This window comes from [Clostridium] ammoniilyticum (genome assembly GCF_025566905.1).
In the GTDB taxonomy this organism is placed as follows: domain Bacteria; phylum Bacillota_I; class Bacilli_A; order Erysipelotrichales; family Coprobacillaceae; genus Faecalibacillus; species Faecalibacillus intestinalis.
In genome coordinates, this window is the sequence record NZ_JAOQJR010000001.1 from 214836 (window position 1) to 330178 (window position 115343).

Sequence of the window (115343 nt, forward strand, 5' to 3'; positions counted from 1 at the left end):
AGATTTCATTATCAGGTAATTTTTTTGCTTCATTATTACTGATAAAGAAAGAATCAGGTGCTTTAATATAACCCATTTGTCTTGATACTTGGATGTTATTTTCCATTGAACGACCAAAAACAAGAATTTTACGATTAAATTTAACTGCTGCTTCTACGATTTGTTGGACACGGTGAACATTGGAAGCAAAAGTTGCTACAATTAAACGTCCTTCAGTTTTTCTAAATTCTTCTTGAACAGCATATGCTACTTGCTTTTCACTTTTAGAAAAAGTAGGAACTTCAGCATTGGTAGAATCGCTTAATAATAAAGTAACACCAGTTTCACCTAAAAACGACATTTTTTGGAAATCAGCAGGATCTCCTACAGGTGTTAAATCAAACTTAAAGTCACCTGTTGAAACAATTCGTCCGTTAGGAGAATTAATAATAATTCCTAAACTTTCAGGAATAGAATGATTGGTTTTAAAGAAACCAATATTAAAATATTTAGTTTTTATTTGATATTCATCATCGATACGAATCAAGTGCGTTGCATTTGTTAAACGCTTTTCCTCTAACTTTCTTGTAATCATCGCACAAGCAAGGGGAGAAGCATAAATGAATGGTATTTTTACAACTTGTAGTAAAAAAGGAATTCCTCCAATATGATCTTCGTGACCATGAGTAATCAATAATCCTCTAATTTTGTTTTCATTACGTTTTAAATAACTATAATCTGGAATGACATAATCAATACCAGGTAAACCTTCTTCAGCAAATTTTACCCCAGCATCAATAATGATAATTTCATTATCGTGTTCAACACAATACATATTTTTTCCAATTTCATTTAAACCACCTAAAGCATAAACTTTAGTATCGATTGTTTTATTATGTTTTGTATTTTTATAGTTTTTATGTGTTGATCTATGACGATTAAAATTTTTATTTTTTGTATTTTTATTGCCATTATATTTATTATGGATTGGCTTTTCTTGCATAAATGACCTCCTTATATTTTTTTGTTTTATTATAGCATAAACTTAAAATGTATTATAGACTATCAAAATGAAAAAAGTCAAATTATTATACCCAAAAATAAAAAAGATTCTCAAACGAGAATCTTAAATTTTTTTACATATAGCAATTGCTAGAGAATGAGGTCCAATATGACAAGAAACACTTAATGATAAAGGATCACAAATAATATTTTCACCTGGATAAAGTTCTTCAAGTTCTTTTTTTAATTCTAAAGCGGGTGCTTCATCATAAGTGTAAGCGACACAAATATGCACGTTATGATAGTCATCATCAAAGCGTTCTTTAATATCTTTAGCGATTGCTTCTTTCATGATTTTAGTTCCTCTAGCCATTGTTCTAGTTTTAGCGAAAGAATCTAATTTTTCACCTTGTATTTGTAAAATAGGTTTAATTTTTAACATCCCACCCAATAAAGCAGCAGCAGGGGTAATACGACCACCTTTTTTTAAATAATCAAGTGTATTAACAGTAATATAAATAGAAGCATTTAATTTATTTTCAGTTAAAATATCACAAATTTCTTGTCCTGATTTTCCTTGATCAGCTAATCTTTTAGCATCAATGACATCGTATTTTTGAGTAACAGAGATACGTTGACTGTCTACGACAAAAACACGATTATCGTATTCTTGTGCTAGCATCATAGCTGTTTGGCACGAACCACTTAATCCACTAGACATTGGAATATGAACGATTTCATCATAATCTTTTAAAATTTGATCCCATAATTCTTTAACGTTTCCTACAACAGGTTGAGAAGTAAAGATTTCTGCACCATTTAATTGTTTTTCAAAGAATTCTTCATGAGTTAAATTTATATCTTCATAGTATGTTTGATCATCAATAGTAAAAGGCATTGGCAAAACAAAAATACCAAGTTCTTTTGCTTCTTTTTGACGAATACCTGCATTACTATCAGTCACAACTGCGATTTTTTTCATAATACCACTCCATTTTTAGTATAATCACAAGCACATAATAACAGTTATAGCGATAAAATTCAAATAATATAAGCATATCACTTGTAAAAAAAAAGAGTTTTGGCATAATATAATGGAGGTGAAATTATGGAAGTTATTACAAATGTACAATTTGATGAAGTTATTTCTAAAGGTGTTGTTGTGATTGATTTCTTTGCTAATTGGTGTGGACCATGCAAAATGTTAGCTCCTGTTTTAGAAGAAGTTGCTCAAGAGTTACCAAAAGTTACATTTGCAAAAGTAGATGTTGATCAAGATCCTTCATTAGCAGGAAGATATGGAATTCAATCTATTCCACATTTAATTCTTTTTAAAGATGGTCAAGCCGTTGATCAAATTAGTGGTTTTGTTGGAAAAGATGTTATCTTAGAAAAACTTAATCCTTTATTATAATAGGCAGTTTGCCTATTTTTTACATATGATAAAAAATATTGTTTTAGATATGGGGAATGTCTGTTGTAAATGGGATGTTTCCTATATTGCAAGTCAGCTTGCATCTTCTTTAGAAGAAAAAGATTATATTATTAAACATTTATTCCAAACAAAACAATGGGCACAACTTGATCAAGGGGTTCTTTCTTTACAAGATGCCAAAAAACAATTAATTGAACAAATTCCTGATGAAAAAAGGGATTTAATAGTGTATGCTTTTGAACATTGGTTTGATTATTTTGATCAGTTTGATGAAATGGAAGAATTTATTAAAAGATATAAGGGTAAAGGATATCAATTTTATTTGTTGTCTAATTGTTCAATGCAATTTTATCAATATTATCAATCAAAATCTATTTTTCAACATTTTAAAGAGCTTTATACATCTGCAAAATATCAAAAAATAAAACCAAATTTAGATATTTATCAAGATTTTTTAAGTCGTTATCATCTAAAAGCTAATGAATGCCTTTTTGTTGATGATTTAAAAGAAAATATAGATGCAGCTATAAAAGTTGGTATGAAAGGCTTTGTTTATCATCAAAATATACAAGTATTAGAAAAATATATAGAAAATATCTTATAAAAGTATGGATTATCATTTTTTATGATAAATACCATACTTTTTCTTTACCTATAAATATTTTGTGATAAAATAGGTGCGGAAATGTAAGAGAGGGAGAATATTTATGACAAAAAAGAAGAATAATTGGTATTCAAATCATAAAAAGCCTGTTTTAATTTGCGGAATCGTTGTTTTGGTTCTTCTTATTGTTTATTTAGCAGGAATGCTATATTACAATGATAAGTTTTTAAATGGAACAATGGTCAATGGGAGTGATGTTGGAGGAATGACATTACAAAAAGCAAATGATCAATTATCTAAGAAAGTAAATGGACAATCATTAAAATTGATTTTTAATGATGGACAAAGTGAAGTATTACAATCAGCTCAATTAGGTGTATCTTATAATAAAGATAATTCATTGAATCAATTAATGAAAAATCAAAATAAATGGGCTTGGTTTATAGGATTCTTTAAAAATGAAAAAAATACTTTAACTGATTTAATACAAATCAGTGATGAAAACTTAACAAATGGTATAGCATCAATGGAACATGCTAAAGAAGAAAATCAAATTGCACCAACAGATGCCTATATTCAATATAAAGATGGAAGTTTTTCAATTATTGAAGAAACGTTAGGATCAAAATTTAATATTGAAGAATTAGTTAAAAATATCAAGGTAGCTTTAAGTGAAGGAAAACAACAATTAGATGTTACAAAAGCAAATGGTTATGTTAAACCTCATGTTTACAAAGATGATCAAGATTTGAATAATCAATTAAAGGCAGCAAATGAATATTGTTTATCAGCAATTACATATACAACACCTAAAGGAAAAGAAATTGCTTTAGATGGAAGTACACTTATTACTTGGTTAAGTAAACAAGATGATGGAAATTATACAAAAGATGAAAGTGTTTTTAAAGAAAAATTAACTGCCTTTGTTAAAGAACTTGCAAGTCAATATAATTCCATTGGTGCAACAAGAACGTTTACTGGAAAAGATGGACAAAGTCATACAGTCAGTGGAGGAACTTATGGATTTAGAGTTTCTACTGATAGTGAAGTAAGTGCATTATTAAAAATGATCAATGAAAATAAAAGTGAAAATAATAGAATACCTGAACATACAGGACAACTTCCATCAGGAGAAAATGGTGGACTAGGAACGACTTATTTAGAAATCAATATTACAAAACAACATTTATGGTTTGTTAAAGATGGAAGTGTTGTTTTAGAAAGTGATTTTGTAAGTGGTAAAGAAAGTGATCCTACAAGACTTACACCAAGTGGTACATATTATATTTATAATAAGGAAAGAAATAGAGTTTTAAGAGGAACAAAACAACCAAATGGGAAATATGAATACGAATCACCTGTTTCTTATTGGATGCCATTTAATAAAGGTATAGGGCTACATGATGCTTCATGGAGAAGTACGTTTGGTAGAGATATTTATATTAATAGCGGTTCACATGGATGTATTAACTTACCAACAGGATTTGCTGGAAGCTTATATTCACAAATTTATGTTAATTTACCAGTCGTTGTTTATAGATAAAAAAAGAGATTGCATCAGCAATCTCTTTTCTATACATTATTTTACAACAACGTTTTGTGCTTGTGGACCACGATCAGTTTCTACTACATCATAGTCAACAGTTTGACCTTCTTCTAATGTTTTGTATCCATCAGCTTGAATTGCAGAGAAGTGAACGAAAATATCTTTTCCTTCTTCACTAGTGATGAATCCGAATCCTTTTTCGGCATTAAACCATTTTACTTTTCCGACAGCCATGTCTGGTACCTCCTATAAAAATTACAAATGGAAATACTCTATGTATAAAATCGCAAATATGAGATTGTGTACATAAAGTGAAATACAACTTCCTCATATTTGAGATATTTTGGAAAATCATATAAAACCTTTGCATATCTATTATATCATTACAAAAAATATTTTGTAAACAGTTTCAATTTATTTTTTTAATGATAAAATAGAAAGAAGAGGAGGAATTATTACGCCATATATATCATTTAAAACAAATCATAAATTAACCTTAAGACAAGAAAATACAATTAAATCAAAATCGGGGGAACTCATTTCACTTATTCCTGGTAAAACAGAAAAAGCTTTGATGATTCATATGGAAGATGATCAAATTATGTATTTTAAAGGAGAAGAAACTCCTTGTATGATGATTGAAATCAATCTTTATAAAAGTGCAGAATTTGATGATAAGAAAAAATTAACAGAAGCGATGATTCAAATGATTCATGAAACAACGAAAATCGAAGCTGATAATATTTATGTTATTTTCCATGAATTTGATCATTGGGGACTTAATCAAACGTTGATTTAAAATAAGAGCAGGTTATCCTGCTCTTATTTGCTTACGTGGCCACTATTTAAACCTTCATCTTTTTTATTTAAAGGAAGCCAGTCTAAAATTTTTAAAATATAACGATCCCAGAAATCCCATTCATGATTTCCAGGTCCTTCTTCATAAGTTAAATCTACTTTTTCTTCAAGTAAAAAGTCACGATATTTACGATTTGTGGCAAGTAATAAATCATCCGTTCCAATACACATATACATTTTAGGAAGTTGATCATGAGGGATTTTCTTTACTAAAGCATAGTAATCTTTATCACTCTCTTTTAATTTTGTTATACCGCCAAATAAACTTTCATAATATTTTTTAGCGTCAACCCCTTGAATGATAGGAGGTTTACAATCTACCCAATCATCTAACATCAAAGCACTTGAAAGACCGGCAATAAAACCAAAAGTATTGTAATACTTTAAACCATTGACAATAGCACCATAGCCTCCCATTGAAAGACCAGCAATAAAAGTATCTTCTTTTCTATGAGAAAGAGGGAACATTGCACGTGTCATTTCTACAAGTTCTTCCCCAATAAATTGACTATATAAATTATGCGTATTTTCTTGATCAACGTAGAACATATTTTCTCCACTTGGCATCACGACACATAATCCTCTTTCACTCGCAAATCTTTGAATACGGGTACCATAAAGCCAATCATTTTGATCACCAAAGATACCATGTAATAAATAAAGTGTTTTATATTCCTTCTTTTGATTATATGTCATTGTATCCATATCTAATGTATCTGTTGGTAAAACAACAGTAACATCAACAGTTCTAAGTAATGCTTTTGATAAATAATTTAATTTAATGATTGCCATAACTACACCTTCCTTAATATATCTAAAGTATGAGAACTTACGCCAATCATATCTAATCTTTCACAAGTAGATAAATGATATTGCATAAAAAGTTCAAATGTTTCGTCATCCATTTTATTTAAAATAGGACGCATATAATCTGCTGGTCCATCAGCAGCAATAATCTTAATTCTTTTTAAATTCAAATCTTGATTTAATTGATTGATCAGTTCGATTCTGACATAACTATAAAGATCATCGATATTGGTTTGTGTTTGAAAATGTTCATCAATTTTCCCACTTTTTAAAGCTTCCTTAATATGACCATCCCTAAAGCCATGAACAAGTACACTATAATCATTCATGACATAAGCAACTAAAATAACTCCTCCTGTTTTAGTTACACGTTTAGCTTCAGACAATGCTTTCAGTTTATCTTCGTAACTAAAAAGGTGATACATTGGTCCAAATAAAAGTGTTAAATCAAAAGTTTCATCTTGATAGCGTGATAAATCTAAAGCAGTTCCTTGATAGGCTTTCACATTACTTTTCTTTGCTTTTAACATTCCAAGATTATATTTAACAAGTTCAATAGCGTCTACTTCATAACCTTCTTGACTTAAAGCGACAGAATATCTTCCTGTACCAGCACCGATATCTAAAATGCGATCACCAGCTTTTAAATAATCATGAATATATTTCATAGAAGTACGATATTCTACTTGTCCATGTTTTCTTAAAAGACGTTTGTCTTCACAAAATTTTCCATAATAATTTTCTAATTCATTCATACACTTATCCTTTTCATTATTATATTCTTTTTTATTGTATAATAAATCTTAAAAAGAATGTAGATATTTTTGTAAAAAATACTTTACAAAATTCATGAAATAGTGTAAATTAATACATGCAGTTGATACGGCGGACGTGGCGAAGTGGTTAACGCACCGGATTGTGGCTCCGGCACTCGTGAGTTCGATTCTCATCGTCCGCCCCATTTTTTAACTGTATAATAATAGTCCATGGCGGACGTGGCGAAGTGGTTAACGCACCGGATTGTGGCTCCGGCATTCGTGAGTTCGATTCTCATCGTCCGCCCCATTAGTGAAGATAAAGTCCTTAATAAAGGATTTTTTTGTTTATGGAGAAGAATATGATTAAATTAGTACAACCACAAATAACAGATTTAAAATATAGAAAAAAATTATTAAAAGATAAAAAGACAATGGCTTTTAATAAAATCAATGGGGGAACTGTTGATTTTAATGAAAAAATATGGAAGTCTTGGTATCAGTTATGGATGAATGATACTAAACATTATTATGCTTATGTTTATGATGATGAAATAAAAAAATATATTGGTGAAGTATCTTATTATTTTGAAGAAGAATATCGAGAATATGTTTTAAATATTATCATTGAATATCCTTATAGACATTTAGGAAAAGGAAAAGTTGCTTTAGAACTTTTATGTAAACAAGCTAAAGAAAGTGGTCTACGCTTTTTATGTGATGATATTGAAACAAATAATCCTGCCAAAAAACTTTTTCTTGATTTAGGTTTTAAAGAAGTTTGGGCAAGAGAAAATATTACTATGTTGAAAAAACGCCTTTAGAACCAGGTTTGTTTTTTTTCACAAGATTTACACATCCTTTTTGTATACTTAAAACTATAGAAAGGATGAAGTCTTATGGAAAAGAAGTTAGATACGTATCTCATTTGTTTAATTTATATTTTTGAATTTATTTATACAATAAGTTCACTCTATTTGAATGGTCATGCCATCTCTATAAGTGAAATGATAAAGAAAATGCCTATCTTTGATAATGTTTTTCAAATAGCTTATTGTATGATTTTTATAGTAGGTATTCTTTATGTTTTGTTTCTTCTTTATAAAATAGGACAACATAAAATCATTGATTTAAAGAAAAATACAGGTTTATTGTTTGGAATTATTTTTATGGATTTGGCATTATATAGATGTTTTATTATTCCAATGTTGATCATTTCACCAGCAATGAAGGTTGTTTGTATATGTTTTTTAGTTCATTTACTTATTTATATTAAAAATCGAAAAATTTATATTTTAGGAAGATGAAAGTTTGTGCTTTCATTTTTTTTTCATTTAATCATGATATGATAAAAGCGGTGATAGTTATGAAAAAAATATTAATTGTAGAAGATGATCAAAGTATTGCATCTTCTTTAAAAGAAATGTTAGAGAAGAAAGGATATTTTATAGAGATTGCTGAATCTAAAAAGGAAACTTTAAAAAAAGTCAATGAATATGTTGATTTAATTCTTTTAGATATCCAACTTCCTGATGGTAATGGAATTGATTTATGTAAAGAGATTAAAGAAAAATATGAGATGCCTATTATTTTTTTAAGCTGTTTAAATGATGAAGAAACAATTGTAAAAGGATTAAATGAAGGTGGCGATGATTATGTTTGTAAGCCTTTTGGAATTAAAGAACTCTGTGCCAGAATTGAATGTGCTCTTAGAAAGGTAATAAAACAACAAGGAATCTATTATATAGATGACTTAATTATTGATACTTTAAAACATAAAGTATTTAAAGAAAATCAAGAATTAGAATTGAGTGCTATTACTTTTACTTTATTAGTAGCACTTGTCGAAGGACATGGAAGAGTACTTACAAGGGATTACTTATTGATGATGATTGAAGAGATAACAGGACATGTAGTAGAAGATAATACGTTAACTGTTCATTTAAAAAGACTCAGAAAGACTTTAGGGGAATATCAAAACCAAAAATATATTGAAACATTAAGGGGTGTAGGGTATCGATGGAAGATATAAAAAAAGAAAAGAATATTCATATGTATTTTATGGTTTCAATTGTATTAGCTATGTTTATGGAAATATATGCTTTTTTAATGAGATTAAATTTATTGAATATTTTTATTTTTATAAGCTTTATTTTTTATTTGTGGAATCAAAATCATAAAAAGAAACAAGTGAATTATTTAATACAATGTTGTGATGCTATTATTGAACAAAAAGATTTTTCGATTATTGATGGTGAATCTAAAGAAAGTCTATTATCTAATAAATTATATGTGCTTAATAAAAGATATCATCAATCATTAAAAGCTGTTAAAAAAGAACAACTCAAATTAAAAGACTATATTGAAGATATCTCTCATCAACTAAAAACACCGATTACCTCTATTCGCATACAAACAGAATTATTACTTGAAGAAAACCAAAATAAAAAGTTGTATTCTATAGAACATCAAATACAACGAATACAACTTTTAGTCAATGACTTACAAACCATCGCCTTATTAGATTCTCATAATATCCAATATTGTTTTAAAGAATATGATTTACAAACGCTTATTGATGAAATAGAAGAAGATCTAGATTACCTAAATCCGCAAATTCATTTAAATAAAAATATAAAAGTATTATGTGATGAAAAATGGTTTATAGAAGCATTAGAAAATATTATTAAGAATTGTTTAGAAAAAAATTCTACACCTCTTTCTATTTTTGCTTATGAAAATGAAACAACTTTAAAAATGATGATTCAAGATCAAGGAAATGGTTTTAAGAAAAAAGATCTTCCTTTTTTATTTCAAAGATTTTATCGTGGGGAAAATTCAAAAGGGACAGGATTAGGACTTTATATAGCTAAAGAAATAATAGAGGCTCATCACGGTTTTATGAAAGCTTATAATCAACAAGGTGCTTGCTTTGAAATTGTACTTCCTCAAATGAAAATGAAGAAAAAAATCTAATTTCACTTAGTTTTCATGATTGAATCGTAAGATAAAGTTAGAGGAGGAAAGAATATGTCACATACGATCAATATGCTCGCAAAAAGAAATATTCAAAAGTATAAAAAGCATTATCTTATTGTTTTAATCGTTCTTTTAATTGTTTCTACTTTTATTTTTTCAAGTTTTTTTATTGTTGATAATCTGTATCAAATGAAAAAGAACTATCATATTTCTACCTATGGTTCTTGGTATACACGAATAGAAAATATTGATGAACAAACTCAAAAAGGAATTGAAATCTACAGCAAAGACTATTTTAAAGATATTATTAAATATGGTTATGTAGATTTTCAAGGAAAATATGATAATTACCAAGTAGGTCATATTGAAAAGAATATTTATTCATTGTGTCGAGTAAAAATTATTAAAGGAAGAAAAATACAAAATGATCAAGAAATTTTAATCAATCAAAAAGTTTCTAAAAAGTATAAACTTTATGATCAAATAGAAATAGAAGGAAAAAATTATACGATTGTTGGTATTATACAAACCGCCAATAAAAACTTACCTGATATTTATACAAACTTAGAGACGTATCAAACAAAAGATTATTATTCGAATATGTCTATTTTATCAGATAATCATTATATTCAATTTAATGATGGAAATAACTATCAAGAAATAGAAATTCATTATGATTATAATCCTTATGGTTATGATCATAATGAAATTCATAATCAAGTAGAAAAAGCAACCAATCAGCTCCAACAAACGTTTGAATTTATTATAATTACACTTTTTGTTTTATTCGCTTTAACTTCTACTTCCCTAAAGAAGAGAATGAAAGAAATGGCTCTTTATCGAGGAATAGGAATGACAACGAATCAATTAATGATGATGGTCATGCAAGAAAACATGCTGATTTCTTTTTTTTCTATTTTAATAGGATTGTTAATAGGTGTATGTGTATCTTTAGGTTATCTCTATCTTCAAAGTAAAACCTATCATACATTTATTTATCAAATTTCATTTAAAGAAATATTATTTTTAGTATTGGTATTGATGAGTTGTACTTTTATAACGATTCTCATTCCCATTTATTCAAGCTCTAAGAATGCTTTGATAGGTATTTTTGATAGCAAAAAGTTTAATTATATTCAAGTAAGATATAAAAAATTAAAAAAACAAACACTTGCTTCCTTAGCTACGAGAGAGTTATGGGTAAATAAAAGAATGAATATCTGTTTTTATGTATTTGTTTTAATACTTTCTTTATATGGGCTTGTTTATTTCTATCAAGGACATCCCATTCAAACAAAAGATCAAAATGAACAAAGTCAAGTAGAACTTATTAAGGCGACTCAAAAAGAAGCAAATTTATTTTTAAAAGAATTTTCTCAAAATGACATTATTATTAATCATCATTATATTGATGAAGGAATAACTATGACCTATCGAGAAATTCCTCAATCTGTTTATGAACTTTGCCAACTTTATTATTATCAAAGTAATAAAGATGATTTAAAAGGAAGATTTCCTCAAAAAAGTCATGAAATTGTCGTGGGCAATCATTTTAATCATGTTATTCTTTCAAAAGAATGGTATCCAAATCTTAAAGTTGAAGCGAATCAAGTAACTTTTAAAGGAAAGAAATATCGAGTAGAAAGTTCAACATCTTCTCATAATGATCAAGGAAATTATTTAGGAGATGACAATTATGAGATTGCTCTTGATGAAGTAAAACTCAATGAAAAAGTGATAATTGCAGGTGAAGAATATACCATTGTTGGAATCAATGAAAATGAATATTATAATGATTCAATGATTTATATGTTTGAAGATGATTTAAAACGATTCAATACAAGTGATGAATATTATTCAGGATATCATTGGTATCCAATAAAAGATGTTATAAAAATAGAAAAGTTCATGAAAAAACATTATGAAGCAAGAGTTTATGAAATGGTAACAAGTGATGAACTTTCAGTAAGTTTGTTTTCTACATTAAATATTCCTAAACATCTTTTAATACTTGCATTAGCTGTAGGTTTTATTTTAATGATGTTTTTAAATTACAATCATATTGAAAATAATTATCAAGATTATCTTATGTATCATATTATAGGTTTAAGTTATCGAGAAATTAAAATAAAACAAGTATGGAAATCAATAAAAATGTTTTTATATACACTTATTCCTTGTGGTTTTTATGAGTTGATTTTATTAAGAGGAAGTATCGATCGTTATTTTCCGATAGCGCAATTAATACTTTTAGTAGGGATTATTTTTCTAGTTTATTTATGTGTTTATAATATTCCTTTATTAATTGTTTTAAAAGCACATCAAAATGAAGAAATAAGAAAGGAAGATGACTAATATGAATGTTATTTTAGAAGCGAAAGATATTGTTAAAACATATGGCTATGAAGATAATAAAGTCTATGCAACAAATCATATTGATTTACAAATAGAAGAAGGCTCTTTTGTAGCTATTGTTGGAAGAAGTGGAAGTGGAAAAAGTACACTTCTTCATATCTTGGCAGGTTTAGTAAAACCAACAAAAGGAGAAGTTTATTTAGAAGGAAAGTCTCTTTATGAAATGAATGATCATACTTTAACGCGTTTTAGACGAAGAAGAATGGGTTTTGTCTTTCAATTCTTCAATCTTATTTCCACACAAAATGTTTTAGAGAATATAGTTTTACCAATTCATTTAGATGATGGCGAGATTGATGATGATTATTTAAATGAAATTATTAATCTATTAGGTCTAGAAGAAAAGAAGAATTCTTTTATTTATGAACTTTCAGGAGGACAACAACAAAGAGTTGCCCTTGCAAGAGCCCTTGCAAGTAAACCAGCGATTATTTTCGCGGATGAACCTACGGGGAACCTCGATGCTAAAAGTTCTAAAGAAGTTGTTGATTTATTAAAAATCGCCCAAAGAAAATATCATGAAACGGTTATTTTAGTAACTCATGATCAAGAAATTGCCTCTATTGCTGATCGTGTTATTACGATTGAAGATGGAAAAATTATTCAAGATACAAATCATATTTAAATACGTTTATTTGTGGTTTAACTAAAGATAAAAACATCTTTAATATTTTCTTTTTGTTAGAGTAGAGCTATGGAGGAAAATTATGGATGATTTAACGATTTATGAAACAGAAATAATTGTCGTAAAAATGGACGAAGAGTCCATTTTTTTGATAGAATAGAGAAAAGGAGAGAATAATTATGGAAGTAACAATTAATGGTGTAAAAAAAGAAGTCAGTAAAGAAGAGATGAAAGATCGTGTGATAGGTTATTATGATGCAGTAGGGATCAAACATTTTTATTTAGAAGTTGATGAAATGGATGATGAAGAATTAAAGGCTTTATATGTAAATTCATTTGCGAGAGAATAATTGTATGAAATTAATTAGGAAAGATCAGGCGATTCATGTAGATAAAACAAATGGCACAAAGGTAGACTATTATTTATTAAATGATGCTGAAATTCATTATAATAAAATTAATCCTCGTACATTGCAAGAATGGCATAGACATCATCGTATTTCAGAAAATATTTTTATTTTAAAAGGGAAGCTTGTTTATCGTTATTTAGATGAAGCAAATAAGGAACAATCATTAAAATTAAAACAGGGGGATTTGCTTTCTGTTGATAAAGATATTCATACTTTTGAAAATCAAACAGATGAGGTTGTAGAATTTATAGTGTTTCGGTATCTTCCTTCTTATAAAAATCAAAGTGAAATGATTAAAAATGATAAAGAAATAATTGAAAGGTAATACGGAAGTATTATCTTTTTTTACTAAAAACACATTTTATTAACTGATATTTAGTAAAATATATTGATAAAGTTTACTAAAGTGATAAAATGAGATTGAGAAAGAATGGGGGATAGAAAATGAATCATCAAATTAACCGACTTATTTATTTTGGTTTACAACATCATTTAATTAGCGAAGATGATGAAATTTATGCAGTGAACTTATTATTAGATTTATTTCATTTAGATCATTTTACTAAAGAAGAAATGAGTGAAGAATTAGAAGTGGCGACAGATATTTTAGAAGAAATGTTAGATTATGCTTGTCAAGAAGGCCTCATTGAAAATAATATTACAGAACGAGATCTTTTTGATACGCGCATTATGAATTGTTTAATGCCTCGTCCAAGTGAAGTGATTCAAACATTTAAAGAGTATTATAAAGAAGATTCTAAAAAAGCAACAAAGTATTTCTATGATTTATCTATTGCATCGAATTATATTCGAAAAACAAGAACAGATAAAAATATTCGTTTCAAACAATTTTATAAATATGGTGATATTGAAATTACCATTAATTTATCTAAACCAGAAAAAGATCCAAAAGAAATCATGAAGGCAAAAACAATCAAAGCCAGTGGTTATCCCAAATGCCTTTTATGTAAAGAAAATGTGGGTTTTGCAGGAAACTTTAATCATCCCGCAAGGCAAAATCATCGTATTATCCCATTAATGTTAAATGGATATCGTTATTACATGCAATATTCACCTTATGTTTATTATAACGAACATTGCATTATTTTTAATGAAAATCATCAACCAATGGTCATTAATGAAAATACGTTTAGATCATTATTTTCATTTGTTAAACAATTTCCACATTATATGCTAGGTTCAAATGCGGATTTACCAATTGTAGGAGGATCTATTTTAACACACGATCACTTCCAAGGAGGACATTATATCTTTCCAATAGAAGGAGCGACAGTTGTTAAAGATATATCTTTAGACAAATATCCTGATTTACAAATCAGTGTTTTAAATTGGCCTTTATCAACCATTCGTGTACGTTCAACAAATGATGAACAAATGATTCGATTTGCCTTAGATACTTTAAATAAATGGATCAATTATTCTAATGAAAAATTGGATATTATCGCTTATAGTGAAAAAACAAGACATAATACGATTACTCCAATTGTAAGAAAGAAAAATGGCATGTATGAAATGGATCTTGTTTTAAGAAATAATCGAACAAGTGAAAAATATCCTGATGGTATTTTCCATCCTCATCAAAACTTACATCATATTAAAAAAGAAAATATTGGTTTAATTGAAGTGATGGGACTGGCGGTTTTACCAGCAAGATTAAAAGATGAATTAGAAGTTTTAAAAGAATGTTTATTAGGAAAAAAGAATATTTTAGAAATTTCAAATATGAAAAAGCATGAGGCATGGTATAATGAATTAAAGAGCCATGATTTTAATGAAGATACAGTGGATCAATTACTAAAAGAAGAATTAACACATAAATTCGTTAATGTATTAGAAGATGCGGGTGTCTTTAAAATGAATGAAGAAGGGAAAGAAGCTTTTATTAAATTTGTAGAAATGGTAGGAGAAAAAGAATGAAAAAAGCAAGTTTAGTGATTAAAGAAATTCAAGAGGGAACTTATAATGATGTTTTAAAAGAAGTCTATATTGATGAAAGTCGTATTGAAAAACAACCTCAAAGATATGTATCAGCAATTGAAAAATTTATTTCACTTTATGGAGATCAAGAAATTGAAATCTATAGTACACCAGGAAGAAGTGAAGTCAGTGGGAATCATACGGATCATCAAAATGGTGAAGTTTTAGCGGCAGCCATCAACTTAGATATTATTGCGGTTGTTTCTAAAAATGATGTCGTTAAAGTTTTATCGGATGATTATGATTTAAAACCTATTTCTTTAGATGATTTATCAAAAAAAGAAGACGAAGTGGGCACATCTGAAGGACTAATGAGAGGAGTTCTTGCCCGTTTTAAAGAATTAGGTTATGCCATTGGTGGATTTAACGGCTATATGACAAGTGATGTTTTACAAGGCTCAGGGTTATCTTCATCAGCAGCCTTTGAAGTCATGATTGGAACCATTCTTTCAGGTCTTTATAATGAAATGAAAGTCGATCCTGTCGTGATTGGACAAGTGGGACAATATAGTGAAAATGTCTATTTTGGAAAACCATGTGGTTTAATGGATCAAAGTGCTTGTTCAGTAGGAAGTTTGATTCATATTGATTTTAAGGATAATAGTAAACCTGTTGTCGAAAAAGTAGATGTTGAATTTTCTTCATTTAAACATAGTTTATGTATCGTAGATGTCCATGCGTCTCATGCAGATTTAACAGATGATTATGCAGCTGTTCCTTATGAAATGAAAAAAGTAGCTCAATTCTTTGGCAAAGAATTTTTAAGAGAAGTGGATGAAAAAGATTTTTATAACCAATTAGTCGCAGTAAGAAAAGAAGTAGGAGATCGTGCGATTTTAAGAGCAATTCATTTATTTAATGAAAATAAACGTGTGGAAAAAGCAGTATCTTCTTTAAAAAATAATGATTTTGATACGTTTAAACAAGTTATTAAAGATTCAGGAGATTCTTCATATAAATACTTACAAAACGTTTATTCAAATAAATATCCAGATAATCAAGCTGTTTCTTTGGCCCTTGCTTTATCAGAAGGTATTTTAGAAAACCATGGTGTATGTCGTGTTCATGGAGGTGGATTTGCGGGAACGATCCAAGCCTTTGTGGAAGATGAATACGTTGATCATTATAAAGAAGAAATTGAAAAGTATTTTGGTGAAGGTTCTTGTCATGTCTTAAAAGTAAGAAAATTTGGTGGAATGAAGGTACTTTAAGATGATTAAAATAGAGAAAGTAGAAAATAATATTGATTTAATTACACTTAAAAATGATGAATTAGAAGTTGTTGTTTCTAATTATGGATGTACACTTGTTAAAGTGTTGATGAAAGATCAAGTAGGAAATGTTGATGATGTGGTTTTAGGATATGATGATTTTAAATCTTATCAAACATTAGATGCCTATATTGGGGCGCTTGTTGGAAGAGTTGCTAATCGTATTAAAAAAGGAACTTTTGAATTAAACGGTCAAATTTATCATTTACCAATTAATAATGGACCTAACTCCTTACATGGAGGAATCAAAGGCTTTTCTTATCAAGTATTTGATTATCAAGTGCTTGATGAAACAAGTGTTGAATTCCATTATGTTTCTAAAGATGGGGAAGAAGGATATCCTGGTGAGTTAGATTTTAAAGCAATCTACTCACTTGAAGGCGATACACTTACCATGCATTATCATGCAACTACTTCGAAAGATACGCTTATTAATATTACGAATCATTCGTATTTTAACTTATCTGGCAAAAAAGAAAATGTATATCAACATTTATTAAAAGTTCATGCTGATCGTTTTGCTTGCATTGATCCTGATGGACTTCCTACAGGTGAAATAAAAGATGTCAAAGGAACATCTTTTGATTTCAATGAATTTGCCTATATTGGAGATCGTGTCGATAATGATGATGAACAATTACAACTTGGTAAAGGATTTGATCATCCAATGATCTTTAATACAAAAGAAAACCAAGTTGAATTGGTTCATGAAAAAACAGGAAGAAAATTAACCGTTTCAACGACTTTACCACAAGCACAAATCTATACAGCAAATTATTTAGATGGTCGTCTTGGTAAATATGGACAACATTACAATGCCCGTGATGCCATTTGTATTGAAACACAAAATATGCCGGATGCGATTCATCTAGAAGAAAACCCAAGTACGATTTTAAAAGCAGGCGACACTTATGATGAAAAAACATCTTATAAATTTGAAGTTATAAAAAATCTCTAGAGAAAAAATCTAGAGATTTTTAAATACATGAATTTCTTTCGATTAAAAAACAAGGTAAAAGAATTTTAATCGGTGAAATATTTTCATTATGTTTAAAAGCATCAAAAAGTTGTCTAGCAGCCATAAAGCCCATATCAAACGTTGGCGCAAATACTGTTGTAAGCGGTGGATCGGTATAATTGGTTGTTTCAATATTATCAAAACCAATGATTGATATATCTTCAGGTATTTTGATGTCATATTGTTTTAAAGCACGCATGGCACCAATAGCGATAGGATCGCTTGCTGCAAAAATGGCGGAAGGAAGTTTCTTGTTTTTAATAAGTTCATAAGTCATATTAAAACCAGATTCAATTGAAAACGTTTCTTCGCTTATAGAATAATCAATGTTGTATTCTTTACAATAGTATTCAAAATATTCTTTTCTTTGATCATGATAGAGCTTATCATGAATTATTTCTTTACCACCTAAATAGGCAATTGAAGTATGTTTTTGACTTAAATAAGAAACCGCATCTTTAACTGCATTTTTAAAATCAAGTAAAATACAACATTCATGAATAGGATCAATATTCATATCTAAAAAAATAACATTTGAACATATCTTTTTATATGTTTCAATATCTTCTTGACTGTATTTCCCAATACAAACTAAACCTTGAATATCTTCTAATTGATTTAAATAATCAACATCTGTTTTAAAAACACGTTTGATAGCAATCTTGTTTTTAAAACAATATTCTTCTACTCCTTGACGAATACTTAAATAATAAGGGTCATTGGATTCTTCAATAGGAGATATCCATTGAATGATTCCTAATGTCATCACTGTATCATAGATTTTTTTATTTTTCTTTTTATAACCAAGCTGATTAGCTGCATCAAGAACACGTTGTCTTGTTTCTTTAGGAACAGACAACGTAGGATCATTATTTAAAATACGTGAAACACTGGCGCTTGATACTTTCGCTAATTCAGCAATATCTTTTATTGTTGCCATAAGAACCTCCAATCTATGGTTATTTTATCATTTAGTAAACTTGAAATCAATATTTACTAAAATATCATCTTCGTTTACAAAACGTTTATTCAAAGGTAAAATAAGGTGTAAAGAAATGAGGTAGTACAATGAAAATAAATGAATCAAAACATGGCTTTGTCGTTAAAAAAAGGACAGAAGTCAGTGAACTTAATGCAACAATGTATGAAATGGAACATATAAAAACCCATTTAAAACTTGCTTGGTTAAAACGTGATGAAGAAAATAAAACATTTGGTATTGCGTTTAAAACCTTACCAAGTGATGATAGTGGGGTTTTTCATATTTTAGAACATTCGGTCTTATGTGGATCTCAAAAATATCCTGTCAAAGAGCCTTTTGTAGAATTAATGAAAAGTTCAATGAGCACTTTTTTAAATGCCTTGACTTTTGAAGATAAAACCTTTTATCCTATTTCATCTAGAAATAATCAAGATTTTATGAATCTAACAAAAGTTTATTTAGATGCAGTTTTCAATCCTTTGATTTTAAATAAAAAAGAAATCTTTTTACAAGAAGGCTGGCATATTGAAGCTACAGAAAAACCAACTTATAAAGGGGTTGTTTTAAATGAAATGAAGGGAGCTTTTTCAAGTCCTCATGAAATTATGATGAATGCGTTGAATCGTGCTTTATTTAAAGACAACTGTTATCAATATGTTTCAGGAGGTGATCCTGAATCCATTACCGATTTAACCTATGAACAATTTATCCAAACTTATCAAAAATATTATCATCCTTCTAATGCCTTTGTCTTTTTAGATGGAGAGGTCCCACTTGATGACGTCTTAGAACTTTTAAATCAAGAATATCTTTCTTCAATGGAAGCGAATTTACCAATAGAAGGGCCAATTTATCAACAACCTGTTCAAATTTCTAGACAAGTGGTAGATTATGAAATAGGGGAAGAAGAAAACGCTGAAAATAAATATCGCATGGCCTGGGGAAATGTGATTGGAAGTTATCAAGACTATGAAAAAGTCATTGCGATGCAAGTATTAAGTGATGTTTTATGTGGTGATAATCAAGCGGTTTTAAATAAAGCCCTTTTGGAAAAAGGACTAGCTGAAAATGTTTATTTAGCGATTAATGATGGTGAATTACAAAATTGGTGTCAATTAGAAGTTGATCATATAAAAGAAGAAAACTTAGATCAAGTTAAAGAAATTGTTTTTGATACGCTTCAAACATTGATTAAGAAAGGTATTGATCGTCAACAACTTGATGCGACACTTGCTTATTTAGAATTAAATTTAAAAGAAAGAAATTTTGGGGGATATCCTCAAGGAATTATTTTTGGTTTCCAAGTATTAGAAAGTTGGCTTTATGGAGGTAAACCAGAAGCCCATTTAGAATATGGAAAGATCTTTGATGATTTGAAAAAGAAAGTAAATGAAGGATATTTTGAAAATCTTATCCAAGAAGTTCTTTTAGAAAATAAACATAGTTGCGAAATTGTATTAAAACCTTCAAAAGAGTTAGGAAAGATTCGTCGTGAAAAAGAAGAAAAGAAATTAACAAATGTTTTAAATTCTATGACAGATGTTCAAAAACAACAATTACAAATAGAACAAAAACAATTAGATGCTTTCCAACAAGCACCAGACACTTTAGAAAACTTAAATACTTTACCAAAATTAAATCTTGAAGATATTGAAGCAAAAGTACAAAAGATTCCTTCAAAGTTGATAGATTTAGAAGGATGCAAAGTTTTAAAACATTCAATAGAAACTAATGGTATTTATTATTATGCTCTTTATTTTAATATAGATCATTTAGATTTAAATCAAATCAGTACCTTATCTTTTATTTGTTCCTTATTAGGAAATATCTCTACAATAAAACATAGTGCTAAAGATCTTTCTACAAAGATTCGTCTTCTTTGTGGAACAATGAATTATTCTATTAATACATATGAAACAACTAATAAAGAAAATCAAGTTTACTTCAAAGCAACATTTTCTACTTTAGAAGAAAATGAACAAGAAGCTTTACAACTTCTTGTTGAAATCTTACAAGAATCTGTTTTTGATCAAGAAAAAATGATTCGTGATATTTTAAAACAACGTATTATTTCCTTAAAACAAGCGATTACTATGTCAGGACATAGTTTATCAATGAAAAGAGTTTTAGCAATGGTAAGTCCTTCGGGTGTTATTGATGAATATAGTAGTGGAATTGCTTATTATAAATGGTTAAAAGAATTAGATGATCATTTTGATTTTGTTGCTTTAAAACAAAAATTAGAAAGTGTTTATCAAAATGTTTGTTTCTATAATCGTTTAACTTTATCTTTTACTGGAAATGATGATACAAACTTAGAAAAACAAGCTCTTTATTTAAAGGAAACATTAAAAATCTCTGATGCTTTAGAAAAAGCAATCATAAAACCTTTTTCTATTAAAAAAGAAGGAATTATTATTCCTTCAGATATTGCTTATGCCTCTAAAGGAGGTTATCTATTAGAGACTTCTAAAATAACACCACTTGCTTCAAACATTATTTCTTTAGCGTATTTATGGAATGTAGTAAGAGTACAAGGAGGTGCTTATGGTACAGGTTTAGTATCGCGTGCTTCAGGATTTACATGTTGTTATTCTTATCGTGATCCAAATGGAAAAGAATCTTTAAAGAAATATGAAAAATGTGGAACATTTTTAAAAGATTATTTAAAGGAAAATCATGATTTAACAGGGTTTATTATTGGCACACTTTCAGGATTAATGCCACTTATGATGCCTTATAATATTGGCAAATATGGTGATTTATATTATTTTAATCAAAAAGATGAAAAAGCAAGACAAGAACAATTGGAAGCTATTTTAAATGTAGATAAGGATGAGCTATTAGAAATTGCGAAAGAAATCGATGAAACTTTAGAAAAAGGTGGAATATGTATTATTGGTGGTAAAAATCAAATAGATCAATGTGATCTTGATGAAGTTATTTCATTATAAAAGAGGTATTTTCAATGTTAGAGAAATATGATGTTTATTTAAGACCATTTAACTGTCAAAGAACATTGCATATTTATTTACCTAATGATTATTATCAAAGTGATGAAAGATATCCAGTTGTTTATATGTTTGATGGGCATAATTTGTTTTTGAATAGTGATGCTACTTATGGTAAATCATGGGGCTTAGCTGAATTTTTAAATCATTATGATAAGAAATTGATTATTGTAGGGATTGAATGTAATCATGAAGGGAATGAAAGATTAAGTGAGTATTGTCCTTATAACTTAAATAGTCGTTATTTTGGACGTGTTCAAGGAAAAGGTATTCAAACATTAGATTGGCTTGTTTATGAACTAAAGCCGATGATTGATCAAAAATATAGAACATATCCTTTTAGAGAATGTACAGCCATTGCAGGAAGTTCTATGGGCGGTTTAATGGCTTTTTATGGAGTTATCAAATACAACCAATATATTTCTAAAGCCGCTTGTTTGTCACCAGCCTTTGGCTTATGTAAAAAACGTTTAGAAAGAGATCTTCCTCAAAATTTAAATCCTGATACACGTATTTATATGTCTTTAGGAACGGAAGAATTTAAAAGACCACAACGTTATATTAAAAACATTCAAGAGTTTAATGATTATATTGTATCTAAAGGTGCAACAAGTTATATCAATATTATTCCTGGAGGTCATCATAATGAAGCTGAGTGGGAAAAACAAAATGAGTTGTATATGAATGTGATGTGGAAATAAGGAGATAAAAAATGATTAAACCTCAACGTTTAAAAAAAGGAGATAAAGTAGCTATTGTAAGTTTATCGGCAGGAACTTTAGGAGAAAAATGGGCTATTCATCGTTATTATATCGCGAAAGAAAGATTAGAAAATGATTTTGGTTTAAAAGTAGTTGTTATGGAAAATACGTTGAAGGGTATTAAATATCTTGATGAACATCCAGAAGCAAGAGCAAAAGATTTAATGGATGCTTTTAAAGATGATTCTATAAAAGCTGTTTTTAATGCGATTGGTGGAGATGATACGATTCGTTTACTTCCATATATTGATTTTGAAGTTATAAGAAATCATCCTAAAATATTTACAGGATATTCTGATACAACAATTAATCATTTGATGATGTATAAAGCAGGGTTGGTTTCTTATTATGGATTAGCGGTGCTAACAACTTTATCTGAATATGTCAAAATGGATGATTATTCATTGAAAATGATGAGAAAAACATTATTCGAGCCAGTACAACAATTGGAAATATACAAAGCACCTTATTACTACGATGACGATGATGAAATGATTCGATGGGATGAAAACAATATAAATGTTTTACGACAATATCATAAAGATGAAAATGGATATGAGGTCATTCAAGGAAATGGTGTTGTTGAAGGTGAATTGTTAGGCGGCTGTTTGGATACTTTTATAGAGGTTTTAGGAACAGAATTATGGCCGGATAAAGAAAAATGGCAAGGTAAAATTATGTTTTTAGAAACAAGTGAAGTAGATATGTCAGAATATCAATTAGCTTGGATATTAAGAAATTTCATGGCACAAGGTCTTTTTGATGTGATAAATGGTATTGTTGTTGGTAAACCATCACGAAGAAAAAAATATGAAATTTATAAAAAAGTTTATCAAAGGGTTATTGGGATAGAAGCGCATCATCCAGAGCTACCAATTTTATATAATGCTAATATAGGGCATGCACTTCCTATAGCTGTCATCCCTTATGGAGTACGTTGTCGTTTAGATTTAGATAAAAAGACATTTACACTATTAGAACCTGCATGTAAAATTTAAAAGATTGAGAAAGTGGATCATTTTACGATGATAAATATAAAAAGGTAAGCAAATATGAAAATAAAATGCTTTGAAGAAAATGATATAAAACCTATTTATGAATTATTAAAGAATGAATTAGGGTATGAAGTTGATTATAGTTTGTTTTTTTTAAGAGTACAAGAAATGATAAAAAATAATTATTTGATTTATGTTGCTTGTATAGAAAATAAAGTTGTTGGTTTTATTGGAATAGAAGTAAGTTATGTCTTTGAACTTCCAAAACAAATAATGAGGGTAAATGCTCTTGCTGTTGATAAAAATTATCAAAACAAAGGGATTGGAAAACATCTTATACAAGAGGTTGAAAAATATGCCAAAATAAATAACATAGCTGCGATTACTTTGAATAGTGGGATTTCTAGAAAAACAGCGCATATTTTTTATGAAAAACAAGGGTATTCTAAAAAAGGTTATAGCTTTATTAAATATCTAAAATAGGGGTATAAAATGAATATTGAATTATACGATAAAATCAAAAAACTTTATTTAAAATATCATAAAGAAAAAACATGGAATCATGTAAATGATGTAGCCAAAGAAGCTAAAAAACTTGCAATTCAATATCATCTAAATATTGAAAAATGTACGATAACAGCTTTAAATGTACGATAACAGCTTTGTTGCATGGTATCAGTGCAATCTTTTCACCAGATGATATGTATAAATACGTTAAAGAATTAGGGTATCAAATAGATCCAAGTGAAGAAAAATATCATTTCTTATTGTATCAAAGAATTTCTAAAGAAATTGCATATGATTATTTTCATATTGAAGATGAAGATATTTTATCAGCAATTGAATGTCATACAACTTTGAAAAAAGAAATGAATGATTATGATAAAATTATTTTCTTAGCTGATAAACTCGCTTGGGACCAAGGAGGAATACCTCCTTATTATCAGCAATTAAAAGAAGCAGTCAATATTTCTTTAGATAAAGGATGTTATTGGTTTATAAGTTATCAATTTGAAACACATCAACTTCTTATGACTCATACTTGGTTATTAGAAGCTTATGAAAAATTAAAACAGACAAATGAAGGCAAATAGTGTCGGGAGAAAATCTTTTTTCTTAACTATAATACAAGTACAGTAGAGAAAAGGAGAAAAAACATGGATTGGGTAAATGCAATTGAAAAAGCAATTCAATATATTGAAAATCATTTAATAGAAGATATAACAGTGAAAGATGTTGCAAAATATGTTCATATTTCTGAATTTTATTTTCAAAAAGGATTTGCTATGTTATGTGGATTTACTATTAGTGAATATATTCGTAAAAGAAGATTATCGCTTGCGGGTAATGAAATTGCTGTAAGTGATATAAAAATTATTGATATTGCCATAAAATATGGATATGATTCGCCAGATAGTTTTACCAAAGCTTTTACACGTTTTCATGGTGTAACACCAACAGTTGCTCGTAAGAAGCATACAACTTTGAAATCCTTTGCTCCACTGAAACTAACAATAGCTTTAGAAGGAGGATATCTTATGGATTACAAGATTGAAAGAAAAAAAGCGTTTAAAGTTATCGCAAATGAAAAAACGTTTGCTTATGAAAATGCTAAAAAAGTCATTCCTGATTTTTGGAAAGAACATTATCAAACAGGTAAAGGAAAAGTTGTTAGAGGAGTTTATGGAATTAACATTGATAAACAAATGGGACAAGAAAACTTTGATTATTTAATTGCAGATCCTTATCAAGAACAAGTTATTCCAGAAGGCTTTGTGTTAGAAACTATTCCTGAATTTGAATGGGCAATTTTTTCATGTGTTGGCGCAATGCCTAGAGCCTTGCAAGATGCAAATGTTAAAATATTTACGGAATGGTTACCGGCGTTAAAAGATTATGAATTTGCTGCTGGATATTGTGTAGAATATTATGATGATCCAACAAAATATCTTAAAGGTACATTGGATGAAAATTATTATTGTGAAATATGGATTCCAATTAAAAAAAGATAAAAGAAATCTCTAATAGAGTTATTTTCTATTAGAGATTTTTATTAGATAAGATATCAATTAAAAATGGAACAACTTTTTCATCAGACATTTCATCTAGAGAAGAAATAAGACGGTATTCACTATGTTCTTCAGGATCTAATTGAATTACATAATCATTTGTATTTTTTAAAGTACAAATATAAACAAGTCGAGTAAACATCGTATTTTTACCTTTGTCAAAATTACTATCTTCATGAATGATTTGTTTTACTTCAACATCTAAATTAACTTCTTCTTTGACTTCTCTAATTAAAGCTTCTCCAGGTGTTTCAAAGTCTTCTACAGAACCTCCAGGGATATCCCAATATTCAGGATATACATTTGGTTTTCCTCTTTTGATAATACTTCTTTTAATGACAAGGTATTTATCATTGATTTTCATTAAACCATGGACAATAAGTTTGTTTCGAAATTCTTTCATATGATTTTCCTCCTTATGGGTAAGTTTTATTATAAATCTGTTTTTAATAAAAATGCAATGAGAAAAATATGATATAATAAAATCAATAAAGATTAGAGGAAATGTGTATGGATAAAAATAAAAAATGGATTGATTATATTATTGAATTACAAAGTTTAGCACAAGCCGGACTTACTTATGGAAAAGATGTTTATGATCAAGAACGCTATGAACGTATTCGCCAACTTTCCGCTATGATGATGGCAGATATTTCAAATAAACCAGTAGAACAAGTAGAAGGGCTTTTTTGTAATGAAGTAGGGTATCAAACACCCAAAATTGATACACGTGCTACTATTTTTAAAGAAGATAAAATCTTACTTGTACAAGAGAAAAATGGAACATGGTCATTACCTGGTGGTTGGTGTGATGTCAATGTCTCAGTTATGGAAAATACGATAAAGGAAGTAAAAGAAGAAGCAGGACTTGATGTTGTTGTTAAAAATGTCATTGCAATTCAAGATAGAGAAAAACATAATCAACCAATCTATGCTTATAAAGTATGTAAAATATTTATGCTTTGTGAAGTAGAAGGTGGTGTTTTTAAAGAAAATAGTGAAACAATAGGTTTTGATTATTTTACAAAGGACAATCTTCCAATACTTGCTACAGAAAAGAATAATGAAGAACAAATTCAAATGTGTTTTGATGCTTATAAGGCAGGAGAAAAATGGAAAACATATTTTGATTAAGGAGGCATATTTATGGGATTTTTTACGAAGAAAAAACAAACACTATCATTTCCTTTTGATGATCAACAAAATACAGCATGCATTGTATGTTGTCATATTTTAGAAGGACATCCTATTTTATATGTAAGTCATGATGAAGATGACGGTATGTGGCAATTTTTATGTGGAAGCAATCATAATATAGAAGATGCAAGTATTGTTTCTTTATTTGAAGTTTATAACATTGATTATTCTATTTGCTTATTAAAAGACATGCCACGAGGTTATTATGCAATAAGAGAAAATGTAGAAAGTGATTGGATTGTTAAGAAATAATAATGCTGGAGGTGTTATCTATGACAATAAAGTTTAGAGGTTATTTAAAAAATAATAATCAGTTAAAAAGCGTTGATGAATCACGATTGGAGAAAATGGCTATTGGATGGATTGACTATCTATTTGTTTTTTTGATTATTTTATATCCTTTAACAAAAAGCTTAAAATTATTAATTTCTAAATATAATGGAAAAATTTTAAATGTATTTTTAATAGATATATTGGGTTTTATTATTGTAATTTTATTAATGATTGTCCATGAATACTTTCATGCAATAACTTTTTCTAAAAAAGAAGATATTTATATTTGGTTTCAGGGGTTTGGAATGATAACACATTGCACAGAAATAAAGAATGTAAAAGAGTATCTTTATACTTTATTGTTACCTAATTTATGTATTACATTGCCATTATCGATTTTTGTAATATTTGTAAAACTATCAAATCCATTGATTTTAAAAATGATAGGATTAGTTTCAAGTATTATAATTTTAGGAGCAATTAATGATCTTGCTACTATAGTTTATATAATTAGAAATAGGAAGCAGATAGAGTATTTACAATTAAGTGGTAAATACATGTATTATAAGAAGAAATAGCATATAGAGGAAAGGTAGAAAAATGAAAAAAAGATATTATTTTAGTTATTTTGATTCCTATTTTGATCGTTACGTCTTTAATAAAAGATTCTAATCAAAAACCAGCTATTAAAATTAAAGATAATGAAATCATTACATCTGTACCTAATTGTAGTGAACCAACAATTAAAATAGATAAAATACGAAATATTAAATTATTGGATAATGTTGAAATTGGAAATAAACAAATAGGTTATAAAGAAGATAAGTGCTATGCAGGTTATTTTGATACACAATTTGGAACATGTTTTATTTATATAAATCCAAATATTCATTCATATATTTATTTTGAAACCAAGGACGACAAATGCTTGATTAATTATGAAAGTGAAGAAAAAACAAAAGAGTTGTATGAAACTATAAAAAATATTTAACCTTAAAGGAGAATTAAAATATTATGGAAAATAAAGATGTTCAAAAAATAGCAAAAATGACAATACAATATGCAAAAGAAATTATTAAACCTGGTATGTCCCTTATTGATTTGAGAAATGATTTAGAGAAGAAAATGCTTGAGTTGGGCGCAGATTCTTTTTGGTATTGGGATGTAGGAGCATTTATTTTTTCAGGAGATGAGACAAATGTTTCAATATCAGGTAAACATTATGTAACTGCAAATAAAACTATACAAAATAATGATATTATTACGATTGATTTATCACCTCAAAATAATAATGTTTGGGGAGACTATGCAAGAACAATTATTATTGAAAATGGGATAGTTGTTGATTGTGTAGGAAATATTGAAAATGAAGAATGGAAAAAAGGATTACAAATGGAAGATAGACTTCATCAAGAATTATTGAAATATGTTACTGTTGAAACAACCTTTGAAGATCTTTATTTTCATATGAATCACTTGATAAAGGAATATGGGTTTATAAATTTAGATTTTTTAGGAAATTTAGGACATTCTATTGTAAATAGAAGTGAAGATAGAATTTATATTGAAAAGGGAAATAAAACAAAATTAATAGATGTAAATTATTTTACGTTTGAACCACATATAAGTGTTTTAAATTCTAAATATGGTTATAAAAAAGAAAATATTTATTATTTTGTTGAAGGAAAATTAGTTGAATTATAAATTTACGTTTAATAAAAAGGATAGGTATTATTTATATTTTTCCTTGTGGGGCTAATAAGAATTCATGATTATTTAAAATCAAAAAAATAAACTTTTTTATATGAAGTCATTCAATGAAGTAACCTCTTAATCACTAAATCATACCTGTTGAACAAGTTGAATTTACTCTATAAAACCTCTTTTATATAATGAAATTACATTATTAAAGGAGGTTTTATTTATGTTGAACTTGAATAATATTACAAAAAGACATGGTGAAAAAGTTATCTTTAAAAATATGAATATTCAATTTGATAATACTAATGAAATTAATGGAATTATAGGAAAAAGTGGAAGTGGTAAATCTACATTGTTTAATATTCTTTTTGGTTTAGATACTGACTATGAAGGGACATATAAAATTGAAAATAAAGATGTTAAATCTTTTAATAATAATCAATGGGATAAAATAAGAAAAGAGGATATTCATATTGTTTTTCAAGATTTTAAATTAATTGATAATTTTACAGTATTAGAAAATTTATTACTTACTCTTAATTGTAAAGAGGATATAGCAAGAAGTGCATTAAAAAAACTAGATATTTTAAAATTAGAAAATACAAAAGTAAAAAATATAAGTGGTGGTGAAAAACAACGACTTGCACTTGCAAGAGCCATTATAGGAAATCCTAAAGTATTATTATTAGATGAACCAACTGGAAATTTGGATGATGTACATGCAAATATGATTATGGAGTGTATACAGTCATTAAAAAATGAACGTATGATGATTTTTATTGTAACGCATGATCATCGCATTATTGATTATTGTGATAATATTTATATTTTAGAAAATCATAATATTCATTTGAAAAAGAAAATAACTCAATCTAATGATAGTTTATTAGAAAACAAAATGGATATTTATTCTAAAAAGAAAAACAATTGGCGATATGTATTTAAATCTATTCAAAGAAACATAAAGGATCTAGTTGTTAATTATATTCCAGTTTCTATTATTTTTATGTTATTTATTACCATTTTTTTGTTTCTTTACAGTATTTCTATTAATGATCTTTATGAATTTTATTCAGGGATTGATAATAAAACAATTTATGTATCAACAACGCATTATACAAAAAAATACTTAAATGAATGTTCAAAAAATAATTATGTTATTATTTCAAATGATGGTAAAAGAATTAGTTTTTCAAACAAAGATTTAGAAGATGTAAAAAATATTTCAGGAGTTAAAGAGGCTAAATTATATAACGGTAATGTCGAAACAAGTAACGATAGTAAAGGAAACGGACTTAATCTTGTTTTAGATAAGAATTCATTTTCAAATAAAATTAAAAAAACCAAAAGCTATATGCATTTTCCAGATAAAATTCAAATGGAATTTAAAACATTGACGGTTCCTTATCCTTATATCAAACATTATAATCCAAAGCGTGTAGAACTTCTTTATGGGAATTATCCAATAAAAAATGAAATTCTAGTTCCTGATTTTCTTGCTTATAATTATCTGAAAAATGAAAAGATAAATACACTTGTTGGTCAATCAATTGAATTACCAATTATTAACGAAAAAAGAAATCAAGAAAATCAAAAATACAAAGTGTCAGGTATTTATAAAACGAATTATGAAAATAATCTTGGATTAACAGAATATATTTATACAAGTTATCAAAATTATGATTTCCTAGAACTTTTTCAAACACAAGAAAGCTACAATAACCAAGTAAATGATTTTAACCAAGAAAATAGAACACATGATATTAATAAAACAGTTTTTAAAGATTATAATTCTTATTTAGAAGCAGTAGGAACAGGACTTGATGACATGGTGATTGTTTGTAAAGAAACAAAGAATATAAAGAATGTAACAAAGCAATTAAATAATTTGTTTCCGCATCTTCGTTTAATGTCACAATATGAATTCAAAAACGGTGAGTTTAGAGATTCATATATCCAAACTGTCTTAATTAATGTTGGAATTATGATTCTAGTCGTAGGTATATTAGGTATTATTATTTTGTTTTTAAATAAGGGATATATTAGAAAGCGTAATAAAGAACTTGCTATTTTATATGCTTTAGGTAGAAGCAAAAAAGATGTGATAGTTATTATTCTATTAGAACATTTATTGATTTCAACAATTTCTTTTATTATTGGATATCTTTGTTTATGGATGATAAGAATGTCTTATTTGAAATATATTTCAACATTCAATTTTTTATCATTGATGTTTAATGGAAATGTTATTTTCTATATTTATTTATATGTTATTTTAATGACTTTTATCTCTGTTATTTTTTCTATTCATGGTATTAATAGAAAAAAACTCAATGAGTATTTAAAATAGTCTACAAACATCTAGAGTTATAAAACAACGCTAGATGTTTTTGTATTGTACACATAAAAGATCCCTTATATAATAAGGGTTAAGAGGATAAATTATGAAATTGAAAAACAAATTATTTATTATATTCATTATGACTCTATTGATTTTCTTTTTAAGAATCATTAATGTATTACAGTATGAAAATGAACTAGCCAATCCATTTGTAATGGTAAGCATGATTGCTTTTTTTAGTTTTATTACTATTTCCATCCAAGAAAACATAGATCATAATTATCAACAACAAAAAGTCTATTATCAAAATTTGAATATTTTAAAATACATATTATCTATTTTGGTCATTATTTTACATTTAAGACCATTTCTTCATTATTCCAATGAATTAGACTTGGCTTTTAATAATATTGTATCAAGGATCTGTGTTCCTATGTTTTTTATTATCACAGGTTATTTTGTGGCAAAAAAGGAAAAAGAGAAAAGTCATTATATTGATACTTACATCAAACGTACAATACCGCTTTATTTAACATGGAGCTTGATCTATTTACCTGTTATTTTAATGACAGCTATTCAATATTTACCAACAATTAATGAATATCTAGTAAAAATAAATGTTCCTATACTATTACTTATTTTGTTAGTGATTGTATTATTGCCGATTCTATTGATTATTACGTTATGTTATAGTGGTGTATATTATCATTTATGGTATTTTCCAGCCGTGATGTTATCTTTATTTGTACTAAAAAAATGGAAAGAAAAATATAAATTAAATTATTTATTCATCATTTCTTTCTTTTTATTGTTGTTTGGAGCGACGGAGACGTATTATGGTGTGTTGCCACTATCGATTAAAGAACTCGTTACATATTATTATAATATCTTTTTTACAACACGTAACTTTTTATTTTTTGGATTGTTTTATGTTGTACTAGGATACAAAATGGGTTCAAAAGAGAAAACGTATACAAAGAATTGTTTTGTTAAATTAATTATATCTTGTTTTTTCTTGGCCTTTGAAGCTATTATCTTACATGATTTTCATAGATTAGATAGTAATATATTGCTTTCGTGTATACCAGTTACTTATTATTTGTTTATTTCTACAATTTATACAACAAATCATATAAATTTAAAAATAAAATGGAATCAGTATTCTAAATATTATTATTTGTTTCATCCTATGATTATTTTTATTGTTTCATTGATTTTTAAGGGAGTTAACCAATTTCCAATACTAAATATAAGTATTGTTTTAATGCTGACACATATTTTATCATTAGTAATGATAAAATATAATTAGAAAAAGTATGTAAGTAAAAAGTAGTCAAATTTGATTGACTACTTTTTCAATGCAAGAAAGATACTAGTATATTTTGAATTTATACTTTTTATTTTTAATGAAAAGGAAGTCCTTTTTAAAATATGATTTAAAACATTTTGAATGCTTTCTTCATCAAGTTTTGAACAAGGAAATACAACCTTCAATAAAGAATATTCTTGATTTTGTTTAGCGTTAACAAGAATGTATTTATTTTGTGTTTGGTTGTTTATACAATTTTTAATTGATAAATCTAATAAGTATTCAAAGAGTTCAAATTGTACTTGTAAGTCTAATATATCAAAATTTGTTTCAACGGTTGTTTTAATATCAATGTTATTTTCAATGAGCGTATGAAGATGATTGTTGATGACATAATTTAAAATGATGGAATTACTATAAATAGCATTGAATTCTTTGAAAGTTTTATGAGTCAGATGCTCTAAAGTTTCTTTTGCTTCTAAATAGTTGTCATTGTTAAGTTGAGTATTAAGTGCATTACATGTATGAAGCAAGTCATGTAAAAAATTAAAATTATATTTATAATGTTGTTCTAGTAATTGGTAATTTGAATTCATTATTTTTTCTTTTTGTAATGCATAGAGATAGTTGATAAGAAGTAAAGACATCACAAAAAATAATAAGTTTAATAATGTTAAGGAAATAAAATAAATGATTTCATCAAATGTTATAGAGCCTATAAATTTATAATTAATATCAGCAGATAAATAAATCGTAATTAAAGGAAAAATAAAAATGAAATAGGTATATTTTGACAAATAGATTTGTTTTATGCGTTTTATAATAAAAATATAAGAATGAATGAACAAAGCAATAAATAAAACAAATAAGATAATTTCAATAATAACAAGTGTTGTAACTGTTGAATGATACAAAGTAAAACAATAGGTTATAAGAATTTCTAATAGTATTTGAATGATATAATAGGGAATAATCATAATCAATTTTTGAATACATTGGCCTTTATATAAAATAAAAATAGAGAGGATATACAGTATTAAAATAAAAAAATAGTTAAGATTATAAGTAATAAAAATTAGTAAAATGACTACTAAGATTGAAAATGTTAAAGTTTTATTTTTTCTATACCTCGCATTAAAAAAAGAATTTGTTAAAGTTATTAGTATTAAAAAAGAAAGAATATTAAAAATTATCATAATGTATCTTGTAAAAAATCTAGATATTTTGTTTCAAATTCTTTTTTATAATGTCTCGATAGTGGAACTATATCATCATTGATCATTTTTAAATCGTTTTTGTATAATGCTACAACATATTCTAAATTAACTAAAAATGCCTTATAGGAATAAGCAAAAGCAAGAGAATTAAGTTTTTCATACCAATATTTTAATGTACAATTAGTATCTATTTTTTTACCATTTATTTGATGAATTACTGATTTTCTATTAATGAATTCAATATAAATAATATCTTTAACATAGATTTTGTAATTACATATATTTTTATCAAAAAAGTAAATATTATCTTTATTGTATTTGTTTATGACAAAATCTATTTCAATATTAAATTCTTGTTGATTGATAGGTTTGATAAAATATCGATCAGCATTAATTTTATAACCATCAATAGCGTATTTAGCGTAGTTTGTTGTAATCATGATGCGGCAATCATGATTGCTTTTCTTTAATTCCATTCCCAAATCAATACCATTATCTTCATCTAATTCTATATCTAAAAAGAGTAGATTATATTGTTGAATTGTTTTTAATAACTCTTCTTTGTTTTTACATCTATGAATATGATAATCAATATTCTCTTTTGTAAAATAGTTTTTTATACAAGAAGTTAGATGATTGAAATCATCATCATTATTTTCAAAAATAAGAATATTCATAAAGAAAACCTCCTTTTAATTATTTTAACAAATAAAAAAATGAATAGATAGATGTAGAAAAATATAACTTTAAATATTTTCAAACATTACAACTATAAATATATGATATAATTTTGTTAAGTTAGGGAGATGATTCAAATGAAAATAATTGCATTTACAGGAGCAGGAATATCAAAACAAAGTAATATTCCAACATTTATGGAAAGACCAGATGTAAGAGAAAAATTATTTAGAAGTTATGCCAATACACATCATGAAGAATATAATGAAGTTATTAAACAACTTAAAGCCAATATGAATGGTGCTAAACCCAATGATGCTCATATTGCTTTGGCTGAATATCATGTACCAATTATTACTATGAATATTGATGGATTGCATAAATTAGCTGGAAGTGATGCTTTAGAATTACATGGTGGTTTACCAGAAGATGATGAAATGGATATTGCGTATTCTTTATATAATAAACCAGTACTTTATGGTGATCCAGCACCAAATTATCAAAAGGCTTATGAAATGGTTTATACATTACAACCAGGAGATATCTTTTTAGTAGTAGGATGTTCATTTCATACAGGAATATCTGTTGATTTAAGAGAAGTTGCGAAAGCTAGAGGAGCAAGAATTATCGAAATACAAGAAGATGCTGCTCATAATGTAAGAAAAGTATTAGAAGAATTATTAAATAATAATTAACTTTTAATGTAGAATAAAAGGAATGGAGGAAATTATTGATATGCAAATGCCGGTATTGTTGTGTGCGATTTTATTAATAGTTATTTCTATTCCTCTATATTTTGGAAAAGGTTCAAATATGCTTGCTGGATATAATGATTTGAGCCAAGTTGATAAAGAAAAAATAAATAGGTTGAGATTATGCAAGATGTTAGCAATGACACTTGATATAACTGCTATCATTTTAATGTTAGGAGCTTATTCTATTATTAGTATGAATGATACAATAATTTTAGGTGTTATCACACTAATTGTAGGAACTATTTTGAGTAATGTTGTTTCCAAAAATAAGTGAATTAATTGCTATAAAAAATATTAGAAGAATTAATGAAAGGAAGATTAATTAATGAACTCAATTTTAATTAAACCACATCATTTTATTGATATTATTAAATTATACGGATCTGGGATAGATAGATTTGTTCCTGATGAAAAAATGGGACATGATTTTTATAAGGTTGCTAATGAAATAATCGATAACCCATCTATTGATTTAAAACTAACAATTGATGGAGATGACATTTGTAAACCTTGTAAAAAATATCATGAACAATGTATAGATCCATTAACACATATACAAGGATATACAAGTAAAGATGTTTATAATAAAACTTTAGATAAAAGAATTATAAAATTATATAACTTAAATGATGATTATTATACGGCAAAACAATTATGCTCTATAATTCAAAATAATAAAGAATATATCTTTGAAGTCTGGGATGAGGAAGATAATGAGGTAACACAAAAAAGATATGAATTGTTTTTACAAGGGGCTCATAAATTTTTAGATAACATTTAAAGAATAAATATAGGAAGAGGTGATAGATTTGTCAAAAAGGGAAAAAGCATATTTTCATTTACCAGGATTATTTGAATTTTATGAATTATATAAAGTCTTTTTACCATTATTCTATCATCATCGTGAATATTTTTATGATTGGTGTGAAATAGGTTCTATTTATGGAAGTCCTGAAGATTGCTTATGGGGTGGAGGACGTCTTGGTGAAGGAAATCAAAATCCTTATGAAGTTCTTTCACTTATGAATCAATATCATATTTCTTCGCGACTTACTTTCAGTAATTCATTACTTCAAGAAAAACATCTTCAAGATAAAAGATGTAATGATCTTTGTGCTTTATTTGAAAAAAGTGAGGTTCAAAGTGGGATTATCATTCATTCTGATTTGTTACTAGAATATTTAAAAAAACAATATCCACGTTTTTATTTTGTTTCTTCAACAACGAAAGTTCTTACAAAATTTGAACAATTAGTAGATGAGTTAAAGAAAGATGACTTTTTATATGTTGTCCCTGATTTTCGTTTAAATAAAGTTCAACAATTAGAAAATCTTTTACAAAAAGATATGGATAAAGTTGAATTTTTATGTAACGAATGTTGTTTTATAGGCTGCCTTGAACGAAAGAAATGTTATGAAACGGTTAGCCGTCAAAATCTTGGAGAAGATTGTTTAGATCATGTATGCAAAGCTCCGAATTTTCATGAGGGGTATCGTTTTTCTAAAGCTATGCAAAATTCGAGTTTTATCAGTGTTGAAGATATTCAAAATAATTATCTACCAAAAGGCTTTTCTCAATTTAAAATAGAAGGTAGAAGTTTAGGGAGTGCTTTAGTGTTAGAATTTTTACTTTATTATATGGTAAAACCTGAATATCAAATACATGTAAGAGAAGCTATTTATTTAGATAATATGTTAGATTTGTTTTAAAAAATAAGAAGGATAAAACATGTAAAGTGTATAAATTATTAAAGAAATAAAAAGGAGAACATATATGAAAATAGAATATAAAGAAGGTCTTATTGTTTTAAAAGATCAGGATGAAGAAGTCGGTTATATTAAATATGTTAGAAAAGAAGAAAATGTGATTGATGTTATTTCAACAGTTGTTCATGAAAAATATCAAGGTCAAGGAATGGCAGGAAAGCTTTTTGATGCTTTGATGGACTATGCAAAAGACAATTCTATGAAAATAATTCCATCTTGTAGCTATATTGAAAAGAAGCTTATGAAACTACCAAATTCGTGTGACTTTTTGCATAAATAGGGCAAAAAAGTATATTATACGCAAAAAATTAATATTTATGCGTAAAAATAACAATATTTTCTTGCAATTAGGAAAGATTCTCTATATAATACTTTTGTAAATTAAGAGTCAAAGGGGGGAATCATCATGGCAAAAACTGTAGTAAGAGAAAACGAATCTTTAGATGACGCTTTACGTCGTTTTAAAAGACAAGTATCTAGAACAGGTACCCTTGCTGAAGCTCGTAAAAGAGAATTCTATGTTAAACCAGGATTAAAAAGAAAATTAAAATCTGAAGCAGCAAGAAAAAATAATAAAAAAAGATAATAAAAATACAGCCTTCTTGGCTGTTTTTTTATGCCGTTTTTTCATTGAAAAAATAAGTATCATTTAGTATACTTTATATGATAAAAATAAAGATGTTTTTAATCGAAAAAGGGAGAAACTATGAAAACTGTATTAAAAAATGGAAATGTTTTTTACCAAAATAAAATTCAAAAATTAGATGTAGAAATTGATGGTGAAACAATTAGTCAAATAGGTCATGATTTAGATGGTGAAAATATAATTGATTGTACAGATCTTTTAGTAACACCAGGTTTTGTTGATCTTCATGTTCATTTACGTGAACCAGGATTTGAACATAAAGGAACTATTAAAACAGAAACTTTATCTGCTAAATATGGAGGATATACGCATATTGTAGCGATGGCTAATACAAATCCATGTATGGATGATAAAGAAACTATTGAAGATTTTATTCAAAGAGTTCAAAAAGATAGCTCTATTCATACATATACTTATAGTGCTATTACGAAAGATTTAAAAGGACAAGAGCTTGTTGATTTTAAAGAAAATAATGCTTTTGATATTGTACAAGGATTTTCTGATGATGGAAAAGGTGTTCAAAGTAAAGAAATGATGGCAAAAGCCATGAAAGAAGCAAAAGCAATCAATAGTATTATTGTTGCTCATTGTGAAGATGAAGGAGAACTTGAAAAAGGAGCATGTATTAACTTAGGACGTGTTTCTAAAGAAAATGGTCTTGTAGGAATCAATAATGCTTCAGAATATAATCATGCTTTACGTGATTTACAATTATCTAAAGAAATTGGTAATCGTTATCATATTTGTCATATTTCTACTAAAGAAACTGTGGCAGGATTAAGAGAATATCGAAAACAAGGACTTCCTGTTTCGGGAGAAGCTTGTCCACATCATTTGATTTTAACAGATGAAAATATTAAAAACTTAAATCCAAATTATAAAATGAATCCACCACTTCGAAGTAAAGAAGATTTAGATGCTTTAATTGAAGGACTTAAAGATGGAACAGTGACATGTATCTCAACAGATCATGCACCTCATAGTGATGAAGAAAAATTAAAACCAATTGATCAAGCACCATTTGGTATTATTGGTAATCAACATGCTTTTAGTCTTGTTTATACATATTTAGTTAAGAAGAATTTGTTAGATTTAGAAACTGTTTTAAAATGTATGACAGTCAATCCAAGTCAAGTGATTGGATTGGATCATGATATGGCTGTTGGTAAAAAAGCTAATATTGCTATCATTGATTTAAATGAAGAATATACGATTACGAGAGATAATATTTATTCAAAAGCAAAAAACACACCATTTTTAGATACAAAATGTTTTGGTTTAGTGAAGTATCATATTTTAGATGGAAAAATAGAAAAATTATAGGAGGAATTTATGAACTATCAAGGGTTAATGGAAATTACAAAAATTGAAAACATTGCAGATGATGTTTATGAAATGACTTTAAAAGGAGAAGGGGCTAAATATATTAGTCAACCAGGTCAATTCATTAATATTAAGATTAATGAAAGTTTACAACCTTATCTTAGAAGACCAATGTCTATTTCTGATTATGATGAAAATACAATTGTGATTGTTTTTAAAGTTGTTGGTCAAGGAACAGAAATTTTAAAGAATAAACAAATTGGAGATCAATTGGATTGTTTAATTGGTTTAGGAAATGGTTTTACTGTTCAAGAAGGAAAAGCTTTACTTATTGGTGGAGGACTTGGAACACCACCTCTTTATAACTTAGGTAAAAAATTAAAAGAAAAAGGTGTAGAAGTCACAACTGTTTTAGGATTTTCTTCTAAAAAAGATGTTTTCTATATTGATAAATTCCAAGAATTTGGAGATGTATTAATTGCGACAATGGATGGTTCTTTAGGTGTTAAAGGAACAGTTATTGATGTTATTAAAAAAGCTAATTTAACATTTGATCATTATTATACATGTGGACCTGAACCAATGTTAGATGCGCTTGCTTTAAATTATCCAGAAAACGGACAACTTTCTTTTGAAGCAAGAATGGGATGTGGTTTTGGAGCTTGTATGGGATGTTCATGTAAAGTGAAAACAAAACCTTATAAACGTATTTGTGTAGAAGGACCAATTTTATTAAGTGAGGAGGTTATTGTAAATGGTTAATTTAAAAGTTAAACTTCCAGGTTTAGAAATGAAAAATCCAGTTATTCCAGCATCAGGAACTTTTGGATTTGGGTATGAATTTACAAGATTTTATGATATTAATGTTTTAGGAAGTATCATGATCAAAGGAACAACGCTTGAACCGCGTTATGGAAATCCTTTACCACGTATTGCGGAAGGGCCAAGTGGAATGCTTAATGCAATTGGACTCCAAAATCCCGGTGTTGATGCGGTCATGTCTCATGAGCTAGAAGAACTTCGTAAATGTTATAATGATAAAGTCATCGCTAATATTGGTGGAAGCTGTATTGATGACTATGTTGAAACCGCAAAACGTATTTCAACACATGATATGGTAGGAGCGTTAGAACTTAATATTTCTTGTCCAAATGTTCATAGTGGAGGTATTCAATTTGGGACAAATCCACAAATGGCTGCGGATGTTACACGTAAAGTAAAAGCCGTTTCTCAAAAACCGGTTTATGTTAAACTTTCTCCTAATGTAACAGATATCGTTGAAATGGCAAAGGCTGTAGAAGAAGCTGGAGCTGATGGAATTACAATGATCAATACTTTAGTAGGTATGCGTTTTAATATCAAAACTGGAAAACCGATTATCGCTAATGGAACAGGTGGTTATTCAGGACCAGCTATTTTCCCAGTAGCTTTACGTATGGTTCATCAAGTAAGTAAAGCTGTTAAGATTCCAGTAATTGGTATGGGTGGTATTTCAAGTGCCCATGATGTTATTGAAATGATGGTTGCAGGCGCAAGCGCTGTGGCGATTGGTTGTCAAAACCTTGTTGATCCATATGCTTGTTATAAAATTATTCAAGATTTACCAAAAGAACTTGAAAAACTTGGTGTTGAAGATATTAATGATATCGTTGGCTTATCACATCAATATTAAAAAGAGAAATGAAAGATTTCTCTTTTTCTATCATTATCCATGTAATATAATAAGATAAATAGGGGTGAAATAAATGGATTTAGATACATTGTTAAATAAAAATCAAAAAGAAGCAGCAACGTATTTAGATAGTCACTTAAGAATTATTGCGGGGGCAGGTTCTGGAAAAACAAGAGTCGTGACTTATCGTATTGCACATTTAATACAGGATGTAGGAATTGATCCTCGTTCTATTTTGGCAATTACTTTTACCAATAAAGCTGCTAACGAGATGAAAGAAAGAGTGAATGAAGTTGTAGGTATTCATGGAAGTGGAACACTTATTTGTACGATTCATTCTTTATGTGTGAGATTTTTAAGACAACATATTAATGTTTTAAATTATCCAAGTAATTTTACAATTATGGATGAAGAAGATCAAAAAGCACTTATTAAAAAGCTTTATACACAATTAGAAATAGATGCAAAAGTTATTTCTATTAAAAGCATGATCAATACAATTTCTTCATATAAAACAGCGAGAGTTTCTCCACAAAGAGCTATTGAATTAGCTGGACAATTTTCAGGAGAACTCAAAAAAGCAAAAGTCTATGAAGCCTATGAAAACTATAAAGAAGATCATTTCTTATTAGATTTTGATGATTTATTATTAAAAGCAGTTTATATTTTGGATAATTATCCAGATATATTAGAAAAATGGCAAAGAAAATTCCAATATATTCATGTAGATGAATTCCAAGATGTAGGTGAAATTGAATATCATTTAGTTCAATTATTATCAAAATATGCCATTGTTTGTGTCGTTGGAGATCCTGATCAAACAATTTATAGCTTTAGAGGAGCAGATGTTCATTTTATTTTAGATTTTGATAAAGATTTCAAACCTAATAAAACAATTATTCTTGATCAAAACTATCGTTCAACTGGAAATATATTAAAAGTATCAAATAATTTAATTCGTAAAAATAGTCAACGTTTAGAAAAGAATCTTTTTACAAAGCAAACAGGTGGAGAAGATGTGATTCACCATGTTGCTAAAAGTGAAGAAGAGGAAGCTAATTGGATTGCTAATAAAATCGAAGATATTGTAAATAATCAAGATGGGGTTAATTATCGTGATATTGCAATTTTATATCGTGCAAACTATTTATCACGTACGATTGAACAAGTATTGATTCGTAAAGGAATTGATTATCGTATTTTTGGGGGATTAAAATTCTTTAATCGTAAAGAAGTTAAAGATGCCTTAAGCTATTTAAGACTTGTTTGTAATCAAGAAGATTTAGCGTTTGAAAGAATTATTAATACACCAGCTAGAGGTATTGGTAAAAAAACATTAGAAAATATTCAATTAGTAGCACTTAATCATCAAATTTCACTTTATGATGCTTTAACGCTTCATAGTGATGAAATTAGACTTTCTAATAAATCAAAAAAAGAAGTGCGAATTTTAGTTGAAGCAATTGAAAAAGCAAGACGTTCAACTTTACCATTACATGAAATGTTTGAAAATTTAATGATTGATGTTGGTTATATTGAAATGCTCAAAAATGATTTAGAAGATAATCGTATTGATAATATTCATGAATTACAACGTTCAATTTATGATTTTCAAGTTTCTCATGAAGATGCACCAACATTAGAAAATTATTTACAAGATATTTCTTTATATACAGATAATGATGCAATTGATCAAGGTCAATATGTTTCTTTAATGTCTATTCATATGGCTAAAGGTCTAGAATTTGATTATGTCTTTGTTTTAGGCTTATCTGAAGGAATTTTCCCAAGCTTTAGAAGTTTAGCTGAAGATGGAGATGATGGTCTTGAAGAAGAAAGAAGACTCGCATACGTAGCCTTTACAAGAGCGAGAAAACAGCTTTTCTTAACAGATAGTGAAGGATTTAGTTTTGTAACAGATTCACCTAAAATTTCTAGTCGTTTCATTGATGAAGTAGGAAATGAAGGAATTATTCATAGCGGAAGTAAGCCTCGTTTTAAAACAACAGATTATGTACCTAAACAAACAGTGTCTAAAGCAGAATTGATTGGGGATAATAAGGTTGATGATTGGAAAGTTGGAGATCTTGTAAATCATGATATTTTTGGTAAGGGTGTTGTTGTTAAGGTCAATAAGAATATTTTAGATATTGCTTTTGAACTTCCAGCAGGACTTAAGTCTTTAATGTCCAATCATAAAGCATTAAAAAAACTTACAAATTAGAGAATTCTTTGAATTCTCTTTTTAGTATTATTTTGTTATAATAAAAAAGATTTTAAAAAGGAGTAAGAATATGGATGATTTAAAAAGATATGAAGAATTAGTAAAAACAATTGAATATCATAATGATCGTTATTATAACCAAGACGATCCAGAAATAAGTGATTATGAATATGATATGATGATGAAAGAACTTAAAAAAATAGAAAAGGATCATCCTGAATTTGTCACACCAAATTCACCAACACAACATGTTGGAGGAAGTGCTAAAAGAGAAGCAGGAGTTTTAGTAAGACACCGTGTTCCTATGCTTTCTTTACAAGATGTTTTTTCTAAAGAAGAAGTCCAAGACTTCGTAAAATCAATGCAAGAAACATTAGTTGATCCTGTGTTTGTTGTTGAATATAAAATTGATGGTCTTTCAATGGCTTTAAGATATGAAAATGGTCTTTTAACAACGGCTATTACTCGTGGAGATGGAATCATTCAAGGAGAAGATGTAACCGTTAATGCTAAAGTAATCAAAGATGTTAAAAATAAATTAAAGGAACCTATTGAATATCTTGAAGTACGTGGTGAAGTTTATATGACAAATGAGGCCTTTGATAAAGTAAATGAAATTCAGGAGCTTAATAATAAAAAAACTTTCGCAAATCCTAGAAACTGTGCGGCAGGGACATTACGTCAATTAGATAGTCGTATTACAAAACAAAGAAATCTTTCTATGTTTATTTTTAATATTCAAGATATTCGAGGAAAAGAAATTACAAGTCATAGTCAAGGCTATGAATATTTAAAAATTCAAGGCATGAAGGTAATTGATAATTATCAAGTATGTCACAATTTTGAAGAAGTATGGAAAGCAATTGAAATGATTGGTGAAAGCAGAGATCAATTAGGCTATGATATTGATGGAGCAGTTGTTAAAATTGATAGCTATGCACAAAGACAACAATTAGGGCAAACAGCCAAAGTGCCTCGTTGGGCCGTGGCTTATAAATATCCACCAGAAGAAAAAGAAACAAAGCTTTTAGATATAGAACTTTCAGTTGGAAGAACAGGTAGAATTACACCAACAGCTATCTTTGAACCAGTCCGTTTATGTGGAACAACGGTTTCAAGAGCAACGCTTCATAATCAAGATTTTATTGATAGTTTAGATGTACGTCTTGGCGATACGATCATTGTTTATAAATCAGGAGAAATCATTCCTAAAGTTAAAGGTGTCAATAAAGATAAAAGACCTGCAGGAAGTGTTCCTTATCAAATAGGAAATACGTGTCCTGTATGTGGGGCACCAACGTATCAAGAAGAGGGGACAGTTGATATTAAATGTTCTAATCCTACATGTCCAAGTAAACTAGTTAGAAATGTTGTTAATTTTGTAGGAAGAGATGCCATGGATATTAAAGGTTTTGGTTTATCGTATGTTGAAACTTTAATAGATCAAGGGTATATTCATGATGTCAGTGATATTTATATTTTAAAAGATAAAAGACAAGAACTTTTAGATAAAAAGGTAATTGGTCTTGTTAAAAGTACAGATAATTTATTAAATGCCATTGAAAAAAGTAAAGAAAATGATGCAACGAAGGTTTTAACTGCTTTAGGTATTTCAAATATTGGTAAATCGGCTGCAAAATCTTTAATGAAGAAATTTAAAACGATGGATCAATTGATGAATGCTTCTTATGAACAACTTGTTGAAGTCAATGATATTGGTGATACCAGTGCACAAATTTTAATTGATTATTTTAAAGATGAAAAGAATAAAGAAATCATTCATAAATTAGAGCACTATGGATTAAAGATGGAAATTGAAGATACTCAAAGTTCATCTATATTAGAAAATATGACTTTTGTTGTTACAGGAACACTTCCTACATTATCTAGAAAAGAAGCAGCTACTTTAATAGAAAATAATGGTGGTAAAGTTTCTGGATCCGTTTCTAAAAAGACAACCTATTTATTAGCAGGGGAAAATGCAGGTAGTAAGCTTACAAAAGCACAATCTTTAAATATTCCAGTTTTAACGGAAGAAATGTTTATGGAAATGATAAAATCATAATTTTATGCTATAATGTGCCAAAAAAGGAGGGTGCTCATGAAAAAACTATTTACAGTTATATTATGTTTACTTCTTTGTACAGGATGTACGTCAAAAACAAGTAAAAAAGAAACAAAAAGTAGCCAAGATACATCATCTACTGATTCTTTAGATGATTCATTTTATCCTATTGTTAATTTAGGAACGAATCTTGTAAGAGAAACTTTTTATCAAGATTTTTCTTCCTCTGAAGATTTTCAAACAATAGGAAGAGAATTACAAGCTTTATCGACAGATTATTTCTCTACTTCAGATTATTATATGTCTGAAGGTCTACAACTTGTTCAAAATGATAAAAATCAACTTTTAAAGAAAGAAAAATATTCTTTACAACCACTCAATGGAGAATTAGTTGATGGTCAAGAAATTAATAAGATGGTAGAAAATATTAGTGAACAAGATTATTATGAAAAAAGTGGAGATAAGTATACTTTAAAAGGAATGTCTATAGCGATTATTCTAGATCCAAAAGGTGGAACGAATGCAACTTTATCTGAAGGAAGTATAGACAGTTATGCAAAAGAAACGATTTCTAGATTATATAAGTACTTACAAACAAAAAAATCTGTGAAAGATATTCCTACTTTTATTGCTGTTTATCGTCAAAATGACAGTGAAGAAAATAGTTATAATGGACGCTTTATTTATAGTAGTTATTGTCAAAATGGAAAAGTTGGAAATATTAAATCTTTAGATTATGCTACTTATATTTTTACAAGTGATGAAGCAAATAAAGCAGATGAAGCTCTATATTCACAATTTTCGGTTTTTAAAAACAATGTAAAAAATGCTTCAACTGAAGCTGTTGGTGTTGTAGGTTATGGGAAATATAAAGATGGTTCAATTCAAAGTTTAAAAATTCAAATTACTGCGAGTGTAAAAAGTTATACAGAACTTATTTATGTAGTAGAAACAGTTGCAGACCAAATGGATAATCATTTTTCTGGATTTGATAGTTATGCAGTGATTAATGATCAAGATGGATTGAAAGCTGTTGTGATTAAAAATGCTGGAAAGGATGCACAAAGTACATTGTTGTATTAATGATAGACATTTGATACAATGGTAGAAGAGAAGGTGAAAGAATGGCAAGAGAAAGATTTTCTTTTGATGATACAATCGAATTTGATAAAGATGAATTAAAACCAAATAATGATATTCATGCAAATCATACAGGGAAATTTACATTTGATGATGAAGTAAAGGAGAAAAAGGTGGCTAAACCAAAAAAGAAAAAGAGAAAGCTTAAAATATGGCATGTTGTTTTAACTTTATTTGTTGTTGCAGTAGTTGCTTTTTTCCTTTATATTTTTGTTTTTTCAGGAAATAATAATGGACCTGTTTATGGAGAAAGATGTGTGAAATTATTATCTGTTGATAAAAATGCAATTACTCAAGTTGAATCACAAATAGAACAAGATGAAAATATTCAAGATGTTGCAATTAAAGTTGGTTGTCGTACAATTAAGCTTACTTATCAATTATCAGATAATATTCAAGTTGATACTGCTAAATCTTTAGTTGAAAATTCTTTACATACTTTTGATGATGCAATGGGACAAAGTAAAGAAGATGGTGCTGCATGGTCACAACTTTTAAATAAAGCAAATGGACGTTTACAATATGATTTAGAAATTATTGTAAAATCTAATGGTGAAAGTGATTTCCCATTATTTGGAACAAAACATGCAGGTGTTGATGCAATTACTTATACAGGTCAAAATGTTAAAGATCAAGCATCAGCAGATAAAGCAATTCAAAGACAAGCAGAAGTCGATGCAGCAAATAAAGCTGCCGCAAATAATAATCAATAAACGAGCTCAGCTCGTTTTTTTGGAGGAAAAAATGAAGAAAAATGATTATTTTATAGGAGAATGTGTTGATCAATCTCATGATGGAAAAGGAATCGTTAAATATGAAGGATTTACTTATTTTGTAAATGGCATGATTACAGGGGAAGTTGGACAAATTAAATGTATTAAAATGTTAAAAAATTATGGGGTAGGACGTTTAATTGAATTACAAAAACCTTCACCTGAAAGAGTGAATCCTAAATGTCATATTTATCAAGGATGCGGTGGATGTCATTTAATGCATTTATCAAGTAAGGGACAACAAGAATTTAAAACAAAAAGAGTAAAGGATTGTATGGAAAGAATTGGACATTTAGAAGTTGATGTACAACCTTGTTTGATGCAAGAAGATCCTTGGTATTATCGAAATAAAGTTCAAATGCCTTTAGGTTATGATAAAAATGGTCAATTAGTAACAGGTTTTTATAAACAAAGAACAAACGATATTATTGCTTGTGATGAATGTCTTATTCAAAATAAAGAATCAAATGCAGTGATTCAAAGAGTGAAAGAACTCTTTGTAAAATATGATATTAAACCTTATGATAAAACAACACATAAAGGTAATATTAAACATGTTCTTACTAAAAAAGGCTATCACAGTGAAGAATTTATGCTATGTTTTATTACTTATCAAAAGACAATTAAACATATTGATCAAATTGTTGAAACACTTGTTAAAGAATTTCCACATATTAAAACCATTATTCAAAATATCAATGAAAGACATGATAATGTTATTTTAGGTGATGAAGAAAAGATACTTTATGGAAAAGGTTATATTTATGATACATTATTAGACAATCAATATAAAATTTCCTTAAAATCATTCTATCAAATCAATCCTATTCAAGTAGAAAAACTTTATCAAACAGCGATTGATTTAGCACATCTTACAAAAGAATCAACTGTTTTAGATGCGTATTGTGGAATTGGAACCATTACCCTTTCACTTGCAAAGCATGTAAAGAAAATCTACGGAGTCGAAGTTGTTCCACAAGCCATTGAAGATGCTAAAAATAATGCTTTACTTAATAAAATAGATAATGCAGAATTTGTCTGTGATGATGCTGGAAAATATATGGTTGAGCTTGTTAAGAAAAATACCCATTTAGATGTTGTTTTTGTTGATCCACCACGAAAAGGATGTTCAGAAGAATTCTTAGAACATTTATTACAGGCAAATCCTAAAGAAATTATTTATATTTCATGTGATGTAGCCACTCAAGCAAGAGATGCTAAGTATTTAAATGAACACGGGTATACAATTACACATTGTCAACCAGTAGATATGTTCCCGCATACTTTCCATGTGGAGACTGTATGTTTGCTGTCAAGAAAATAAAATTAAGTGCTGAAAAGTAGCGCATTTCCGGGCTTTTTGTAAGGTTGGTATCATCGTAAGAAGCCTTGCGGAAAGCTCGGTTTTCTTATATGGAAACATATCTACTTTTCTGCCTGGCTGGAGAAAAATTGAGTAGTTGGAGAATAGCGGTAGGGTTTAGGCTGTGGATTAGATATCAGAGGTTGTGGCACTAGGATTGTTGCCAGGGTCGACCGCAGTTCAAGCCACTCGATACTAAGTGGCATACTTGGCAGTGGAATAGATGACAGGAGGGTTTTGATATGGCAGAAAAACATACAGACGAGAAACTTTACAGAGTAGTTCGTAAAGATGGCAGTCACTTAAATACAAAGGTGAATCCGGATGGTACGAAATCTGCATTGCAATTCCCCGATGATAATAATGATTTAAATGGTCCCGTTGATTTGCTGGAAGTGGATGAAAAAGAATTAATAAGAACCGAATACATTTCTGTCCCACAAGCGGAGCGTTCTCTTGGAGAACGACTTATTGATGAGGTTGTTGTTCCCGTGATTAGAGATGCAACCACTCAGCTACTTGAGTGTGGAACTGAAAAAGCGGGGATATGGATAGAAGAGAAAGTAGTTCCAGTGGCAAAATCAAAAGTGAAGGCTGGGTGGGAAAATCTCAAATTGTTCATATCTGCAATAAAGGATTTTGATAAACCCATAAAAGCCGCTCAAATCGTCACTGAACAGAAAAACACCTTTAAGGCAAGTGAGATTGAAGTTGTTAACAAGGTTGAAAATCAGGAAGAGAAGAAATATGCGCTCTCCCTAGAGGAAGTAGAACTCTTATTAGATACAGCAAGGCGGAGCGCATTAATGATAGCGACAAGTTTAAGTATTCTCAATAATTCAGTTGTAATGGATGGATAGGTTACACTTTATTGGACAATTCTAAAGAGAACTGTTTATAATAAATAAAAATGAAATGAGGTAACCAAAATGGCAAGAGAAAGAAGAGTGCAATTGTGGAGGCATTGAAGCATTTTAAGATGAATAGTTAATAAAGGGAGGTGCAGGTGCTATGCCAGGTATACTCGTGGTTGAAGATGATGAAAATTTAAATCGTGGAATTACATTCTCACTGAAAAAATCCGGATATGAGGTTTTTTCAGCAGAATCAGTGAAAAAAGCGAAAAGAATTGCAAGTGATCATAATGTGGATGTTACCATTTGTGATGTGAATCTTCCGGATGGGAATGGACTGGAATTTGTAAGGTGGATGAGATGCAATTATAATACATACATTATTTGTCTTACAGCACTTGATCAGGAGATGGATCAGGTCATGGGATATGAAGCAGGGGCAGATGATTATATTACAAAGCCGTTTAGTCTTTCGGTACTTCTTTTGAAAATAGAAGCATATTTCCGCCGCAGACAGGAGAAAACGGAAGCCGAAAAGATGATTTCGGGAGATATCGTATTTATCGCAGGAGAAATGAAAGTCCTGATAAAGAGTCGTGAAATCAGTCTGACAAAAACGGAGTTGAAAATGCTGACTTTTTTTCTTCAGAATCCGAAACAGATTCTTTCAAAAACACAAATATTGGAAAATGTGTTTGATCTGGAAGGGGATTTTGTGGATGAAAATACAATCGCTGTCAATATCAGAAGACTCCGTAAGAAAATCGAAGACAATCCGGCTGCACCGGTCTATATAAAGAATATCAGGGGTCTTGGGTATATATGGAATCAGGAGGTAAGGCAGTGATAAAGAGATATCGCAAGAAGATCACAGTAGTGCTCTCTGTGGTATTGCCTGTCATAATATTGTTTGCAATATTAAATTGCTTTACCACGTATGTGTTTTATGAAGATTATAAATATAAAATGAATCTTATGACAGATATTGCTGCAAAGGAAGAATTTTCCGGGCTGGATGCTGTTTCGGAATTGCTTAAGGATAAGGATATTGAAACTAACGAACAGGGAAGGCGATTATTGGAGCAATATGGATACTGGGGAAATAAAGGGAATGCATTTTATTCGCAATTCTGGCATCAGGTTATGGTGACCGGTGCTGTAAGCACTGTGATATGCGTGCTTCTTTTTACTTTTTTACTTTATTGGAAGAAAAAAGAAGATGTGTGTCATCAGAAAATTTTAGATCAGTTGGAAGAAATTCTGATTAGATTCCGTGAAAATAAATTTGATGATTTACTGAAAACGGAAAATCACACAGAACTGGAAAATTTGAATGATCAACTTGAAGCAATCGGACATCATATTCAGTTGCTAAAGGAAGAAGCACGGGAAGAAAAAGAGAGCACGAAAGAAATGGTTTCTGATATTTCTCACCAGTTAAAGACACCGGTTGCAGCTTTAGATATATGCTTTAGTGTGCTGATGCAGAATGACTTAAGTGCCACAGAACAGGAGGAGTTTCGTGTCCGTTGTCGGAGTGCTCTGGATGGTCTGGAGACATTATTGCAGTCGCTTCTTGAAATATCCAAGATGGAAACTGGACTGATTCAGATGAATAAGAAAAAACTTCCGCTTATGGATACTGTCATATCTGCTGTGAACCGTACTTATCCCAAAGCAGATGAGAAAGAGATAGAATTCGTTTTTGACTATGAAAAAGAGCTGGAAACATGCACGATTATGCAGGATAAAAGGTGGCTTGGTGAAGCTGTTATCAACGTTCTGGATAATGCAGTCAAGTACAGTCCGTGTGGTTCAAAAATATTTATTCGGTTGCAAAAAAGAAACAATCTTGTAAGAATGGAAATTGAGGATCAGGGAATTGGTATTCCGCAGAATGAGTATCACAAAATTTTTCAACGATTTTACAGAGGAAGTTCCAGGGAGGTCATGGAAAAGAGTGGTACAGGAATCGGACTTTTTCTATCGAGAGAAATTATCGAAAAACACGCAGGTACGATCACGGTAACCTCCGGCAAAAAGAAAAAAGGAAGCACGTTTGTGATTCAATTACCATATGTTGGATAAATTTTAAGTGAGCAGAAATCTTACAATTTTGTAAGACTTCTGCTCGTTTTTTGAAAGTGAAATGAAAGATTGTCCTGATACAATTTTGATGTAGGATGAAAAGGAGGCAAAACACATGAGTGTGATATTAGAAACCAAGCAGCTTTGTAAGTTTTATGGCGCAGGTGAGAATCAGGTCAAAGCGGTCAATCAGGTGGACATTCAGATTGAGCGGGGAGAATTTGTTGCAATTGTTGGAAAGTCAGGTTCCGGTAAAAGTACATTACTTCATATGCTTGGAGGGCTAGACACCCCGACAAAAGGCAGTGTTACTTTAGCAGGGAAAGATTTATACAGGATGAAGGAAGATGCCCTTGCTGTTTTCCGCAGAAGAAAAATCGGATTTGTTTTTCAGGCATTTAATCTGGTTTCATCTGTTAATGTCTGGGAAAATATTGTACTGCCACTGGGGCTGGATGGAAGAAAAGTGGATGAAGCGTATGTAAATGATATTATTGCAACTTTGGGGATTGAAAACCGGATTTATAATCTGCCAAATCAGTTATCCGGAGGACAGCAGCAGAGAGTAGCAATTGCAAGAGCACTGGTGAATCGTCCGGAAATTATATTTGCAGATGAGCCGACCGGAAATCTTGATTCTAAGACCAGTGATGAGGTAATCGCTCTGCTTAAGATGACAGCAAAAAAATATGGACAGACAATTGTAATGATTACCCATGATGACGAAATTGCACAGGTCGCTGACCGTATTCTGGTGATTGAGGACGGACAGGTGGTGGATTTCAGATGAAGACAATAAGCAGGATTGCATATAGAAATGACAAAAAGAACAGGACAAGAAGTATACTGATCATGATAGCAATCTGTCTGACCACGATGCTGCTTGTGATTATCAGTACTGTGGGAAATGGAATGATCCGTTTGCAGAAAAGTCAGGCGGCAAGCTCATATGGAAGCAATTATGGTCTGTTTGTTTCCGCAGACGGATCGCAGTTAAAAGAAGTAAACCGCCGTGCGGAAATAGATGCTACAGGCACTATGTGCACCGAAGGTATCATAAAAGGCAATGAAAAAGGCGGGTTTGTCTGCATGGATGAGACTGCAAGAAAAATGCTTCCTTATAATAAAGAATATGAGTTGAAGGAAGGAAAGTATCCGGAAAAAATGCAGGAAATTGCCGCAGGAAGAGCATTTTTTCGTGCAATGGGGTATGGTGATGTAAAGATCGGAGATACGGTTACACTGGATTACCGCGCAGGGATGCAGTCAGAATATAAGCCGGAAGAATTTGTTGTCAGCGGAATCCTATATGATCGGGATGAGCATACCATCGAGGCATCTTATGTTGCTTTCGGGTCACAGGAGTTTTATGATGAGCACGTCGCAGAGAATGACAGACAGTATAATATTTATTTTACTTTAAATGATTCTGCAAATGTATCTATGAATAATATTGATTCGGTTATAAAGCAGATTGCAGCAGCTTGTGGGATCGAAGAAAAAAACGTTATAGTCAATGATCTCTATTTGCAATGGGTCTTGCAGCCGAGTTATGAAATGATTGCGGTATGTGGAATTCTGATTCTTGCAATTGTACTTTTCTCTGTTGTGGTCATTTATAATATTTTTCAGGTCGGTATTGCCAACAAGATACAGGAGTATGGAAAAATTAAGGCTCTGGGAGCGACAAAAAAGCAGATGAAACAACTGATCTTCAGAGAGGGCATTTTTTTGACATTTTTTTCAATACCAGTTGGATTGCTTTTTGGCTTTCTGATTGCAAAATGCGGTTTTAACTGGCTGGTAGAACAGGGAAACTTTGTATCAACCGGAACTGGCTCTATAGGAGTCCAAAATCAGCAGGTGCCACTATATTCTCTGCCTATTATGTTTCTATGTATTTTCGTATCATTTCTTACCGTTGCTTTGGCACTGCGTAAACCAATGAAAATTGTTTCACGGATTTCACCTATCGAAGCAACACGGTATTTAGAAAATACAAAAACACAAAAAAAGGGAAAGCGAATTGGCAGAAAAAATGTCACTGTGTTTTCTATGGCAATGGCAAATGTGACGGGTAATCCAAAAAGAACCATTGGTACCATCCTCACAATGGGGCTTTCTTGCACATTGTTTGTGATTATCTCTAATTATGTGGGAAATATTGACACGGAGCATGAAGCACGTCTTTCCGTTAATCATGGACAATTCGAACTGCAGCTTGACTATTCTGCTGAGTATGATGAAAGATATCCGAAGAATAATCTGGATACGATTCTGACGGACAATCCATTGAATGATTCGCTGATTGAAGAAATCAAAAGCATTCCGGGAGTGACAGATGTCATGACGAGAGAGATTGTCTCTGTAAATCTGAACGGAACGAGATTTCCGGCTACTATTGTGAGTAAAAAGGATTTTGATTTTATGCGCCAAGACGGGGATATTGGCTCTATGGACTATGAACAGGCGGTAAAGAATGGTGATATTTTCTTTGGCTGGTCGACGTGGATGGAACAAGATGGATATGCTCCGGGAGAATCCATTGCATTTGACTTTGAGAATGGAAGTGGAACCTATACCTATCAGGGAAAGATTGCAGGATCCTTTGTAAGTGCGGACACTTATCTTGTCATTCCAGAAGGTGTATACCGTTCCATGAATCTGAGAGGAACAGCCTATGGCTATCTGTGGGTGGACTGTGATAAAAAAGATGTAGCATCTGTGGAACAGAGTCTGAATACTTTGATTTCTAATGCTTCGCATATAAAAATGGATACCTATCATGCACAGTTACAATCTGCAGAATTAGCAGCTCGCATGATGAAGCTTGGCTGTTATCTGTTTATGGCGGTTGTAGGACTCATCGGTTTTATGAATATGGCAAACACCATGATCATGAATATTACGACAAAAAAGCAGGAATATGGTGTATTACAGGCTGTGGGTATGACAAATAAACAATTAAATTTATGCCTGCAGTTACAGGGACTGATTTTTACGGTTGGCACCATATGCGTAGCTTTGATCATTGGTCTGCCGCTCGGCTATGCACTTTTTTCCTATGCAAAACATAATGGAATATTTGGAATGAATATCTATCATGTTCCAATTACACCAATTCTTGCTATGATTTTGCTGGTCGGTCTGTTGCAGATTGTGCTTTCCCTCGTTTTAAGCAGTAATCTGAAAAAGGAAACGCTGGTTGAAAGAATAAGGTATGATGGATAGCAAGTAATATGTAATGAACTAGGTCTTAACGAAGAGGAGAAATAGATAACTTCCATTTTGTATGTATGATAAATCTAAACAGTATTTTAGCAACATTTCCTGAGTGGGGGCAGAAAGTGCCCCCACTTTCACTATTAGGGGCGAAAAGCGCCACCATATATCATAAATGATGGGTTCAAGGGAAAAATCCCTTGCTAGAACACCATTTGGATGGAGTTTTCTGTATATGGAAAAAAGTATGGGATGCTGGCAGAAGGAGATGAAGGAAAGCTGATCTTTTAGGACAGTCGTTATCTGAAATTCGAGAGGACAATTTATAATAAGAAGTGAACTTCTAGTTTTTCGAACTCAAAAATTTAATATGAAATGAAAAGGTAGAGTGTATAGAGAAATCTATATGCTCTATTTTTTTTGCCCATTTCTAGAAAAAAGTAATAAAAAAACTATTGGCATTTTGTTACTGGAGTTTGAAAACTATCACAATCAGATAAATCAAAGCAAGTTGAAACGCAAGTGTGCTCGTGATTTCATTGAAAGTCTATTAGGTGTTAGGCTTAAAAAATAGTTTTATAAAAATAGGGAGATGTGTTTTGAAACAGGAGGTAAGAGCTATCCTTGATAGATAAGGACAATGCGAAGAAATGGGTTGCTAAAGGGGGATTATCCGAACTTATAACATTTAACGATAACTTTTCAATCGTTAAATAATGTAGTAGATACGATTGACCATACGTACTTATCATATGTAAAAAGGGTAGACGTACTTGCAGTTATGTCGTTCCACATTGAAAATATTATAAGATTTGTGAAATCTTAGTGATTTCTTTTTCTTATATCAAGTTATACAAATAATTATTTGTCATATTATAAAGAGTGATTTACAATAAAAATAGGAGGAAAAAGGAAATGAAAGTATTATTAGTTAATGGAGGACCACATCCTAAAGGGTGTACAAATAGAGCGTTAGAAGAAGTAGAAAAGGCATTAAAGGAAGAAGGAATAGAAACATTGATTTATCATATTCCTAATGTTCCTTTACAAGATTGTATTGCTTGTAATACATGTGCGAAGGCAGGAAAATGTATTTTTGATGATTGTGTTAATGAATTTGTAGAAATGGCAAAAGATGCTGATGGCTTTATCTTTGGAACACCTGTTTATTATGCACATCCAACAGGTAAAATTCAAAGCTTTATGGATCGTGTTTTTTATAGTGCTAAATCTGCATTTGTTCATAAACCAGCAGCTGTGATTTCTTCATCAAGAAGAGCAGGAAGTGTCACAAGTATGGATGTTTTAAACAAGCATTTAAGTATTTCTGAAATGCCTATTGTCACATCAAACTATTGGAATGAAGTGCATGGACATACACCAAGTGATGTTGAACAAGATAGAGAGGGATTAGATACAATGTATGCTTTAGGTAAAAATATGGCTTGGATGTTAAAATGTATTGAAGCTGGTAAAAAAGCAGGAATTGAAGTTCCTCAAAATAAAAAGAGAACGACAAACTTTATTCGTTAAAATGAAAACACTGTATGTTTCTGATTTAGACGGTACGCTTTTAAATAGTCAACAACAAACATCAACTTATACTAATCAAACAATTGAAAAACTTGTTGATCAAGGAATGTTGTTTTCTTATGCAACCGCAAGATCTTATTATTCAGCCAAACCAGCAACCAAAGGCTTAAGTGCAAAAATTCCTTTGATTCTTTATAATGGCGCCTTTATTATTGATAATCAAAGCCAAGAAATTTTAGTATCTAATTTCTTTTTAAAAAAAGAAGTCAATGAGTTAGCTCATTATTTTAATCAAAAAGACTTTTATCCTATTGTTTATGCTTTTATAAATGAACAAGAAAAATTTAGTTACATTTCTAGTAAATCAACGAAACAACAACTAGATTTTATAAGTACACGTAATGATAAAAGAAAAAATCCAGTTGAAAATAATCTCTTTCAAGGCGATGTTTTCTATGTTTCATGTATTGCTTCAAAAAAACAGCTAGAAAGTTTTTATTATGATTTAAAAGATCGATATCAATGCTTATTTTCTAAAGATATCTATAGCCAAGATTGGTGGCTTGAAATCTTACCTAAAAATGCAACCAAAGCGCATGCTATTTTACAATTAAAAGATTATTTAAAATGTGAGAAGGTTGTTGTGTTTGGCGATGGTTTAAATGATTTATCGATGTTTGAAATAGCGGATGAAAGCTATGCGGTAGAAAATGCCTGTGAAGAGCTTAAAGAAAAAGCAACAGGTATTATTGGTCGTCACGACCAAGATGCGGTAGCACGTTGGTTAGAAGAAAATTATAAGGATTAGTATGAAAGATTTATATTATATTTTAATGTACAATAATTTAGGTAATGTTAAAGAATGTAAAACACTTATTAAACATGGTTTGATCCAAGTGAATGGTGTTGTTGAAACCAATTGTAAAAGAAAAATCCAAGAAGAGGATGTTCTTATTTATCAGGGAAAAATGTTAAAGAGTCAACCATTTCATTATCTTATGCTCAATAAACCACAAGGTTATCTTTGTGCCAATAAAGATGAAAAGGAAAAATGTGTTGTTGATTTAATTGATTATCCAGATTGTTTTTGTTTAGGAAGATTAGATCGTGATACGACAGGACTTTTAATTCTTACTAATGATAAAAGTTTAAAGAAATTATTGTTACCACAAAATCATGTAGAGAAGACTTATCTTGTTGAAACAAAAGAAAGACTTAATAAGGAAGATCAAGAAGCTTTTAAAAGGGGAATCATCATTGATAAAAGTATTCAATGTTTACCAGCAAAACTTGAAATTATAGATGATTATCACGGGTATGTGACAATAGAAGAAGGAAAATATCATCAAATCAAAAAGATGTTTTTATCATTGAAGAATGAAGTTGTTTCTTTAAAAAGAATTTCATTTGATGAAATTCTTTTGGATGAAAACTTATCAGAAGGTATGTCACGTCCTTTAAATAAAGAAGAAAGAAATAAGCTCATAAAAAAAGCGGCTCAATATTGAGTCGCTTAAACTTTTTCTGTCGTTAAAATAACAATAACAGCACCGACGATTGATAAGATGACACCAGCAAGTAAAACATGTCCAACACCTAAAGCATCAAGCATAATTCCACCTGCGAAGTTTGCAAATACTCCTGATAAAGTCATTGAAGTTGTAACAAGCGATTGTCCTTTAACACGATCGGCAACAGCAATTTTTTCATTAACATAATAAACAGAGGCTGGAACAAATAAAGCATAGGCAAACATTTGACATACTTGGGCAAGATAAATCATAATCATGTTTGTCGCAAAATATGTAAGTGCATGTTTTACACAGAACATTAAAATTGAAAATTTAATAAGTGTTCCACAATTAATTTTTTCAGACATCTTTGTAAAGAAAGCCATTGTTGGAAGTTCCAACATGGCTGCAACGAAAACAGCATTTCCCATATCAGCACTTGTTCCACCGATATTTGTAATAATTTGAATAAAGAAGTTATTGATAATTGTATGCGCAAAATAGACAAGTACAAAACCAACTAAAAATAAAATAAATTTTTTATATTTCATACAGAACTTACCAAAAGAAAGTTGTTCTGTTTCTTCTTGTTTTGTATCTTCTTTGACTACTTCTTTTTCATAACCTTTTGGTAAAACAAACATTTTAACAACAACAAATAATAAAGCTGTAAAAATAATATAGAATAGAGGTAAAATACCTGGTGAAAAACTTTCGACAACATGTCCTAAAACAAGAGAAGCGATTGCATAAGCTACAGAACCTAATCCACGAGCAAGACCATAGTTGATTTCAATACCATGTTGTTCAAAAACAAAGGCAAGAGAATTCATTAGGGGCATGATTGATGACATGATTGAAAAAATAGTAACTACTAAAAATAAAACAAATAAAGCACTTCCTGGAATTAAATAAAGAATTGCGGATAAAGCAATGACTAATAAAACAATTGGTGCAATGATATTTCGCATTTCAATATTTTTATGATTGTCTGCAAAAGAAGCAAGCATTGGTTGTAATATAACAGCGATAATACTTGAAAGGGCAAGAGCAATACCAATTTGTGAGTTTGTACATCCTTTATCTAATAAAAAGACAGAAGCATAACCCATCATAGAAGCAAAAGCAGCAAAGTAGAAAATTTGGCTACCAGCATACTTCAAGTTTAAACTACGATTTTTTTTCATAAACATTTCCTTCCTTAAATAATAATCATATTGTATGTTTAAATATAAATAACTTATCTATATTCTATCATAAAAAGAATAATTGTAAGCGCTTTTTTATATTATGAAAAAAAGGAGAATATTTTGACTTGCTTCGAAAGAAACTTATAATAGAAGTGGTGATAAAAAATGAAAGAAATAATAATTGTAACTGGAGCAAGTTCAGGTATGGGAAGAGAATTTGCTATGCAAATTGAAAAGAAGTATCAAGTAGATGAAATATGGGTGATTGCTAGAAGAAAAGAAAGATTAGAATGTTTAAAGGAAAAACTACAAACAAAGGTAAAAATTTTTGCTTTAGATTTAACGCAAAAAGAATCTTTTGAAATTATTCAAGAAGCTTTATTTCAAGAAAAACCTAGAGTAAAAGCATTGATTAATTGTTCAGGCTATGGAAAATTAGATCATTATGAAAATATGTCAATTGAAGTTATTGAAAATATGATGAATTTAAATATGCTTGCAGTTGTTAAAATGGTCAATAGTGTTTTACCTTATATGCATAAAAAAAGCTATATTGTCAATCTTGCTTCATGTAGTGGTTATATGCCAATCCCTTATTTAAATATTTATGCTTCGACCAAAGCATTTGTCTTAAGTTATTCAAGAGCTTTAAATGAAGAATTAAAATATCGACAAATTCATGTTTTAGCTATATGTCCTTATTGGGTAGAAACAGAGTTCTTTGATCGTGCAGTTGAAAAAGATAAAAAGCCTGTTGTGATTCGTTATGGAAAAGTTTATAAAGCAAAAGATGTTATTAAAAAAGCTATCAAAGATATGGAAAGTTCTAAGGATGTTTCTTTATATGGAACAATCAATCGAATACAAATCTTAGGAATGAAGATTTTGCCACATCGTTTAGTTAAGAAAATTTGGATGATTTATCAAGAGTTAGATGGAACAAAAGAAATAAGATAAATTGTATTTAATTAAAAAAATCTTTAAAATTAGAGAATTTTTTATTAAAGTATGATAAGATACAAGTAATAATGAATATGAAGAGGTATGTGTGATGAAAAAATTTATTAGAGAAAATATTGATCATCAACCAATTGTTGATAATGTTTTTAAGATTGTAAATCTAGCAAATGATGCAATTGCTAAAAAAGGAAAAGAAAATATTGTCAATGCGACAATTGGTTCATTATATGATGAAGATGGAAATTTAGTTGCATTAGATACCGTATTTAATACGTATAACAGTTTAGATAATAGAACAAAAGCAAAATATGCTTCTAGTTTTAGTGGAAATCCAAACTTTAGAAAACAAGTTTATAATTGGGTCGTACAAGACACAAAACTTGATTTATGTCATAGTGTTATTGGAACACCTGGAGGTTCAGGAGCTGTAAGTTCAACGATTTTAAATGTATTAGACGAAGGTCAAACTTTAATTATTCCTCATATTGCATGGGGTAACTATAAATCAATGGCAACGATTGCTAATTGTAAAGTACAAGCCTATCAAATGTTTGATGGAGATACATTCAATATTACAAGCTTTAAAGAAACTTGTCGTGAAGTAATGGCAAGACAAGGTAAAGTTTTAGCGATTATCAATGACCCATGTCATAACCCAACAGGATATTCTATGACAGTTGAAGAATGGAATCAAGTGATTGATTTTTGTAATGAATTATCAAATGAAGGACCTGTTATTATCTTAGATGATATTGCTTATATTGACTATTCTTATAACTTAGAAAGATCAAGAGATTATATGAATGCATTTAATCGTATGAATGATCAAGTCATGATTGTTGTAGCGTTCTCTTGTTCTAAAACACTTACATCTTATGGTTTAAGATGTGGGGGTGCTGTTATTTTAGCAAGAAATCAAGAAGATGTTCGAGCACTTGAAATCTTAATGGAAAAACATGCAAGAGCTTCTTGGTCAAATATTCCTAATGCAGCAATGGAAAACTTTGTTAAAGTTACAACTGAACATAAAGATGAATTTAACGAAGAAAAAGGAAAATATGTTGATTTATTAAGACAAAGATGTGAAGTCTTTAAAAAAGAAGCAGATGAATGTGGTTTAACTTATTATCCATATAAAGAAGGTTTCTTTGTTACTTTAAAAGTGGAAGATGATGATTTATTAACACGATTCCATGAAGCAATGCTTGCTCAAGATATTTATACAATTAAAGTCAATAAAGGTATTCGTGTTGCTTTATGTTCTTTATCAGTAGAAAAATGCCAAGGACTTGCCTTTAAAATGAAAGAAATTTTAGATAGTTTAAAATAATCGGGGAAACCGGTTATTTTTTATGGAAAGAAGAAAGTATTTATTTAAAGGCAGAGTTCAAGGTGTTGGTTTTCGTTTTCGTTGCTTTTCTATCGCAAATGAATTAAAATTAACGGGGTTTGTAAAAAATGAATATGATGGTTCGGTTTCTATGGAAGTTCAGGGAGAAGGAATGCAAATAGAAAGAATGATTGAAAAGCTCTATCAACAACCATTTATTGAAATAGAACAAATCCATTATCATTTATTAAATATAAAAGAGTATGAAAAATCTTTTGAAATACGATATTAAGGAGGAACTATGAAAACAATTGCTATTGTAGCAACAGGTGGTACAATTGCTGGTACTGGAAAAAAAGGGAAAACTGCAGCATATCATGCAGGAGAAATTGATATTGATTCAATTATTGAAACAATTCCAGAAATCAATGAAGTGGCGCATATTAAAGAATATCAATTAATGAATATTGATAGTAATGAAATGACTCATGAAAAATGGTTGATTTTAAAAAATAATATTGAAGAAATTTTGTCGGATGATACGATTGATGGTGCGGTTGTCACTCATGGAACAGATACTTTAGATGAAACAGCTTATTTTTTAACTTTAACATTAAATACCCCAAAACCTGTTGTTTTAACAGGAGCAATGCGTCCAGCAACAGCAACGAGTGCAGATGGTCCATTTAATCTTTATCAAGCTATTTGTTTAGCTTGTCATGGAGAATCTTATAACCGTGGGGTTCTTGCTTTATTTTCTAATACAATTTATTCAGGAAGAGATATTGAAAAAGTTAATAATTTTAAAATTGATGCCTTTGATCAAAGATCTCTTGGATGTTTAGGATATATGCAAGATCAAGAAGTCTATTTCTATACACAAACAAGTAAGATTCATACGATAAAATCACGTTTTAACAAACGTATTGATTCTATTAAAAGTGTAGCGATTGCTTTTTATTACAGTGGTGCGGATGCTAAAATCTTATATGATCTTGCAAGTGATCATGAAGGGATTGTTATTGCAGGGTCAGGAAGTGGAAATTATAGCCAAGCTTGGTTAAAAGCAATCGAAGAACTTTCTGAAAAGGGTACAATTTTTGTACGTTCTTCACGTATTTCACAAGGAATTGTTTTTGATGATGAAATCTTTGATCCACATCATTTATGTATTTCATCAAATACCTTATCGCCACAAAAAGCGAGAGTTTTATTAATGCTTGCTTTAACACAAACACATGATCGTGATGAAATAAGAGAAATCTTTTTACAATATTAGAAGGAGAAATCCTTCTTTTTTTTAAACATGTATGAAAAGAAGATAGATTTATGGTACACTCTACTTGCAATAGAAATCTGTTAATTGGGCTGGTCGTAAGACCAGGGTCCCTCAATTTGCGGGTAAGACACCCGTTTTTTTTAGGAAAGAATAAATTTTGAGAGGTTTAAGTACAAAAATAATTTCAATGAAAAATATAAGAAGGAGAAAGAGTATGAAATTATATTATCCTGTCATTTTCTTAAAAGAAGATGATGGAAGATATTTGGTTTCATTTTCTGATGTTCCAGAAGCAATAACATGTGGGAATGATTTTGAAAATATTGATGTAAAAGAAACTGTTGTAAAGATTGAATTGAATTTAACTGGATTATATGAAAAAAACTAATTTTATAATTATAAAAAAGAGTAATGAATCAGTAAAACTGAATCATTACTCTTTTACGTATACAGCAAAGTTTTTATCCTCACAATAAAAATCACCGTAACCATCTTCATTAATAAGAACTCTTTGATAACCATTAAAGACATTGACATAATAACAATGACGATCTTCTTTACCAACATACATTGATTTAATACCACCAGTTGAATTCGTCATAATAATAACCATTGCTTTTGTTTCAGTATGTCTTGTCCAACCAATTAAATGAGGATGATCGAAATAATCCTCTTGATTTCCTTCGTTATATTGTTTTCTTAAAGAAAGGAGCTGTTGAAGCATTTCTTTTTTTGAAGAAACATTTTCATAATCAATACCTTCTAAATCACCATAGAAAACACAAGGATACCCTGCTTTTCTTAAAAGAGTTAAACAATAAGCATGTCCTTTAAACCAATCAGGAATGAAAGAAGCTAATGATTGACTTGGTTCCGTATCATGATTATCGACAAAAGTAACTGCATTTGAAGGATACATGGAAACAAGCGTTTGATCAAAAATATGAGAAAAATCATAATTTTCATTATGACTTGCATCGTAAAAATGATAGTGAAGAGGAACATCAAATAAAGACATTTCAAAATTGACTTCTTTTAAATACTTTTCTAAATGATACACATCTCCGTGCCAATACTCACCAACCGTAAATAATTCTTTATTAAAATCGTGATATATTTTTGGCAAGAGGTTTTTATAAAAAGAAGCGGGAATATGTTTAACAGCATCGAGACGTAAGCCATTGATTTTAGTTAAATTTATATACCAATAAAGCCATGAGGTAACTTCTTGAACGGTTTCTTCATTTCCAAAATCTAAATCCGCTCCCATTAAATAATCATAATTGCCATTTTCATCATCGACTTCTTGATCCCAACTTTTTTGATCAAAAAGGAAAATGGTATTACGATGGGTCTTTTCATCATAATCAATCCCATCAAAATGATACCAATGCCAAATAAAATCAGAATATTTTTTATTTCTACCAGGAAAAGTAAAAAGAGTATAGACTTTAATTTGTTCATCACCAGAAATGATTTCATTAGTATTTTGACGATTGACTTCTTTTGCGTTAACAATTTCAGTACCGTCAGCGCCCATTTTATGATTTAAGACAATATCTCCATAAACATCAATTCCTGCTTTTTGAAAAGCTTGAATACACGCTAAATAGTCCTCTTTTGTCCCATATTTTGTTTCAATACTTCCTTTTTGATTAAATTCTCCCAAATCATAAAGATCATAAACACCATAACCATTATCATTGATACCACCAACGCCTTTATAAGCAGGTGGTAGCCAAATAGCTGAAAAACCCATTTCTTTATAAGATTTTACTTTTTCTTGAAGTTGTTTCCAAAGTTTTTCTTCAGGTTTTATATACCAATGAAACCCTTGTAATAAAACACCATTTTCCATTTTTTTCACCTCATTGAAACTATTATACATCATTTTATTTCATTTTCCTAAAAGATGCGGTAAAATAAAGAAAATTAGGGGGATTATATATATGTATGAATTAATATCAAACTTAATTCTTTATGGGAATTTACCAGAGGATGAAATTTTAGTACAACTTGCTAAGTTGTTATCAGATGATGAAAAATCAAATCATGAACTTCGTCAAGAAATTTATGGACAAATAAAAAGATTATTAGAACTTGCAACTCAATATGGATTTAATGATAATTTATGGCATAATTATTTAACTTATTTATTAATGACAAATGAAAATCCATTTAGTATGACTTGTGAAAAACAAGGAGCAAGAGAAGGAACTGTTAATCATTTTGCTTTAAATGATTTTAAAGTATTTTATGATCTTTTCCATTATGATTTTAGGAGTATTGAAAAAGAATTAAATATTGATTGTTTTTCAACACTTGCTGATTATAAAGCTTTATCTAAACCAGAATTGATGTACAATAAGAATGTTTCTTTAAAAGTCCAAGAACTTTCTAAAAAATTAGAAGAAACAAAGAATGAACAAGAATTCTTTGACGTTGTAACGCAATTCTACAAAGATTATGGTGTAGGTATGTTTGGTTTAAATAAAGCCTTTAGAATTGCGACAAGTCATGAAAACTATGTAGAATTAAAACCAATTAATAATATGGATGAAGTTGTTTTAGATGATTTAGTTGGGTATGAAATTCAAAAGAAAAAGTTATTAGATAATACTGTAGCTTTTGTTGAAGGAAGAAAAGCAAATAATGTTTTACTTTATGGGGATAGTGGAACAGGGAAATCAACAAGTATTAAAGCAATTGTAAATGAATTTTATGATCAAGGTTTAAGAATGATTGAAATCTATAAACATCAGTTTAAAGATTTATCAAATATTATTGCGATGATTAAAAATAGAAATTATCGTTTCATTATCTATATGGATGATTTATCATTTGAAGAATTTGAAATTGAATATAAATTCTTAAAAGCAGTAATTGAAGGTGGGGTTGAAACAAAACCTGAAAATATTCTTATTTATGCAACAAGTAATAGAAGACATCTTATTAAAGAAAACTGGTCTGATCGTAATGATGTTGTTCAAGAAAATGGAATGCATCAATCAGATACCATGGAAGAAAAACTTTCATTAGTTAATCGTTTTGGCGTTAAAATCAATTATTCTAAACCAATGAAAAAAGAATTTAATCATATTGTTTTAGAATTAGCGCATAAAAATAATATAGAAATGGATGAAAAAGAACTTTTATTAGAAGCCAATAAATGGGAATTATCTCATGGTGGAACTTCAGGAAGAACTGCTCAACAATTTATCAATTATATTTTAGGATTGGAGAGATAAAAATGGATGCAATCGAAGCACTTACAACAAGAAGAAGTTGTCGTAGTTTTAAACAAGAACAAATTAAAAATGAAGAATTACAAATGATTTTAGCTTGTGGTTTAAATGCCCCTAGTGGTAAAAATAAACAATCAAGTAAAATTGTGGTTGTTCAAAATCAAGAAGAAATCAAAGAACTTTCAAAACTTAATGCGATTATTTTTGGAAAAGATGTTGATCCTTTTTATGGGGCACCAACAGTATGTTTTATCTTTGTCCCAAAAGATGAAAGTAATGGTATAAAAGATGGTTCATTAGTGATTGGTGCTATGCAAACAGGAGCTTATGCTTTAAATATAGGTTCTTGTTGGATCAATCGTTGTAAAGAAATGTTTGAGTTAGAAAAGGGACAACAATATCTTCAAAAATGGCATTTAGAAGATTATGTTGGTGTTGGTTGTTGTATTTTAGGATATGTTGAAAAAGCTTTACCTGAAAAGAAAATTTTAGAAAATCGTATTATTCAAGGATAGGAGAATGAATATGGATAACAAAACTTATGAATATGTTGAAGATCGTTCAATGACGATACAACAATACATTAACAATATTTTTAAATGGATGATTATAGGTGTTTTAACAACTTTTGTGACGGCTTTTGCTTTAGAAAAATCATCATTTATGTCTTATGCAGGAATGCTTCCTTTCATTTTAATTATTTTTCAATTTGCGGTTGTTATTAGTTTATCAAGACGTTTAATGACAATGAAACCAATTACGGCAAAAGTTCTTTATATGATCTATTCAGTCATTACTGGTGTGACATTTTCTTATGTTATTGCAAGCTATACTTCCTTTAGTGTTGCACTGGCTTTTTTAGTAGCAGCTATTTACTTTGGTGTGCTTGTTGTACTAGGAACAGTGATTAAAATGGATCTAACAAGAATTGGAACAATCTGTTTAGCAGGATTATTTGTTTATATTATTTTTTCAGTTATTGTGATGATTTTTCATTTAGGTGTGGGAACACTTATTATGCCACTTATTTCACTTGCATTATTTGCAGGAATTACGGCATATGATATGCAAAAATCATTACAACTTTATAATTATGCTTCATCTAATCCAGAAATGTTAGAAAAATTAAGTATTTATGGAGCATTTAATCTTTATTTAGACTTTGTTAATATCTTCTTAGATATTCTTCAATTATTAGGAGATAATAAATAACCAAAAGAGCGAAAGCTCTTTTTTTTAAATGCAAAATCGATTATAATGTCTTTTACACATAGGAGGGAATATGAAAAAACTAATTGGAAGTAAAGGATTTTATAAAATGGTTCTTGCGATTTGTATACCCATTGTTATTCAAAATGGTTTTACAAATCTTGCAAGTTTATTAGATAATATTATGATTGGACAATTAGGAACACTTTCTATGTCAGGAGTTTCTATTACTAATCAATTATTACAAGTATTTAATGTCACGATTTTTGGCGCTATGTCAGGTCCAGGAATCTTTATGGCACAGTTTTATGGAAAGAAAAATAAAGAAGGAGTGGAGAATTGTTTTAGGATCAAATTGATTATAGGAATTATAATTGCACTGCTAGCTATTTTTTTATTCTATACATTTGGACAACAATTGATTTCTTTATATTTAAATGATAATCCGCAAGATAGTTTAAAAACTTTAAATTATGGAATGGATTATTTAAAAATTATGCTCATTGGACTGATTCCTTTTGTAATTACACAAGTTTATTCATCGTCACTTAGAGAAACAGGAAATACGGTTTTACCAATGATTGCGAGTGTGGTCGCCGTGATTGTCAATTTCTGTATTAATTATATTTTGATCTTTGGACATTTTGGATTTCCACAATTAGGGGTTTCAGGCGCGGCGATTGGAACGGTTGTTTCTCGTGTGATTGAAATGAGTATTAATATTATAGGGGGTTCTCGAAATCTTTATTTAAAAGATGCTATTAAGATGAAGAAAGTTCCTTTTGATACAACTAAAGAAATGTTGAAAAGAGGATTACCTCTTTTATGTAATGAAATCTTATGGTCTATTTCTATTGCTTTGATTTCTCAAAGCTATTCTACAAGAGGACTTGTTGCTGTTGCAGCGATTAATATTACCACAACCGTTACTAATTTCTTTATGATTGTTTGTTATGCTATGGGAAATTCTATTTCAATTGTTGTTGGACAACAACTTGGTGCAGGTGAAATTGAAAGAGCGAAAGATTATGATTTGAAAATGGTGTTTATGAACTTTATCATGTGTTTTACGTTGGCTGTTGTTTTATTTAATGTTTCTATTTATATTCCACAAATTTATAACACATCTGTAGAAGTAAAAAATCTTGCAACATCTTTACTTAAAGTAGCAGCATGTATGCTACCTGTTATTTCTGTTTATTATAGTAGTTATTTTACTATGCGAGCAGGTGGAAAAACGTTTTTAACATTCTTATTTGATAGTGGTTATACATTTGTCTTTACTTTTATGGCTGCTTTATTACTAACAAGGCTAACAAGTCTACCAATTCTTATAATTTATATACTTGTTCAATGTGTTGATATTCCTAAGGCAACACTAGGTCTTATTCTTGTAAGAAAAGGAATATGGGTACATAATATTGTTAATGATTTATAGGGCTATTGTGTATAAATACACAATATGTTATCGTTCTTGTAGAAAGACCATGTTTTAGTTGGACATAAATCGGAGAACCAGAGCCTTAGTTGGATAAACAGAGAAATTTTCTCTGTTTTTTTATTATAAAAGCGAACTTGTTAAGTCCGCTTTAGATTTATCTTTTAACAATACGATAATAGGCCTTAGAAGTCATCAAATAAACAATCGTATAAATAATAATGAGACCTGCAATGCAACCAGTAGTTGAAATAAGATAAACGTTTTCATTACATTCTAGTAATCCTTTTAAAATACGAAGGATTAAAGGATAGGCAAAGGCTAAATGAATGATGGCAACAATCAATGGAACAAAGAAGAAAATCAATACTTGGAATTGAATCGTCTGTTTAACTTCTTTTTGTGACATACCAACATTTTGTAAGATTTCAAATTTATTTTGATCTTCAAATCCTTCAGAAATTTGTTTATTATAAATAATTACGATTGCTGCTACTAAGAACATCATTGATAGAAAAATTCCAATAAATAATAATGAACCATATAATTCATAAATAACATCAATATCTTCATAACTATTTTGTATACTTACATAATATTTATTTCCTAAGTAATTATAATCTTTATGAATAATAGCAGTAGTTACTTCATCTACAACTTTTTTACTTGCATTAAAACCTATGAAATAACTTTTTGATTTAAGCTTATAGTTATTTAAAGCACTTTGATTGATTACTATTGAGATATTATTTGGAGCAAAACAATTATTTGCTTGAAGTTGGCGATTTTTAATTTGTCCTTTTATAGTATAAGGAATATTCTCTAATGAAATGGTATGATCATTATAACCTTCATAACTATAAAGATAAGCTTCATTATTATTTAAAGATAAATTTTGATTAAAATAATGATTATAATCCTCCAAAGAAATAAGATTAATAGAAGCTAAATGATTATAGTCATAATCATTTAGATGTACTTTATTTTTCTTTAAACTTCCTGTGTAATTATAATAAGAAAGAGCATAAAGAGAATCATATTTTTTATTTTTTAATAATCCTTTAACATCTTCATAGACTTGGTCTGGATAATCCGAATCAGTTACAGTAATAGTTCCATCCATGTAATATTGTCTTTTGATACTGTCTTGAATACCCTTATATAAACAAATTGTTGAAGAAAGTGTCACTAAAACACAAGTACATAAAATACAAATATTAGCAAGACCAACAGCATTTTGTTTCATACGATATAAAAGACCTGAAATAGAAGTAAAGTGTGTTGGTTGATAATAAAAGTTTCTTCTTGATTTTAAGAACTTTAATAAAGCAATACTTCCTGCTGTAAATAAACAATACGTACCAATCATGACTAAAATAACAGCAACAAAGAATAAAGCCATAGCTTGCATAGGATCGGTAATGGACAAAGCAATATAATAACCTGCACCTAAAGCAATAACCCCTAAAAGTGTTAAAAAGATTTTTGTTTTAGGTTCTTTTTCACCAATATTCTGTCCTTTTAAAAGTTCAATGGGATTACTTCTAACAACAACAGAAATATTATAAATAAGTGATAAAAAGAAAATAATACTGAAAATAATAATCGTTTTTATAAAAGCATCTATTGAAAAAATAAGAGAAAAATGAATACTTTTATGAATGATTCTTAAAATAATGACAGATGTAATTTGTGAAAGAAGCATTCCAATAACAATACCACTTACAAGAGAAATAAGAGCAATAACGATAGTTTCTAATAACATCATAGAACGTACATTTCTTTTTTCCATTCCTAATATATGATAAAGACTGATTTCTTTTTTTCGATTCTTTATCACAAAACTATTGGTATAAAATAAGAAAATCAAAGAGAAGAGGGCAATCACATAGCCTCCTAAATTTAAAAACATAGTAATTGAATCTTGACCCTTTAAAGTAGGACTATTTCCTACAGTTTTAATAATGAAATAAAGGGCGATAGAGAAAATAGTAGAAATAAAGTAAGAACTATAAAGCTTTTTATTCTTTTTGATATTTCCTAAAGCCAATTTTAAATAAAATTTCATTTTATTGACCTCCCGAAAGAAGCATTGTTAGAGTATCGCTAATAGCTTGATACATTTCTTGATTAGACATATCTCCTTTATAAAGTTGATGGAAGATTTGTCCGTCTTTAATAAATAAGACACGACTGGCATAACTAGCTGCTTTACTACTATGAGTAACCATTAAAATTGTTTGTCCACTTTGATGAATTTGATCAAAAATAGATAAAAGTTGATCGGTTGATTTTGAATCAAGAGCACCTGTGGGTTCATCGGCTAAAATAATTTTAGGATGGGTAATTAAGGCTCTTGCAACCGCAACTCTTTGTTTTTGACCACCAGATATTTCGTAAGGATATTTTTCTAATAAATGATTAATTCCTAATGGTCTTGCAAGTTTTTCTAGTTTTGGTTTCATTAAAGCATAGGGTTCTTTTGATAAAACAAGAGGTAAATAGATATTGTCAGCGACATTAAAAGTATCTAATAAGTTAAAATCTTGAAAAACAAAGCCAAGATTATCTCGTCTAAAAGCTGAAATATGTTTATCAGAGATTTTTGTAAGATCTTTTCCATCTAATAAAACCTCTCCACTTGTTGGTTTATCTAATGAAGCAAGAATATTTAAGAGTGTTGTTTTTCCACTTCCAGATTCACCCATAATGGCGATATATTCTCCTTCTTCAACATCAAAAGAAACATCTTTTAAAGCTTCTACCTTTTGGCTTGAAAAACGCGTTGAATAAATTTTTTGTAAATGTTTAACGTTTAATAATGACATTTTTGTGTCCTCCTTTTTACACACTTATTGTATTCTACTTCTAAAATATGACCTATCGATTTATCTTACAAGTAAGTAAAATAATCTTACATTTTTGTAAGATTATTCAATAAATATTTCTTTTTTACTAAAATCAAGACAAACAGTTGTTCCTTGACCTACCTTTGATTCAATAGAAATCAAATGACCCAATTGATTAAAAATATTTTTACATAAATAAAGACCTAAACCACTGGCTTTTTTATCATTTCTTCCTTGAAAACCTGTAAATCCTTTTTCAAAAACACGTGGCAGATCACTTTCTTTAATACCAATACCACTGTCTTGAATATAAAGCTTTTCACCTTCATTATAAAAAGTAATACTTCCTTCTTTCGTATATTTTAAAGCATTAGAAAGAACTTGTTCAATGACAAAACCACTCCATTTTTCATCTGTTAAGATTTGTAGGTCTTTAATTTGATAATCTACTTTTAAATTTTTTTGAAAGAAAAAGAGTGATTGTTTTTTGATTTCTTGACTAACAAGATGATCTAAAGAAACTTTTTGAAAAGAAAGATCATGGTGAATAGAATCTAAACGTACATATTGTAAAGCCATATTGACATATTGTTCTATTTTTAAAAGTTCTACAAGCATTTTTTTATCTGGGTAATCATTTTGAATGATGAGTTTTAATCCAGCAATAGGAGTTTTGATTTGATGGACCCATTTTGTATAATAATCTATCGTGTTATTGTATTTTTGTTGATTTTCTTGTTTAAGTTGAAATATCTTTTTTTGTAATATTTGAAGCATTTCTTGATACGTTTTTTCTTCAAGATAGCTTTCTTGAGGTAAATTATCAAACAATTCAGGATTGTCTTTTAAATAAATCAAATATTGATGATGTTGTCTGTATTTTCTATAATCAAGTAAAAAATAAAGAAGGATGATAGAAAAATAGAGACTTAACATATAAATAATTAAATCTGAAATCATTTGACATATCATTAAAACAACAAAAGTACATAAGACAAACAACAAATAAAGAAGATAGACGGGATATGTTTTCTTTAAATAGTCTTTAAACATAATAAATAACCTAATCCTTTCTTAGTATGAATAAAATCATGTAAACCAATATCTTCTAATTTCTTTCTTAAACGATTCATATTAACACTTAAAGTATTATCATCAATAAATTGGTGATCATCCCATAAATGATTCATTAAATCAATACGAGAAACAATCACTTCCGCATGTTCAAATAAATATTCTAAGATTTTTAATTCATTTTTAGTTAGAATAAGTTCCTTTTGTTGATAAGTGATTTTTCCAGCTAAGATATCTAAATGAACATCTTGATAAGTTAACAAATGAAAATCTTTAGAAAAACTATAAGTTCTTCTAAGAATCGCTTGTAATTTAGCTTGTACAACCTGCAAATCAAAAGGTTTATTAATAAAATCATCACCACCCATATTCATTGCTAAAACAATATTCATATTTTCATTAGCGGAAGAAATAAAAACAATAGGGACTTGTGAGATTTTCCGAATTTCTTGACACCAATAATAACCATCAAAAAAAGGAAGATGGATATCTAATAAAACAAGATCAGGTCGAAACTCTAAAAATTCATCTAAAACATGTTCAAAATCTTCTATATATTGAACATCATAATGATATTTTTCAAAATGTTTTTGTAAGCCTTTTGCGATAATAAAATCATCTTCAACAATTAATAATTTATACATAAGATCACCTTCTTTTAATATTATATAGAAAATCATGCAATTCGTCATCTTACATTTCTGTAAGATATGTTATAATGAAAAGCGATTGGGGGATATAAAAATGATTTTTGAATATGATGAAAATAATTTAGACAAATTTGAAAACTTTAAAGGTGGCGAAAAATACATTGAAGCAAAAATGTATTTTGATGGTTTGAATCGTTTTATGATTGGACATATTCCAACTGGTGGAAGTGTTGGAGAACATGTTCATGAAACAAACAGTGAGGTGATTTATGTCATCTCTGGTAATGGTTATGTTATTTATGATGGACAAAGAGAAGAACTTCATAAAGGAAGCGTTCATTATTGTCCTAAAGGTCATAAACATACAATGGTCAATGATCATGAAGAAGACCTTGTTTATTTCGCAGTTGTACCTGAACAATAATTCTTGATTATTATCAAGAATTTTAATTTTTGGATGAAAAAATGTATAAAAAAAAAGAGGTGAGGACGATGGATTCTTTTTTAAAAGAGATTGATACAGAACTTTTAAAGAGATGGCTGTTGAATCAAAATGAAGATGATTGGGATGTCAAAGAAGTAAATGATAATATTGTGATTGAAACAAAATATGGTTTAGGATTCATTAATTTTTATCCTGATTGTATTATTGAACTCGATGTTGAAAATAAGATGACTAAAGAAAAAGTCTTCTTTATTCATTTTCAAATGAATAATTTTCATCACGCTTTAGGTTTACTTTATGACATGCGTCTTTGTTTACAAAGGTTGACAACTTCTAAAAAAACAAAAGTACTTCTTTCGTGTACAAGTGGACTTACTACAGGTTTCTTTGCGGAAAAATTAAATGAGGGTGTACAGCTTCTAAATAAAGATTTTGAATTTAATGCTGTTTCTTATGGGAATCTTTATGACATGGCGAAAGATTATGATGTTATTCTACTAGCACCACAAGTATCATTTCGTTTATCTGAAGTAGAAGGAGTCTTAAAAAATAAGCGTGTTTATGCTTTATCACCTGCATTATTTGGAAAATATGATGTGGGAAATACGATTACTTTTTTAGAAGATGAGCTTTATAAAGAAAAAGAAGTTCAAAGTCAACAAGAAAATCCTTTACCTATTAAACAAATGTTGAAAGCTCATCAACAAGTTTTAGCACTTGCTTTTATTCAATTAGATCAAAAAGTAAGACTTGTAAGTCGTCTTTATGATGAAAATAATATGATTTTAGAAGATTTTGAAGTCTACAAAAACACTATTTCAGTCGATGATATTGTTGATTTAATTAATACGATTTTATATGGATATCCTGATATAGAACTCATTAGTCTTTCACTACCTGGGGTTGTTTATAATGGGGTAGTAACTTTAAAAAAATATGGCTTGAATGAATGTCATTTACAAGCTTTTCTTGAAGAAAAATATAGTCAAAAGATTGTCATTAATAATGATGTTAATACAATTGTGATGGGATATTTTGCTTCACAAGATGACTATGAATCTGTTTCATTCCTTTATCAAGCACGTATTGGTGGAACGGGAGGAGTAGGACATATTCATCGAGGACATTTAATTAAAGGAAGGCATAATATTGCGGGTGAAATTCAGTATTTACCGATTTCTTTTAGTGAGAATTATCAAGAAATCAAAAAAACTCCAGAAGGAGCTCTTGAATGGACAATGAAGTATTGTTTAGGGATTACTTCGATGGTGGCACCGGATGCAATCATTATTTATAATCGGTTGATTTCTAAAAGTGATGATGTAAAAAAAGAAATGGAAAAATATATGCCAAAGAGTTATATCCCTGATTTGATTAAGATTGAAAGCTTAAAGGAATATATGTTGATTGGATGTATTTTATTAGGGTTAAAAGAAATGTAAGAGGTATCTTTGAAAAAAGATATCTTTTTTATATTTATTTTTGACAACTGTCTTGTCAGGTGTAAACAAAAGGAGTATACTCTCCTCGAGAAAAGGGAGAAGTTATATGGATAATATAGAAAAAATTAAAAAGTTAAAAGAAGAAAAAAATGCGATTATTTTAGCACATTATTATGTAGATGAAGAAGTGCAAAAGATTGCTGATTATATTGGAGATTCATTTTATCTTGCTAAAGTTGCAAGTCAAACAGAAGCTGATCGTATTGTTTTTGCAGGTGTTGAATTTATGGGGGAAAGTGCCAAAATCTTAAATCCAAATAAAAAGGTTTTAATGCCTGATGCTTTTGCGGATTGTCCAATGGCACATATGATTACAATTAAAGAAATTAAAGAGATGAGAGAAAAATATGATGATTTAGCAGTTGTTTGTTATATTAATTCGACAGCTGAAATCAAACAATATGCGGATGTCTGTGTGACATCTTCAAATGCGATAAAAATCGTTAAAGCATTACCACAAAAAAATATTTTCTTTATACCAGATCAAAACTTAGGAGATTTTGTAAGAAGACAAGTCCCTGAAAAAAATGTGATGACAAATTATGGACATTGTCCTCGTCATACCAATATTACTTTGGATAAATTAAATGAAGTGAAACAAAAATATCCAGAGGCTAAAATTGCAGTGCATCCAGAATGTAAAAGAGAAATCGTTGAAGCTGCTGATTTTGTAGGAAGTACTTCTGCCATTATTGATTATGTTGTTCAAACAGAAGCGAAAGATTTTATTATTGGGACAGTAGATGGTGTTTTTGCGAAAATCAAAGAATTAGCACCAAATAAAAATTTACACACTATTATGGATGTACAAGTTTGTCCAAATATGAAAAAAGTGACATTAGAAAAAATCGTTGATGTTTTAGAAAATGATACAAATGAAGTGATTTTAAATGATGACTTTATGCAAAAAGCATTAAGTCCACTTAAAAAAATGTTAGAACTTGCAAAATAGGAGTAGAATATGAAAACAGATGTATTAATAGTAGGAAGTGGATGTTCAGCCCTTTATATGGCTTTACATTTACCAGAAGATTTAAATATTTTAATGGTTACTAAAAAAGAAGCGGAATTAAGTGATTCATTTTTAGCACAAGGTGGAATCTGTATGCTTAGAAATGAAGATGACTATGATAGTTATTTTGAAGATACGATGAAAGCAGGTCATTATGAAAATGATGCTTATTCAGTTGAATTAATGATTAAATCATCACCAGATGTTATTCATGATTTAATTAATTATGGGGTTGATTTTGAAAGAAATGAAGACGGAAGCCTTGCTTTTACAAGAGAAGGGGCTCATAGCCAAAAACGTATTCTTTATCATGAAGATATTACAGGTAAAGAAATTACGAGACATTTATTAGAAAAAGTAAGACAAAAAAAGAATGTGACACTTTTAGAAAATACACCTCTTGTTGATTTAATTGTTCGAGGAAATGTTGCTTTAGGTGGTGTGATTAAAAGAAATAATCAAGAAGAAAAAGTTTATGCTAAAAAAGTTGTTTTAGCGACAGGAGGAATCGGTGGACTTTATAAACATTCTACAAATTATCCTCATTTAACTGGAGACGGCATTGAACTTTCTAAAAAATATCAAATCGAACTTAAAAACTTAGATTATGTACAAATTCATCCAACAACTTTATATACAACAGATCATGAAAGAAGTTTTTTGATTTCTGAATCTGTTCGTGGTGAAGGAGCTATTCTTTTAGATAAAAATGGAAATCGTTTTGTCAATGAACTTCTTCCAAGAGATGTTGTGGCAGAAGCTATTTTTAAACAAATGGAAAAAGATCAAACAGATTATGTTTATGAAGATTTAAGACCAATTGGTAAAGAAGAAATCGAAAGTCATTTTCCTCACATTGTTGAACATTGTAAAGAAAAAGGATATGACGTTTTTGAAGAACCTATTCCTGTTGTACCTGCACAACATTATTTCATGGGTGGTATTAAAGTAGACTATGATAGTCATACCAGTATGAAACATTTATATGCTATTGGAGAAACAGCATGTAATGGTGTTCATGGAAAAAATAGACTTGCAAGTAATTCACTTTTAGAAAGTCTTGTTTTTGCTAAACGTGCTGCCAAACGTATTGAAAAAAGTTTAAAGGAGAGAGCTCATTATATGTTTGATCAAACAACTTTAAAATTAAATGTAGACCCACTTATTATCAGTGCTTTAAAAGAAGATATTACTAGTGAAGATGTTTCTACAAATAGTGTTATGCCTTTTTCTAAAACAGGTGTCGTTGATTTAATTTGTAAAGAAGATGGTATTATTTGTGGATTACAAATATTTGAACGCACTTTTGAATTATTAGATGAAGCGTGTGATGTTGAATTTTTTGCAAGTGATGGCGACCATGTAGAAAAAGGGCAACTTTTAGGACGTGTCAAAGGGGATGTTCGTATTTTATTAAGTGGAGAACGTGTTGCTTTAAATTATTTACAAAGAATGAGTGGAATTGCCACTTATACAGCGAATGTTCAAGAATATTTAAAAGATTCTTCTATTCGTTTATTAGATACTCGTAAGACAACACCAAATAATCGTATTTTTGAAAAATATGCAGTAAGAGTTGGTGGTGGACATAATCATCGATATAATTTAAGTGACGGTGTCTTATTAAAAGATAATCATATTGGTGCTGCTGGTGGAGTCAAAGAAGCCATTATGCTTGCTAAAGAATATGCACCATTTGTTAGAAAAATTGAAATTGAAGTAGAAAATATGGAAATGGTCAAAGAAGCAGTAGAAGCAGGTGCAGACATTATCATGCTAGATAATATGGATGATGATATGTTAAAAGAAGCTATTGCTTATATTGATCATCGTGCTGAAATTGAAGTTTCAGGAAATGTCACAAAAGAAAACATTGTAAGACTTACAAATTTAGGAGTAGATTATGTTTCAAGTGGTGCTCTAACACATTCTGCACCAATATTAGACCTTTCATTGAAGAATTTACATGTGCTATAATATCAATTAAGGAGGGCGAGTTATGGATGGAAATAAAAGAAGACAAGCCATTATTGATATTTTAAAAAACAGTTTACAACCTGTATCAGGAACATATTTAGCGAAAACCCTCCAAGTAAGTCGACAAGTCATTGTTCAAGACATTGCTTTACTTCGTGCTGGTGATTATGATATTTATTCAACACATAAAGGATATGTTTTAAATACACAAAAAGTTTGTAAACGTATTTTTAAGGTACATCATGATGATAATGAAGTAGAAAAAGAACTTTCTTTAATTGTTGACTTAGGTGGTTATGTTGAAGATGTCTTTGTTTATCATAAAGTTTATAATATTGTAAAAGCAACATTAAATATTGCCTCAAGAAGAGATATTAAAAATTATATGACAAATCTACAAACAGGACATTCAAGCTTACTAAAAAATGTCACATCAGGATATCATTATCATACAGTTCATGCAGACAATGAAGAAATTCTCGATGAAATTCAAGAAGAACTTCAAAAAGCTGGATTTCTTGCACAGTTACAAGAATATGAACCTGTTGATTTTTGGAAAGATAAATAAAATAAAAAGCGTCAATAGTTGTGTAGTGCACTGAAATAGTTGGACTATAAAATTTAAGATAGGGATTGTTGTCTATAAGCTAATGGACTCAATCCTTTTCTTTTTACATTGATTCTTTTCTCATTGTAATATTTAATATATTCTTCAATTGCATTCTTTAATTTAATAGAAATAATTTTCCTGTCTGAAACGAGTTCTTGACAAATAAGGGTTCTAATTCTTTCATTTTCTACAAGCAAATGATGATAAATCATTTGAATATTTTATAAAATTTTCTCTATTTTTGTTCATATAGATTCCTCCCTATATATATTGTCTTTTTTTGAGGAGTTTTCTTCTTTTTAGTAAAAATAAATGATAAAATTTTAAAAATAAAAGCTTTGGAGGTAAAGTAAGAATCAAAAGGTTAAAATGAAGCCATCCTATTTAAAAATTGCTTTTTTGGATAGAGATGGGACTCTTATTAAAGATTATCCAGATGAAAAATGGAGAGAAATTAAAGAACCTGAATTTTTAGAAGGTTCAATAGAAGGACTCAAGAGATTAAAAGAGATGGGATATGATTTTATCATTATAACAAATCAATATCTTATTAATGATGGAATTATTTCATTGAATGATTATCAACAGTTTACAGGAAAATTTCTAAAAAAATTAAAAGAAGAAAATATAGATATTCTAAAAATCTACTTTTGTCCGCATAATGAAAAAGATCATTGTCACTGTAAAAAGCCAAAACCTGGGATGATAGAACAAGCTAAAAAAGATTTTTTAATTGATATGAATAACTCTATCTATATAGGGGATAGTCAAGTTGATTATTTACTAGCAAAACATTTTACTTTAATTTTTTATGGGATAAATTATAATGGTGATAATGTTAAAAGTTATCGTAGTATTTTATAAATTTCCAAACAAATAAAAAAGATTCAAAATAAATGAATCTTTTATAAGTTTTCTAAAGCATATTCAATAGCTTCACTAACAGCTCCATCTTTACAACTTGAAACAACTTTATAAGCTTTTTCTTGAATAACTTTTTCAGCGTTGTTTGGCGCAAAAGAATAAGGGAAACGTTCAAAGAGAGTAATATCATTCATACCATCTCCTAAAACAATAACTTCTTCTTTTTTGATGTTTAATAGGTCAATTACTTTTTCTAAAATAAGTCCTTTTTGCGCATTTTCATTTGTGATTTCAACATTATCAGGATATGAAGATAAATACGCAATCTTTTTCATATCTTTAAAATAAGGAAGGACCTTTTGTATTTCAAATTCATCATGTGAAAAAGCTTCTACTTTGATGATGTCTAAATCTTTTTTTATGAATTCATCAATCGAATCAAATTGTTGAATTTGACAGGCAGGAGAATCACTCATTGGACCTCCTGGTAAAAAATCTTCCATTTTATTTCCAAAACGGACACTACCGCGATAAGCAAAACGATCTCTTACGTAATCAGGTTTTAAAGTACTATAAAAACCATTTGTGGTAAAAATCATATACGGTGTATTATTTTCAATAAAGACAGGAAGAATTTCTTTAAGCATTTCTTTATCTAAATAACAATCCATGATGGCTTTTCCTTCTTTATTACAATATTGAGCACCATTTCCTAAAATGGCCGAACATTTTATACCTAAAGGGTCTAAAACACTTGTCACGCCATAATAATCTCTCCCTGAAGCCACAACAAATTCAATGCCTTTCGCTTGTGCTTTTTTTATACTTTCAATACATTTGGGATTGATGTAACCATGAGATAATAAAGTTCCATCAACATCACTGACAATCATTTTAATCATTTCTTTTTCCTCCGATAATCTTATTATATAAAAAATAAAGCATTATTTTATTTTTTTACTTAATAAGAAAAAAGAGTTTATTCAACTCTCTCTAAGATCTGTTTGTAGTTTGGAAAATTTGTTTTAGAAACTTTCCATAAAATATCTTTTCCATGTTCTTGTACTAAAGAAGTTCCAGCATCATTTGCGAGAATATTAAAACCACGAGGAAGTGTTGTATTTAATGATTGACACATGTTTTGATAATATTGAAGATAAGCATACTGAGAAAGAATATGCGCACATTTCATCGCTAAAGACATTTCTTCTTTTTTAAATTCAATATGACGAACAACAACGATTTTGCTTTTTAAATAACGATAATATTTTTTAGGTGCTAAAAAAGCATCAATCGTTACTTTAGAAATAGGGTGTTCAATACGTTGAATAACATTGATCATCGCTTGATTATAAAGTTTTGCTTTAATACATGAAAGTTTTTGATCTTCTTTTACATATTGATTGTAATGACTATTATCAAGCAAAAGTAAACTATAGGTGAGTTTATCTTTTAATATCTTACCAATTTTTTCAATATCATTTGTAGACATTTCTTTATCTAATTCTAGTTCATTCAGTTCTTTTTCATCTTTTTGATCAACATAACAGGCAACGACACATAATGGTCCAAAGAAATCAAGTGAACCTGTTTCATAACATCCTACATGACTTTCCATTATAAATTCCTCCTCTTTATATCTTATTATAACATAACTTATTTTTGTTTAAACTAGTGTTGATAAATATTGCTCGTAGAGTTTATCTCGTTTTAAAACTTTGATATGACCATATTCAATTGAAATTAAACCCTCATCTTTAAATTGATTTAAAACCTTTGTAACAGTTACTCTTGAAATGGCAAGTGAATCCGCAATTTCTTGATGAGTATAGGGAATATCTCCAAAAAGTAAATTTTTTTCAATATTGTTTGTAGCACTTAATTCATATAAAAAAGCAGCTACTTTTTCAAATCGGTCATAAGTTTGTGCCCATTTTAAAAGTTGAGTTAAATGATTGCAGTTATCATTAAACATCTTAAGTAGAGTAATCGTCAGATCAAGTGAAGATGATAAATAAGGATAAAGATCTTCAAGATGACAAGTAATAATTTCAACATCATTAATAGCCGAAACGGTTGTTGGGCGATAAGCATTTTCATAAAGTGAAGATTCACCAAAAATACGTCCTTTATCTAAAACATCGTAATTAATTTCATCACCATTTTTAGTAATATGGTAAACCCGTACGCGACCTTTTAAAACCAGACATAATTCATCAGCATGGTCATCTTGCATATAAATAATATCATTTTTTTGATAGTGTTTAATGGTACCAGCTTGTTTAAAATAATCAAAGAGTTCGTCATTAATTTTCATTTTTTTCACCTACTTGTTTAAATTGTAACATATGTTACATTCTTAAAAAAGAAAAATTGTTAGGATATATCCCGAGGTGAGAAATATGAAAAAAATTATTCAAATTATTATTGGTAACGTTTTAATGGCTTTTGCTATTAGTACTTTGATTTTAGATAATTCCATTGTGGTAGGAGGGGTTTCTGGTATTAGTACAGTTTTTCATTTTTATACAGGAATTTCTGTTTCCCTTTGTGTAGGAATTATTAATATTGCTTTATTTATCATTGGATTTTGTTTTTTAGGAAAAGCATTTGCGATGAAAACATTGGTTTCAACATTCTTATTTCCTATTTTATTAGAATTCTTTAATCAACAACCTTATTTACATGGTTTATTAAATGATCAATTATTAATTTGTATTTTAGGAGGATTTTTATTAGGACTAGGAATTGGTCTTGTATTAAAAGCGGGAGGATCTACAGGAGGATTTGATATTTTAGCACTTATTGTTGAAAAATATTTTAAAATACCTGTGACTTTGCTTGTTAATGGGATTGATGCAGCAATTCTTGTTCTACAAATTTCATTTCATAGTGCTCCTGAAATCGTTTATGGAATCATGACAATTTTAATTACAGCCTATATGATGAATTATTTATTATCATCAGGTAAAGGATGTGTCCAAGTTCTTGTAATGTCTAAAGAAATTGAACGTATGAAAACAATGATTTTAAATGATATGGATGCAGGTGTGACTTTATTAGATGGTAAAAGTGGTTTTTATGGAAATGAAACAGAAGTTGTTTTAACGATTTTACCTTATCGTAAACTTCCTGATTTAAAAGATAAAATTAAAGAAATTGATGAAAAAGCATTTATTATTGTTTCTCATGTAGAAGAAGTTAGTGGAAATGGTTTTACATATTCTAAAGAAATGCGAGAAGTTTTATCTTAGGTGTTCATTTTTATGGACATCTTTTTTAATTTGGTAGATAATAAGGCAAACGGGGGAATGAGTTATGAAAATAGAGATCAGGTATGCAAAATTAGAAGATGCTGCAAGACTAGTAGAAATCTATTGTTATTATGTTGAAAAGACAGCGATTACTTTTGAATATGAAGTACCAGCTGTTGAAGAATTTCAACAAAGAATGGTACATGTCATGGAAAAATATCCATATTTAGTAGCTAAGGTGGATGATCAAATTGTCGGCTATGCTTATGCTGGTACTTTTAATGTTAGAGCGGCTTATGATTGGTGTGTAGAAACATCGATTTATGTAGATCATACTTTAAGAAAATGTGGGGTAGGGAAAAGACTTTATCAAGCTTTGGAAAAAGCTTTAAAAGCACAAAATATTACGAATTTAAATGCATGTATTTCTTCACCAATTCAAAATGATGAATATTTAGATACCAATAGTATTGATTATCATCATCATTTAGGATATCAAATGGTGGGAGAATTTCATCAATGTGGGTATAAATTTAAACGTTGGTATAATATGGTATGGATGGAAAAGTTTATAGGGGAACATCATGAAAATCAATTACCAATGATTCAATTTAATGAAATCAAAGATCAAGTGAATTTAAATGAGGTAGATTAAATGGAATTAGTAACAGGGAGACCACAAGATAAAAGAATAGATAAAGAAGAAAGAGTTTATGATTTACTCGATCAATTAAACATTGACTATCAACGCCTTGATCATCAAGAAGCAAATACCATGGAAGTGTGTTTAGAAATAGAAAAAAATTTAAAATCAACAATTTGTAAGAATTTATTTTTAGTTAATTCAAATAAAAGTCAATATTATTTACTAATGTTGAAAGGACATAAAAAATTCAAAACAAAAGTGATTTCAAAACAAATCAACAGTTCACGTCTATCCTTTGGAAGTGATGAAAAAATGTTGGAATATTTAGATATTACACCTGGTTCAGTGAGTGTTTTAGGTTTAATGAATGATCATGAACATCATGTTCAATTATTGGTGGATAAAGATTTATTAGAAGATGATTACTTAGGATGTCATCCTTGTATTAATACAAGGAGTTTAAAAATAAAAATGAAAGATGTATTTGAAAAAATTATACCGGCTCTTCATCATGAACCTATCTTTGTAGAGGTTGGTGATGAATAAAAAAGGAATCATCATTTATCTTGTCATGAAAGGACAAGATGAATTTGTAGAAAAGGCAAAAACTTACTTTCAAAAGAGTTCGTATCTTTTAGAGGTTATTGAAATTAATGATTGGCAAGATGAACTTTCTTTTGAATCAAAAACAGGAAAAGCATTATTCCATACAATTGAAACAATTAAACAAAAGAATCTTTCTTTAAAATGTTATATTAGTGGTTATTCACTTGCAGGGCTTTTTAGTCTTTATGCGATGCATGAATTAGATTTAGATGGAGCAATTAGTGTATCGGGTTCTTTATGGAAAGAAGGATGGTTGGATTATTTAAAAGAACATCCCATTTATCATAAGAAAATATATTTGAGTTTAGGAAGTAAAGAACATAAAACGAGAAATGTTTTAATGAAAAATGTGTTAAAAAATACTTTAGAGACATATGAGATTTATCAAAAAGAGAATCAATGTTTCTTTGAAAAGAATGTTGGCAATCATTTTTTCAAAGTGAACAAAGGATGATGAAAGGGTGGGATTATATTCTTTATGAAAAATAGGAAATTAACAGAGAAAAGGCTATTATTTATTAAAAAAATATTATTTGTTTTAACAATTTTATTACTGATTTATCATGTGGGATGGACAATCTTTATTTTAGCTTATCGCCATCATATTGGTGATGTTTACATAAAATATGTGACAACTATGATTTTTCGTATTTTACAGTTTAGTGCGATGTTACTTGTTTTAGCGGCACCTAAGTTTTTAAAGAAATGGTTTAAGATCAATGTTCCTTTAGCACTTTATATTGTTATTGAACTTTTTGCGTTTAATGCTTTAGTTTTAGGAGATGGACTTGATTTTTATGGAAAATATCCATGGTGGGATTCTTTTTTACATTTCCATTCGGGAATTATTCTATCTTTTGTAGCTTTATGGTTTATACATATTATGATGGCAGAAAAAAGCAAATTTATTTATATGAATAAATATTTTACATGCTTATTTTTAGTGGTTTTTTCTTTAGGTGTTGGTGCTTTTTGGGAAATTTTAGAATATAGTTGTGATGGGATTTTTCATACAAATGCTCAACAATATATGGCTTCAACAAAGGGAACACTTGTTTCTAAAAATGATATTCCTTTAAAAGGGCATGAAGCATTAAAAGATACGATGAAAGATTTAATGCTTGATTTAGGCGGCTCTTTGATTGTCGCAACGTATGGATTTGTAAGACATGATGAAATTGTCAAAAAAATATCGAGAGATCATTTATCTCCCGATGATATTTTGAGCTAGAGATTCTAAATGATTTTTAGAATCTTTTATTTTTTGTATTTCTTTGGATGAAGCTGTTTCATAATTGAATTTTCTTGTCATTTTCATTAAAGAAGAAAGTTCTGCTTTAATTTGTTTTCTTAATGCTTTATCCATTTCTTTTTTATGTGAGGCAAGACCATTTTGAACATTGATAATGAGAGTTTCTACTTCATTTTTTAAAAGCATGTTATCTTTTGTCACTTGGTCTTGGCTTTCATACATCTTAGCTTGTCTAATTGCTTCTTCAATATCACTATCAGACATTTTAGAAGAGCCTTCAATCGTCATACTTTGACTGTTTCCAGAGGCAAGGTCTTTGGCAGAAACATGAACGATTCCGTTACTATCAATATCAAAAGTAACTTCGATTTGTGGAACACCGCGCATCGCACGTTTGATTTTTTTTAGTTTAAATTTTCCTAAAGATTGATTATCTTTTGCGAGAGGTCTTTCACCTTGTAAAACATTGATTTCTACTTGTGTTTGAAAGTTGGCTGATGTCGTAAAGACTTGACTATGACTGGTTGGAACCGTTGTATTTCTTGGAATTAAAGGTGTAGCGACACCACCAACCGTTTCAATAGAAAGTGTTAAAGGAGTGACATCTAATAAAAGAACATCATTCTCTTCACCATATAAAACCATTTCACCACTTAATTTTCCAGCTTGAATCGCAGCACCCAAAGCCACACATTCATCTGGATTTAATGATTTACTTGGTTCCATGTTCGTAATTTCTTTTACTTTTTCTTGAACCGCTAAAATACGAGAGGATCCACCAACTAAGATAATTTTATTAAGATCCTGTGGTGTAAGTCTGGCATCATTTAAAGCTGTTTGCATTGGTAAAACAAGACGGTCAATAAGTCCTTTTGTAAGTTCATTGAATTTTTGTCTTGTAAGTGTGATTTCTAAGTTTTTAGGTCCGTTTGTATCTTGATAAATAAAAGGCAAATTAATGAGGGTACTTGATTGACTTGAAAGTTCGATTTTAGCTTGTTCACTGGCTTCTAAAACGCGACTATAAGCGACGGTATCTTTTCTTAAATCAATACCTTCTTGTTTTAAAAAGCTTTCTAAAATAAAATCACAGATAGCTTTATTAAAATCATCCCCACCTAAATGATTATCACCAGCTGTTGATAAAACTTCGATTACACCACTACCAATTTCAATAATCGAAACATCAAAAGTTCCACCACCTAAATCAAAAACCATCACTTTTTGCCCATAAGCATTTTCAAGCCCATAAGCCAGTGCTGCAGCGGTTGGTTCATTAATGATCCTTAAAACTTCTAATCCCGCAATTTTTCCAGCATCTTTTGTTGCTTGCCTTTGGGCATCATTAAAATATGCTGGAACTGTAATAACCGCTTGGTTGACTTCTTCTTGTAAGTAAGCTTCGGCATCATTTTTTAATTTTTGTAAGATCATTGAAGAAATAAGCTGTGGAGAAAGTTGTTTTCCATCAATTTCTACATGATAATTTTGTCCCATTTCTCTTTTAATAGATGAAATCGTACGTTTTGGATTCATTGATTGTTGACGTTTAGCCAGTTCTCCAACAAGTTTCTTTCCATCTTTATCAAAAGCAACAATACTTGGTGTTGTCTTTTGGTTTTCTTTATTTTCAATAATTTTAGCTTTTCCATTTTCATAAAAAGCCATACAACTATTTGTTGTTCCTAAGTCAATTCCAATAACCTTTGCCATAATTTTCTCCTTCTAACAACATAAAATAGGGTAATGATATCCTCCACCACAACAACATGACATCATACAATTTAAAAGCATAATCGAATAACAACAATTCATCATACTTGCTGGATTACCGTATTGTTGACTGGTTTGACGATATTGTCTTGTATTTCCTTGTAATTGATTTAATAATAAAATATATTGCATATTCATGGGTTCCATTTGAACAGCTGTTTGAGCATATTCCTGTGCACGAATATTATTTCCTAAACTATTTTCAGCTAAAGCAGCTAAATAAAACCACATACCTGTTTTATTTTGAATTTGATTTAAAACATTTAAAGCTTCTTGATAACGTCCACCTTGAATAAAACCACTAGCTTCTTGATAAGCTTCTTGGTCATTTCCATGATACTGATAGCCGCCGGTTGTTTGACTACCATAACTTTGTTGTCTAAAACCTTTTTTTCTTTCATCCATAATAGTTTTATATGCATTTTGGACTTCTTTAAATTTTTCAGTGTATTCTGCTTGATGAGGGTTTCCAATATTAGCGTCAGGATGATATTTTTTAGAAAGTGTACGATAAGCCTTTTTGACTTCATCATCACTGGCACTAGGGGAAATTCCTAGTATTTGATAAGGATTCATGATTTTTCCTCCATTCTTTTCTTTTTAATCAGTTCAAATTTTGTCCAAATACCACTATAGATAATATTTCGTAAAAGTTCAACATTTTCAATCAAAGGAAGCTTTTCAAAATAAAAACTGCTTCTAGAAATCATCATTTCTAAAATATTAAAACAATATTCTTGAAAGTGTTCTTCTTTAAATTTATTTTTAAAAGGATTATAAGTTTGTTTTTTGATATCTTCTTCTACATCTTCAAAAGCATCAATCAAATAAATAAATTTTCCTAAATAAAATCCCATTTGATAAAGATCATCTTTAAAAACATCTTCTTGATAAACACAAATACTTGCCATGATATGACCAAAATGACCAGCAACTTCATCTAAATCTAAACAATGTGATTTTTCTAGATAATGAATTTGGTCTAAATGTTCTTTAATTTTTTCTACTTTATCAGGATATTTCTTTTTAATTCTATTAAATTCTTTTTTTAAAAGTTGTTTAAAAGTTTTACTTTTTAAAGAATTTTCATCTAAAACATCGTCTTCTAATTTATAGTACGTTAAAACAATATTCATATCACTGACATAATCCATATATTGATTAGTACGTACACTCTTTTTATGAAAAGGATGTAATGGGCAACGAATTAAATATTGTTTATCTGTCGGTTCATACAGACTAGAAAGCAAAATTCCTACAAAGTTTAAATCATAATTTAAAGTCAATTGACCACGGCGACCATGATTTTGTTTTAAAGATTGACATAAACCACAATAATATTCTTGATATTTATCAAAATCTTTAATTTTTAATTCTGGTTTATTAATAACGACATAGCCAAACATAATTAAGTTCTCTTTTCAAATTTTTGATGACAACTTGGACAAGTCACAATAATTTTTCCTTTTCCTTTAGGAAGTCTTACCATTTGTTTACAAGAGGGACAACGGTAGTATTTATGACTACGATCGGAAAATCTTTTCTTTTGAAGATTAAAAAATTGTTGAACAGGTTTAATTGCTTTTAAGTATTTTTCATTTTCTTGATAACGTTTATATGTTTGTCTAGAAAACATACGATAGATAACTAAAAGCCAAATAAGATATCCAAGTGACATAATGATTCTATTATTAAAGAATATATTAAGGATAAATAAAGCGATGACAAAAAATAATGCATGATTATTTAAAGTATCTATTCCATATCTTCCTTGCATGAATTGAATTAATTTTTCTTTCATAAACATCTCTCCTTACATTGATGAGGTGATTATATGCTTGAATTATGTATTGAACATGAACTCTAAAAAATACGATAAATTGAAAGTCTTTGACATCTTCTTACAAGATAGGGCATAGCTTGTAAAAATATTTTTAATAATTATTTAAAAAGGCAATCAATCGACATGATTTGTATTTTTTTCTTTTTATTGTAGAGATGGAAAGGAGAAAAAAATGAAAAAATTAATATGTCTTTTAACAGTTTTTGTAAGTTTATTTTTTATGCAAGTTCCTGTTAAAGCAAGTGACATCAATTGGGATATTTCTAAATCAAAAACAGCCACACAACTTGATGAAAATTATCGAAGCCAGGTGACACTTTCGCTTCCTGCTAAAAGTGAAAAACTTGTTTCAGATGTTGTTTTTGTTTTAGATAAATCAACAAGTACACAAATTGAAAATCAAACTTTAGATATGTTGGAAAATTTACAAACACAAATTTCACAAACAAATGCTAAAGTAAAAGTCGGGATTGTTATTTTTAATAAAGAGGCAAATGTTTTTGGATGGTTTGATCTAGAAAATGATTTGGATGATATCAAAAAGGCGATTTTTAAAGAAATAACATCTGGAACGAATTGTCATGCAGGATTATTAGCAGGAAAAGAATTATTGGATCAAGATCAAGAGGTAGCAGCTAAACGTAAGTATATGGTCTTTGTTAGTGATGGTATTACTTATATGTATAATCAAAAAGCAACGGTTACAGCTTGGTCGTTTGAAAACGATGGCATTGTTGCAAGTTGGCCAGGACCTGATAATTGGAATTTAAAATATGGTCAAGAAGATCTTCCTGATTGGGATAATTATTTAACAGATGTAAAAGAAAAATTAGCCATTCAAGGAGATCAGTATGATTATCTTTATGGTGAGGCTCCAACAAATATAATGCCTCTAGAAGAATCTAAAGAAGGGTTAAATTCTGTTGATAAAGCTCTTTATTATACTGTTTCTACTTACCAAGCAATGAAAGATGAAGGATATCATTGTTATTCAATGCTTGCTAATGGATATAGTAATTATCCATGGGCAACATCTTTTATGAATTATTTATCTAAAGGACAAGAAATTTCTTTTAAAGATATTCAAAATGATATTTATTATTTATTGGATCAAGGAACTTATGTAGAAGACTTTATGGGTAAAGGAAAAGACAATTATGGAAATGATTATGATTTTGACTTTATAACAGATGAAAAACAATTTTATATGATGGTTGGAAATCACAAATATGTTCCAGAATTCATCGAAGAAAATCATTATGGTTTTAATCATCAAGAAAATGGTTATGCTTATGAATTATTCTATTATCCTGAAGAAAAGGAACATTTTATTTGGAAAATGAATGTACCTGTGAGTCAATTCGAACATGTTCAACTTGTTTATACTTTACAACTTATAAATCCTCAAAAAAAAGCAGGAGAATATGGGGAATACGATGAAGATGGTCATCTTTTTAAAGAAGGATTAAAAACAAATACGCAAGCTATTTTACATCCTATTGATAGTTTTTCTAAAGAATTAGAACCTGAAGAATTTTTGTTCCCAACAGTTTCATACAAAGTAATAGAAACTAATGTTGATGAACCTGAAAAGCCAAGTGAAACAATTAAAACGGAAGTTAAAAAATCAACACCTGTAACGACAACTCCTGTTGCTACGGGAGATGATACAAAACAAGAATTTTGGTATGCATTATTGGGATTATCAATTTCAACACTTCTTCTTTTATTAATAAAACATTACAAGACAAGACGCGAGTAGTCGCGTTTTGTTTTTGTTTGTGGTATGATAGCGTGGGTGATGAAAATGTTAGTGTCAATGACAGATTTAACAAAATATAATGGAGAAAAGTGTATTTTAGATCATATAGAATTACATATAGAAGATAAAGATAAAGTAGGAATCTTAGGAGTTAATGGGACAGGGAAATCCACATTATTAAAAATAATTGCGGGAATAGAAGAATATCAAGGTAAAATAAGTTATCAAAAAGATATCCGTATTAATTATTTACCACAAACGCCACTTTATAATGAAAATGATAGCATTATGGAAACTGTTTATAAACAATTAGATTCTAAAGAAATTCATGATTATGAAATTAAAGCACAGTTAGGTAAGTTTGGTATTATAGATGAAACACAAAAGATTAAAGAACTTTCAGGAGGTCAACTTAAGAGAGTTGCTTTAGCAATTGCTTTAATTAAACCTTGTGATTTACTTATTTTAGATGAACCAACAAACCATTTAGATAATGGGATGATTGAATATTTAGAAAAATTCTTAATTAAATGGTCTAAAGGCTTATTAATGGTGACACATGATCGTTATTTTTTAGAAAGAGTTGTTAATCGTATTATTGAAATAGATCATGGTCAAATTTATAAATATGAAGCGAATTATTCAAAATATCTTGAACTTAAACAAGTTCGTTTAGAAACACAACTTTCTAGTCAAAGAAAAAGAAAACTTTTTTTAAAAAAAGAATTAGAATGGGTACGTGCTGGTGTACAAGCACGTACAACTAAAAGTAAAGATCGTCTTCAAAGGTTTGAAGAATTATCAAAAGTTAAAGATGTAGAAGTCAATGGAAAAGTAGAAATGATTCATACGTTCTCTCGTCTTGGTAAAAAAACAATTGAACTTCATGAAATTTCTAAAAGTTTTGAACAAAAGAAACTCTTTGATGAATTTTCATATATGTTTAAACAACATGATCGTATTGGGATATTAGGAGATAATGGCACAGGGAAATCAACTTTATTAAATATTATTACAGGAAATTTAAAGAGTGATACGGGTTATGTAGAAATTGGCGAGACTGTTCGTTTTGGTTATTTTAAACAAGGATATGATGATCTTCCAATGAATAAGAAGGTCATTGATTATATTCAAGAAATCTCCAATGACTTTAAAGTAGATGGTCAAGGATTATCTGCTAAAGATATGTTAGAAAGATTTTTATTTGATGCTAGGTTACAACATACACCAATTTCTCGACTTTCTGGTGGTGAAAGAAGAAGACTTTATTTGTTGCGTGTATTAATGATGATGCCTAATGTTCTTGTCTTAGATGAACCGACAAATGATTTAGATATTGATACTCTTAATATTTTAGAAGATTATTTAGATGATTTTGAAGGTATTATTATGACTGTTAGTCATGATCGATATTTCTTGGATCGTATTTGTGATGGTTTATTTATCTTACAAAATCAACATTTAAGATATGTTAATGGGGGTTATAGTCAAAATCTTGATACTACAACTAAAGAAGAAAAAGAAAAGAGTCAAGGGGCTTTAGCTTATAAACAAAGTAAACAAAAGAAAATCAAAATGACTTATATGGAAAAGAAAGAATTTGAAGAAATTGAAGATGTCATTATGGATTTAGAAACAAATTTAAGTCAAATTGAAGAAAAGATGAATGGTGTTACTAATTTTAAAGAAATTGATGAACTTTCAAAACAAAGAGATGACTTGCAAAAACAAATTGATGAGAAAAATGAAAGATATCTTTATTTATTAGAATTACAAGAACAAATAGATAATCAATAATTGACTCTTGTATATACATATAGGATAATAGAGACATGAAAAGGAAGGTTTTAAGAAATGAAAAGATTATTAAGTTGTACAAGTAGTGAAATGTTGAAAATGGATGGACAAGAATTAAAACAAGCTATTCTTGCTAGTGAAGGAAGAACTGTGATGACAGAAACAGTTGTTGCGATTGAACCTTTATTAGGAGATCTTACAAATGCTGAACTTGCTGTTTCATTTGGAAGTGACATGGTTTTATTAAATTGTTTTGATTGTAATAACCCAGAAATCAAAGGGTTACCAGAATGTGATAATCCTGTAGAAAAATTAAAAGAAATCGTTGGTCGTCCAATTGGATGTAATCTAGAACCAGTTGATTTAGAAGCTGAATTAATGGAAGAAAGACGTGTGATTTCTACAGGTAGACAAGCAAGAAAAGAAACTTATATTAAAGCTCAAGAATTAGGTTTCAACTTTATTTGTTTAACAGGAAATCCAGGAGTTGGAGTTTCAAATCATTCAATTTGCGAAGCAATCAAAGAAGCTAAAAAATATTTTAAAGGATTAATTATTGCAGGGAAAATGCATGCTGCAGGAATTGATGAACCAATCGTTGATATGGAAAGTATTAAAGAGTTCATTGAAGCAGGGGCAGATGTTATTTTAATGCCAGCAGTTAATACAGTTCCAGGTTTATCTGAACAAGAAGTGACAGAAGCTTGTCGTTATATTAAAGCTCATGGGGCTTTATCATTAAGTGCGATTGGTACAAGCCAAGAAGGTGCAGATGAAGGAACAATTCGTGAAATTGCTTTATTAAATAAAAGATGTGGAATTGATATTCAACATATTGGAGATGCAGGATTCTGTGGTATTGCCTTACCTGAAAATATTATGGCATTATCAATTGCGATTCGTGGTAAAAGACATACTTATCATAAAATTGCTTCATCAATTAATAGATAGAATGTCATTTATGTTTGAAAGATGTCATTTAAGTTATAAATAATGAAAGAACGATTGATTTATGATACATTAATCATAGATCAATCGTTTTTATATGGAGGTTATTATGAAAAAAGGAATTATTATTACTGTTATTTTATTTTTATTAGCCATGATTTTTTTATCAGGAAGTATCGGTGTTTTTTTTGAACCGGTTGAAGTTTTTAATAAAGCTATTGTTGTAGCTATTTTAATTATTGCTTTTATTATTTGTTGTCTTTATAGAAAGAATAAGAAAAGAAGATAAGATGGAGAGTGTTAATTGCACTCTCTTTTATGTTATAATGGATAAGGTGATAAACATGAAACATATCTTTATATTAAAACCAGATACTTCTAAAAGTTTGATTAATTGTATAGTAACAATGATGCAAGGAAAACGTTATGAATTACGCTATACCAAAGATTTAGATGATGCAAGAAAGATAGCCTTATCTTATCAAGATGAAAAGGAAGTTTGTCGTTTATATGCGATAGGTGGCGATGGTTTTGTTCATAAGGTGGTCAATGGCATGGTAGGATCTTTTCATGAACTCGTTGTCATTCCGCAAGGAACAGGTAATGATTTTGCTAGAAGCATCTACAAAAATTTAGATGCGATAAAGATTTTTAAAGAGTCATTAAATAAGCAAGCCAAAGCAATTGATGTGATTCAATGCAAAGAAGATTTATATTGTATCAATGTCTTTTGTTGTGGTTTAGATGCTGATGTTGGAAATCTAGTGAATACAAATCGTAAGACAACCTTATTTCCAAGAATTATGCAATATAGTTTAACGATTTTAAATAAGATTTTTCATTTAAAATTTTATCCAACCGATATTTATACATATAATAAAGATATTTATCAAGGTAATGTTTTGATTTGTACCTTTTGTAATGGTCATTATTTTGGGGGTGGCTATCAAGCTGGTTATTATTCATCTTTAGAAGATGGTATGATTGATATATCGGTGGTACCAGAAATATCTAAAAAAGAATTACCATATTATTTAAAAGGACTGATCACCAATACATTACATAAAACAAAAAAATTTCAACATTTTAAAGAAGATGATGTTTGGGTCAAAACCAATCAATATGTTAATATTGATGGTGAAAAATATGAACCAGGAACATATCACTTAAAATGTTTACATAAAAAAATTCAATTAGTTTATTAAGGAGATTACTATGGAAATAGATTTAAAAACAGATTCACGTAAAGTAAAACCAGGAGATACTTTTATTGCGATTAGAAATGTTAATCGTGATGGTCATGATTACATTCCTCAAGCTATTAAAAATGGAGCAACGAAAGTCATTGTAGAAGAAGGAAACTATGATGTTGAAACTGTTGTTGTTGAAGATACAAGAGCATATTTAAAAGATTATTTGTATGAACATTATTATCCTTATTTCAAAGATATGAAATTAATAGGGGTTACAGGTACAAATGGTAAAACAACGATTGGTTATATGATGTATCAAATGATGACGATGCTTGATATTCCTTGTGCTTATATGGGAACAATTGGTTTTTATTATTGTGGGAACTTTATTAAAATGGTTAATACCACACCTGATGTAGATGTACTTTATGATTATTTTATTAAAGCAAAAGATGCGGGGTGTAAAGTATTAGTGATGGAAGTTTCTTCTCATGCGCTTGCGAAAGATCGAATTCATGGCTTAGAGTTTGATGAAGTGGCTTTTACAAACTTAACACAAGACCATTTAGATTTTCATAAAACATTAGAAAACTATGCGAATGCTAAACAACTCTTATTTAAAAAGACAAGAGGAAATAAAATTGCAGTCATAAATGGAGATGATCCACATGCTTCTCACTTTGAACTGGAAGGAAATCATAACCTTCTTATTTCAGATACAAAAGGGGATGTGTTAATTCAAAATATTGAATTTTCTCATTTAGGGACAACTTTTACTTTTAAATATCAAGAAAAAGAGTATCAAACACATATTCAAATGGTAGGAAGATACAATGTTTATAACTATCTTACAGCGATGCTTTTAATTCATGAATTAGGATATGAAATTGATGCTATTTTAGCCTTAAATACAAAACTCAAAGCACCTAAAGGAAGAATGGAGTTAATCGTTTATGGTACAAATGGTATCTTTGTAGATTATGCCCATACCCCTGATGCCACTTTAAATGTTTTAGAAAGTGCTCAAGAATTTAAAAAAGGAAGAATTATTACGATTATTGGTTGTGGGGGAGATCGTGATACGACAAAACGACCAATCATGGGGGAAATTGCCTGTAAACATAGTGATCATGTCATTATTACAGATGATAATCCACGAACAGAAGACCCTCAAAAAATCATTAATGATATTTTAGTAGGTGTTAGTGGTGATTATGAAGTCATCAATGACCGTCATCTAGCGATTGCTAAAGGAATGAGTTTATTAAAAGAAAACGATATCTTAATGATTTTAGGAAAAGGTCATGAAGATTATCAAATTATTGGAACAGAAAAGATTCATTTTTCTGATCAAGAAGAAGTAGAAAAATATATAAGGGAGCATATACATGACTAAAATTGCATTTTTTGATGTGGATGGAACGATGATCAATGTTCCTCATCAATTATTAAAACCAACAGATAAAACAATTCATGCTTTAAAAGAATTTCAAAAACAAGGAAACTATATTGTTGTAGCGAGTGCAAGAGGGGTTAAACCAGAATGTTTAGACGAAATTCCTTTTGATGGCTTTATTGGTTGTGATGGAGGCTATATTGAATTTCATCAAGAAGTTTTATTAAATAACGTTTTTAGTGTGAAAGATTTAAACTTACAAAATAGCATTTATGAAGCAACCAATGGTCAATATATTATCAGTGAAAGAGCGACAAGTTATTTCAGTGATGTAGATGGAAAACTCATCAAAAAACATTTAAGACTTTATAATGGGACAGATAAATTACCTGAAGAGTATAATGATGATTGGCGTTTTCAAAATATTAAAGCCAATACAGTAACAGCGCTTTTCTATAATGCAAAAGACTTACATGAAGCCTTAGATATGTTACCAAAAGAATGGTCCATCAATGCTTATGATACAGGACATATTCGTATGGATGTACATCCTCAAGGTTACACAAAAGGAACAGCGTGTGAGTATTTATATCAAAAATTAAATATTCCAAAAGAAAATACTTATGCTTTTGGTGATGGTGAAAATGATATTGAAATGTTTCATCTTGTAGGAACTTCTGTTGCGATGGGTAATGCGGATGATGAAGTTAAAAAACATGCTTCTACAGTGACTTTAACAGTGGATGAAGATGGTATTGCAGATTTCTTTGAAAAGGAATTTAATATTAAATGAGAATTAGAAAAATAAATTTTCAAGAAATAAATTTTGAGTATTGTCCTTATCCTCAGTCAATGTATGATTCCATAAAGAGAATAGGTTTATCTTTTCCTATTAAAGTTAATATTATTGATGGTCAATATTATTGTAAAGACGGGAACAAACGTCTTTCAATTATTCAAGATTTATTAAAAAATGAAGAAGGCTATGAAAGAAGAAGGGCAGTTCCTTATATTATTTATAATGATGGAAGTTCTAGATCTAATGATTGTTGGCGAGATCGCAACATGCATTAGATTTTTTTCATTTTTTGAAAGCATAAAACGAGAATAAATAAGAGGTATATAATAGATGCGAGGAAGTGATTATTTTGTTATTTAGTAATAGAGATTTAAAAAAATTGATAATACCTTTAATTATTGAACAGGTATTAGCATTGACAATTGGGATTTTTGATACGATGATGGTTTCCCAATGTGGACAAAGTGCGGTTTCAGGAGTGAGTATTGTCGATGGGTTAAATGTGTTGATTATCAATATCTTTTCGGCACTAGCTACAGGAGGAGCTGTTGTTTGTTCGCAATATATTGGTAAAAAAGATGAAAAGATGGCTTGCCATAGTGCCAAACAGCTCTTATTTACCATTTTAGGTTTATCGCTTGTTATTATGGTTTTATGTATGATTTTCAATGGGAATTTATTGAATTTGATTTTTGGACATATTGAAAGTGATGTGATGGCTTATGCAAGAACTTATTTTTTCTTTTCAGCCTTATCTTATCCTTTTATTGGTTTATTTAATGGTGGGGCTGCTTTATTTAGATCAATGGGAAATAGTAAAGTGGCTATGACAAATTCATTTTATATGAATATTGGAAATATCGTTTTAAACTACTTCTTTATTTTTATTTTAAATATGTCAGTCAAAGGAGCAGCAATTGCTACTTTACTTTCAAGAATGTTCTGTTCATTTATTATTTTATATATGTTATTAAATAAAGAACATATTGTACATATTGATACGTATTTAAAATATAAGTTTGATTTTTCAACTGTCAAAAGAATCTTAAAAATTGGTATTCCAAATGGTTTAGAAAATGGAATGTTTCAAATGGGGAAAATCCTTGTTCAACGACTTGTTTCAACTTTTGGAACAGCTGCCATTGCAGCACATGCTGTTGCCTTTAGTTTAACGTCTATTGCCGTTGTTCCAGGAATGGCTTTAGGACTTGCTATTTTAACAGTTGTAGGCCAATGTATTGGGGCTAATGATTATCAGCAAGCTAAATATTATACGAAAAAACTGATGATTATTGCTTATATTTCTACGATTATATCGGCTGGTATTTTACTTGTTGGGGTTAGATATATTTTAAGATTTTATGCTTTACCACAAGATACTGCTAATTTAGCGGTTTCCATGGTCTCTCTTCACTGCGTTTTTGATTTCTTTGTTTGGCCAATGGCATTTTCTTTTCCAAATGCCTTACGTGCAGCCAATGATGCAACTTTTACAATGATCGTTTCTACATTTTCAATGTGGACTTTCCGTTTTGCTTTAAGCTATGTTTTTGCTTTGTATTTACACATGGGTGTCATTGGTGTTTGGTGGGCTATGATTGTTGACTGGATTTTTAGGTCAATTTGTTTTATGATTAGATATAGATCCAATAAATGGATGAATAGAACATTAGTATAGGGGAATATATATGGAAAAAGTAGAATATTATTTTAGAGAAATTTCAAAGATTCCAAGAGGATCTTACAATGAAAAAGCAATTTGTGATTATGTGGAAAACTTTGCAAAAGAAAGAAATATAAAATATGTAAGGGACAAAATGCATAATATCGTGCTTTTTAAAGAAGCAACAAAAGGCTATGAAGATCATGAAACAGTCATGTTAGAAGGACATATGGATATGGTCTGTGAAAAAAATAATGATAGTGATCATGATTTTTCAAAAGATTCTATTGAACTTATTGAAGAAGATGGTTTTTTACATGCCAATAAAACAACATTAGGAGCGGATGATGGTGTTGGTGTTTGTTATATGCTTGCTTTACTAGATGATGAAAGCTTAAAACATCCAGCTTTAGAATGTGTTTTTACCGTTCAAGAAGAAGTAGGACTTAATGGAGCAATGGGTCTTGATAAAAGTATTTTAAAAGCGAAAAAGATGATTGGACTTGATAGAGGGAAAGAAAAAATTATTACTGTAAGCTGTTCTGGAGGAAGAAGAGCTGTTGTTGAAAAAGGACTTTCTTATCTAAAAAACGAATCACCTTGTTATCAACTTTATGTGGGTGGCTTACAAGGTGGACATTCAGGAGGCGTTATTCATTTAGAAAGAGGAAACGCTAATGTGATTATGACACGTGTCTATTATCATCTTTCTTTAAATAATATTGAATTTTTATTAGGAAGTTTTAAAGGTGGTTTAAAAGATAATGCGATTCCTAGAGAATGTGTCAGTGTCTTTGCTTCAAATGATGATTTTAAAAAAATCAAAGAAGTTGTTTTAAAAGTAGAAAATGATTTAAAAGAAGAATTAAAAGAAAGTGATAAACATATATTTGTTCGTTTAGAAAAAGTAGATTCTTTAAATGAAGTGATTTCAGTTAAAGAAAGCCAAGATATTATTTCAATGATGTATTTAATGCCTAATGGTTTTATGCATAAATCTTTAAAAATGGATCTTACCAATATTTCTTTAAATATGGGTGTAGTGGAAATGAATGAAAAATTCAATATTTATTTTTCAATTCGTTCACCAATGGAATCAGCTAAAGATGAATTATCAAACAAATTGAGTTTAATTGCTTCAATGTTTAAGGCAAAATATGTTTTAGATAATAACTATCCAGGATGGAATTACGATGAAGGTTCAAAACTTAGAAAACAATATGTTGATTTTGTTAAAGAAACAGAAGGAATCACTTTAAAAGAAGAAGGAACACATAGTGGTCTTGAAACAGGTATTTTCAAAGGGGCACTTCAAGATTTAGATATTATTACTTTAGGTCCAGATATGTTTGATATTCATACTCCTGATGAAAGATTAAATATGAATTCATTTTATAAATGTTATCAAAGATTAATTCATTTTTTAGAGAGATTATAAGATGTTAGAACTTATTAAAGTAAAATATGATCAAGATATCAAAAAACAATTAGAAAAAAGATTTATTGCTTTTGACGTAGAAACAACAGGTTTGAATCCAAAAGAGGAAAGAATTATTGAATTAGGAGCTGTTCTTTTTGAAAATGGACAAGCTGTTCAAAAATTTAATACACTTGTTAATGCAGAAGTAGAAGTTTCTGAGTTTATTTCTAATTTAACACATATTACTAATGAAATGTTAGAAAACCAACCAAGAGAAGAAAAAGCGTATAAAATGTTTCAAGAGTTTATGAAAGAAGCGCTTCAAGGAGAAGTTCTTGTTTGTGCTCATAATGCTCAATTTGATATGTCGTTTTTAAAGAAAACATTTGATCGGCTTCAATTAACAGGAAAGATCTGTTATGTAGATACCTTACAATTATCAAGAAAATATATTCATGGACCTTATAATTATAAACAAGGAACGATTGCTCATTATTTACATATAAAAAATGAAAATGCGCATCGTGCTTATGATGATGCTTATGTTTGTGGACAAATTTTAAATCATATAGTAAAAGGAAGTTTTCAATAAACTTCCTTTTAATGTACAATTTCATTAAGTAAATTGACGGCAGCCATGGCATCTTTTGTATAGTGATCCGCATGAATATCTTGTGCGATATCTTCTGTTAATACGGCACCACCAACAAAGATTGGACACATGTTTTCTTCTTGCTTTAATAAAGTAATCGTTTCTTCCATTGAAACAACCGTTGTTGTCATTAAAGCTGAAAGACCAATAGCTTTAGGATGATGCTTATGATAGGCTTCTAAAACGACCTCTGCAGGCACATCTTTTCCTAAATCAATGACTTGATAACCGTAACTTTCTAAAACAACTTTTACAATATTTTTCCCAATATCATGGATATCTCCATGGACAGTCGCAATTAAAACAGGACCTTTAGAAGATTTCGTTGTTTTAAATGTTTGTTTGATCACATCAAATGCAATTTTGCTTGCTTCTGCTGATTGGATCAATTGAGGTAAAAAGATTTTACCTGTTTCATAGTCTTTTCCAATTTGGTCAAGAGCAGGAATTAAAATGTCATTGACGATTGTTAGTCCATCTTGACTTTCTAAGGCTGTTTCTGTTGCTTTTTTGACTTCATCTTTTAAACCGTGTAAGACAACATCGTTTAAAGAAAAGGATGTTGTTTGTTTTGGTAAAACGACTTGGTTTTGTGCTTGTTTTTGAATGTAGTTTGTAGCGTCTCGGTCATAATTATAAAGTACATTGAAGGCGTCGATTGTATTCATTAATTCTTGATCTAATGGATTGATAATTGGTAAATCAAGTCCTGCCGACATGGCCATTGCTAAGAATGTTTTATTAAGTAAAGGACGATTTGGTAAACCAAAAGAAACGTTACTTACTCCTAAAACAGTATGGACACCCAATGTTTTAACCATAGAAACAGCTTTGACTGTTTCCATAACTTCTTTTTGTTGGGCAGAAGCGGTTAAAACAAGACAGTCAATAATAATGTCTTTTTTATCAATGCCATATTCTTTTGCTTTATTAATGATTTTTTTAGCGATTTCAAATCTTTGCTCAGCTTTTGGAGGAATGCCATTTTCATCTAAGGCTAAACCAATGACAACACCACCATATTTTTTTACAACAGGGAAGACGGCTTCCATAGTTTCATCTTTACCGTTGACAGAGTTAATAAGTGGTTTTCCATTATAATAACGACAAGCTTCTTCAATTGCTTGGAAATTAGAACTATCAATTTGTAAAGGAAGTTGAATAACTTCTTGTAATAATTTAATAACATGCTTCATCACTTTTGGTTCATCAATACCAGGTAAACCGACATTGACATCTAAAACATGAGCTCCTGCTTGTTCTTGTTTGATGGCTTCTACAACAAGTTCATCATAACGTTCTTCTTTTAAAGCAGCTTTTAATTTTTTCTTTCCTGTTGGATTTAATCTTTCTCCACAAACAACAACATGTTTTCCAAATTCAACAGTTGTTGTTCCTGAAGAGACACGTGTCAACAAAGAAACTTCTCTTGGAGTCACTGTTGTTGGGCAGTTTTCTTTTAATTTTTGAATAAATTCAGGGGTTGTTCCACAACATCCACCAACGATAGCGATTCCTTTTTTGACAAGAGGAACGATTGCCTCAATAAATTCATCTGCTTTCATTGGATAAACGGTTTGTCCATCTTCTAAAAGAGGAAGACCTGCATTTGGTTGAATCATAACAGGAAAAGAGGTACTTTCTAAAATGCTTTCAATAATTGGAGCCATTTCATTTGGTCCTAAAGAACAGTTGATCCCTAAAGCGTCCACTTTTAATCCTTCTAAGACATTGACCATTGTAAGAGGATCACATCCTGATAAACTACGACCATTTGTTTCAAAGGTCATCGTCGCAAAAACAGGAAGATCACTACATTCTTTAACGGCTAAAATACTTGCTTTTAATTCATAAATATCTGTCATTGTTTCAAATAAAACAACATCAATATCCTCTTTTACAAGTTCTACCATTTGTTTAACGCTTTGATAAACTTCATCAAAAGTTAAAGTTCCCATCGGTTCCATAAGTTTACCAATAGGTCCAATATCTAAAGCAATATAAGCATCAGGTTTGATTTTTTTAGCTTCTTTTGCATTTTGAATAGCCGCTAAAATCACTTCTTGATAACTATATTTATGTTGTTCTAATTTAAGGGGATTTGCGCCAAATGTATTGGTTGTAATAAAATCAGCTCCTGCTTTTAAATAACGATGATGGATATCAATAATCATTTCAGGATGTTCAATATTATAATATTCTGGAATTTCTCCAGCCTTCATTCCTAGTTCTTGAAGTTGTGAACCAAAACCACCATCAAAAATAAGAAGATCTTTATTTAATCTTTCGCGTAACATGTTTGACCTCTCTTTCTAAAATTACAATCTTTTATATGTAAACAATTCTGACATGTTTTTTCTTTTCTATTATCACCTAAACCAATCAAACCAATCATTGATTTTTGAGGTAATAAAATATTACTTTCTTGAACCGTCAAACCAATTTTTTTAGAACTTTCGATAATGAATGCAAGCTCTTTATTGAGTTCAATAGGGACACGACCATAACCTGGACAAAAACGAAACGTTCTTTTACCAATCAGTTGTTCATTTTCATATTCATTACATTGCACTTCTAAAAAACTACTTGCAACGGCATCAAAAATCGTCGCTTTGGTCATGTCAATATGACTATAATAATGAGATCTTTTTTCAACTTGCAGGCCTAAAGTACAGCCAATAATAACAACATCATGACAATTTTGAAATAAATTATTCAAGTCTGGATAATCGAGATTTAAAGAAATTTCATCAATTCTTAAAGGATGAAAAGAAAGAGGAAATTTACGATAAGTTGCTCTAAAAGAACTCATTTTTTCAATTTCCTCTATGCATTCATCAATCAAAACATTCATTTTTTCATCAAGTATTTGATGATGATATCCTAAATACTTTAAAGCATTTTCTTTAATCTTTGAAAAATTCATCACGAATATATTCTGTTCTTTTTAAAATTTCTTTTGCAATCTCTGGTTTATTCATTGTATAAATATGTATTCCATCTACACCATGAGTCATTAAATCGATGATTTGATAAGTTGCATAGTGTAAACCAACTTCCCTTCCCGCTTTAGGATTTCCAGCAAAACGATCGATCATAGCTGCTAAATCAAACGGAACAGAACAATTTGACATTTTTGCGATATTTTTTAACTGTTTTGGATTATGAGCAGGCATAATTCCTGCAAGAATAGGGACATGAATTCCAATTTTTCTTGCTTCTCTGACTAGACGATAATAATATTGATTGTCATAAAAAATTTGAGTAACAAGATATTTAGCTCCAGCATCGACTTTTTTCTTTAGGTTTAAAAGATCTTCTTCAAAGTTTATAGCTTCATAATGTGTTTCTGGATAACATCCACCAGATAAACAAAAATCATTAGGAAAGTTTTCTTCAATGAATTCATTTAATTCACTGGCATATTTAAAATCACCATGATTAATACCATCACCATCTTTAGGATAGTCACCACGTAAAGAAAGGACATTTTCAATATCATTTTCTTTAAGTTCTTCTAGAATTTCTTTGATTTCATCCTTTGTATTATTCATACATGTTAAATGAGCTACAGATTCAATACCATATTTATTTTTAATGGTTGAGGCAATCTTACATGTATTTTTAGATGTAGAACCATTAGCTCCATAAGTGACAGAAATGAAATCAGGATTCATTTTTGCTAGTTCATCAATGGTTGCATAAATAGATGTGATATCATTTTCATTATTTTTTGGTGGGAATATTTCAAAAGACAATGTTGGTCTTTTCTTTAATAATTCATTAATTTTCATATAGTACCTCGCTTTTTTTATACATTATATAGAAAAATAAATAGATAGTAAACGAAGAAAAAATAAAAGTTGGCTATTGTTTTAAACTATATCTCTTTCGTTTCAATAAGCATTTCCGCAATATTTGTTAGCGAATGACTTAATGAAGATAAAATAGCCACCAATAAAAATAAATCTTGATAGTTTTCAATTTTTAATTGATAATCATCCATTATTTTTTGAATCATTTTTTGAAGTTGGAAATTTAAAGAGTGTTTAATATCTATAAAATGATCATAAAGATTTGATAAATCATCGTTATTTTCATAAATAGGTGTCAATAGATCTTTAATTTCCTGAATGGAAAGATTATTTTTTAATTGATAGATGATCAACATTTGAATGATTTGTTCCTTAGTGTATTTTTTTCCTTTTACAGGCGTAATGACTTTTGCTTTGGAATAATTATTGATCATGGTTTTAGTAAGTAATTTATCATCTTCATTTTTTTTATGATTTGCTAGATGAGTTTCAAAAAGAGTCATAATTTGATCCATATAGAGATCTAAATCAGGAATATCTTTAGATGTAATAGAACTTTTTTGACTTTCTTTTTCAACAAGAGTTTCTAGTGTTTCTTTATTCATAATTTCACCTCATATTTATTTTATAGATTATCATATTTTTTTGCAATATAAACTATTTGAAATGGTTTTAAATACTACATATTTAAAAAAGTCATACTAGGATTTTAAAAAGCTTTATTGTATAATGTCCTTGGTGATTAGATGAAAAATATAAGTAAGAAAAATTGGGTTTTATATATTGTTACTTTTTTGGTGGTTGTTATTGGAGATCAACTTACAAAAATATTAGTGTCTTCTTCGATGATGCTAGGGCAATCGCAAGCGATTATTGATAATTTCTTTTATTATACATATTCGCATAATCAAGGAGCAGCTTGGGGAATGTTATCAGGACATATTAGTTTGTTTGTAGTTGTTTCGCTTGCTGCAGCAATTTTTATGTTTTATTACTTTAGTAAGACAACCAAAGCTCAAAGATTAACACGTTATGGAATTGTTTTAACTTTTGCAGGTCTTGTTGGAAATCTAACAGATCGTCTTTATTTTGGATATGTTAGAGATTTTATTGATTTTATTATTTTTGGTTATGATTTTCCTATTTTTAATATTGCTGATATGGCAGTAGTAATAGGAGTAGGATTGATTATTTTAGAGATTATATTTGAGGATTATATTAATGGAAAAAAGAAAATTAGAGATTAATGAAGAAAATGTACGTTTAGATAAGTTTATTATGAATTCAATTTCTGATTTATCAAGAACACTTATTCAAGAATATATTAAAGAAGGGCATGTTCTTGTAAATGGAAAAATTGAAAAAGCAAGTTATAAAATTAAAATGAATGATGCTATTGAAATCACGATTCCTGATAATAAGGAGATGGATGTTTTACCAGAAGATATTCCTTTAGATATCGTTTATGAAGATCAAGATGTTATCGTTGTCAATAAACCTTCAGGGATGATCGTTCATCCAAGTGTGGGAATTTATAGTGGTACTTTAGTAAATGCTTTACTTTATCATTGTAAAGATTTATCAGGAATCAATGGTGTGAATCGTCCTGGTATTGTTCATCGTATAGATAAAGAAACAAGTGGTTTATTAATGGTAGCAAAAAATGATAAAGCTCATAAATCATTGAGTGAACAGTTAAAAGAACATAGTGTTACACGTCGTTATGTGGCTTTAGTTCATGGTGTTATTCCACATGTTCATGGTAAAGTCAATGCACCAATTGGTAGAGATGTCAATGATCGTCAAAAAATGGCTGTCACAAAAAATAACAGTAAAGAAGCAATTACTAATTTTACAGTATTAGAAAGATATGATGATATGTCTTTAATTGAATGTCGACTTGAAACAGGAAGAACGCATCAAATTAGGGTGCATATGTCTTATATTGGTTATCCAGTTTATGGAGATCCTAAGTATGGAAAGAAAAAAGATGATCAAAGTCATGGACAATTCTTACATGCTAAAAAATTAGGATTTATTCATCCTACTACAGGTGAATATTTAGAGTTTGAATGTCCTTTACCTGATTATTTTCAAGCAAAACTTGATGAATTGAAAGGAGAATAAAATGTCTAAAAAGATTATTAGTTGGCAACAATATTTTATGGGAGTTGCTAAGCTTTCATCTTATCGTTCAAAAGATCCTAATACACAAGTAGGAGCGTGTATTGTTTCTCCAGAAAATAAGATCGTAGGAGTAGGATATAATGGACTTCCATGGGGATGCGAAGATGATCAGTTTCCATGGGCAGCAAGAGAAGGAGATTTGTATGATACAAAATATCCTTATGTTGTTCATGCAGAATTGAATGCCATCTTAAATAGTATTTCTCATTTACAAGGATGTACGATCTATGTTTCTTTATTCCCATGTCATGAATGTGTGAAAGCCATTATTCAAAGTGGTATTAAAGAAATTATTTATGAAGATGATAAATATAATGGAACAGACAGTGATCGTGCTGCAAAACGTATGTTAGATGCCGCGGGTGTCAAATACACAAAAATTCCAGCATTTGAATTAAATAGTTTATAAAATAAAAAGGTCTTCTTTGGAAGACCTTAAATTACATCTTTAATACGCTTATAATTAGTCATATTAGTTTTTGTTACTTTAAGTAACATTTTTTTACCATACTTTTTAGCAATACTTACAGCAACATGATCGACAACTGAGCTTGTATTACCACGAGGCAATTTCACTTTCAAGCTTCTAGACATGTTATTAAAATATTGGTAAAAGGCATATTTTGAAAGAATAGACGAACACATAATTGCAAAGTATTGTTCTTCTCCTTTTTGTTCAAAAGATAAATCCTTAACAACGATTACTTCACTCTTTAAATAATTATAATACGTTTTAGGTGAAACAAATTGATTTACGACTTTTTTATCAACTTTCATTGCAACTTTTTGCATTACATTTGTAACGGCTTGATTATAAAGTTTTGCTTTAATGTTTGCTAGATTATTACCAGCAGCTGCCATTTGATTGTAGTGAGAATTATCAAGAATCAACAAACTATAAACAAGTCGATCTTTGATCTCTCTAGCAATTTCAATAACTTCTTGAGGTGTCATGAGTTTAGGATCACGAACATTTAAGCTCGTTAACCAATCATAATCACGTTCATCGATATAGCATGCAACAACACATAATGGTCCAAAAAAATCACCTGATCCTGTTTCATCACAACCAATGTGAGAATAAGGATAATATTGTTTTTCTTGGTTTGATGGACCACCATCACTTAAAGGGGCATAGTTTTCAACATGCATATCCATAATATTCATTGGTTTGTTATTATTTGCTACATTCATGTCATTTCTTTCCTCCTACCATATATACTAATTATAGCATATTTTTCAAATTTTGACACTATATTTTTGTTTTGATACAATAATTGCAAGGAGGTATTTATGGCTTTATTAAATAATCCCTACATAATCGATATAATTATAGGTCTATTCCTTATTATATATACATTTATTGGTTATCTAAAAGGATTCATTATTCGACTTTATGACTTTTTTAGTCTTTTTATAGCTTATTTTCTAACAATTAATTTTTCTTTTCCTTTATCTAAATTGATTACACTTTATCAATTAGAAGGTTTATTAGAACCAATTGGTATAAAGGTAAATCAATTGTTAGTTGCTGTTATTTTATTTATTGTTGGTTATTTCATTTTAAAGGGAATTGGTGTTTTATTAAAACCGTTTTTAAAGAAAATTGTTTCTTTATTAAAAATGACAAAATTATTAGATCATTTATTAGGTTTGATTTTATCAATTATTGAAGGAATCATTATTGTATATTTTGTTCTTTCAATGATTTTTATTCCTTTTATCAATCAAGGAAAAGAAACAATTGAACAAACGTATATAGGCTCTTTTATAATTGATACCATGCCTCATTATTTTTCATCTATTGCTGATTTTAAAGATTTAAATCAATTAACACATCTAGATGTTTCTTTATCTGATGAAAAACAAGTATCTATGGTGACAAATTTTATAGAAGAAGCAAGTCAAAATAAATGGTTAGATGATGAAACAATAAAAGATTTTATTTATAACTATTATAGTGAAATAGATTTACAAACAGTAGATCAAGAAGATTATCAAAGAATATCTTCTTTATGTCAAAATTATGATATTGATATCAATCTTTTAACGAAAGGACATTAGAAATGAAAAAGAGTTATCGAACATTGGAGTTTTCATTTATTCAAGATTATATTAAAAACTATTGTTTTAGTGAAATGGCTAAAAAGCGAATTGATCAAATACAGCCTTTTCAAGATATAGATGATTTAAAACTCTATCAAGATGATATTTCAAGTGCTATGAAAATCATCTATGCTTATGGACGTATTCCTTTAGCCCCTTATGAAGATATTAAAGAAATACTTCAAAAAGCACAAAAAGGTGGTGTTTGTTATCCTCAAGATTTATTAAAAATCGTACAAATATTAAAAAATGTACAAGAGGTACAAGCTTATTTGGATCAAGAAATTGAACAAAGTCATTTACTTGAAATACTTTCATTACTTTATTTACCTAAAGATTTATATAATGAAATTTTAAAATGCGTCGATCCAAGTGGAAATATTTATGATCATGCAAGTCATGAGCTTTATCGTTTAAGAAGACAAATTTCAGCGATTGAAGCCAATATGAGAAAGAAAATTGAAGCATTAAGAGCACGAAATAAAGATTATTTATCTCATGATGTTATTTCAACAAGAAATGATCATTTTGTTTTACCCGTCAATGTTTCTTATAAAACTCAAATCAAGGGAATTCATCATGGACATTCTTCTTCAGGAAGAACAACATATGTAGAACCAGAAGAAATTGTTTCTTACAACAATCAACTTTCACAAATTAAACAAGATGAACAACTAGAAATTCATCGTATTTTATTAGAACTAACAAAAAAGGTAAGAAGTTATGATCGTGTTTTAAATGAAGATTTAGAAATCATGATAGAAATGGATGCTGTTTTTGCTATTAGTGAATATGGCAAAAAGTTAGATATGGTGATGCCAGTTGTTGATGAAAATTGTCAGGAAATTGAGTTACTTAAAGCGAGACATCCTTTGATTGATCAAAAAGAAGTTGTTGCTAATGATATTGTTTTAAAGAAACCACAAGATATTTTACTCATTAGTGGAAGTAACACAGGAGGTAAAACAGTTGCTTTAAAAACAGCGGGTTTACTTTCTTTAATGGCTATTTGTGGACTTCCAATTCCTGTCACTCAAGCGAAACTTCCATTATTTGATGATGTTTTTGTAGATGTAGGAGATAAACAATCTATTGAACAATCGCTTTCTACTTTTTCATCACATATGAAAAGATTGGTTTTTATTACGCAACATGCGACAAAAAATAGTTTGGTTATAATTGATGAAATTTGTTCAGGAACTGATCCTAAAGAAGGTGAAAGTTTAGCAGAAGCTATTTTAACTTATTTACATAAAAAAGGTGCTTATATTTTAGCTTCTACTCACTATAGTGCATTAAAAGAATTTGCGAAAGAATCAGATTATATTAAAATTGCTTCGGTTGAATTTGATCAAGAAAAAATGCAACCTACTTATCGTTTATTGGATGGTAGCGTAGGAAATTCTTATGCTATTGAAATTTCAAAACATTTAGGTTTAAATCAAGACATTATTCAACATGCTTTCATCATCAAAGATGAAAGTATGACAACATCACAAAAGTTATTAGAAAAATTACAATCAGAATTATCAGCTGTTTTACAAGAAAAAGAAGCTCTTGAAAAATTACAAAAAGAAACAGCAGATAAAGAAAAGCATTATCAACAATTGATTGATAATTATCAATCTAAAAAAGAAAAAATGATTGAAGAGGCTCAAAGTGATGCGAATAAGATTCTTGAAGAAGCACAAAATAAAGCAGATGAAATTTTAAAAGAATTACAAGGACAAATTAAGCCGCATCAAGTTATTCAAGCTAAAAAACAATTAGGTGATTTAAAACATCAAAAGAAACAAGTTGAAAATCATGAAGATCATGATTATAAAATAGGTGATATTGTTAAAGTATTATCTGTTAATCGACAAGGAGAAGTTGTTGACATCAATAAAAAAGGAATGTTGACGATCTCAATGGGTGGTTTAAAATTGAATGCTAAAAAAACAGAAGTTCAATTTATGCATGAAAAAGTTCCAGAAAAGAAAGAAACATCTAATATCCGTTCATTACGAAGAGCTAATAAACAAAGTTATGAACTTAATATTATTGGTATGCGTTATGAAGAAGCAATGAATGCAGTAGATAAATTTATTGATGGAGCACTCGTATCAAATTATTCAACAGTACGAATTATCCATGGAATGGGAACAGGTGTTTTAAGAAAAGGTGTTCGAAAGTTATTGGATAAAAATAAATATGTAAAATCTTATCAAGATGGTGGACCAAATGAAGGTGGATTAGGTGCAACAGTGGTATATTTTGAATAATGGATCTTCAATATATTAAAGATAAGCTATCACTTTTACCAATGCAACCAGGCTGTTATTTAATGAAAGATAAAGATGGTACGGTGATTTATGTTGGAAAAGCAAAAAAATTAAAAAATAGGGTTTCTTCTTATTTTGCAGGAAGTCATAATTATAAAACAACAAAGCTTGTTCAAGAAATTGTTGATTTTGAATATATTGTGACAGATAGTGAAAAGGAAGCCCTTTTATTAGAAATCAATCTAATTAAAGATTATGCACCTAAATACAATATTAGTTTTATGGATAATAAATATTATCCATATATCCAATTAACAAAAGAAAGACACCCACGATTGAAAATCGTTCGAAACGCTAAGGATAAAAAACATAAACACTTTGGCCCTTTTCCAGATGGTACAGCAGCTAGAGAAACATTTAAATTATTAAATCGTCTGTATCCTCTAAGAAAATGTAATCATATTCCAAAAAAAACATGCCTTTACTATCAATTGAATCAATGTTTAGGGCCATGTGTCAATGAAGTAGATGAAGAAGAATATAAAAAAATAACCAAACAAATTACACAGTTTATTCAAGGAGATACCAAAGAAATCATCGATGATTTACAAAATAAAATGATGCGAGCTTCAGAAAGTTTAAATTTTGAACTTGCAAAAGAATACCGTGATTTGATTCAGCATATCAATCATGTTACAAGTAAACAACATGTTCAATTTGCCGATCAAATTGATCGAGATATTTTTGGCTATTATCAAGATAAAGGGTATCTTTCTTTACAACTTTTCTTTATGAGAAATGGAAAATTACTTGCAAGAGATTTAAATCTAGTACCTTTACAAGATGTCCATGAACAAATTACACAATTTATTGTTGGTTTTTATCAAGAAAATACATATCCTAAAGAGATTCTATTACCAGAGGATATTGATACAACTTTGTTAGAAGAAATAGTTGAATGCAAGATCATTAAACCTCAAAAAGGTCAAAAAGCAAAACTTGTAGAAATGGCAACAAATAATGCAAAAGAAGCTTTAGAAAAGAAATTTTTATTGATTGAAAAGAATCAAAAGGCAACGGTAGGTGCTATTAAACAATTGGGAGAAAAATTAAATATGGTTACTCCTAGAAGAATTGAATTGTTTGATAACTCTAATATCCAAGGAGCTTATGCAGTTGCAGGAATGGTTTGCTTTGTTGATGGGGTACCTTCTAAAAAAGATTATCGTAAATTTAAAATCAAAACAGTTGAAGGACCAGATGATTACGGTAGTATGAAAGAAGTTATTTATCGTCGATATTATCGAGTACTTGTAGAAGGATTAAAAAAACCAGACTTGATTATTGTTGATGGTGGTAAAGGACAGATTAAAGTTGCAAAAGAAGTCATTGATAGCTTAAATATTGGTATTAAAGTATGTGGGCTAGCCAAAGATGATCATCATTCAACTGCTGTTTTAATTGATAGTGACTTTAATGAAATTAGTATTGATAAAAAAAGTGAACTTTTCTTTTTACTAACACGTATGCAAGATGAAGTCCATCGCTATGCGATTTCATTTCATAAAAATGTTCGTTCTAAATCTTTATTTCAGTCTATTTTAGATGATGTTGAAGGTATTGGACCAAAACGTAAAAAAGAATTATTAAAACATTTTGGTTCTGTTAAAAAATTAAAAGAAGCGACGCTTGAACAATTAGAAGAAGTCTTACCTAAAGAAGTGGCAAAAAATTTATTTACTGTTTTACAAAACACCAAATAATATAATTTTCATATACTACTATTAAGGAAGTGGACTATGAATATTATATTAACCCCAAGAGAAAAAGAAATATTTCATTTATTAGTCAAGAATTATTCTACAAAAGATATTGCTAGAAAGTTAAATATTAGTGAAAAAACAGTGAGAAATCATATATCAAATGTAATTCAAAAATTAGGTGTAAAATCGCGTATACAAGCAGTATTTGAATTGATTAGGTTAAAGGAATTACAGCTTTAGCTAATTCCTTTATTTTTTTTCTATAATTCTATATAATAGGGATGGTGATGAAGATGAAATTAAAAAGCTGGCATCTTTATGTTCTAGCAACCTTATGTTTTCTATTTGCTTTTACATCATTAAATATGAAATATGATCGTTTTTATCGAGTAAATGGTATAGATAATGATAATCGATCTTTAATAGAAAAGTATTTAGATAAAGAAGAACAGGATTATTTAATTGATCATGGAATATCAGTAGATGAGTTTATTGATTATATTATATATGATCAATTTCATTTACAATATTATCAATATTATAATGAGTTAAAAGAAGCTAAAAAATATGATTCATTAGAAAATTTAATTAATGATGTCAATAGTGTTGTTGATCGTCTTACAGTAGAATTTGGAACGCAAACAGATACATATTTTAAAACACTAATTAAAAATGATTTATTTTATGCTTATCAAAAAAGTACGTATTTTGATTTTGATAATGTACGTTATTATCAATTGTTAAGGACACTTTATAGTGATGATGATTATAGTTATATTATACTTACAAATAATTATGTAAATACTTTAGAAAATGAAAAAGATGATACATATAAGCTCTTTAAAGAAATGGTAAGTACGTATGATGCACAAGGTCTTTATATTTTGATGAATACAGAATTAAAAGCGAATGCTTCTCGACTATATAAAATAGATACAATGTCTCAAGTAATTGATGATACAACTTTTATTGGTGGTTATGAATCTAAACATATGACAATGATTGAAAATATTTCAAGATTATCTTATTCCATGTATTTAAATGAAGAAGCTTATAATGCTTTAAAACAAATGTATGATGATTTATATAAAAATACTAAAAAAAGATTTTTAGTGACAAGTGCTTATAAAAGCTATGATGTTTTAAATTTAGAAGAAAATACGTCACAAGCTGGATATAGTGAATTTCAATTAGGAACATCTGTTTCTTTAAAAGTAAATGGGATAAAAGATGTTGAATTTGTTTCAACAGATGTTTATCAATGGCTTTTAGAACATAGTTATGAATATGGATATGTTTTAAGGTATCCAAGTGATAAAGTAACAATTACACAAAAAGAAAGTTGTAATATTTTTAGATATGTTGGCAAAGAAAATGCGCAAAAGATGCATAATCAAAATTTATGCTTAGAAGAATTAAATAATCAATAATTATTAGATCATTATTCTAATTTAAGGAGATACTTATGAATAAAAAGGGTTGGTATTTGGTACTAATATTAGGTTTTTTATTAGTAACAATATAGCTAGGTAAATGGATAGGTTTACAAAGGCAAATGGATTTTATTGATCTAGCATTAGGACTAATGACGGGAATAGGACTTATTGTTGCTGCAAGTATTAAAATCAAAAGAGAAAGATAAATTTTTATTGACAAGTGTATTTTAATAAATATAATGAACATGAATTGAATAAACAACGGTAGGTGAGGTTACCGCAGGGATTTGGATATCCTAAGATTACTGCCGCAAAATTGTGGAGACACAATGCGCTGGTTAGCAGATAAAGTCGCAAAGGCTTTGTTTAATGTAATTGATATGCCCTGTGATACTAAAGCTTGAACGGATGAAATGAAGAATAGAACATCGCTCAAGCAGCGATGTTTTTTTGTGAGGAGGTGAGTTATATGGACGAGGGTTGTCAAAGGCAAATTCAAAGAAGGAGGAAATATAAAAATGAAAAAAGAATTAATGCTAGAATTATTAAATACAAAACAATACAAACAATTACATACTTTATTAATGGAAAACAATACTGTCGATATAGCTTATCTTTTACAACAAATAGAAATTGATGATTGTGCTATTGCTTTTCGTTTACTTTCTAAAAAGAAAGCAGCACAAGTATTTTCAAATATGGATATTAAAACGCAAAGTCAACTTGTAGAATTGTTTAGTGAAAAAGAGTTAGAATCATTGATTGAAAATCAATATATGGATGATCTTGTAGATTTAATCGAAGAATTACCTGCAAATTTAGTAACAAGACTTTTAAAACATGTTGATGAAAATCAAAGACAAGTCATCAATCAACTTTTGAGTTATCCTAAAGATAGTGCTGGAACAATTATGACTACTGAATTTCTTTCTTTAAAGAAAGAAACTCAACTTGAAGATGCTTTAAATTATATTAAACAAAATGGAAATCATTGTAAAAGCATTTATACAAGTTATGTTTGTCAAGATAAAAAATTAATAGGAATTGTTTCGACGAAAGATATTTTATTAAATGATGAAAATAAAAGTATTGAGGAAATTATGAAAGAAGATTTTCAATATGTTTATACTCATACAGATCAAGAAGAAGTTGTTAATATTTTTAGAAAATATGATTTAGTTGTTTTACCTGTTTTAGATGATGAAAAAATGCTTGTAGGAATTGTAACAGTTGATGATGTCATGGATGTTATGGTCGATGAAACAAGTGAAGATATTTCTAAAATGGCTGCTGTAGAACCACATGATAAAAGTTATTTTGAAACATCTGTTTTTGAACATGCTAAACATCGTATTATTTGGTTACTTGTATTGATGTTTTCTGCAACGCTTACAGGAAGTATTATTACAAGATATGAAAATGCTTTTCAAGCAGTTCCTTTATTAGTCTCATTTATTCCTATGTTAATGGATACGGGAGGAAATTGTGGCTCTCAAAGTTCTACTTTAATTATTAGAGGGATTGCTTTAAATGAAATTCGTTTTAAAAAAATTTTTAAAGTGATGTTTAAAGAATTTAGAATTGCATTAGTAGTAGGGGTGATTTTAGCAATTGCGAATGGACTTAGAATTTATGTGATGTATCAAGACCTTAATATTGCTTTTGTGATTGCTTTATCTTTAATTGTAACAGTTATTTTATCTAAATTAATTGGTTGTATTCTTCCTTTAGTTGCCAATCAAATTGGTTTAGATCCAGCAATTATGGCTTCACCACTTATTACAACAATTGTAGATACATGTTCTATTCTTGTTTATTTCAATATTGCAGTACACATTTTTAACTTATAAATTTTGTGCTACAATATAGAAAAATAAATGGGGGATGAAAAATGGAAATAAAAACAGTTGCTGTTTTAGGTGCTGGAGCAGTAGGTTCATATATTATTTGGGGACTAGATAAA

Annotated in this window: 120 protein-coding genes, 2 tRNA genes and 1 riboswitch (2 of these 123 cut by a window edge); of the genes, 94 read left to right on the forward strand and 28 right to left on the reverse strand. The window is 29.2% G+C overall.

The window, feature by feature from the left end:
- Together rnjA and OCV55_RS01060 are read right to left on the reverse strand one after the other, a co-directional pair.
- On the reverse strand, positions 1-982 hold the 5' portion of the coding sequence (rnjA, locus tag OCV55_RS01055; protein WP_147579541.1) for a ribonuclease J1. Its footprint begins 791 nt before the window's first position; the window shows 982 of its 1773 coding nt (coding positions 1-982); the start codon lies at positions 980-982; its stop codon lies beyond the left edge, outside the window.
- 123 nt (positions 983-1105) lie between these two features.
- Positions 1106-1963: a DegV family protein gene (locus OCV55_RS01060; RefSeq protein ID WP_147579542.1), complete on the reverse strand. Its 858-nt coding sequence runs from the start codon at positions 1961-1963 to the stop codon at positions 1106-1108.
- A 126-nt stretch (positions 1964-2089) separates the two neighbouring features.
- Here OCV55_RS01060 and trxA point away from each other — a divergent pair, with 126 nt between their 5' ends.
- The 3 genes from trxA to OCV55_RS01075 all read left to right on the forward strand — a co-directional run bounded on the left by trxA (position 2090) and on the right by OCV55_RS01075 (position 4563).
- Positions 2090-2395 (forward strand): thioredoxin, encoded by a 306-nt coding sequence (gene trxA / locus OCV55_RS01065; RefSeq protein ID WP_147579543.1) that lies wholly within the window; start codon positions 2090-2092, stop codon positions 2393-2395.
- Positions 2396-2420: 25 nt separating this feature from the next.
- Entirely contained in the window at positions 2421-3020 is a 600-nt protein-coding gene (locus OCV55_RS01070) for an HAD family hydrolase (protein WP_147579544.1), read from the forward strand.
- A gap of 103 nt (positions 3021-3123) precedes the next feature.
- Complete coding sequence (locus OCV55_RS01075) at positions 3124-4563, forward strand: L,D-transpeptidase family protein (protein WP_147579545.1); 1440 nt, start codon at positions 3124-3126, stop codon at positions 4561-4563.
- Positions 4564-4599: 36 nt separating this feature from the next.
- Here OCV55_RS01075 and OCV55_RS01080 read toward each other — a convergent pair whose 3' ends face one another.
- Positions 4600-4800 (reverse strand): cold-shock protein, encoded by a 201-nt coding sequence (locus OCV55_RS01080; RefSeq protein WP_022002859.1) that lies wholly within the window; start codon positions 4798-4800, stop codon positions 4600-4602.
- Between the two features lie 280 nt (positions 4801-5080).
- On the opposite strand from OCV55_RS01080, the gene OCV55_RS01085 reads away from it, so the two are divergent.
- The gene (locus OCV55_RS01085; RefSeq protein ID WP_267309769.1) at positions 5081-5365 is read left to right on the forward strand and encodes a phenylpyruvate tautomerase MIF-related protein; all 285 of its coding nucleotides are present in this window, start codon (positions 5081-5083) and stop codon (positions 5363-5365) included.
- Positions 5366-5388: 23 nt separating this feature from the next.
- On the opposite strand, the gene OCV55_RS01090 is transcribed toward OCV55_RS01085, so the two are convergent.
- Complete coding sequence (locus tag OCV55_RS01090; protein ID WP_147579547.1) at positions 5389-6216, reverse strand: alpha/beta hydrolase; 828 nt, start codon at positions 6214-6216, stop codon at positions 5389-5391.
- A gap of 2 nt (positions 6217-6218) precedes the next feature.
- Entirely contained in the window at positions 6219-6986 is a 768-nt protein-coding gene (locus tag OCV55_RS01095) for a class I SAM-dependent methyltransferase (protein WP_117831859.1), read from the reverse strand.
- Positions 6987-7116: 130 nt separating this feature from the next.
- Between OCV55_RS01095 and OCV55_RS01100 the strand changes: the two genes are divergently transcribed.
- From OCV55_RS01100 to OCV55_RS01160, 13 genes are all read left to right on the forward strand, one after another.
- Positions 7117-7192 (forward strand) — tRNA-His (locus OCV55_RS01100).
- 28 nt (positions 7193-7220) lie between these two features.
- Positions 7221-7296, forward strand: a tRNA-His gene (locus OCV55_RS01105).
- Positions 7297-7348: 52 nt separating this feature from the next.
- Entirely contained in the window at positions 7349-7810 is a 462-nt protein-coding gene (locus OCV55_RS01110) for a GNAT family N-acetyltransferase (RefSeq protein WP_267309755.1), read from the forward strand.
- 75 nt (positions 7811-7885) lie between these two features.
- Positions 7886-8293 carry a hypothetical protein gene (locus OCV55_RS01115; RefSeq protein ID WP_147579549.1) on the forward strand — a complete coding sequence of 136 codons (408 nt, stop codon included), beginning with the start codon at positions 7886-7888 and terminating at the stop codon, positions 8291-8293.
- A 59-nt stretch (positions 8294-8352) separates the two neighbouring features.
- Positions 8353-9018: a response regulator transcription factor gene (locus OCV55_RS01120; protein ID WP_147579550.1), complete on the forward strand. Its 666-nt coding sequence runs from the start codon at positions 8353-8355 to the stop codon at positions 9016-9018.
- Positions 9006-9962, forward strand: coding sequence for a sensor histidine kinase (locus OCV55_RS01125; RefSeq protein WP_147579551.1), 957 nt, complete (start codon positions 9006-9008; stop codon positions 9960-9962). Before OCV55_RS01120 ends, OCV55_RS01125 begins: the two co-directional genes overlap by 13 nt.
- Before the next feature lie 54 nt (positions 9963-10016).
- Entirely contained in the window at positions 10017-12320 is a 2304-nt protein-coding gene (locus OCV55_RS01130) for an ABC transporter permease (RefSeq protein WP_147579552.1), read from the forward strand.
- Position 12321: 1 nt separating this feature from the next.
- Positions 12322-13005, forward strand: coding sequence for an ABC transporter ATP-binding protein (locus OCV55_RS01135; protein ID WP_147579553.1), 684 nt, complete (start codon positions 12322-12324; stop codon positions 13003-13005).
- Between the two features lie 179 nt (positions 13006-13184).
- A complete protein-coding gene (locus tag OCV55_RS01140; protein WP_022002849.1) occupies positions 13185-13355 on the forward strand; it encodes a hypothetical protein in 171 nt (56 codons plus the stop codon).
- A 4-nt stretch (positions 13356-13359) separates the two neighbouring features.
- Positions 13360-13740, forward strand: coding sequence for a cupin domain-containing protein (locus tag OCV55_RS01145; protein ID WP_147579554.1), 381 nt, complete (start codon positions 13360-13362; stop codon positions 13738-13740).
- A gap of 119 nt (positions 13741-13859) precedes the next feature.
- Positions 13860-15353, forward strand: coding sequence for a UDP-glucose--hexose-1-phosphate uridylyltransferase (locus OCV55_RS01150; RefSeq protein WP_147579555.1), 1494 nt, complete (start codon positions 13860-13862; stop codon positions 15351-15353).
- The gene (locus OCV55_RS01155) at positions 15350-16624 is read left to right on the forward strand and encodes a galactokinase (RefSeq protein WP_147579556.1); all 1275 of its coding nucleotides are present in this window, start codon (positions 15350-15352) and stop codon (positions 16622-16624) included. Before OCV55_RS01150 ends, OCV55_RS01155 begins: the two co-directional genes overlap by 4 nt.
- 1 nt (position 16625) lies before the next feature.
- Positions 16626-17642, forward strand: coding sequence for an aldose epimerase family protein (locus OCV55_RS01160; RefSeq protein WP_147579557.1), 1017 nt, complete (start codon positions 16626-16628; stop codon positions 17640-17642).
- 19 nt (positions 17643-17661) lie between these two features.
- Here the strand turns inward: OCV55_RS01160 and OCV55_RS01165 are convergent, their stop codons facing one another.
- Positions 17662-18642 (reverse strand): LacI family DNA-binding transcriptional regulator, encoded by a 981-nt coding sequence (locus OCV55_RS01165; RefSeq protein ID WP_119363640.1) that lies wholly within the window; start codon positions 18640-18642, stop codon positions 17662-17664.
- Positions 18643-18770: 128 nt separating this feature from the next.
- Here OCV55_RS01165 and OCV55_RS01170 point away from each other — a divergent pair, with 128 nt between their 5' ends.
- The 7 genes from OCV55_RS01170 (at position 18771) to OCV55_RS01200 (ending at position 25463) form a co-directional block, all read left to right on the forward strand.
- Positions 18771-21638: an insulinase family protein gene (locus OCV55_RS01170; protein ID WP_147579558.1), complete on the forward strand. Its 2868-nt coding sequence runs from the start codon at positions 18771-18773 to the stop codon at positions 21636-21638.
- Between the two features lie 14 nt (positions 21639-21652).
- A complete protein-coding gene (locus OCV55_RS01175) occupies positions 21653-22396 on the forward strand; it encodes an alpha/beta hydrolase (RefSeq protein ID WP_147579559.1) in 744 nt (247 codons plus the stop codon).
- Positions 22397-22407: 11 nt separating this feature from the next.
- Positions 22408-23454 (forward strand): S66 family peptidase, encoded by a 1047-nt coding sequence (locus OCV55_RS01180; protein WP_147579560.1) that lies wholly within the window; start codon positions 22408-22410, stop codon positions 23452-23454.
- 54 nt (positions 23455-23508) lie between these two features.
- Positions 23509-23934 (forward strand): GNAT family N-acetyltransferase, encoded by a 426-nt coding sequence (locus tag OCV55_RS01185; protein WP_147579561.1) that lies wholly within the window; start codon positions 23509-23511, stop codon positions 23932-23934.
- 9 nt (positions 23935-23943) lie between these two features.
- Positions 23944-24108, forward strand: a complete 165-nt coding sequence (locus OCV55_RS01190) for a hypothetical protein (protein ID WP_267309756.1) — start codon at positions 23944-23946, stop codon at positions 24106-24108.
- On the forward strand, positions 24078-24545 hold the full coding sequence (locus OCV55_RS01195) for an HD domain-containing protein (RefSeq protein WP_147579562.1): 468 nt from the start codon (positions 24078-24080) through the stop codon (positions 24543-24545). The genes OCV55_RS01190 and OCV55_RS01195 overlap by 31 nt, the downstream gene beginning before the upstream one ends.
- A gap of 63 nt (positions 24546-24608) precedes the next feature.
- Positions 24609-25463, forward strand: coding sequence for an AraC family transcriptional regulator (locus OCV55_RS01200; RefSeq protein ID WP_147579563.1), 855 nt, complete (start codon positions 24609-24611; stop codon positions 25461-25463).
- Positions 25464-25491: 28 nt separating this feature from the next.
- Here OCV55_RS01200 and OCV55_RS01205 read toward each other — a convergent pair whose 3' ends face one another.
- Complete coding sequence (locus OCV55_RS01205) at positions 25492-25923, reverse strand: NUDIX hydrolase (RefSeq protein ID WP_147579564.1); 432 nt, start codon at positions 25921-25923, stop codon at positions 25492-25494.
- Positions 25924-26030: 107 nt separating this feature from the next.
- Between OCV55_RS01205 and OCV55_RS01210 the strand changes: the two genes are divergently transcribed.
- The 7 genes from OCV55_RS01210 (at position 26031) to OCV55_RS01240 (ending at position 32341) form a co-directional block, all read left to right on the forward strand.
- Positions 26031-26654, forward strand: a complete 624-nt coding sequence (locus tag OCV55_RS01210) for an NUDIX hydrolase N-terminal domain-containing protein (protein ID WP_118661420.1) — start codon at positions 26031-26033, stop codon at positions 26652-26654.
- Between the two features lie 12 nt (positions 26655-26666).
- Entirely contained in the window at positions 26667-26969 is a 303-nt protein-coding gene (locus tag OCV55_RS01215; RefSeq protein WP_106986921.1) for a hypothetical protein, read from the forward strand.
- 20 nt (positions 26970-26989) lie between these two features.
- The gene (locus tag OCV55_RS01220; RefSeq protein ID WP_158570107.1) at positions 26990-27568 is read left to right on the forward strand and encodes a DUF3267 domain-containing protein; all 579 of its coding nucleotides are present in this window, start codon (positions 26990-26992) and stop codon (positions 27566-27568) included.
- 50 nt (positions 27569-27618) lie between these two features.
- Entirely contained in the window at positions 27619-27981 is a 363-nt protein-coding gene (locus tag OCV55_RS01225; RefSeq protein WP_147579565.1) for a hypothetical protein, read from the forward strand.
- Between the two features lie 23 nt (positions 27982-28004).
- Positions 28005-28694 (forward strand): M24 family metallopeptidase, encoded by a 690-nt coding sequence (locus tag OCV55_RS01230; protein WP_147579566.1) that lies wholly within the window; start codon positions 28005-28007, stop codon positions 28692-28694.
- 220 nt (positions 28695-28914) lie between these two features.
- Positions 28915-31041 (forward strand): ABC transporter ATP-binding protein/permease, encoded by a 2127-nt coding sequence (locus OCV55_RS01235; protein WP_147579567.1) that lies wholly within the window; start codon positions 28915-28917, stop codon positions 31039-31041.
- A gap of 94 nt (positions 31042-31135) precedes the next feature.
- A complete protein-coding gene (locus OCV55_RS01240; RefSeq protein WP_147579568.1) occupies positions 31136-32341 on the forward strand; it encodes an acyltransferase family protein in 1206 nt (401 codons plus the stop codon).
- 38 nt (positions 32342-32379) lie between these two features.
- On the opposite strand, the gene OCV55_RS01245 is transcribed toward OCV55_RS01240, so the two are convergent.
- Both OCV55_RS01245 and OCV55_RS01250 read right to left on the reverse strand, forming a co-directional pair.
- Positions 32380-33318 carry a hypothetical protein gene (locus tag OCV55_RS01245; RefSeq protein WP_147579569.1) on the reverse strand — a complete coding sequence of 313 codons (939 nt, stop codon included), beginning with the start codon at positions 33316-33318 and terminating at the stop codon, positions 32380-32382.
- Between the two features lie 215 nt (positions 33319-33533).
- Positions 33534-34235, reverse strand: a complete 702-nt coding sequence (locus OCV55_RS01250; protein ID WP_147579570.1) for a LytR/AlgR family response regulator transcription factor — start codon at positions 34233-34235, stop codon at positions 33534-33536.
- 138 nt (positions 34236-34373) lie between these two features.
- Between OCV55_RS01250 and OCV55_RS01255 the strand changes: the two genes are divergently transcribed.
- The 22 genes from OCV55_RS01255 to OCV55_RS01365 all read left to right on the forward strand — a co-directional run bounded on the left by OCV55_RS01255 (position 34374) and on the right by OCV55_RS01365 (position 57168).
- On the forward strand, positions 34374-34931 hold the full coding sequence (locus tag OCV55_RS01255; RefSeq protein ID WP_147579571.1) for a Sir2 family NAD-dependent protein deacetylase: 558 nt from the start codon (positions 34374-34376) through the stop codon (positions 34929-34931).
- A 22-nt stretch (positions 34932-34953) separates the two neighbouring features.
- Positions 34954-35265, forward strand: a complete 312-nt coding sequence (locus OCV55_RS01260; RefSeq protein WP_147579572.1) for a DUF3784 domain-containing protein — start codon at positions 34954-34956, stop codon at positions 35263-35265.
- Between the two features lie 51 nt (positions 35266-35316).
- Positions 35317-35772, forward strand: a complete 456-nt coding sequence (locus OCV55_RS01265) for a hypothetical protein (RefSeq protein WP_032090442.1) — start codon at positions 35317-35319, stop codon at positions 35770-35772.
- A 28-nt stretch (positions 35773-35800) separates the two neighbouring features.
- The gene (locus tag OCV55_RS01270) at positions 35801-36700 is read left to right on the forward strand and encodes a hypothetical protein (protein WP_394802842.1); all 900 of its coding nucleotides are present in this window, start codon (positions 35801-35803) and stop codon (positions 36698-36700) included.
- 64 nt (positions 36701-36764) lie between these two features.
- Positions 36765-37037: a GNAT family N-acetyltransferase gene (locus tag OCV55_RS01275; protein WP_032090440.1), complete on the forward strand. Its 273-nt coding sequence runs from the start codon at positions 36765-36767 to the stop codon at positions 37035-37037.
- A 126-nt stretch (positions 37038-37163) separates the two neighbouring features.
- Entirely contained in the window at positions 37164-37343 is a 180-nt protein-coding gene (gene rpsU / locus OCV55_RS01280) for a 30S ribosomal protein S21 (protein ID WP_022002829.1), read from the forward strand.
- A 120-nt stretch (positions 37344-37463) separates the two neighbouring features.
- On the forward strand, positions 37464-38726 hold the full coding sequence (locus tag OCV55_RS01285) for a dihydroorotase (protein ID WP_032090439.1): 1263 nt from the start codon (positions 37464-37466) through the stop codon (positions 38724-38726).
- A gap of 9 nt (positions 38727-38735) precedes the next feature.
- Complete coding sequence (locus tag OCV55_RS01290) at positions 38736-39488, forward strand: dihydroorotate dehydrogenase electron transfer subunit (protein ID WP_032090438.1); 753 nt, start codon at positions 38736-38738, stop codon at positions 39486-39488.
- Positions 39481-40398, forward strand: a complete 918-nt coding sequence (locus tag OCV55_RS01295) for a dihydroorotate dehydrogenase (RefSeq protein WP_032090437.1) — start codon at positions 39481-39483, stop codon at positions 40396-40398. The genes OCV55_RS01290 and OCV55_RS01295 overlap by 8 nt, the downstream gene beginning before the upstream one ends.
- 73 nt (positions 40399-40471) lie before the next feature.
- On the forward strand, positions 40472-42622 hold the full coding sequence (locus OCV55_RS01300; protein ID WP_147579573.1) for an ATP-dependent helicase: 2151 nt from the start codon (positions 40472-40474) through the stop codon (positions 42620-42622).
- Positions 42623-42692: 70 nt separating this feature from the next.
- Positions 42693-44687: an NAD-dependent DNA ligase LigA gene (gene ligA / locus OCV55_RS01305; RefSeq protein WP_147579574.1), complete on the forward strand. Its 1995-nt coding sequence runs from the start codon at positions 42693-42695 to the stop codon at positions 44685-44687.
- Between the two features lie 36 nt (positions 44688-44723).
- A complete protein-coding gene (locus tag OCV55_RS01310) occupies positions 44724-45770 on the forward strand; it encodes a CamS family sex pheromone protein (protein ID WP_107028963.1) in 1047 nt (348 codons plus the stop codon).
- 41 nt (positions 45771-45811) lie between these two features.
- The gene (locus OCV55_RS01315; protein ID WP_119363627.1) at positions 45812-46540 is read left to right on the forward strand and encodes a hypothetical protein; all 729 of its coding nucleotides are present in this window, start codon (positions 45812-45814) and stop codon (positions 46538-46540) included.
- Positions 46541-46571: 31 nt separating this feature from the next.
- A complete protein-coding gene (gene rlmD / locus OCV55_RS01320) occupies positions 46572-47924 on the forward strand; it encodes a 23S rRNA (uracil(1939)-C(5))-methyltransferase RlmD (RefSeq protein WP_147579575.1) in 1353 nt (450 codons plus the stop codon).
- Positions 47925-48205: 281 nt separating this feature from the next.
- Positions 48206-48823, forward strand: a complete 618-nt coding sequence (locus tag OCV55_RS01325; protein WP_147579576.1) for a hypothetical protein — start codon at positions 48206-48208, stop codon at positions 48821-48823.
- A 151-nt stretch (positions 48824-48974) separates the two neighbouring features.
- Positions 48975-49664 carry a response regulator transcription factor gene (locus OCV55_RS01330; protein WP_117813163.1) on the forward strand — a complete coding sequence of 230 codons (690 nt, stop codon included), beginning with the start codon at positions 48975-48977 and terminating at the stop codon, positions 49662-49664.
- On the forward strand, positions 49661-50905 hold the full coding sequence (locus tag OCV55_RS01335; protein WP_394802843.1) for a sensor histidine kinase: 1245 nt from the start codon (positions 49661-49663) through the stop codon (positions 50903-50905). The genes OCV55_RS01330 and OCV55_RS01335 overlap by 4 nt, the downstream gene beginning before the upstream one ends.
- A 115-nt stretch (positions 50906-51020) precedes the next feature.
- A complete protein-coding gene (locus OCV55_RS01340) occupies positions 51021-51695 on the forward strand; it encodes an ABC transporter ATP-binding protein (protein WP_005340169.1) in 675 nt (224 codons plus the stop codon).
- The gene (locus tag OCV55_RS01345) at positions 51692-54136 is read left to right on the forward strand and encodes an ABC transporter permease (RefSeq protein ID WP_147579578.1); all 2445 of its coding nucleotides are present in this window, start codon (positions 51692-51694) and stop codon (positions 54134-54136) included. Before OCV55_RS01340 ends, OCV55_RS01345 begins: the two co-directional genes overlap by 4 nt.
- Before the next feature lie 906 nt (positions 54137-55042).
- The gene (locus OCV55_RS01355; protein WP_147579580.1) at positions 55043-55660 is read left to right on the forward strand and encodes a flavodoxin family protein; all 618 of its coding nucleotides are present in this window, start codon (positions 55043-55045) and stop codon (positions 55658-55660) included.
- A 1-nt stretch (position 55661) separates the two neighbouring features.
- On the forward strand, positions 55662-56468 hold the full coding sequence (locus OCV55_RS01360; protein ID WP_147579581.1) for an HAD family hydrolase: 807 nt from the start codon (positions 55662-55664) through the stop codon (positions 56466-56468).
- A 1-nt stretch (position 56469) separates the two neighbouring features.
- Entirely contained in the window at positions 56470-57168 is a 699-nt protein-coding gene (locus tag OCV55_RS01365; RefSeq protein ID WP_267309757.1) for a 16S rRNA pseudouridine(516) synthase, read from the forward strand.
- A gap of 5 nt (positions 57169-57173) precedes the next feature.
- On the opposite strand, the gene OCV55_RS01370 is transcribed toward OCV55_RS01365, so the two are convergent.
- Positions 57174-58358, reverse strand: coding sequence for an MFS transporter (locus tag OCV55_RS01370; protein ID WP_117849692.1), 1185 nt, complete (start codon positions 58356-58358; stop codon positions 57174-57176).
- A gap of 168 nt (positions 58359-58526) precedes the next feature.
- On the opposite strand from OCV55_RS01370, the gene OCV55_RS01375 reads away from it, so the two are divergent.
- From OCV55_RS01375 to OCV55_RS01395, 5 genes are all read left to right on the forward strand, one after another.
- The gene (locus OCV55_RS01375; RefSeq protein WP_119363621.1) at positions 58527-59318 is read left to right on the forward strand and encodes an SDR family NAD(P)-dependent oxidoreductase; all 792 of its coding nucleotides are present in this window, start codon (positions 58527-58529) and stop codon (positions 59316-59318) included.
- A 94-nt stretch (positions 59319-59412) separates the two neighbouring features.
- Positions 59413-60651 carry a pyridoxal phosphate-dependent aminotransferase gene (locus tag OCV55_RS01380; protein ID WP_119363620.1) on the forward strand — a complete coding sequence of 413 codons (1239 nt, stop codon included), beginning with the start codon at positions 59413-59415 and terminating at the stop codon, positions 60649-60651.
- 22 nt (positions 60652-60673) lie between these two features.
- Positions 60674-60943 (forward strand): acylphosphatase, encoded by a 270-nt coding sequence (locus OCV55_RS01385; protein WP_032090427.1) that lies wholly within the window; start codon positions 60674-60676, stop codon positions 60941-60943.
- 9 nt (positions 60944-60952) lie between these two features.
- Positions 60953-61930 carry an asparaginase gene (locus tag OCV55_RS01390; RefSeq protein ID WP_032090426.1) on the forward strand — a complete coding sequence of 326 codons (978 nt, stop codon included), beginning with the start codon at positions 60953-60955 and terminating at the stop codon, positions 61928-61930.
- A 214-nt stretch (positions 61931-62144) separates the two neighbouring features.
- On the forward strand, positions 62145-62318 hold the full coding sequence (locus tag OCV55_RS01395) for a type II toxin-antitoxin system HicB family antitoxin (RefSeq protein WP_267309758.1): 174 nt from the start codon (positions 62145-62147) through the stop codon (positions 62316-62318).
- 45 nt (positions 62319-62363) lie between these two features.
- On the opposite strand, the gene OCV55_RS01400 is transcribed toward OCV55_RS01395, so the two are convergent.
- A complete protein-coding gene (locus OCV55_RS01400; RefSeq protein ID WP_147579583.1) occupies positions 62364-63788 on the reverse strand; it encodes an alpha-amylase in 1425 nt (474 codons plus the stop codon).
- Positions 63789-63879: 91 nt separating this feature from the next.
- Between OCV55_RS01400 and OCV55_RS01405 the strand changes: the two genes are divergently transcribed.
- The 4 genes from OCV55_RS01405 to OCV55_RS01420 all read left to right on the forward strand — a co-directional run bounded on the left by OCV55_RS01405 (position 63880) and on the right by OCV55_RS01420 (position 67822).
- A complete protein-coding gene (locus OCV55_RS01405; RefSeq protein ID WP_032090421.1) occupies positions 63880-65178 on the forward strand; it encodes an ATP-binding protein in 1299 nt (432 codons plus the stop codon).
- A gap of 2 nt (positions 65179-65180) precedes the next feature.
- A complete protein-coding gene (locus OCV55_RS01410) occupies positions 65181-65690 on the forward strand; it encodes a nitroreductase family protein (RefSeq protein ID WP_118469618.1) in 510 nt (169 codons plus the stop codon).
- 10 nt (positions 65691-65700) lie between these two features.
- A complete protein-coding gene (locus OCV55_RS01415; protein WP_267309759.1) occupies positions 65701-66387 on the forward strand; it encodes a Bax inhibitor-1/YccA family protein in 687 nt (228 codons plus the stop codon).
- A gap of 70 nt (positions 66388-66457) precedes the next feature.
- Complete coding sequence (locus tag OCV55_RS01420; protein WP_147579587.1) at positions 66458-67822, forward strand: MATE family efflux transporter; 1365 nt, start codon at positions 66458-66460, stop codon at positions 67820-67822.
- Positions 67823-67979: 157 nt separating this feature from the next.
- Here OCV55_RS01420 and OCV55_RS01425 read toward each other — a convergent pair whose 3' ends face one another.
- From OCV55_RS01425 to OCV55_RS01440, 4 genes are all read right to left on the reverse strand, one after another.
- The gene (locus tag OCV55_RS01425; RefSeq protein WP_147579588.1) at positions 67980-69890 is read right to left on the reverse strand and encodes an ABC transporter permease; all 1911 of its coding nucleotides are present in this window, start codon (positions 69888-69890) and stop codon (positions 67980-67982) included.
- Between the two features lies 1 nt (position 69891).
- On the reverse strand, positions 69892-70650 hold the full coding sequence (locus OCV55_RS01430; RefSeq protein WP_117849712.1) for an ABC transporter ATP-binding protein: 759 nt from the start codon (positions 70648-70650) through the stop codon (positions 69892-69894).
- A gap of 102 nt (positions 70651-70752) precedes the next feature.
- Complete coding sequence (locus OCV55_RS01435) at positions 70753-71724, reverse strand: sensor histidine kinase (RefSeq protein ID WP_147579589.1); 972 nt, start codon at positions 71722-71724, stop codon at positions 70753-70755.
- On the reverse strand, positions 71706-72389 hold the full coding sequence (locus tag OCV55_RS01440) for a response regulator transcription factor (protein ID WP_147579590.1): 684 nt from the start codon (positions 72387-72389) through the stop codon (positions 71706-71708). The genes OCV55_RS01435 and OCV55_RS01440 overlap by 19 nt, the downstream gene beginning before the upstream one ends.
- 100 nt (positions 72390-72489) lie before the next feature.
- Between OCV55_RS01440 and OCV55_RS01445 the strand changes: the two genes are divergently transcribed.
- The 5 genes from OCV55_RS01445 (at position 72490) to OCV55_RS01465 (ending at position 77899) form a co-directional block, all read left to right on the forward strand.
- Positions 72490-72819 (forward strand): cupin domain-containing protein, encoded by a 330-nt coding sequence (locus OCV55_RS01445; RefSeq protein WP_022002797.1) that lies wholly within the window; start codon positions 72490-72492, stop codon positions 72817-72819.
- A 68-nt stretch (positions 72820-72887) separates the two neighbouring features.
- Entirely contained in the window at positions 72888-74282 is a 1395-nt protein-coding gene (locus tag OCV55_RS01450; RefSeq protein ID WP_175301013.1) for an ROK family protein, read from the forward strand.
- A 106-nt stretch (positions 74283-74388) separates the two neighbouring features.
- Positions 74389-75294, forward strand: coding sequence for a quinolinate synthase NadA (gene nadA, locus OCV55_RS01455; protein WP_119363604.1), 906 nt, complete (start codon positions 74389-74391; stop codon positions 75292-75294).
- A 9-nt stretch (positions 75295-75303) separates the two neighbouring features.
- Positions 75304-77331 (forward strand): L-aspartate oxidase, encoded by a 2028-nt coding sequence (locus tag OCV55_RS01460; RefSeq protein WP_147579592.1) that lies wholly within the window; start codon positions 75304-75306, stop codon positions 77329-77331.
- Positions 77332-77353: 22 nt separating this feature from the next.
- Positions 77354-77899: a transcription repressor NadR gene (locus OCV55_RS01465; protein WP_032090410.1), complete on the forward strand. Its 546-nt coding sequence runs from the start codon at positions 77354-77356 to the stop codon at positions 77897-77899.
- Between the two features lie 53 nt (positions 77900-77952).
- Here OCV55_RS01465 and OCV55_RS14010 read toward each other — a convergent pair whose 3' ends face one another.
- Positions 77953-78153, reverse strand: a complete 201-nt coding sequence (locus OCV55_RS14010; RefSeq protein ID WP_147579593.1) for an IS3 family transposase — start codon at positions 78151-78153, stop codon at positions 77953-77955.
- A gap of 157 nt (positions 78154-78310) precedes the next feature.
- Between OCV55_RS14010 and OCV55_RS01475 the strand changes: the two genes are divergently transcribed.
- Positions 78311-78805, forward strand: a complete 495-nt coding sequence (locus tag OCV55_RS01475) for a D-glycero-alpha-D-manno-heptose-1,7-bisphosphate 7-phosphatase (protein WP_147579594.1) — start codon at positions 78311-78313, stop codon at positions 78803-78805.
- Between the two features lie 41 nt (positions 78806-78846).
- On the opposite strand, the gene OCV55_RS01480 is transcribed toward OCV55_RS01475, so the two are convergent.
- From OCV55_RS01480 to OCV55_RS01490, 3 genes are all read right to left on the reverse strand, one after another.
- Entirely contained in the window at positions 78847-79707 is an 861-nt protein-coding gene (locus OCV55_RS01480; RefSeq protein ID WP_147579595.1) for a Cof-type HAD-IIB family hydrolase, read from the reverse strand.
- Between the two features lie 77 nt (positions 79708-79784).
- Positions 79785-80423, reverse strand: coding sequence for a ribonuclease HIII (locus OCV55_RS01485; protein WP_147579596.1), 639 nt, complete (start codon positions 80421-80423; stop codon positions 79785-79787).
- 48 nt (positions 80424-80471) lie between these two features.
- Positions 80472-81122, reverse strand: coding sequence for a Crp/Fnr family transcriptional regulator (locus OCV55_RS01490; RefSeq protein WP_032090407.1), 651 nt, complete (start codon positions 81120-81122; stop codon positions 80472-80474).
- An 85-nt stretch (positions 81123-81207) separates the two neighbouring features.
- Between OCV55_RS01490 and OCV55_RS01495 the strand changes: the two genes are divergently transcribed.
- From OCV55_RS01495 to OCV55_RS01515, 5 genes are all read left to right on the forward strand, one after another.
- On the forward strand, positions 81208-82059 hold the full coding sequence (locus OCV55_RS01495; RefSeq protein ID WP_147579597.1) for a YitT family protein: 852 nt from the start codon (positions 81208-81210) through the stop codon (positions 82057-82059).
- 64 nt (positions 82060-82123) lie between these two features.
- Positions 82124-82714 (forward strand): GNAT family N-acetyltransferase, encoded by a 591-nt coding sequence (locus OCV55_RS01500; RefSeq protein ID WP_032090405.1) that lies wholly within the window; start codon positions 82124-82126, stop codon positions 82712-82714.
- Positions 82715-83251 carry a prolyl-tRNA synthetase associated domain-containing protein gene (locus tag OCV55_RS01505; RefSeq protein ID WP_147579598.1) on the forward strand — a complete coding sequence of 179 codons (537 nt, stop codon included), beginning with the start codon at positions 82715-82717 and terminating at the stop codon, positions 83249-83251.
- Positions 83244-83765: a hypothetical protein gene (locus OCV55_RS01510; RefSeq protein WP_147579599.1), complete on the forward strand. Its 522-nt coding sequence runs from the start codon at positions 83244-83246 to the stop codon at positions 83763-83765. The genes OCV55_RS01505 and OCV55_RS01510 overlap by 8 nt, the downstream gene beginning before the upstream one ends.
- Before the next feature lie 24 nt (positions 83766-83789).
- Positions 83790-84542 carry a hypothetical protein gene (locus OCV55_RS01515; RefSeq protein WP_147579600.1) on the forward strand — a complete coding sequence of 251 codons (753 nt, stop codon included), beginning with the start codon at positions 83790-83792 and terminating at the stop codon, positions 84540-84542.
- Here the strand turns inward: OCV55_RS01515 and dnaK are convergent.
- The 4 genes from dnaK to OCV55_RS01535 are packed head-to-tail and all read right to left on the reverse strand — an operon-like array spanning position 84516 to position 88137.
- Positions 84516-86276, reverse strand: a complete 1761-nt coding sequence (gene dnaK, locus OCV55_RS01520; protein WP_147579601.1) for a molecular chaperone DnaK — start codon at positions 86274-86276, stop codon at positions 84516-84518. The genes OCV55_RS01515 and dnaK overlap by 27 nt on opposite strands.
- Before the next feature lie 12 nt (positions 86277-86288).
- Positions 86289-86912, reverse strand: a complete 624-nt coding sequence (locus tag OCV55_RS01525; protein ID WP_032090401.1) for a J domain-containing protein — start codon at positions 86910-86912, stop codon at positions 86289-86291.
- The gene (locus OCV55_RS01530) at positions 86909-87742 is read right to left on the reverse strand and encodes a DUF5685 family protein (protein ID WP_147579602.1); all 834 of its coding nucleotides are present in this window, start codon (positions 87740-87742) and stop codon (positions 86909-86911) included. The genes OCV55_RS01525 and OCV55_RS01530 overlap by 4 nt, the downstream gene beginning before the upstream one ends.
- Before the next feature lie 2 nt (positions 87743-87744).
- Entirely contained in the window at positions 87745-88137 is a 393-nt protein-coding gene (locus tag OCV55_RS01535) for a hypothetical protein (RefSeq protein ID WP_052010899.1), read from the reverse strand.
- Between the two features lie 214 nt (positions 88138-88351).
- Between OCV55_RS01535 and OCV55_RS01540 the strand changes: the two genes are divergently transcribed.
- The 11 genes from OCV55_RS01540 (at position 88352) to OCV55_RS01590 (ending at position 99749) form a co-directional block, all read left to right on the forward strand.
- Positions 88352-89941 carry a vWA domain-containing protein gene (locus OCV55_RS01540; RefSeq protein ID WP_147579603.1) on the forward strand — a complete coding sequence of 530 codons (1590 nt, stop codon included), beginning with the start codon at positions 88352-88354 and terminating at the stop codon, positions 89939-89941.
- Between the two features lie 45 nt (positions 89942-89986).
- Positions 89987-91738 (forward strand): ABC-F family ATP-binding cassette domain-containing protein, encoded by a 1752-nt coding sequence (locus OCV55_RS01545; RefSeq protein ID WP_147579604.1) that lies wholly within the window; start codon positions 89987-89989, stop codon positions 91736-91738.
- 57 nt (positions 91739-91795) lie between these two features.
- On the forward strand, positions 91796-92689 hold the full coding sequence (locus OCV55_RS01550) for a DUF7916 family protein (RefSeq protein ID WP_147579605.1): 894 nt from the start codon (positions 91796-91798) through the stop codon (positions 92687-92689).
- A 106-nt stretch (positions 92690-92795) separates the two neighbouring features.
- Positions 92796-92975, forward strand: coding sequence for a hypothetical protein (locus tag OCV55_RS01555; RefSeq protein ID WP_147579606.1), 180 nt, complete (start codon positions 92796-92798; stop codon positions 92973-92975).
- 55 nt (positions 92976-93030) lie between these two features.
- Entirely contained in the window at positions 93031-93891 is an 861-nt protein-coding gene (locus OCV55_RS01560) for a diacylglycerol/lipid kinase family protein (RefSeq protein ID WP_052010897.1), read from the forward strand.
- A gap of 10 nt (positions 93892-93901) precedes the next feature.
- Positions 93902-95275 carry a UDP-N-acetylmuramoyl-L-alanyl-D-glutamate--2,6-diaminopimelate ligase gene (locus OCV55_RS01565; protein ID WP_147579607.1) on the forward strand — a complete coding sequence of 458 codons (1374 nt, stop codon included), beginning with the start codon at positions 93902-93904 and terminating at the stop codon, positions 95273-95275.
- Complete coding sequence (locus tag OCV55_RS01570) at positions 95268-96068, forward strand: HAD family hydrolase (protein ID WP_147579608.1); 801 nt, start codon at positions 95268-95270, stop codon at positions 96066-96068. The genes OCV55_RS01565 and OCV55_RS01570 overlap by 8 nt, the downstream gene beginning before the upstream one ends.
- Entirely contained in the window at positions 96065-96349 is a 285-nt protein-coding gene (locus tag OCV55_RS01575) for a hypothetical protein (RefSeq protein WP_032090393.1), read from the forward strand. Before OCV55_RS01570 ends, OCV55_RS01575 begins: the two co-directional genes overlap by 4 nt.
- Before the next feature lie 65 nt (positions 96350-96414).
- A complete protein-coding gene (locus OCV55_RS01580; RefSeq protein ID WP_267309760.1) occupies positions 96415-97752 on the forward strand; it encodes an MATE family efflux transporter in 1338 nt (445 codons plus the stop codon).
- Positions 97753-97762: 10 nt separating this feature from the next.
- Entirely contained in the window at positions 97763-99175 is a 1413-nt protein-coding gene (gene pepD / locus OCV55_RS01585; RefSeq protein ID WP_032090391.1) for a beta-Ala-His dipeptidase, read from the forward strand.
- A 1-nt stretch (position 99176) separates the two neighbouring features.
- Complete coding sequence (locus OCV55_RS01590; RefSeq protein ID WP_147579610.1) at positions 99177-99749, forward strand: 3'-5' exonuclease; 573 nt, start codon at positions 99177-99179, stop codon at positions 99747-99749.
- Positions 99750-99757: 8 nt separating this feature from the next.
- On the opposite strand, the gene OCV55_RS01595 is transcribed toward OCV55_RS01590, so the two are convergent.
- The 4 genes from OCV55_RS01595 to OCV55_RS01610 all read right to left on the reverse strand — a co-directional run bounded on the left by OCV55_RS01595 (position 99758) and on the right by OCV55_RS01610 (position 104229).
- Complete coding sequence (locus tag OCV55_RS01595; RefSeq protein WP_147579611.1) at positions 99758-102106, reverse strand: homocysteine S-methyltransferase family protein; 2349 nt, start codon at positions 102104-102106, stop codon at positions 99758-99760.
- Positions 102088-102735: a vitamin B12 dependent methionine synthase gene (locus OCV55_RS01600; protein ID WP_119363580.1), complete on the reverse strand. Its 648-nt coding sequence runs from the start codon at positions 102733-102735 to the stop codon at positions 102088-102090. Before OCV55_RS01600 ends, OCV55_RS01595 begins: the two co-directional genes overlap by 19 nt.
- On the reverse strand, positions 102716-103603 hold the full coding sequence (gene metF, locus OCV55_RS01605; RefSeq protein ID WP_147579612.1) for a methylenetetrahydrofolate reductase [NAD(P)H]: 888 nt from the start codon (positions 103601-103603) through the stop codon (positions 102716-102718). The genes OCV55_RS01600 and metF overlap by 20 nt, the downstream gene beginning before the upstream one ends.
- Before the next feature lie 86 nt (positions 103604-103689).
- A complete protein-coding gene (locus OCV55_RS01610) occupies positions 103690-104229 on the reverse strand; it encodes a DUF1836 domain-containing protein (protein ID WP_032090386.1) in 540 nt (179 codons plus the stop codon).
- A 141-nt stretch (positions 104230-104370) separates the two neighbouring features.
- On the opposite strand from OCV55_RS01610, the gene lspA reads away from it, so the two are divergent.
- The 3 genes from lspA to OCV55_RS01625 are packed head-to-tail and all read left to right on the forward strand — an operon-like array spanning position 104371 to position 106220.
- A complete protein-coding gene (gene lspA, locus OCV55_RS01615; protein ID WP_022002754.1) occupies positions 104371-104871 on the forward strand; it encodes a signal peptidase II in 501 nt (166 codons plus the stop codon).
- Positions 104846-105751, forward strand: a complete 906-nt coding sequence (locus OCV55_RS01620) for an RluA family pseudouridine synthase (RefSeq protein ID WP_119363577.1) — start codon at positions 104846-104848, stop codon at positions 105749-105751. The genes lspA and OCV55_RS01620 overlap by 26 nt, the downstream gene beginning before the upstream one ends.
- Position 105752: 1 nt before the next feature.
- The gene (locus OCV55_RS01625) at positions 105753-106220 is read left to right on the forward strand and encodes a deoxycytidylate deaminase (RefSeq protein WP_147579613.1); all 468 of its coding nucleotides are present in this window, start codon (positions 105753-105755) and stop codon (positions 106218-106220) included.
- A gap of 26 nt (positions 106221-106246) precedes the next feature.
- Here the strand turns inward: OCV55_RS01625 and rnhC are convergent, their stop codons facing one another.
- A complete protein-coding gene (gene rnhC / locus OCV55_RS01630) occupies positions 106247-107005 on the reverse strand; it encodes a ribonuclease HIII (protein ID WP_147579614.1) in 759 nt (252 codons plus the stop codon).
- 99 nt (positions 107006-107104) lie between these two features.
- Between rnhC and OCV55_RS01635 the strand changes: the two genes are divergently transcribed.
- From OCV55_RS01635 to OCV55_RS01665, 7 genes are all read left to right on the forward strand, one after another.
- Positions 107105-107875, forward strand: coding sequence for a CvpA family protein (locus tag OCV55_RS01635; RefSeq protein WP_032090382.1), 771 nt, complete (start codon positions 107105-107107; stop codon positions 107873-107875).
- A gap of 2 nt (positions 107876-107877) precedes the next feature.
- On the forward strand, positions 107878-110181 hold the full coding sequence (locus OCV55_RS01640; RefSeq protein ID WP_147579615.1) for an endonuclease MutS2: 2304 nt from the start codon (positions 107878-107880) through the stop codon (positions 110179-110181).
- Positions 110181-111944 carry an excinuclease ABC subunit UvrC gene (uvrC, locus tag OCV55_RS01645; RefSeq protein ID WP_147579616.1) on the forward strand — a complete coding sequence of 588 codons (1764 nt, stop codon included), beginning with the start codon at positions 110181-110183 and terminating at the stop codon, positions 111942-111944. Before OCV55_RS01640 ends, uvrC begins: the two co-directional genes overlap by 1 nt.
- Positions 111945-111980: 36 nt before the next feature.
- Positions 111981-112184 (forward strand): helix-turn-helix domain-containing protein, encoded by a 204-nt coding sequence (locus tag OCV55_RS01650; protein ID WP_022002747.1) that lies wholly within the window; start codon positions 111981-111983, stop codon positions 112182-112184.
- Positions 112185-112237: 53 nt separating this feature from the next.
- A complete protein-coding gene (locus OCV55_RS01655; protein WP_267309761.1) occupies positions 112238-113374 on the forward strand; it encodes a D-alanyl-D-alanine carboxypeptidase family protein in 1137 nt (378 codons plus the stop codon).
- A gap of 259 nt (positions 113375-113633) precedes the next feature.
- A riboswitch (M-box (ykoK) riboswitch) is annotated at positions 113634-113797 on the forward strand.
- A 101-nt stretch (positions 113798-113898) separates the two neighbouring features.
- Positions 113899-115230 (forward strand): magnesium transporter, encoded by a 1332-nt coding sequence (gene mgtE, locus OCV55_RS01660; protein ID WP_147579618.1) that lies wholly within the window; start codon positions 113899-113901, stop codon positions 115228-115230.
- 41 nt (positions 115231-115271) lie between these two features.
- On the forward strand, positions 115272-115343 hold the start of the coding sequence (locus tag OCV55_RS01665; protein WP_032090376.1) for a ketopantoate reductase family protein. Its footprint extends 876 nt past the window's final position; 72 of the gene's 948 nt are visible here — the first part of the coding sequence; the start codon lies at positions 115272-115274; the stop codon falls past the right edge of the window.

Bases quoted from the DNA above. Each gene is read 5' to 3' on its own strand.
- OCV55_RS01525 (WP_032090401.1), bottom strand. From the start codon at position 86,912: ATGAATCCTTATCAAATACTAGGAATTTCCCCTAGTGCCAGTGATGAT.
- OCV55_RS01195 (WP_147579562.1), top strand. From the start codon at position 24,078: ATGTACGATAACAGCTTTAAATGTACGATAACAGCTTTGTTGCATGGT.
- OCV55_RS01480 (WP_147579595.1), bottom strand. From the start codon at position 79,707: ATGATTAAAATGATTGTCAGTGATGTTGATGGAACTTTATTATCTCAT.
- lspA (WP_022002754.1), top strand. From the start codon at position 104,371: ATGAAAAATATAAGTAAGAAAAATTGGGTTTTATATATTGTTACTTTT.
- OCV55_RS01570 (WP_147579608.1), top strand. From the start codon at position 95,268: ATGACTAAAATTGCATTTTTTGATGTGGATGGAACGATGATCAATGTT.
- OCV55_RS01230 (WP_147579566.1), top strand. From the start codon at position 28,005: ATGGAAAATAAAGATGTTCAAAAAATAGCAAAAATGACAATACAATAT.
- OCV55_RS01360 (WP_147579581.1), top strand. From the start codon at position 55,662: ATGAAAACACTGTATGTTTCTGATTTAGACGGTACGCTTTTAAATAGT.
- OCV55_RS01110 (WP_267309755.1), top strand. From the start codon at position 7,349: ATGATTAAATTAGTACAACCACAAATAACAGATTTAAAATATAGAAAA.
- OCV55_RS01500 (WP_032090405.1), top strand. From the start codon at position 82,124: ATGAAAATAGAGATCAGGTATGCAAAATTAGAAGATGCTGCAAGACTA.
- OCV55_RS01390 (WP_032090426.1), top strand. From the start codon at position 60,953: ATGAAAACAATTGCTATTGTAGCAACAGGTGGTACAATTGCTGGTACT.
- OCV55_RS01215 (WP_106986921.1), top strand. From the start codon at position 26,667: ATGGGATTTTTTACGAAGAAAAAACAAACACTATCATTTCCTTTTGAT.
- rlmD (WP_147579575.1), top strand. From the start codon at position 46,572: ATGAAGAAAAATGATTATTTTATAGGAGAATGTGTTGATCAATCTCAT.
- OCV55_RS01505 (WP_147579598.1), top strand. From the start codon at position 82,715: ATGGAATTAGTAACAGGGAGACCACAAGATAAAAGAATAGATAAAGAA.
- rnhC (WP_147579614.1), bottom strand. From the start codon at position 107,005: ATGAATGTAGCAAATAATAACAAACCAATGAATATTATGGATATGCAT.
- OCV55_RS01430 (WP_117849712.1), bottom strand. From the start codon at position 70,650: ATGTCATTATTAAACGTTAAACATTTACAAAAAATTTATTCAACGCGT.
- OCV55_RS01285 (WP_032090439.1), top strand. From the start codon at position 37,464: ATGAAAACTGTATTAAAAAATGGAAATGTTTTTTACCAAAATAAAATT.
- OCV55_RS01250 (WP_147579570.1), bottom strand. From the start codon at position 34,235: ATGAATATTCTTATTTTTGAAAATAATGATGATGATTTCAATCATCTA.
- OCV55_RS01650 (WP_022002747.1), top strand. From the start codon at position 111,981: ATGAATATTATATTAACCCCAAGAGAAAAAGAAATATTTCATTTATTA.
- OCV55_RS01210 (WP_118661420.1), top strand. From the start codon at position 26,031: ATGGATAAAAATAAAAAATGGATTGATTATATTATTGAATTACAAAGT.
- OCV55_RS01410 (WP_118469618.1), top strand. From the start codon at position 65,181: ATGGATGCAATCGAAGCACTTACAACAAGAAGAAGTTGTCGTAGTTTT.
- OCV55_RS01420 (WP_147579587.1), top strand. From the start codon at position 66,458: ATGAAAAAACTAATTGGAAGTAAAGGATTTTATAAAATGGTTCTTGCG.
- OCV55_RS01380 (WP_119363620.1), top strand. From the start codon at position 59,413: ATGAAAAAATTTATTAGAGAAAATATTGATCATCAACCAATTGTTGAT.
- OCV55_RS01070 (WP_147579544.1), top strand. From the start codon at position 2,421: ATGATAAAAAATATTGTTTTAGATATGGGGAATGTCTGTTGTAAATGG.
- OCV55_RS01290 (WP_032090438.1), top strand. From the start codon at position 38,736: ATGAACTATCAAGGGTTAATGGAAATTACAAAAATTGAAAACATTGCA.
- OCV55_RS01385 (WP_032090427.1), top strand. From the start codon at position 60,674: ATGGAAAGAAGAAAGTATTTATTTAAAGGCAGAGTTCAAGGTGTTGGT.
- OCV55_RS01220 (WP_158570107.1), top strand. From the start codon at position 26,990: ATGACAATAAAGTTTAGAGGTTATTTAAAAAATAATAATCAGTTAAAA.
- OCV55_RS01540 (WP_147579603.1), top strand. From the start codon at position 88,352: ATGAAAAAATTAATATGTCTTTTAACAGTTTTTGTAAGTTTATTTTTT.
- OCV55_RS01255 (WP_147579571.1), top strand. From the start codon at position 34,374: ATGAAAATAATTGCATTTACAGGAGCAGGAATATCAAAACAAAGTAAT.
- OCV55_RS01640 (WP_147579615.1), top strand. From the start codon at position 107,878: ATGAAAAAGAGTTATCGAACATTGGAGTTTTCATTTATTCAAGATTAT.
- OCV55_RS01075 (WP_147579545.1), top strand. From the start codon at position 3,124: ATGACAAAAAAGAAGAATAATTGGTATTCAAATCATAAAAAGCCTGTT.
- metF (WP_147579612.1), bottom strand. From the start codon at position 103,603: ATGAAAATTAATGAATTATTAAAGAAAAGACCAACATTGTCTTTTGAA.
- OCV55_RS01295 (WP_032090437.1), top strand. From the start codon at position 39,481: ATGGTTAATTTAAAAGTTAAACTTCCAGGTTTAGAAATGAAAAATCCA.
- OCV55_RS01240 (WP_147579568.1), top strand. From the start codon at position 31,136: ATGAAATTGAAAAACAAATTATTTATTATATTCATTATGACTCTATTG.
- OCV55_RS01575 (WP_032090393.1), top strand. From the start codon at position 96,065: ATGAGAATTAGAAAAATAAATTTTCAAGAAATAAATTTTGAGTATTGT.
- OCV55_RS01265 (WP_032090442.1), top strand. From the start codon at position 35,317: ATGAACTCAATTTTAATTAAACCACATCATTTTATTGATATTATTAAA.
- OCV55_RS01530 (WP_147579602.1), bottom strand. From the start codon at position 87,742: ATGTTTGGCTATGTCGTTATTAATAAACCAGAATTAAAAATTAAAGAT.
- OCV55_RS01185 (WP_147579561.1), top strand. From the start codon at position 23,509: ATGAAAATAAAATGCTTTGAAGAAAATGATATAAAACCTATTTATGAA.
- OCV55_RS01655 (WP_267309761.1), top strand. From the start codon at position 112,238: ATGAAATTAAAAAGCTGGCATCTTTATGTTCTAGCAACCTTATGTTTT.
- OCV55_RS01625 (WP_147579613.1), top strand. From the start codon at position 105,753: ATGTCTAAAAAGATTATTAGTTGGCAACAATATTTTATGGGAGTTGCT.
- rpsU (WP_022002829.1), top strand. From the start codon at position 37,164: ATGGCAAAAACTGTAGTAAGAGAAAACGAATCTTTAGATGACGCTTTA.
- OCV55_RS01275 (WP_032090440.1), top strand. From the start codon at position 36,765: ATGAAAATAGAATATAAAGAAGGTCTTATTGTTTTAAAAGATCAGGAT.
- trxA (WP_147579543.1), top strand. From the start codon at position 2,090: ATGGAAGTTATTACAAATGTACAATTTGATGAAGTTATTTCTAAAGGT.
- OCV55_RS01610 (WP_032090386.1), bottom strand. From the start codon at position 104,229: ATGAATAAAGAAACACTAGAAACTCTTGTTGAAAAAGAAAGTCAAAAA.
- OCV55_RS01300 (WP_147579573.1), top strand. From the start codon at position 40,472: ATGGATTTAGATACATTGTTAAATAAAAATCAAAAAGAAGCAGCAACG.
- OCV55_RS01600 (WP_119363580.1), bottom strand. From the start codon at position 102,735: ATGAATTTTTCAAAGATTAAAGAAAATGCTTTAAAGTATTTAGGATAT.
- OCV55_RS01340 (WP_005340169.1), top strand. From the start codon at position 51,021: ATGAGTGTGATATTAGAAACCAAGCAGCTTTGTAAGTTTTATGGCGCA.
- OCV55_RS01535 (WP_052010899.1), bottom strand. From the start codon at position 88,137: ATGAAAGAAAAATTAATTCAATTCATGCAAGGAAGATATGGAATAGAT.
- OCV55_RS01375 (WP_119363621.1), top strand. From the start codon at position 58,527: ATGAAAGAAATAATAATTGTAACTGGAGCAAGTTCAGGTATGGGAAGA.
- OCV55_RS01260 (WP_147579572.1), top strand. From the start codon at position 34,954: ATGGAGGAAATTATTGATATGCAAATGCCGGTATTGTTGTGTGCGATT.
- OCV55_RS01555 (WP_147579606.1), top strand. From the start codon at position 92,796: ATGAAAAAAGGAATTATTATTACTGTTATTTTATTTTTATTAGCCATG.
- OCV55_RS01130 (WP_147579552.1), top strand. From the start codon at position 10,017: ATGTCACATACGATCAATATGCTCGCAAAAAGAAATATTCAAAAGTAT.
- OCV55_RS01175 (WP_147579559.1), top strand. From the start codon at position 21,653: ATGTTAGAGAAATATGATGTTTATTTAAGACCATTTAACTGTCAAAGA.
- OCV55_RS01370 (WP_117849692.1), bottom strand. From the start codon at position 58,358: ATGAAAAAAAATCGTAGTTTAAACTTGAAGTATGCTGGTAGCCAAATT.
- OCV55_RS01080 (WP_022002859.1), bottom strand. From the start codon at position 4,800: ATGGCTGTCGGAAAAGTAAAATGGTTTAATGCCGAAAAAGGATTCGGA.
- OCV55_RS01205 (WP_147579564.1), bottom strand. From the start codon at position 25,923: ATGAAAGAATTTCGAAACAAACTTATTGTCCATGGTTTAATGAAAATC.
- OCV55_RS01515 (WP_147579600.1), top strand. From the start codon at position 83,790: ATGAAAAATAGGAAATTAACAGAGAAAAGGCTATTATTTATTAAAAAA.
- OCV55_RS01425 (WP_147579588.1), bottom strand. From the start codon at position 69,890: ATGAAATTTTATTTAAAATTGGCTTTAGGAAATATCAAAAAGAATAAA.
- OCV55_RS01330 (WP_117813163.1), top strand. From the start codon at position 48,975: ATGCCAGGTATACTCGTGGTTGAAGATGATGAAAATTTAAATCGTGGA.
- pepD (WP_032090391.1), top strand. From the start codon at position 97,763: ATGGAAAAAGTAGAATATTATTTTAGAGAAATTTCAAAGATTCCAAGA.
- OCV55_RS01445 (WP_022002797.1), top strand. From the start codon at position 72,490: ATGATTTTTGAATATGATGAAAATAATTTAGACAAATTTGAAAACTTT.
- OCV55_RS01495 (WP_147579597.1), top strand. From the start codon at position 81,208: ATGAAAAAAATTATTCAAATTATTATTGGTAACGTTTTAATGGCTTTT.
- OCV55_RS01620 (WP_119363577.1), top strand. From the start codon at position 104,846: ATGGAAAAAAGAAAATTAGAGATTAATGAAGAAAATGTACGTTTAGAT.
- OCV55_RS01155 (WP_147579556.1), top strand. From the start codon at position 15,350: ATGAAAAAAGCAAGTTTAGTGATTAAAGAAATTCAAGAGGGAACTTAT.
- OCV55_RS01140 (WP_022002849.1), top strand. From the start codon at position 13,185: ATGGAAGTAACAATTAATGGTGTAAAAAAAGAAGTCAGTAAAGAAGAG.
- OCV55_RS01475 (WP_147579594.1), top strand. From the start codon at position 78,311: ATGAAGCCATCCTATTTAAAAATTGCTTTTTTGGATAGAGATGGGACT.
- OCV55_RS01405 (WP_032090421.1), top strand. From the start codon at position 63,880: ATGTATGAATTAATATCAAACTTAATTCTTTATGGGAATTTACCAGAG.
- nadA (WP_119363604.1), top strand. From the start codon at position 74,389: ATGGATAATATAGAAAAAATTAAAAAGTTAAAAGAAGAAAAAAATGCG.
- OCV55_RS01550 (WP_147579605.1), top strand. From the start codon at position 91,796: ATGAAAAGATTATTAAGTTGTACAAGTAGTGAAATGTTGAAAATGGAT.
- OCV55_RS01165 (WP_119363640.1), bottom strand. From the start codon at position 18,642: ATGGCAACAATAAAAGATATTGCTGAATTAGCGAAAGTATCAAGCGCC.
- OCV55_RS01545 (WP_147579604.1), top strand. From the start codon at position 89,987: ATGTTAGTGTCAATGACAGATTTAACAAAATATAATGGAGAAAAGTGT.
- OCV55_RS01235 (WP_147579567.1), top strand. From the start codon at position 28,915: ATGTTGAACTTGAATAATATTACAAAAAGACATGGTGAAAAAGTTATC.
- OCV55_RS01345 (WP_147579578.1), top strand. From the start codon at position 51,692: ATGAAGACAATAAGCAGGATTGCATATAGAAATGACAAAAAGAACAGG.
- OCV55_RS01135 (WP_147579553.1), top strand. From the start codon at position 12,322: ATGAATGTTATTTTAGAAGCGAAAGATATTGTTAAAACATATGGCTAT.
- OCV55_RS01450 (WP_175301013.1), top strand. From the start codon at position 72,888: ATGGATTCTTTTTTAAAAGAGATTGATACAGAACTTTTAAAGAGATGG.
- OCV55_RS01415 (WP_267309759.1), top strand. From the start codon at position 65,701: ATGGATAACAAAACTTATGAATATGTTGAAGATCGTTCAATGACGATA.
- OCV55_RS01595 (WP_147579611.1), bottom strand. From the start codon at position 102,106: ATGTTACGCGAAAGATTAAATAAAGATCTTCTTATTTTTGATGGTGGT.
- OCV55_RS01355 (WP_147579580.1), top strand. From the start codon at position 55,043: ATGAAAGTATTATTAGTTAATGGAGGACCACATCCTAAAGGGTGTACA.
- OCV55_RS01180 (WP_147579560.1), top strand. From the start codon at position 22,408: ATGATTAAACCTCAACGTTTAAAAAAAGGAGATAAAGTAGCTATTGTA.
- OCV55_RS01635 (WP_032090382.1), top strand. From the start codon at position 107,105: ATGGCTTTATTAAATAATCCCTACATAATCGATATAATTATAGGTCTA.
- OCV55_RS01465 (WP_032090410.1), top strand. From the start codon at position 77,354: ATGGATGGAAATAAAAGAAGACAAGCCATTATTGATATTTTAAAAAAC.
- OCV55_RS01170 (WP_147579558.1), top strand. From the start codon at position 18,771: ATGAAAATAAATGAATCAAAACATGGCTTTGTCGTTAAAAAAAGGACA.
- OCV55_RS01125 (WP_147579551.1), top strand. From the start codon at position 9,006: ATGGAAGATATAAAAAAAGAAAAGAATATTCATATGTATTTTATGGTT.
- OCV55_RS01565 (WP_147579607.1), top strand. From the start codon at position 93,902: ATGGAAATAGATTTAAAAACAGATTCACGTAAAGTAAAACCAGGAGAT.
- OCV55_RS01485 (WP_147579596.1), bottom strand. From the start codon at position 80,423: ATGGAAAGTCATGTAGGATGTTATGAAACAGGTTCACTTGATTTCTTT.
- OCV55_RS01490 (WP_032090407.1), bottom strand. From the start codon at position 81,122: ATGAAAATTAATGACGAACTCTTTGATTATTTTAAACAAGCTGGTACC.
- OCV55_RS01315 (WP_119363627.1), top strand. From the start codon at position 45,812: ATGGCAAGAGAAAGATTTTCTTTTGATGATACAATCGAATTTGATAAA.
- OCV55_RS01145 (WP_147579554.1), top strand. From the start codon at position 13,360: ATGAAATTAATTAGGAAAGATCAGGCGATTCATGTAGATAAAACAAAT.
- OCV55_RS01120 (WP_147579550.1), top strand. From the start codon at position 8,353: ATGAAAAAAATATTAATTGTAGAAGATGATCAAAGTATTGCATCTTCT.
- OCV55_RS01440 (WP_147579590.1), bottom strand. From the start codon at position 72,389: ATGTATAAATTATTAATTGTTGAAGATGATTTTATTATCGCAAAAGGC.
- OCV55_RS01590 (WP_147579610.1), top strand. From the start codon at position 99,177: ATGTTAGAACTTATTAAAGTAAAATATGATCAAGATATCAAAAAACAA.
- OCV55_RS01325 (WP_147579576.1), top strand. From the start codon at position 48,206: ATGGCAGAAAAACATACAGACGAGAAACTTTACAGAGTAGTTCGTAAA.
- OCV55_RS01310 (WP_107028963.1), top strand. From the start codon at position 44,724: ATGAAAAAACTATTTACAGTTATATTATGTTTACTTCTTTGTACAGGA.
- OCV55_RS01190 (WP_267309756.1), top strand. From the start codon at position 23,944: ATGAATATTGAATTATACGATAAAATCAAAAAACTTTATTTAAAATAT.
- OCV55_RS01200 (WP_147579563.1), top strand. From the start codon at position 24,609: ATGGATTGGGTAAATGCAATTGAAAAAGCAATTCAATATATTGAAAAT.
- OCV55_RS01365 (WP_267309757.1), top strand. From the start codon at position 56,470: ATGAAAGATTTATATTATATTTTAATGTACAATAATTTAGGTAATGTT.
- OCV55_RS01395 (WP_267309758.1), top strand. From the start codon at position 62,145: ATGAAATTATATTATCCTGTCATTTTCTTAAAAGAAGATGATGGAAGA.
- OCV55_RS01435 (WP_147579589.1), bottom strand. From the start codon at position 71,724: ATGTTTAAAGACTATTTAAAGAAAACATATCCCGTCTATCTTCTTTAT.
- dnaK (WP_147579601.1), bottom strand. From the start codon at position 86,276: ATGGCAAAGGTTATTGGAATTGACTTAGGAACAACAAATAGTTGTATG.
- OCV55_RS01510 (WP_147579599.1), top strand. From the start codon at position 83,244: ATGAATAAAAAAGGAATCATCATTTATCTTGTCATGAAAGGACAAGAT.
- OCV55_RS01245 (WP_147579569.1), bottom strand. From the start codon at position 33,318: ATGATTATTCCCTATTATATCATTCAAATACTATTAGAAATTCTTATA.
- OCV55_RS01095 (WP_117831859.1), bottom strand. From the start codon at position 6,986: ATGAATGAATTAGAAAATTATTATGGAAAATTTTGTGAAGACAAACGT.
- mgtE (WP_147579618.1), top strand. From the start codon at position 113,899: ATGAAAAAAGAATTAATGCTAGAATTATTAAATACAAAACAATACAAA.
- OCV55_RS01115 (WP_147579549.1), top strand. From the start codon at position 7,886: ATGGAAAAGAAGTTAGATACGTATCTCATTTGTTTAATTTATATTTTT.
- OCV55_RS01400 (WP_147579583.1), bottom strand. From the start codon at position 63,788: ATGGAAAATGGTGTTTTATTACAAGGGTTTCATTGGTATATAAAACCT.
- OCV55_RS01060 (WP_147579542.1), bottom strand. From the start codon at position 1,963: ATGAAAAAAATCGCAGTTGTGACTGATAGTAATGCAGGTATTCGTCAA.
- OCV55_RS01090 (WP_147579547.1), bottom strand. From the start codon at position 6,216: ATGGCAATCATTAAATTAAATTATTTATCAAAAGCATTACTTAGAACT.
- ligA (WP_147579574.1), top strand. From the start codon at position 42,693: ATGGATGATTTAAAAAGATATGAAGAATTAGTAAAAACAATTGAATAT.
- OCV55_RS01560 (WP_052010897.1), top strand. From the start codon at position 93,031: ATGAAACATATCTTTATATTAAAACCAGATACTTCTAAAAGTTTGATT.
- OCV55_RS01460 (WP_147579592.1), top strand. From the start codon at position 75,304: ATGAAAACAGATGTATTAATAGTAGGAAGTGGATGTTCAGCCCTTTAT.
- OCV55_RS01150 (WP_147579555.1), top strand. From the start codon at position 13,860: ATGAATCATCAAATTAACCGACTTATTTATTTTGGTTTACAACATCAT.
- OCV55_RS01160 (WP_147579557.1), top strand. From the start codon at position 16,626: ATGATTAAAATAGAGAAAGTAGAAAATAATATTGATTTAATTACACTT.
- OCV55_RS14010 (WP_147579593.1), bottom strand. From the start codon at position 78,153: ATGATTTATCATCATTTGCTTGTAGAAAATGAAAGAATTAGAACCCTT.
- uvrC (WP_147579616.1), top strand. From the start codon at position 110,181: ATGGATCTTCAATATATTAAAGATAAGCTATCACTTTTACCAATGCAA.